This window comes from Rhizobacter sp. SG703 (genome assembly GCF_012275445.1).
In the GTDB taxonomy this organism is placed as follows: domain Bacteria; phylum Pseudomonadota; class Gammaproteobacteria; order Burkholderiales; family Burkholderiaceae_C; genus Rhizobacter.
Genome location: NZ_JAAZQK010000006.1, coordinates 1 through 110,236, shown reverse-complemented (window position 1 = coordinate 110,236; position 110,236 = coordinate 1). Strand labels below are relative to the sequence as shown.

The following is a 110,236-nucleotide window of genomic DNA, read 5'->3' as shown; positions in this document are numbered from 1 at the left end:
GATGCCACTCCGGGATCACGGCTTCACGCGGACGACCTTCAGCACCGGCGCCGCACGCCGCAGCGTGCGCATGACGTCGGCCAGGTGCAGCCGGTCGCGCACGCTCAGCAGCAGCCGCAGCTCGATCGTCTGCGCGGCCGGTTCGTCGTCCATGTCGATGTGGGTGATGTCGGCCTCGGCCTCGCTGACGGCGGCCGCCACCTGCGCCAGCACGCCCTTGCCGTTCTTCAGCAGCAGCGTGACGCCGGTCTCGAACGCCCGCATCGGTTCTTCGGCCCATTCGACCGTCATCCAGCGCTCGCTGTCGCGTTCGAACAGCCGTTTCGCGGTCGAGCAGTCGACGGTGTGCACCACCAGCCCTTCGCCGCGGCCCAGGTAGCCGACGATCGCGTCGCCGGGGATCGGCCGGCAGCACGGCGCCATCTGCACCGACGCGCCTTCGCTGCCGTCGATCACCACGAGGCCCTGCGACGGCGCGTTGTCGTCGGCGGCGTAGCGGCCCATCGTCAGCGTCAGCGCATCGGGGCGTTCGCCGCGTTCGCCCATCATCTGCGCCAGCCGCTTCGCGACGATGGTCGCGATCTTGCGGCCGAGGCCGATGTCGATCAGCAGTTCGGCGCGCGAGCGGGTGCCGCTCCAGCGCGCGAGCTGTTGCCACAGCGCACCGGCCGCGGCCTCGGCCGGGTCGTTGGCCGGCATGTTCAGGCCTTCGGCGCGCAGAGCCTGCGCGAGCAGCTTCTCGCCCAGCTGCTGCGACTCTTCCTGCTCCATGTTCTTCAGGTAGTGGCGGATCTTCGAACGCGCCCGGCCGGTGCGCACGAAGTTCAGCCAGGCCGGGTTCGGGCGTGCGCCGGGCGCGGTGACGACCTCGACCACGTCGCCGCTGCGCAGCTCGGTGCGCAGCGCGACCGGGTCGCCGTTGACCTTGGCCGCGACGCAGTGGTCGCCGACGTCGGAGTGGATCGCGTACGCGAAGTCGACCGGCGTCGCGCCGCGCGGCAGCGCCATGATGCGCGACTTCGGCGTGAACACGTAGACCGCATCGGGGAACAGGTCGATCTTGACGTGCTCGAGGAATTCGTTCGCGTCGCGCGTCTCGTCCTGGATGTCGATCAGCGACTGCAGCCACAGCGTGCCCAGGCGCTGCGCATCGTGCAGCTGGGTGTTGCCGCCGGCCTTGTACATCCAGTGCGCGGCGATGCCTTTTTCGGCCACCGCATGCATCGGCTCGGTGCGGATCTGGAACTCGACCGCGGTGCCCAGCGGGCTCACCAGCGTGGTGTGCAGCGACTGGTAGCCGTTCGCCTTCGGGATCGCGATGTAGTCCTTGAAGCGCCCCGGCAGCGGCTTGTACAGCTGGTGCAGCACGCCGAGCGCCAGGTAGCACTCGGGCAGCGTGCCGACGACGATGCGGAAGCCGAAGATGTCGTTGACCTGCGCGAAGCTGAAGTGCTTCTCGCGCATCTTGCTGTAGATGGAATAGAGCGTCTTCTCGCGGCCGAACACCTGCACCTTCTGCTGGGCCTGCGGTTGCGCGTCGGCGAAGGCCTTCTCGACCTCGCGCTGGATGCGCTCGACGATGTCGCGCCGGTAGCCGCGCGCGCGCAGCACCGCCTTCGACAGCGCCGCATGGCGCCACGGCCGGGTGTGCTGGAACGACAGCTCCTGCAGCTCGCGGTAGGTCTGGTTCAGGCCGAGCCGGTGCGCGATCGGCGCGTAGATGTCGAGCGTCTCGCGGGCGATGCGCATGCGCTTGGCCGGCGCCATCGCGTCCATCGTGCGCATGTTGTGCAGCCGGTCGGCGAGCTTGATCAGGATCACGCGCACGTCGCGCGCCATCGCGAGCAGCATCTTGCGGAAGGATTCGGCCTGCGATTCCTCGCGCGTGGAAAACTGCAGCTTGTCGAGCTTGGTCAGGCCGTCGACCAGGTCGGCGGTGGATGAGCCGAAGCGCTCGATCAGCTCGACCTTGGTGACGCCGCAGTCCTCCATCGCGTCGTGCATCAGCGCGGCCATGATGGCCTGCGCGTCGAGCTTCCAGTCGGCGCACAGGCCGGCGACCGCGATCGGGTGCGTGATGTAGGGCTCGCCGCTCGCGCGGAACTGGCCCAGGTGGGCCTCGTCGGCGAAGCGGTAGGCCTCGCGCACGCGCTTGATGTCGGCGGCGTCGAGGTAGTCGAGCTTGTGGGTCAGTGCCGCGAACGACGCGGCCGCGGCGTCTTTCGTGGCCGCCGGCACCGGCGTGCTGCCGCCGCGGCCCGACGGGGCGGGCGGCGCTTCACGCAAGGCAGTGGCCGGAGAACGGGCGTTCATGGCCCGAATTTATCGCGGATTCGACGCAGACGCCGTCGTGGGGACGCAGCAAGGGAAAACGCGAACGGCCCGCGAGGGGCCGTCCGGGCGAAGTTCGGAGCAGATATTCAGATCGGCACCTTGCGCAGCATCTCGATGCCGATTTCGCCGGCGGCGATCTCGCGCAGCGCGGTCACGACCGGCTTGTTCTTCGTGTCGATCTTCGGTGCGTGACCCTGGCTCAGCATGCGGGCGCGGTAGGTGGCGGCCAGCACGAGCTGGAAGCGGTTCGGGATCTTGGTCAGGCAGTCTTCGACGGTGATGCGGGCCATGGTGAAGAACTCCTGCTCAGTTGAGATTGAGGTTGGCAAAGACAGCAGGTTTGCTTCTTTGCAGCGCAGCGTACTTGAGCCGCTGCGAATGAACGATCGCCTTCAGGTCGAAGAGCGCCGTTTCGAACAAGGCGTTGATGATAACAAAGTCGAAATGCCGGGCCTGCGCCACCTCGACGCGGGCGTTCGTCAGCCGCTGGTCGATCACGTCCGGGTGGTCTTCGCCGCGCCGGTTCAGGCGCTGCGCGAGCTCTTCCCAGCTCGGCGGCAGGATGAAGATCAGGATCGCGTTCGGGAACAGCTGCTTGATCTGCAGCGCGCCCTGCCAATCGATCTCGAGCACCACGTCGTGGCCGCCGGCAATGCGCTCCTCGATCGCCTGGCGCGAGGTGCCGTAGAGGTTGCCGTGCACCTCGGCCCATTCGAAGAAGTCGCCGGCCGCGATCTTGGCGCGGAACGCCGGTTCGCTGATGAAGAAGTACTCGCGCCCGTCCTGCTCCTGGCCGCGCGGCGCGCGGGTGGTGTGCGAGACCGAGACGACCAGGTGCGAATCGAGTTCCAGCAACGCCTTCACGAGGCTCGATTTGCCGGCGCCGCTGGGGGCGGCCACCACGAAGAGATTGCCGGGGTAATCCATCGCGCGGGATTTTGCACCAGCCCTGCCGGCCTTCCCAGGGGAGAAAGTCGCTTGACGACCGGCTTCGTGGTTTTATGATTGAGTGCTTGCTCAATTTATCGACGACAAACGCCATGGCCCGACCTCGCAGCGAGGACAAGCGCAACGCCATCCTCGACGCCGCCATCGGCGAATTCGCCGCCCGCGGCGTGTGGTCGACGCCGACCTCGGCGATCTCGCGCACGGCCGGTGTCGCCGAGGGCACGCTGTTCACCTACTTCGCCACCAAGGACGTGCTGGTCAACGCGCTGTACCGCACGCTGAAGGTCGAGCTGGCCGACGCGCTGATGAGCACCTACCCGGCGCAGGCCACGTCGCGCGAGAAGTTCGAGCATGTGTGGATGCAGTACCTGCGGTGGGCGATGGCCAACCCGCTGAAGTGCAAGGTGATGGGGCAGCTGCGGGTGTCCGACCGCATCACGCCCGAGACCCGCGAGGCCGGCAGCGCGCCGTTTGCCGAACTGCTGCGCGAGGGCGAGGCCTGCGTTCGCCGCAAGCTCTTCGTCGACCAGCCGGTGCAGTTCATCGGCGCGATGTTCAACGGCCTGGCCGAGGCCACGATGGCCGCTCTGGCCGAGCCCGGCGGCAGCGGCACCGACTACGCCGCCGCAGGCTTCGATGTGTTCTGGCGCGGCATCGCGCGTCCGGCGATGAAAAAGGAAACGCCATGAAGGTCCTGGTCTTCGGCGCCACCGGTATGGTGGGCCACGGCGTGCTGCGCGAATGCCTGCTTGCCGACGACGTGACGCAGGTGGTCAGCGTCGGCCGCAGCCCGCTTGCGCAGCAGCACCCGAAGCTCGTGAGCGTGGTGCAGCCCGACCTGTTCGACCTGGCGGCTGTCGAGGCGCAGTTGCGCGATGTCGACGCCTGCTTCTTCTGCCTCGGCGTCTCGTCGGTCGGCATGAGCGAGGCCGACTACCGCCGCCAGACGCTCGACCTGACGCTGTCCATCGCGCAGACGCTGGCCCGCGCGAGCCCGCAGGCGTGCTTCGTCTACGTGTCCGGCACCGGCACCGACAGCAGCGAGAAGGGCAGTTCGATGTGGGCCCGCGTCAAGGGCCGCACCGAGAACGAACTGATGCGGCTGCCGTTCCGCTCCGCGTTCATGTTCCGCCCGGGCGTGATCCAGCCGCTGCATGGCGCGCGCTCGAAGGTCGGCTGGATCCATGCGTTCTACGTGCTGCTCGGGCCGCTGCTGTCCGGCTTGCGGGCTTTGTTCCCGCGCAGCCTGCTGAGCACCGTGGCGATCGGCCGGGCAATGCTGGCCGCGGCGCGCGCGCCCGCGTCGCGGCGGGTGGCCGAGCCGGCCGACATCTACGCATTGAGCCAGGAGACAGCCGATGGGCGCTGAGAAGAAATCCGGCTGGCGCCGGCTCGGTTGGGGCCTGCTGGCGGTCGCGGCGGGCATCGGGCTGCTGCTGGCCAGCGCCTGCACCGGCTTCGGCGAACTGCGCCGCGGCCAGGCCGAGCAGCAACGGGTCGAAGCCTCGCCGCAATGGCGTGACGGCCAGTTCAACAACCCGCAGCCGATGTGGAGCGACATGAAGGACGCGCTGCTGCGCGCGTTCGAGAGCACGCCCGATGGCGCGCCGCAGTCCGCGGTGCCGGTGCTGGCGAGCCGGGGCGAGGCGCTCGCGGCGCTGCCGGCCAGCGGGCTGCGGGTGACCTGGTTCGGGCACTCGTCGACGCTGCTCGAGATCGACGGTACGCGGGTGCTGCTCGACCCCATCTGGAGCGAGCGCGCGTCGCCGGTCGGCTGGATCGGCCCGAAGCGTTGGTTCGCGCCGCCGATCGCACTCGACAAGCTGCCGCCGATTGACGTGGTGCTGGTCTCGCACGACCACTACGACCACCTCGATGCCGGCACCGTCCGGGCGCTGCAGGTGCGCGGCGCGCGCTTCGTCGTGCCGCTGGGCATCGGCGGGCACCTGCGCGGCTGGGGCGTGCCGGCCGACCGCATCGTCGAACTCGACTGGTGGCAGTCGACGCAGGTCGGCACGCTGCAGGTCACGTCGACGCCGGCGCGCCATGCCTCCGGCCGCGTCAACCCGCAGAGCGATCGCACGCTGTGGACCGGCTTCGCGCTGGTCGGCGCGGCGCACCGCGTCTACTACTCCGGCGACACCGGCTTGTTCGAGGAGATGAACGACATCGGCAAGCGCCTGGGCCCGTTCGACCTGACGCTGATCGAGTCGGGGCAGTACGACGCCGACTGGCCCGACTGGCACCTCGGGCCGGAGCAGGCGGTGCTGGCGCACCAGCGCGTGCAGGGCAAGCTGATGATGCCGGTGCACTGGGGCCTGTTCGCGCTCGCGCACCATGGCTGGACCGAGCCGGTCGAACGCGTGCTCGCGGCCGCGGCCTGCCGGGGTGTCAGCGTGCTGACGCCGCGGCCGGGGCAGAGCGTCGAGCCCGGGCGCGATCCGGTGCCGGCGCGCTGGTGGCCGCAGCAGGCGTGGCGCAGCGCGGCCGAGAGGCCGGTGGTGGCGACGAAGAACGGCAACGGCGCCGATCGCGTGCAACTGCCGGGCTGCGTCGCTTCGGCGTCGTGAGCCGTCAGGGGCGGCGGACGGCCTGCGCCAGCGCGCGGATGCCAGGCTCGATGTCGGAAGCCTCGATCAGCCCGTAGCCGAAGACGAGGCCGTTCAGCACCAGCGGAGGTCGCGCGCTGGGCGCCAGTGTCGCGATGCGAATACCGGCCCGGGCGGCCGCGGCCTGCCACCGCGCCGCGCTGTCGGGCGCGCGCACCGCGGCGCTCAGGTGCAGGCCGGCCAGCGACGGCACCGGCGTGAGCCGGTCCGGCAGGTGCTGTTGCAACGCGCTCAGAAGGGTGGCGTGCCGCTCGGCGTACAGCGTGCGCATCTTGCGCACATGGCGGGCCAGGTGGCCTTCGGCGATGAAGCTGGCGAGCGTGGCCTGGTTGACCGCCGGCACATGCCAGTTGTGCCGCAGCCGCGCCGCCACCAGCGCCGGCACGGCCCACGGCGGCGCGACGACGAAGCCGATGCGCAGCGCCATGAACATGCTCTTCGCGAAGGTGCCGACGTAGAAGACGCGCTGTCCGCGGTCGAGCGTCTGCAATGCGTCGAGCGGGCGGCCGCCGAGGCGGAACTCGCCGTCGTAGTCGTCCTCGATCACCAGCGCGTCGTGGGTGCGGGCGTGGGCCAGCAACGCGTGGCGCCGCGCCGCCGACATCGCGACGCCCAGCGGCGACTGGTGCGACGGCGACGCCGCGATCACGTCGACGCGTGGCGGCAACTGGTCGACGCACAGGCCGTGCGCGTCGATGCCGATGTCGTGCAGCTTCGCGCCGGCCCGCTCGAAGGCGGCATGCAGCGGCGGGTAGCCGGGGTTCTCCAGCGCGACGACGGTGCGCCCCGGCGTGACGAGGATGCGCACCAGCAGGTCGAAGGCCTGCTGCGCGCCGGCCGTCACGACGACGGCATCGGCGTCGCAGGCCACGGCGCGGGTGTGCGACACATGGTGCGCGATGGCCTCGCGCAATCGCGGGTCGCCTTGCGGATCGCTGCTGGCGCCGCTGGTCCGCGCGGCGGCCCGCAGTGCGCGCGACGCGAGGCGCCGCCACACGTCGAACGGGAAGCGCCGCTGGTCGGGGTAGCCGGTGCGGAAGTCGAAGCGCGGTGCGGCCGAGGGGACCGGCGCGGCGACGGCATCGCGCCAGGCCGCGGCGAGCTTGTGGGTCGGTGTGCTGTCGTGCGCCTGGGCCGTGGGCTGTGGCGCGGACTTCGGTGTCGCTTCCCGCGCGGCCACGTAGGTGCCCGACCCGTGACGCGCCTCGACATAGCCATCGGACAGCAGCAGGTCATAGACGCCGGTCGCGGTGCTGCGCGACACGCCGAGCATCGCGGCCAGCGCGCGCGACGCCGGCAGGCGCAGGCCGGGCGCGAGGCGGCCCTCGACGATCGCGGCCCGGAGCTGGCGGTGCAGGGCCTGCGAAACGCCGCCTGACCGCGACGCGGGCAGCTGGAGATCGATGTCGAAAAGTGGACTTCTCGAAGTCATGCAAAGTGGACCTGTGAACGAACCACATTGGACGGCATCCTGCAGCCATCGACAAGCCAAGGCAAGGAGCAAGCGATGTACCACCCAATCTGCGCGACCTGCGGGACGCAGTTCGCCGAAGCCGCCGCGGACCCGGCGCATTGCCCGATCTGCGAGGACGACCGGCAGTACGTCGGCTGGCAGGGCCAGCGCTGGACCACGATGGCCGAACTTGCCGCTCGCCACACCCTGCGGCTGGAGGACGACGGCGGCGTGCTCGGCATCGGCCTCGCGCCGGGCTTCGCGATCGACCAGCGCGCGATGTGGTTGCCCACCGACGCGGGAAACATCCTGTGGGAGTGCGTCAGCCTGGTGACCGACGATGCGGTGGCCGCATTGAAGGCGCGCGGCGGGGTCGACCTGATCGCGATCTCGCACCCGCATTTCTACGCGTCGATGGTCGACTGGAGCGACGCGCTGGGCGGCGTGCCGATCCTGCTGCACGAGGCCGACCGTGAGTGGGTGATGCGGCCATCGAGCCGCATCCGCTTCTGGCAGGGCGACGAACTTCGGCTGTCCGAGGGCGTCGCGCTGTTGCGCTGCGGCGGCCACTTCGCGGGCAGCACCGCCTTGCACTGGCAGCACGGCCCGCGGCCCGGCGGTGCGCTGTTTCCCGGCGATGCGCTGCAGGTGGTGGCCGACCGCCGGCATGTGTCGTTCATGTACAGCTACCCGAACCTGGTGCCGATGAAGCCGGCCGATGTCCTGCGCATGCGGCAGGTGATGGAGGGGCGCTCCTTCGACGATGTGTTCGGCTACACCTGGGGTCGCAACATCCGCGGCGAAGGGCGCTCGGCGGTCGATGAGTCGTTCGAACGCTACCTGCGTGCGGTCGGCGTCGAGACCGATGAAGTGTCGTCGCGAAAAAAGTTGTTGACGATGAAGTAAAGACTATTTACAGTCCGCCTCCTCGATTGATCGAGCCGAAGTTTTTCAAGGATCCGCATCGTGAACAAGCCGCTCCACACCATCGCTCGCCGACCCCTGCAGGGGCAGGTCGCGCTGACGTGTCAGCGCGGGCTTGATCGACACGAGGGTCGGGTTCAACCGGGAGAAGGATGCGCTTAGGCAGCGCCCTTCCAAGCTCTGTTCGCAGAGGCCCGGATCTGATGAGGATCCGGGCCTTTTTCATGTCGCATCAAGGTCGCGTTCGTCTAGAGGCTCAGGACTCCGGGTTTTCATTCCGGGTACGCGGGTTCGAATCCCGCACGCGACACCAGATCAACAAATCGGCCGCAACGATTGGGCGGCGCCGGAACCCGTGACCGGATGGAACGAATGCTCCGTTAACTCAGTGGCCAGAGTGCCGGCCTGTCTAGCCGGAAGCCGCGGGTTCGACTCCCGCACGGGGCGCCAGAAGACATCTCGTTAGCTCAGCTGGATCAAGAGCGCCGGTCTACGAAGCCGGAGGTCGCACGTTCGAATCGTGCACGAGATACCAACAAGATCTCGACGTCGCCAAGTGGTCGAAGGCATCTGGCTGCAAACCAGACGGCGCAAGCCCGCATCCGTTCGAATCGGATCGTCGAGTCCAGTCAGTGAAAACAGGCCAGCGTGCGCTTGGGTGTGGCCGTAGCTCAATGGCAGAGCCGCGGGTTGTGATTCCGCCGGTGCCGGTTCGACTCCGGCCGGTCACCCCCAAGCGCATGCGAGGCAGATCAACCCCCTCGTGGCGGAATTGGCAGACGCACCGGTCTCAGAAGCCGGGGCCGCAAGGCGTGTCCGTTCGACTCGGACCGAGGGGACCATTTCCGGTGGAACGCTTTGACGGGTTGCGCCACTTACTCGTTGCACTTCAACGGCCCGCGAAAGGAGGCCACCGATGCATCCCCATTCCCACCACCATGTGCTGCAACTCGACATCCAGGGCACGCCGCAGGCGTGGATCTCGCTGGAGCATGCAGCGTCCCATGTGGCGGCGGATGCAGTGGCCTGGGTCGACGGCGAGGGTCCGCTGGCCAGGCTGCGCGGCGGATTCAATGTCGCACTCGGCCGGCAATCGGTCATCGACGTGCACCCGATCATCGCGCTGCACGGCGCATCGCGCGTCAACCTGTTCGACGTGGTGCCGGCCTTCAGCAAGAACAAGCTGTTTCGCCGCGACCGGCTGACCTGCGCGTACTGCGCCCAGCGCTTTTCAGAGCGCGACCTGCAGTGCGAACACATCGTGCCGGAGTCGCGCGGCGGCCGCTGGACCTGGATGAACCTGGTCACCGCCTGCGCTGCGTGCAACGGCCGCAAGGCCGCCCGCACGCCCGAGGAGGCGCGCATGCCGCTGGTCTACCTGCCATACGTGCCGAGCCGCTTCGAGGACTTCCTGCTCGAAGGCCGGCACATCCGCGCCGACGTGCACGAGTGGCTGGCCGCGCGGCTACCGAGGGGCTCGCGCCTGGGCTGAGCCTCTATTCGAGGTTCTGCACCTGCTCCCGCAGCTGCTCGATCGCAACCTTCATCTCCACCGAGATGTTGGTCAGCTCCAGCGTCGAGGCCTTCGAGCCCAGCGTGTTGGCTTCGCGCAGCAGCTCCTGGATCAGGAAGTCGAGCCGCTTGCCGACCTCGCCGCCGGCCTTCAGCAGGCGGGCGATCTCTTCCAGGTGGGCGCGCAGCCGGGCCAGCTCTTCGGCCACGTCGATGCGGATCGCATAAGCCGCGGCTTCGTTGAGGGCGCGATCCTGCAAGGCCTCGCGGGCAATGCTCTGCGCCGCGCCGGTCACCTCGAGCGCCTCCTGCCAGCGTTCGACGAAGCGCTGCTGCTGGCGCTGTACCGCGGCCGGCACCAGCGGCTCGGCCTGCGTCGCCAGTTCGCGCAGGCGCTTCACGCGGTCCATCAGCACCGCCACCAGCTTCTCGCCTTCGCGCTCGCGCGCCTCCGCCAGGCCGTCGATGCAGCGGCGCGCGGCGTCGAGCGCCGCTTCGTCCAGGTGCTCGGCCGCCGAGCCGGTCTTGCACCACTGCAAGACCTCGTGCACCGACAGCGGCTGCGCCTTCGGCAGCCAACTCTGCACCGTGCCCTCGATGCGGCTCAGGCGGTTCAACTGGTCGGGTTGCGGCGTCGGCCAGGCCGATTCGGTTTCCCGATGGGTGTTCAGCCGCAGTTCGACCTTGCCACGCCGGAAGCGCTTGGTGATCAGGTCGCGCAGCACCGGTTCCAGCGAGCGGAATTCATCCGGCAGGCGCAGGCTCAGGTCGAGGAAGCGGTTGTTGACGGACCGCAGTTCCACCATCACGCCGGTCGGCGAAGCCGCGGGCGACCGGGGGGCGGAAGCATCTGCCGCCACCGTGCTATCTGTGGCGGTTTGCGCCCCGGAGGTGGCGCTTGCGTACCCGGTCATGCTGTAGACTGGCATTCAATTTATCGCATTGCAAAATCCGATTATGTCAAAGCCAAAACCTGCTCCGTTGCCATCGGGCACGGTCGTCGGTGGCTACCAGGTCATCAAGAAGCTGGCAGCGGGTGGCTTTGGCGTCGTCTACCTCGCCGAAGACTCCGACCGGCACCTCGTCGCCGTCAAGGAATACCTGCCTTCTTCGCTGGCCGAACGCGCGCCCGGTGAACTGACGCCGCGCGTCAAGCCCGAGAAGCAGCCGCTGTACCGCCTGGGGCTGAAGAGCTTCTTCGAAGAAGGCCGTTCGCTCGCGCAGATCAGCCACCCGAGCGTGGTCAGCGTGCTGAACTTCTTCCGCGAGAACGAAACCGTCTACATGGTGATGAACTACCTGCAGGGCGACACGCTGCAGGATTTCATCGTCACCGCGCGCGACCTCAAGCGCGACAAGGTGTTTCGCGAGTCCACCATCCGCAGCCTGTTCGACGAGATCCTGCGCGGCCTGCGCATCGTGCACCAGCACAAGATGCTGCACCTGGACATCAAGCCGGCCAACATCTTCATCACGAACGAGAACAAGGCGGTGCTGCTCGACTTCGGCGCGGCGCGCGAAGTGCTGAGCAAGGAAGGCAACTTCATCCGCCCGATGTACACGCCCGGCTTCGCCGCGCCCGAGATGTACCGCCGCGACGGCACGCTCGGCCCCTGGACCGACATCTACGCGATCGGCGCCTGCATCTACGCCTGCATGCAGGGCTACCCGCCGAACGACTCGCCGCAGCGCATCGAGAAAGACCGCCTCGCGCTGTCGCTCTCGCGGCTGCGCAACGTCTATTCCGACAACCTCATTGAAGTAACCGAGTGGTGCATGTCGCTGGATCCCTTGTCGCGCCCGCAAAGCGTTTTTGCCCTGCAGAAGGAACTGGCGCGCGAGACCGAGCGGCGCTACACCAAGCTCAGCTTCAGTGAACGGCTGAAGCTGCAGCTCGAGAACCTCACGACCGGCGCGAAGGGCTGAGGTCATGCGATTCACCGTGTACCAGGTCAGCCGCAAGGGCGGCCGCGAGAAGAACGAAGACCGCATGGGCTATTGCTACACGCGGGATTCGGGGCTGTTCGCCCTTGCCGACGGCATGGGTGGCCATCCGGAAGGCGAAGTCGCGTCGCAGCTCGCGCTGCAGACGCTCGCCGCGATGTACCAGCGCGATGCCAAGCCCACGCTGAAGGAGCCGATGCGCTTCCTGCACGAAGCCATCATCGCCGGCCACCACCAGCTGCTGCGCTATGCCACGCAGAAGGCGCTGATCGACACGCCGCGCACCACCGTCGTCGCCTGCGTGCTGCAGGGCAACAACGCCTACTGGGCGCACTGCGGCGATTCGCGGCTGTACCTGGTGCGCGGCGACAAGCTCGTCGCCCGCACCCGCGATCACTCGTACTCCGAATTGCAGGAAACGCTGAGCCACGTCGTGCCGATGGGCGAGCGCTTCAACCGCAACGTGCTGTTCACCTGCCTGGGCAGCCCCGGCAAGCCGGTGGTCGACACCGTCGGCCCGCTGGTGCTGCAAAGCGGCGACCGGCTGCTGCTGTGCTCCGATGGCCTCTGGGGCACCGTCAGCGACGCAGTGATCACCGAGCAGCTGGCGCAAAACACGCTGGCCGATGCGGTGCCCGAGTTGGTCGAGCAGGCGCTGCGCAACGGCGGCGCGAAGAGCGACAACGTGACGGTGCTCGCCGTCGAATGGGAATCGGCCGAAGACAACGACAGCAACGGCGGCATCTCCACCGACACGCTGGGCGAAGAGGTCTTCGCATCGACCATCCAGGCGAGCGTGCTGGGCCAGGAAGCTCCCGACGAACTCGACGATGCCGAGATCGAGCGATCGATCAAGGAAATCAACGAGGCGATCCGCCGCTCGTCGCAGAAAAAGCCCTGACGGCACGCCGGGGCCGTCCCGGCGTAAGCTTCGCCCTCATTGCCTCCCGAGTCCGCTCGCGCCCGCCGCGATGCGGACTTTGTCTTTCACGACACCACCTTCACCGCAGCAACCCATGAGCTTCATCCGAACCCAAGGCCGCGCCGCCGATGCGCTGCGTCCCGTCAGCATCCGCCGCCATTTCACGAAGCACGCCGAAGGCTCGGTGCTGGTGTCATTCGGCGACACCCAGGTGCTGTGCACCGCGTCGGTCGAAGAGAAGGTGCCGCCACACAAGCGCGGCAGCGGCGAAGGCTGGGTGACGGCCGAATACGGCATGCTGCCGCGGGCGACGCACACCCGCAGCGACCGCGAGGCTGCGCGCGGCAAGCAGAGCGGGCGCACGCAGGAGATCCAGCGGCTGATCGGCCGTTCGCTGCGCTGCGTGTTCGACCTGAAGAAGCTCGGCGAGCGCAGCATCCACCTCGACTGCGACGTGATCCAGGCCGATGGCGGCACGCGCACCGCGGCGATCACCGGGGCCTGGGTGGCGGCGCACGATGCCGTCAGCTGGCTGCAGCGCAAGGGGCTGATCGTCGAATCGCCGATCCGCGATGCGGTGGCCGCGATCTCGGTGGGCATCGTCGACGGCACGCCGCTGCTCGACCTGGAGTACATCGAGGACTCGGCCTGCGACACCGACATGAATGTCGTGATGACCGCCGCCGGCGGCTTCGTCGAGGTGCAGGGCACGGCCGAGGGCGCCGCCTTCTCGCGCAGCGAGATGGACGCGCTGCTGGGCCTGGCCGACAAGGGCATCCGCGAACTGGCGGCCGCGCAGCGGGCCGCGCTGGCGGGTTGAACGGCATGAGGCTGGTCCTCGCGTCGAACAACGCGAAGAAGCTCGGCGAGCTGCAGGCGCTGTTCGCGCCACTGGCGATCGAGCTGGTCACGCAGGGCTCGCTCGGCATTCCGGAGGCCGAGGAGCCGTACCTCACCTTCGTCGAGAACGCGCTGACGAAGGCGCGGCATGCCGCGCGCGCGGCCGGTGCCGCGGCGATCGCCGACGATTCCGGGCTGTGCGTCGATGCGCTGAAGGGCGCGCCGGGCGTGCTGTCGGCGCGCTATGCGACGCTGTTCGGCCAGCCGAAGGGCGATGACGACAACAACCGCGTGCTGCTCGAGCAGATGCACGGGCGCGACGACCGCCGCGCCCGCTTCGTCAGCGCGCTGGTCGCGGTGCGCGAGGCCGACGACCCGGAGCCGCTGATCGCGTTCGGACGCTGGCACGGCGAGCTGCTGCGCGAGCGCGCCGGCGACGGCGGCTTCGGCTACGACCCGCTGGTGTTCATCCCGTCGTTCGGCCGCTCGGTGGCGCAACTCGGCGCCGACGAGAAGAACCGCGTCAGCCACCGGGCGATCGCCTCGCAGCAGATGCTGGCGCTGATGCGAGAGATCTGGAACCTTGGCTGACGTGATCCCCATCGGCGCATCGCCGGTCGCGCCGTCCGAATCGGCCGACGACATGGTCGCGCGCTACATGCGCCCCGGCACGTTGCAGCTGGCCGCGCTGCCGCCGCTGTCGCTGTACGTTCACCTGCCTTGGTGCCTGCGCAAGTGCCCTTACTGCGATTTCAACTCGCACGAGAAGGCCGGCGAGCTGCCCGAGGCGCGCTACCTCGACGCGCTGCGCGCCGACCTGGAAGCGGCGCTGCCCTTCGTCTGGGGCCGCCGGGTGCACAGCATCTTCATCGGCGGCGGCACGCCCAGCCTGTTCGCGCCGCAAGCCATCGACCAGCTGATCACCGACATCCGCGCCCGGCTGCCGCTGGAAGCCGGCTGCGAGATCACGCTCGAGGCCAACCCCGGCACCTTCGAGCGCGACCGCTTCCGCGGCTACCGCGCGGCCGGCGTCACGCGCCTGTCGATCGGCGTGCAAAGCTTCGACGACGAGAAGCTGCGCGCGCTCGGCCGGGTGCACGATGCCGCGCAGGCGCGCGCCGCGGTGGCCGAGGCGCGCGAGGCGTTCGACACCTTCAACCTCGACCTGATGTACGCGCTGCCGGGGCAGACGCTCGCGCAGTTCGACGCCGACCTGGCGCAGGCACTCGACTTCAAGCCGCCGCACCTGTCGATCTACCACCTGACGATCGAGCCGAACACCTTCTTCGCGAAGCACCCGCCGACGGTCCCCGACGACGACCTGGCGTTCGACATGCTCGATCGCATCGTCGAACGCACTGCCGCGAGCGGGCTGGCGCGCTACGAGGTGTCGGCCTTCGCGCAGCCGGGCCACCGTTGCCTGCACAACCAGAACTACTGGCAGTTCGGCGACTACCTCGGCATCGGTGCCGGCGCGCACAGCAAGCTGAGTTTTCCGCACCGCGTCGTGCGGCAGATCCGCTTCCGCGACCCGGCGAAGTACATGGCGCAGGCGCTGGCCGGGGCTGCGATCGCGCAGGATGAAGAGGTCGCGCGCAAGCAGCTGCCGTTCGAGTTCATGCTGAACGCGCTGCGGCTGGTCGACGGCTTCGAGCTGCCTCGCTTCACCGAGCGCACCGGCATGCCGCAGAGCGCGATCCGCGCGCCGCTCGACCGGGCGCTGGCGCAGGGTCTCGTCGAGCAGGAGGGCGTCTGGGTGCGGCCGACCGGGCGCGGGATGGATTTCCTCAACGACCTGCAGTCGCTGTTCCTGGCGGAGTGATCCCCGGATGCCAATCCGGGACCGCGTCACACCGACGCACCGCCCCCGTGCCGCATCAGTTCCAGCATCTCGTGCAGGTCATACGTCATGACCGCCAGAAAGCCGACCAGCGCGATGTAGCAGACGGCATACCCGGCCCGCGTCTCGAACGACGCGACGCGATACGCCTGCGCCGCCGGATCGCCGCGCTGCTTCCATGCGGCCCACAGTTGCGAGCCGGCCAGCACGGCCACCAGGATCAGCATCGGGCTCGGCCGCCACATCAGCATCGCCATCAGCACCGGCACGCCGGCCAGCCACAGCCACGGCGAGATCACCTGCGTGATGCGCCCGCCGTCGAGCGGGCTCAGCGGGATCAGGTTGAACAGGTTCAGGAAGAAGCCCGAATACGCGACCGCGAGCAGCCAGTCGATGTGCTGGTCGCGCGCGACGAAGTAGCAGGCCAGTGCGCCGAGCGAGCCGACCAGCGGGCCGGCCATGCCGACGTAGGCCTCGGTCTCGGCATCGTGCGGCTGTTCCTTCAGCTGGATCCACGCGCCGACGAATGGGATGAAGGTCGGCGCGCCGACTGCCAGCCCGCGCTGGCGCGCCGCGATGAAGTGCCCCATCTCGTGCACGAACAGCAGCGCGACGAAACCCACCGCGTAGCGCCAGCCCCAGATGAACGCATACACGACGACCGACAGCAGCATCGTGCCGCCGGTCGTGAACAGCTTGCCGAACTTCAGGCCGCTGAACAGCAGCAACAACAGCTTGATCATGTGTCGGCGCTCAGGTGTCCGACTTCTTGCGCGAGAAGAACTTGCCGATCACCGCCAGCAGCCCGGCGCCGGCCAGCAGTGCGACCTTCGCGAACTTCAGGAAGAACGCGGCGATCACCGCGAACAGCCCGAGCTTCTTGACCGCCACGCCGGCCACCAGCGCGGCCAGCCCGTATTCGGCGACCTTGTCGGTGCTGCTGTTGAAATCGGCATACCCCTTGCCGCTGTTGAAGTTCAGCGCCGACAGCAGCTGGCCGGCCACCGGCTTGTCGGCCTCGATCGACGCGCGCGAGGTGATCAGGTTCAGCGTGATATAGCCTTCGCGGCCGAGCGCGTAGGTGTTGTAGTTGATGCTCTGCTGCGCCTCGTTCTCGCCCGGCGTGCGCGCGGCCATCGACCACACCAGCCGGTGGCTTGCGGCGTCGTAGCTCGGCTTCTGCACCCAGCCGACGATCTCGAGCTCGGGGAAGCCCTGCTCGCGGCGGCGCTTGTTGCCTTCCTCGGTGCCTTCCTTCAGGCTCTTGAACAGGTCGTCGACGTTCCAGTCCTTCGCGTCGTCGTCCTTGATGTAGCCGGCGTCTTCGTAGCGCGCGACCACCAGCCATTGCGGGTCGCCGCTGGACTGCACCAGGCCGATCAAGCGGTCGTCGCTGCTGTTGCCCATCGCCTGCATCAGGCGGCCGGCCTGCGGCTGCGGGATGTATTCCATGCCGGCGGGCAGCTTCAGCACTGCCTGGTCGCGCAGCCTGACGTCGCTCGGCCCCTTGACGGTGGCGGCGCGCGCGGCCGCCACGGCAGCCTCGCCTTCCTTCTGGCGGTCTTCGGCGGTGCCGGCCTGGGCCAGCGTGAATGCAGCAGCCAACACCGCGCTGGCGGCGAACTGGATGAACTTCATGGATCCTCCCGGGTGATGCGGTGGCGTTGTTTGTCGAGCGCGCCCTCACGCGCCGATCGATGCTAGCGCAGCGGCATCGGCGGTGTCTTCACCAAGTCTTGGGATTGCGTGAGTTCTTCGCGCAGCCAGTCGCGCAGCGCGACCAGCGGCGGCCAGTCGCGCAGGTCGGGCGGGTAGACCAGCCAGTAGGCGTAGGCCTCGTCGTCCGGCAGCGACAGCGGCGACAGGCGCACCAGCTTGCCGTCGCAGATGGCATCGGCCGCGAGCAGTTCGCGCGCCAATGCCAGGCCCAGGCCCTGCTCGGCCGCCTGCAGCATCAGCCCGGCATCGTTGAAGGCCGCCACCGGGTTCACGCGCACCCGCAGCCCGGCCAACTCGAACCAGCGCGCCCACAGGCTCGCGCTGCCGAGCAGCGGCTCGTCGGCGAGCGCCTTCGCATCGCGCCCGAGCAGCCGGTGCGCGGCATTCGGCGATCCGATCGCGATCAGCGGCGAATCGATCAGCCGCTCGCTGACCAGCCCCTTCCACTCGCCGCCGCCCTGGCGCAGCGCGGCATGGAAGCCCTCGCGCTTCAGGTCGAGCACCTGTTGCGACGCGAACAGCTCGATGCCGATGTGCGGATTGCGCTCGCGCCAGCGTCCCATGCGCGGCAGCAGCCAGCGTTGCGCGAACGACGGCAGCAGCGTGACGCGGATGTGATGTTCGGCGCCCGATGCCGCGGCGGCTGCGGCGCGCATGCCGTCGTCGAGCAGGGCCAGCGCCGGCTCCACCGCGCGCAACAGCGCAGCACCAGCCGCGTTCAGCGCGATGCGCCGCCCGCGGCGGTCGAACAGCGCGAAGCCGAGCTGTTCCTCGAGCAGCTTGATCTGCTGGCTGACCGCGCTGTGGGTCAGGCTCAGCTCGTCGGCCGCCGCCCGCAGGTTGGCCAGGCGGGCGACGGCGCGGAACGCCGGAAGCGTGTTCAGCGGCAGGCGATGGTTCGGCATGCTGGTAAGCATAGCTGACCAATTGGCGCTGAACAAATCGATTCCACCCCGGCAGTCCAAGTCCTATTCTGACCAGCATTGGAACTGAAAGGACGCTGCCATGACCACCCGCCAACCATTTCAACCGAGCCTGCCCCTGTCCGGTCCGGCCGCCTCGCGGTGGGTGGAGCGCGTGGGCGGGGTGTTGCGCGATGCCTTGCGGATGCCGATCGACGCGTGGCGCGGCTGGCGGATGCGGCGTGCGCACGAGCACCAGTACGACGCGATGCTGAATCTCGGTGCCGGCACGCTCAGGGACATCGGCGCGCCCGACTGGGTGGTGTCGCATGCCGAGAGCCGGCGCGAGGTCGAGGCGCACCGTGTCGACGAATTCCACCTCGGCGTGCGCGAGCTGCCGTCGCGCTGGTGACTAGACTCGGTTCATCGACAGGCCGGACGTGCTGCGCAGCCGCTCGATCAGGTGCGGCGCGATCTGCGTCAGCGGCAGCACCTCGTGCGCCGCGCCGGCATTGATCGCCTCGCGCGGCATGCCGAACACCACGCAGCTGGCTTCGTCCTGCACCATGTTGTAGCTGCCGGCGTCGCGCAGTTCGCGCATCGCCTTCGCGCCGTCGGCTCCCATGCCGGTCAGCATGATGCCCAGCGCGTTCGGCCCGACGACGCGCGCGGCCGACTTGAACAGCACCTCGACCGACGGCTTGTGCCGGTTGACCGGCTCGCCGTCCTGCACGCGGGCGATGTAGTTCGCGCCGCTGCGCTCCACGCTCAGGTGCAGGCCGCCCGGCGCGATGTAGGCATGGCCGGGCAGCACGCGTTCGCCGTCCTGCGCTTCCTTCACGCGGATGCGGCACAGGCCGTCCAGCCGTGCCGCATAGCTGCGCGTGAAGCCGGGCGGCATGTGCTGCGTGATCATCACCGCCGGGCAGTCCGGCGGCAGGTTGATCAGCACTTCCTTGGTCGCTTCGGTGCCGCCGGTGGAGGCGCCGATGAAGACGATCTTCTCGGTGGACAGGCGGCCGAGCGAGGCGACCGGTGCGGCCGGGCGCACGGGGGTGGCGCCGTCGGCCGGCGCGCTCGCCGGCACGTGCAGCTTGCGGATGTGGGCCTTCGACGCGACGCGCACCTTGTCGGTGATGTCCTCGGCCAGCAGCTTCAGGCCATCGGCGACGCCGATCTTCGGCTTCGCGACGAAGTCGATCGCGCCGAGTTCGAGGGCGCGCAGCGTGACGTCGGCGCCGCGCTCGGTCAGCGTCGACACCATCACCACCGGCATCGGGCGCAGCCGCATCAGCTTGCTGAGGAAGTCGATGCCGTCCATGCGCGGCATCTCGACGTCGAGCGTGATCACGTCCGGGTTCAGGTTGCGGATCATCTCGCGCGCCACCAGTGGGTCGCTGGCCGCGCCGATGCATTCCATGTCCGGCTGGCGGTTGATGATCTCGGTGAGCAGGCTGCGCACCAGCGCCGAATCGTCCACCACCACCACGCGTGTCTTTGCCATGTTCGTGCCTTGCAGGGTTGTCTCGTTGTCGTTGTGTCGTCAGAACAGGTCCACCGAGCCGCCGCCGGTCGCGGCGGGCACGGCCTTCTGCGCGGCGACGCGGTCCTGCTGCACCAGCGCGTCGGTGTGGGCCGGCGCGAGGCGCTTGACCATCGCCTTGCCGCTGCCCGGCAGGAAGCAGACTTTGCGGGGATAGATGTCGAGCACGTCCTTCGACACGATCGGGATGCGCTCGGTCTTCAGGTAGTCGATCACGAAGCTGGTGTTGCGCTCGCCGACGTTCATCGTGTTCATGCCGCTGATGACCTGGCCGCCGCCGAACACCTTGGCTTCCATCGTCGTGCGGTTGGCACCGCGCTTCATCATCTCGTTGATCAGCAGTTCCATCGCGTACGAGCCGTAGCGGCCCGAATCGCCGGCGCCGTCGGGCAGCATGAAGTGGTTCATGCCGCCGACCTTGGCATTGCGGTCCCACAGGCAGGCGGCGATGCACGAGCCGAGCGTGGTCATGATCAGCATGTCTTCGTCGTGCACGAAGTACTCGCCGGGCAGGATCTTGACCGCGTCGTTCTTGAAGTGCGCGTCGTAGAAGAAGAACGAGGCCTCCCCCGGCTTGCGCGGCGCGCCCTTGAGGCGTTCGAGCCGGGAGCCGGCCACGGGGGTGTTCGAGCTGATCAAGGCCATGGTCATTCCATATCGGCGGGCTGCAGGGTGTGCTTGAGCAGGCTCAAACCCGTTCGTAGACCGTCTTGCCGCGCAGGCGGAAGATGTCCTTGGAATCCGTGAAGTTCTCCGAATGGCCGACGAACAGCAGGCCGCCGGGCTTCATCACGCCGTGGATGCGTTCCAGCACGCGGCGCTGCGTCGGGCCGTCGAAATAGATCATCACATTGCGGCAGAACACGATGTCGAACGGGTCGCCAAGCGACCAGCGCGAGTCCATCAGGTTGTGCACGCGGAACTCGATCATGCGCGCCAGCTCCGGCTTCACGCGGATGAAGCCGCTGTTGTCGCCCTTGCCGCGCAGGAAGTGCGCGCGGTGGTGGTTGGCGGTCAGCCCGCGCGCATCGGCCGGGTACACGCCCCGGCTGGCGGTGGCGAGCACGTTGGTGTCGATGTCGCTCGCGACGATGCGCACCGCGCTGTGGCCGAGTGCCTCGGCACAGGTCATCGCGATCGAGTACGGCTCCTCGCCGGTGGAGGCGGCGTTGCACCAGACGCGCAACGACTGGCCGGCGCGTGCCTTCAGGTCGGCGCTCAGCGCATGGAAATGGTGTTCCTCGCGGAAGAACGAGGTCAGGTTGGTCGTCAGGCAGTTCACGAACTCCTGCCATTCGCGGTCGGCCGACGGGCCGCTGGCGGCCTCGAGCCATTGCAGGTAGCTCGCGAAGCTGCGCTGGCCGGTCTCGCGCAGCCGGCGCGACAGGCGGCTGTAGACCATGGCTTGCTTGCCCGCATGCAGGCTGATGCCGGCACGCTGGTAGATCAGCTGGCGCACGCGTTCGAAATCGGCATGGCCGAAGCTGAACTCCTGCTCGGACACGTTGCGCAACGCGGCGAGTTCGGCGGGGGACGCTGCACTCATGAAGTCTCCAGGCAATCGTTCGGATGTTGTTCGAGATGGGACAAGCGGATTCCGATGCGGACCACCTCCTCGCCTTATCGGTTGCCAGTCTGCGGACCTTGAGGTGCCCCCAAGGGTGGAGATGGGTGCGAATCACCGCATATTTCCCGAGGGCCGCGAAAATCGCCGCTGCTAGACTGAAACCACACAGATCCGGGTCCGACGTGTCCACATCTCCAGCAGTAACCCCAACGCCAGACCTGCCCGCAGCGCCCCAGCTGCGGCTCGCCGCGGCGTTGCAGCTGCTCGGCCAGTCGGGGCACGTGCTGCCCGACTTCGCGCAGGTCGGCCAGACGGTGTGGCTGCAGTCGGTGATCGACGCGCTGTGCGATCTTTCCAGCCGCGACGCGCTGACCGGTCTGTCGAACCGCCGCCAGTTCGAGCTGGCGATCGCCCGCGAGATCGACCGCGTCGCTCGGGCCGGCGAACCGGCGCTGGTGCTGATGGTCGACATCGATCGCTTCAAGATGGTCAACGACACCCACGGCCATGCGGCCGGCGACCTGGTGCTGAAGGCCGTGGCCGCGTCGCTGATGAGTTGCGTGCGGCCGATGGACACCGTGGCCCGCTTCGGCGGCGAAGAATTCGCGATCATCCTGCCCAACTGCCCGCCGACCTTCGGTCACATCGTGGCCGAGCGCATCCGCAGCAAGGTCGAAGGCACGCCGGTGACGGTGGCGCGGCGGCAATCGCTGTCGGTCACGATCAGCCTCGGCGGGGCCTTTGCGCCGCAATGGGTGCGGTCGTCGGCGACACTGTGGATCGAACGCGCCGACCAGCAGCTCTACCGCGCCAAGCGCGAAGGCCGCAACCGCGCCTGCCTCGAGCAGCCGCCGGTGTCGCTGGTGAGCGCCGAGGAAAAGGGCATGCTGTTCGGTACGTCGCAGTTCCAGGACATTGAATGAATGTTGAGTCAGCGATGAGCACCACAGAAACAGCCGCTGCTGCCGCACCGGTGCCGCCTCGGCACCGTGCTCGCACGCTGGCGGTGACCAGCGGCAAGGGCGGTGTCGGCAAGACCTTCGTGTCGGCCAACCTGGCGGCCGCGTTGGCGCGCCGCGGCGAACGCGTGCTGGTGCTCGATGCCGACCTGGGCCTGGCGAACCTCGACGTGGTGCTGAACCTGTTTCCGAAGATCACGCTGCACGACGTGTTCACCGGCAAGTCGAAGCTGGAAGACGCGATCCTGCCGGCGCCGGGCGGCTTCTCGGTGCTGCTCGCGGGTTCCGGCCTCGTCGAGTACTCGCGGCTGACCGCCGAGATCCGCGAGCAGCTGCTGAAGATCATCGAGACCGTGGCGCCGCGCTACGACCGCATCCTGCTCGACACCGGCGCCGGCATTTCCGACGTGGTGCTGTATGCCGTGTCGCTGGCCGACGACGTGCTGGTCGTCGCGACGCCCGAACCCACCTCGCTGACCGATGCCTACGCGACCATCAAGGTGCTCGCGACGCAGCAGCAGCGCACGAAGATCTCGCTGGTGGTGAACCAGGTCAACCGCAGCGGCGAAGGCCGCGTGATCCGCGGGCAGCTGCAGCAGGTGGTCGACAAGTTCGTCGCGCCGCAGCTGGCCGGGCCCGACCCGTCGCTGAAGCTCGAACTGCTGGGTGAGGTGCCGATCGATCCGTCGGTGCGCGAGGCGGTGCAGAAGCGGCAGTTGCTGCTCGAATCGCTGCCGGGCTGCGAAGCGGCCAAGGCCATCGTCGCGGTGGCCGCGAAGCTCGCCGCATCGTGAGCGAGTCCGCACCCGCTTCCAAGCCCGCCACGCCGTTCGAATGGGTCGGCGGCGAGGCCGTCGTGCGCTCGCTGGTCGACCGCTTCTACGACCTGATGGACCTCGAGCCCGGCTATGCCGCGCTGCGCGCCGCGCACGGTTCCAGCCTCGAGTCGGCGCGCGACAAGCTGTTCTGGTTCCTGTGCGGCTGGCTCGGCGGGCCGCAGCACTACGTGGAGCGCTTCGGGCACCCGATGCTGCGGGCGCGCCACCTGCCGTTCTCGATCGGCGTCCTGGAGCGCGACCAGTGGCTCGCCTGCATGCACCAGGCGATGCAGGAGACCGAGCTGGATCCGGCGTTGATCAAGCGCTTGCGCGAATCCTTCTTTCAGACGGCCGACTGGATGCGAAACAAGGGGGTGTAGACCACCCCTCGCCCGGTGGGTACACCGGGCTGTCCCCGCGGGGATGCGGGCCGGCTTGGGGCGGCCCGGCGCTCGGCCCGCCCCTGCGTTGCCGGCTCTTCGACTCAGCGAGCGTGGTTCACACGCACCGCGTTCAGGCCGTCCGACAGCGCCAGCTCGAAGCTGCCGCCGCCTGGCAGGTCGGCGCTCGACAGCGTGGCGCTGCCGCCGCGCAGGTCTTGCGCCAGGTTGCGGCGCTGCTCGGTGCCGACCCAGGTCACGGTCAGGTACGGGTGACGTGCCGCATCCCAGGTGAGCTTCAGCGAACCGCCGCTCTCCTGCACCTGGACCTGCGGCGTTGCGGCCTGTGCCCGTTCGGTGACGCTCGCGGCCTTGGCCTGCGAGTTCAGCAGCGTCTTGGCGCCTTGCAGCACGGTGATGCTCTGGATCGCGCCCGGGTTCGGGACCGTGAAGCCGAAGTGCTGCAGCGTGCTGTTGTGGTCCAGCGTACGCGGCGCGAACGGAATGTCCGTGGTGCCGCTGGCCGACACGATGCGCAGCGTGTACTCGCCGGCCTCGGGGGCTTCGGCACGGCCCACCAGCGACTTCACCGGGTTCAGCTCGGCGGTGCCGGCCGCGCCGATTTCGCCGCTGATCAGCAGCAGGTCCTGCGTGGCCGTCACCGCGGCGGCGGCCGCCTCGTTGACCATCGACTTGTCGGCCGGCGTCAGGTAGGTCTGCATCTTCCGGTAGTTGTAGTCGGAGAAGACCTGGCCACCGCAGTAGCTCATGATGTCGTGGCGATCGGTCGGGCGCGGATCGTAGAACGTGTTGCTGTCGGCCAGGTAAGGCCAGACGTAGCGGCCGGCCTTGCCGAGGTTGGCGTCCGGGTACGGGTAGGCCGGGTCCGGGCTGCCGGCGCCGCCGCAGGCCGCGTGGGGCAGCGAGAAGTTGTGGCCCATCTCGTGGGCCACCACGTCGCGCACGGTGGTCGGCTGGTCGGGCATGTCGAAGCCGACGCCGGAGTGGTGGCTGAGGTACGCCAGGCCGGCGAGGCCCCAGGTGCGCTTCGGAATGAAGCCGAAGTAGTGGTCGTGCTTGGCGGCGCCTTCCAGCGAATGCAGGTCGGCCACCTCGCCGAGGATCTTGCCGAATGCATCGCTCCAGCCGTCGTCGGTCGTCGGCAGCGTGGTCACGCGGCTCGACACGTAGGTCGGGTGCGACTGCACGGTGACCGACGAGACCGGGAACAGCGCCTGCAGGTGGGCGCCCTGGCTGGCCGGCAGCTTGCCGACGGTGCCGGCGATCTGGATCGCGATCGGCACGAACTTCATCGGCGTGCCGCCGCCGACGCGCGGCGTGATCGTCGTGCCGGCGCTGCTGCCGATCAGCGCGGTGAACTTGACGCCGGTCTTGACGAGGTCGGCCGGCACGGTGGCGGTGTACGAATCGGCGAAGCTGGGCACGGCCGGCACGTTGGCCGGCAGCGCGCCGGTGGGCGCGGTCAGCAGGATGTCGCGGGTGGCGCCGTTGGCGCTCGTCACGCGCAGCGTGCCGCTCGGCTTGGCGCCGCCGGTGGCGCCGCTGGTGACGTTGACCTTGACCAGCGCGGCCTTGCCCGAGACCAGCACCAGCGCGCTGTCGTCGCTGTTGAACAGCAGCGACTGCGCGACCTGGATGCCCGACACCGGCGAGGTGCCCGTCGGCGGGGTGACGGTCGGCGCGGTGACCTTCAGCGACGACGCGGCATCGTTGAAGCCCAGCGACACCAGGTTCGCGGTGTCGCCCGTCAGCGTGACCGAGTTGCCGCCGTAGTTGATGTGCTGGAACAGCTGGACCTTGTAGCCCGCCTTCACCTTCACCGACGAGACGCGGTCGTTCCAGGCCGAGCCGATCCAGGTCGAATCGGCGCCGGCGCAGAAGCTCGCGCCCTGGTAGTTGACGTGTTCGTAGAAGCAGATCGCGGAAGTGTCGACCGCGGCGGCCGTCGCGGCCTCGGCCTGCTGGTCGGCCGCCTGCGCGTCGGGGTTCTGCTGGTTGCCGCCGCCGCACGCGGCCAGCAGCACGACCACCGATGCCAGCGGCAGCAGCAGGCGATGGGTTGACGAATCGAATGCTCGGGATTGTCGGGACACGGTCTGACCTCCTTGTAGGGTGCGCCTATCGCGATCACGAATGCGCGTTGTGGTCAAAACCGTGCAAAGTTCATACCGATCGACATGCAACCATCGGTGAAACGGGCTTGACAGGTCGATTCTTGACAGCGCTTTCAGAAGTTTTGGAACGCCGTCCCCGTAAGCTGTCGAGGAGGGCGCCGGGGCCCTAGTCTTCTGCGAGGCAACCTGCCTCCCACGGGTTAGGGGGATGACGGGCCGCGTGGCATTTGTTGCCTTGCTTACGACCCGACGCGCATGCGACGAAGCGCGCCAGATCGTGACGCGGTATGACCTCAGCGCAGCGCGCGAAGCAGCACGATCACGGCACCATGGCCGCCTTCGTCGCCGCGCGCCTGCACGAAGGCGAGCACGTCGGCCTTCTGGATCAGCCAGCTGCGCACCTTGCCCTTCAGCACCGGTTCGCGGCCCGGCGAGCCGTTGCCCTTGCCGTGCACGACGCGCACGCAGCGCAGTCCGCTGTGCACCGCGTCATGGACAAAGGCGGTGAGCCGCTCGCGCGCGGCGTCGCGCCGCAGCCCGTGCAGGTCGACCTCGCCCTGGATGGCCCAGCCGCCGCGGCGCAGCTTGCGCAGCACGTCGATGCCGATCTCGGGGCGGCGATAGGACAGCTGGTCGTCGGTCTCGAGCAGCGTGACCGGGTCGAACTCGTCGGACAGCGACTCGCGCAGCGCGTTCTCTTCGTCGCGTTCGCGCTGCCGCGGTTCGGGCGAAGGCGGTGTCGGCCGCGCGTGGCGGCGGCCGCTGGGCGCCACCGGCTGCACGCGGCCGACACTGCTGGAGAACAGGTTCTTCTCGCGCAGCCTGCGGGCTTCTTCCTCGCGGGCACGGGCCTCGCGCTCGGTCGCTTCGCGCTGCGCGCGCTTCAGCGCCTCGCGGACGTCGGACAGGTCCTGCAGGCTGCGCAGGGTCACAGCAGGCCCCGCTCCACGAACGAGACGACCTCGGTGTCGCCAACCACCAGGTGGTCGAGCACGCGCACGTCGATCATCGCGAGCGCCGACTTCAGCGTCTGCGTCAGCGCCTCGTCGGAACGCGACGGCTGCGCCGAGCCCGACGGGTGGTTGTGCGCGAGGATCACCGCGGCGGCGTGCAGCTGCAGCGCGCGCTTCAACACCTCGCGCGGGTAGACGCTGGCCTGCGTCAGCGAGCCGCGGAACATCTCTTCCATCTGGATCAGCCGGTTCTGCGCGTCGAGGAACAGCACCGAGAACACCTCGTGGCCGCGCCCGCCGAACTGCAGCCGCAGGTAGTTCTTGACGTTGAGGATGTTGTCGAGCAGCGGCCGCTCGGCCATCTGCTGGCCGAGCGAGCGGCGGGCCAGCTCGAGCACCGCACTGACCAGCGCCCGCTTCGCGGGGCCGAGGCCCTTGATGCGCTGCAGCGCCCGCGGATCGGCCTGCAGCAGCCCGTTGAGCCCGCCGAAATCGTCGAGCAGCCGCTGCGCGAGGTTCAGCACCGAATCGCCCTTGACGCCGGTGCGCAGCAGCAGCGCGACCAGCTCGGCATCGGCCAGGGCCTGCGGGCCGCGGGCCAGCAGTTTTTCACGCGGGCGGGCGTCGGCGGGCAGGTCTTTGAGCAGCATGGGCATGATCCGGCGGCACAGCCGGGCGCCGCACCTAAAATTGAGTCCAGTCTACCGAACCAGGATTTGCCTTGACCCACGTTCAACAGGGATCGTTCCTGACGCTGCACTACCGGCTCGCCGGCCCCGATGGGGTCGACATCATCAACACATTCGCCGACAAGCCGGCCACGCTGTCGCTGGGCAGCGGCGAGTTGTCGCCGGCGATGGAATCGCGGTTGATGGGGCTGGCCGAAGGCACGCGGACCTCGTTCGACCTGCCCGCCGGCGAGGCCTTCGGCGAACGCAACCCCGAGATGCTGCAGCGCGTGAAGCTCGCGCTGCTGCACGAGCTGGGCGACCCCGACGAGCAATACCACCCGGGCGACGTGGTGCAGTTCCCGACGCCCGACGGCCAGGCCTCGTACGCCGGCGTCGTGCGCGAGGTGGGCAGCGACTGGCTGCTGTTCGACTTCAACCACCCGCTGGCCGGCCAGCCGGTGACCTTCGAAGTGCAACTGATCGGGGTGCTGTGATGACGCAGAACGACCTGACCACCCACACGCTGGACGAAGTGCTGCTGGCCGAGCCGCGCGGCTTCTGCGCTGGCGTCGACCGCGCGATCGAGATCGTCGAGCGTGCCCTCAAGAAGTTCGGCTCGCCGATCTACGTGCGCCACGAGATCGTGCACAACACCTATGTCGTCAACGACCTGAAGGCCAAGGGCGCGATCTTCATCGAAGAACTGGCCGACGTGCCGCCCGGCGCCACGCTGGTGTTCAGCGCGCACGGCGTGTCGCAGGCGGTGCGCCACGAAGCGGCGCAGCGCGGCTTCAGCGTGTTCGACGCGACCTGCCCGCTGGTCACCAAGGTGCACGTCGAGGTGGCCAAGCTGCACAAGGAAGGCTACGACTTCATCATGATCGGCCACAAGGGTCACCCCGAGGTCGAGGGCACGATGGGCCAGCTGAACGAAGGCATCTACCTGGTCGAGGATGTGGCCGATGTCGAGCGCGTGCAGGTGGCGCAGAGCGAGAAGCTCGCGGTGGTGACGCAGACCACGCTGTCGGTGGACGATGCGGCCGAGATCCTGCTGGCGGTGAAGAAGCGCTTTCCGCTGGTGCGCGAGCCGAAGCAGCAGGACATCTGCTACGCGACGCAGAACCGGCAGGATGCGATCAAGGTGCTTGCGCCGCAGGTCGACGTGCTGATCGTCGTCGGCAGCCCGACCAGCTCGAACAGCAACCGCCTGCGCGAACTCGGCGAGCGGCTCGGTGCCGACGCCTACATGGTCGACCAGCCGGAAGACCTGCAGCCGCAGTGGTTCGAGGGCAAGCGGCGCGTCGGGCTGACGGCCGGTGCGTCGGCGCCCGACATCCTGGTGCAGCAGGTGATCGAGCGGCTGCGCATGCTGGGCGCGGTGTCGGTGCGCAAGATGCCGGGCGTGGTCGAGACCACGCACTTTCCGCTGCCGAAGGGCCTGGGCGACAAGTCCATGGCCGACGTCTGATTTCACTTACCTAGAGAGACCCATGCTCGACATCACCCTGCTGCGCAAAGACCTGGCCAGCGTCGTCGCCTTGCTCGAGAAGCGCAAGTCGCCCCAACCGTACCTCGACGTCGCGCAGTTCCAGTCGCTCGAGAGCGAACGCAAGACGCTGCAGACCCGCACCGAAGAACTGCAAGCCAGGCGCAACAGCCTGTCGAAGCAGATCGGCATGCTGAAGGGCAAGGGCGAAGACACGTCGGCGCTGATGGCCGAGGTGGCCGGCCTGGCCGACGAGCTGAAGGCCTCGGGCGAGCGCCTGGAGGCGATCCAGGCGGAGCTGTCGGTGATGCTGATGAGCGTGCCCAACCTGCCGCATTCGAGCGTGCCGCCGGGCGCCGACGAATCGGCCAACCTCGAGGTGCGGCGCTGGGGCGTGCCGCGCAGCTTCGACTTCACGGTGAAGGACCACGTCGACGTGGGCGCGCCGCTGGGGCTCGATTTCGACACCGGCGCGAAGCTGTCGGGTTCGCGCTTCACGTTCCTGCGCGGGCCGATCGCGCGGCTGCACCGGGCGCTTGCGCAGTTCATGCTGGACGTGCAGACGCAGAAGCACGGCTACACCGAGTGCTACACGCCGTACATCGTCAACCGCGAGGTGCTCGAGGGCACCGGGCAGCTTCCGAAGTTCAAGGACGACATGTTCTGGGTGAGCCGCGGCGGCGACGAGACGCAGGCCGAGCAGTACCTGATCTCCACGTCGGAGATCTCGCTGACCAACAGCGTGCGCGAGCAGGTGCTGGCCGAGAGCGTGCTGCCGATCAAGCTGACGGCGCACAGCCCGTGCTTTCGGTCGGAGGCGGGCAGTGCCGGGCGCGACACGCGCGGCATGATCCGCCAGCACCAGTTCGACAAGGTCGAGATGGTGCAGATCACGCACCCCGAGAAGAGCTACGAGGCGCTCGAAGAGATGGTGGGCCACGCCGAGGCGGTGCTGAAGCTGCTGGACCTGCCGTACCGCGTGGTGGCGCTGTGCGGCGGCGACCTGGGCTTCGGCTCGACCAAGACCTACGACCTGGAGGTGTGGCTGCCGGCGCAGAACACCTACCGCGAGATCAGCTCGTGCTCGAACTGCGAAGCCTTCCAGGCGCGGCGCATGCCGGCGCGCTTCAAGAACGCGCAGGGCAAGAACGAGCTGGTGCACACGCTGAACGGCTCGGGCCTGGCGGTGGGCCGCACGCTGGTGGCAGTGCTGGAGAACCACCAGAACGCCGACGGATCCGTGACGATTCCGGAGGCTTTGCGGCCCTACCTGGGCGGGCAGTCGGTGCTGAAAGGCTGAGGGGAGGGCGAAAGCGCCCTTTTCCTGGGCTAGAATCCGCGACTCGGCTCAGAGACCCGCCGAAGCCCCAGTTTCAGGAGAGGTGGCAGAGTGGTCGAATGTACCTGACTCGAAATCAGGCGTACCGCAAGGTACCGTGGGTTCGAATCCCACCCTCTCCGCCATAGGTAAATCTCGACGAATCAGGCCGCCTTCGGGTGGCCTTTTTTGTCGGCAGTGTGCGGGGATTTTCTCCCGATCTTACCCACCGCTGCCTTGAGCGTTTCCGCCTGGTGGTGACTGTAGCGCGCGGTGCTGCGCGGGTCCTTGTGCCCCAGCACGCGGCCCACGGTGAACAGATCCACCCCAGCGTTCACCATCTCGCTGGCGGCGCTGTGGCGCAGGTCGTGGATGCGGATGTGCGGGAGCCCGGCCCGCACACGGGCGCGCTGGAAGCCGCGCTGCAGGGTGCTCTCGGGCGCCTCCAGAGGGAGCATCGCCAGGATTCCCAGCCGCTCGAGCTTCGGGTGCGCCGGCACGACACGCCGCTCGCCGTTCTTCGTGTCCTCCAGCACCAGGGCGCCGGCGTCGAAGACGACGCGCCGCAGCTCACCGAAGCGCATTCCGGTGTAGAAGGCGGCCAGCATCATCGCGCGCACGTCCCGTCTATCGGCGGCGCGCAGCAGGCGTCCGAGCTCGGCTCGGCCGGCGTAGACGTGGCGCTCGTTGCGCACCGCCGGCAGGATCATCCTGGTGGTGGGATCGTTCTCGCAGATGCCGTGCTTCTTCCATGCCCAGCGGCAGGCCGCCTTGAGCAGCGCCAGGCGGTTGTGTACGGTAGCGTCGGACAGTGTGACGCCATCCCGGACGCCTTGTCGCGTGGCGTTGACCACCGCGGCCACCTCCGCCAGCTGGGACAACGTCTTCTCCTCGTAGGCCCACGCGATCGCCGCCAGGTTCTCGCGGGCTGACTGGATGCTCTTGAGCTGAGCCTTGTCCTGGAGGTAGTGCAGTACCGCGGAATCGATCAGCGCGTCGGCGCGCTCGATACCAGTGCCAACGGCGTAGAGGCGCGCGCTTTCTTTCCGGTCGAAGGCATCGGCCTGGGCTTGACTCCAGCCTTTCGGAAGTAGGCGGCTAGTTCGCTGCCGGCGACCTTCAATGACGCGGTCGAACTCGTAGCGCCAGCGCTTGTTTCTCGTGTCCCAGCGGATCGGCATGATTGTCGGTAGGCCTCCACATCCTCGGGGGCGAAGCGTACCGCACGCTGAATTCGATAGCCCGGCAGGCTCCCGTTGGCGTGCAGGTCGTAGACCATCCGAACGGAGACGCCAAGCGCTGCAGCGACCTCCTTTGCGGTCAGCATTTCTTAACTCCAAACTCGCCATGCATGGTCGTGACAGCGGTCTGATATGCGACGTCCGCGGCGGTGAGCATCGTCACCATTGGTTTCTCCAGTAGGCGTCGTCGACCGGCAGCAGTTTGCGCACGCGCAGTTCGTGCGTAAGCAGCCGGTACTGGTCGGTCAACCCAGCGGGCCGTGGCTTGGCGCAACGATTGGCGCCATCGTCGGAGCCGGACGGTCAAACATTCGATACCTGGGTGTGCCGGTCGACTCAGCCAGCGTCGCGTCTCTGCAGCGGCAGTACAGCGCCAGCAACCTCGCCGGCTCGTATGCGGTCGGAGCAAACATCGGCTCAATCACCGCCTCCTTTGCGCGCGGCGAGGAGGGTTGGCTTGTGTCCAACATCCCATATTCAGGCGCGAATGCCTCCACCCAAAATCTGCAGTGGACTCTTCCGGCTGGCATGGTGATTTCCGCCTCCGGCACCGGGTATTCGGGACTGAACAACTACCTCGGCGCGGCTAGTGGTCAAGCATTGATTGCTGTCCGCTACTACTGCACCTCCGACGGCAGCGCGAGCCTGTCCCTTCTGAATCAGGCTGGCAACACGCTGACGGTCAACAACCAAGCCTACATCGGCATCGAAAGGAAGTGGTAATGCTGAAGATAACCGTCACGAAGGAGGAGGGCGCAGAGGAGTATCGCGCCACCGCGATCGATGTCGCGAACCTCATGAAGGCCGACCCCGGCGATCCAGATAGCCCGATGGTTCCGACGCCGATGGGGTCATGGAACCTGCGCCGCGGTAGCCGGGCAGAGGCCGTCTTCGCCGCCTATGCCCAGCACGGCCAGCACTACGACATCCACCCGGAGGACGTGACCTATGAGGGGTGCGAGGAGCCGACGCGCGGCGGCGCCACAACGCAAGACACCGGCGGCGGCACGAAGCCCACGATCCCGAAGTGAAGCACCCCGGCGTGGCGTTCGGTCTGCTCGTGTTCGGCCTGGCCTGCAGCTACGGCTGGTATTGGGCCTCACCGGACATGGCGGCCGACGTGCAGAACATCCTCGCGGCGGCGTTCATCTTCGGACTGCTCGCGCTGTTCGGGCTCGTGTTCGACAGCGCCGAGATCTGGCTTGTGACGGCGCTGCTGGGCCTGCTGAAGGCGAGCGTCATCGCCTGCAATACCTGGTACGTAATTGCGCCCTGGCCTGTCATGCCTGGCGCGCCGCTGTGCTCAACGCGGCTTGACCTCCCACTCTGGATCGTCGGGCTGGTGCTGGGCATGGTGCTCGCCGCGTACCTGCTCTGGAAACATCAAGGGGGACACGATGGCTGAAGCCACGACAACCGCGGCGGTCTGCGTCGCAACCGGGGCCGTCGTCGCCCCGTTCTGCGCGGCGTTCGGGTTCGACCCGATGCTGCTGATGGGCGGAATGGTCGGCGGCGTCGCCGGCTGCGTGATCGTGCGCACGCTGCTGCCGACGAAGGATGACGCCTCGATTCGGCAGCTGGTGCTGGTGGCCATCGGCAGCACGCTGCTGAGCACGATCGGCACCCTGCTGATGGCGCCGTGGGTCGTGCGCACCTTCGCCCTTGCCGAGGTGCCGCCAGGCGCCGTGCGGCTCGCCGTCGGTGCGTTCCTCGGCGGCTTCGCCCAACCCATCGCCGGCCTGCTGCAGAAATGGCTGCTGGCCCGATTCGATCCGTCGTCAACGAAGGAGTCCGGCAATGCCTGACGTCATCAACGCGCTGATCTGCGCGGCAATCCTCGTGTGCACCGTCCCCGCGGCATTCGCGATGCCTCATCGCGGGATGTGGCTGGCCAGGCTCACCGTGTGGGCGATCGTCGCGTGGTGTGTCTGGTGGGTCACAGGACCCATGTTCGACTGGTCGAGCGCGAACGTCCTGGTGCTTCTGGTGAATCTGCTGCTGCTGGCGGTGCTGCTGGGGCGCCGGCACCAGATCATGGGGTTGCTGCGGAGGGCTGCGCGATGAAGACTTCCCCCGAGGGTCGCCGCGTCCTGGAGTACTTCGAGGGCCGCGAGAACGCCGCCTATCCGGATCCGGCGACCGGCGGAGATCCCTGGACCATCGGCGTCGGCCACACGGGGCCGGAGGTGTTCAAAGGGTTGGTGTGGATGGACGATCTCATCGACGAGGTGCTGTCGTCCGACCTCGCGAAGTTCGAGCAGCAGGTGGGGCAACTCATCAACGGGCATCCCGCGACACAAGGGCAGTTCGATGCGCTGACGCTTTTCGCCTTCAACGTGGGCGCCGACATCGACGCGGACAAGATCGCGGAAGGCCTGGGCGACAGCACGCTGCTGCGCAAGTTCCTGGCCGGCGACATGGCCGGCGCCGCCGCCGAGTTCGCGAAGTGGGACAAGGCAGCCGGCAAGTCGATGAAGGGACTGCGCCGGCGGCGCGCCGCTGAGCGCGAGCTGTTCAACGGCGCCACGGCTGCGACGGCGATCCGCGTCGCGCAGATAACCGAATGAATCCCTGGGCGCTCCTCAGCATCGTCCTGGCGGTCGGCGCGCTGACCGGCGCCGCCTACGTGCGCGGCCGGCACGATGGCGAGAACGCGGAGATCGCCAGCCGGCAGCGCGTCGAGGACGTGCGTGTCGCGGCCACCGAGGCGGCAGCCAGCGCCGTGGCGTCAGGCCTGGCCCGGATGAAGGTCACCAACACCACAATCCACCAGACGCTCGAGAAGGAAGTCCGTGAGAACACCGTCTACCGCGATTGCCGCTCTGGCCCTGACGCTGTGCGGCTGCTCAACTCCACCTCGGGCATTGCCCCAGCCGCTTCCGCCGATGGTGGAGATCAGCTGCCCCCTACTGGCGCCTCTCGCTGACGATTCCTTCGGCAGTTGGGTGCTGTTCGCGCAGCGGGCGGCTGCGCAATATGGGGAATGCCGATCCGCCGCACTCGGCAGGTAGGGCTCAGAACAGCCAGGATTCGTAGGGCCGCAGGATGGCGAAACGAGCGGACAGCAGGACCGCTGCATAGGCCACGAACACGGCGACGGTCAGGTATCGGCGCCGAGCAAGTGCCGATGACGCCAGCACGTACAGCGCCGGGCCGAAGAAGAACGACACCCGGCGCAGCAGGTCGAACCCGCTGAACACGCACACGAGCGCGAACCCCAGCGCGTAGATCCGCACCCAGAAAAACTCGGCGTCGGTCTCCTTTGGGATCATGACCGACAGCATCAGCAGGAAGTACTGCAGGGCGATGACCACCGTTGGCGACACCTCCGAATCCGTCTCGCGGCCGATGTAGGGCAGCAGGCGCAGCGGCGCCAAGCCAAGGTCCGCGAGGCCGCCGACCAGCCCGTCGAAACCACCGATCAGCACCAGCGCGAACAGGATCGTCGAGATCACCACGATCTGCTTTCGCGTCTTGACGAATCGCAGCCACGCCTTGCTCGCGAGGACGATGATGCCGGTGTAGTGCATGCAGGTCGCTGCGAGCGCGAGTGCAACGTGCTTCCAGGTCTTGCCGAAGTAGAGAGCCGTCAGGCTCGCAAGCCCGAATGCCACGGCCAGGCCGAAGCGCAGCTGCGTGAACTCGCGCAGGTAGAACCCGTCTCCGATGTACATCAGCAGGGCGATCGCCGGATACCTGGTCACACGGATCAGACACGCGAAGTAGACCGCGATCGCGATGGCGCTGCAGGCCAGGAACACGGCCACGTCCGGCGCCACCGCCTTCACGATCGACACCAGCACCACGAAGACCGGCTCCATGTAGATCTCGGTGATCGCGTTCCCGAGCGCGTCAAGGCCGGCCGTCAGTGGGGGCACCTGGTCAAAGTAGTCCAGGTAGGTGAGCCAGTCGTTGTCCGTCTCCGATCGCGCGCCGGCGAACAGGGCGCAGCCGGCAGCTACCAGCCCGACGAGCAGCAGCATGTCCTTTCGGACGAAAATCCGTGAGATCGAAGTCAGGCCCAAGAGGGCCACGAAGGGGATGGCGTAGATCCACATGGCGGAGAGGCGGGGAAGGCAGCTACTGTAGCGCGCCAGTCTTGTGCGGGGATTTCCTCCCAACTCGGCGCTTTTAACGCGCATTTCGCGTCCGGCGCGCTGGCAACTCGCCTATGAGCGACGTGCGCGCTCCGCACTCGAAATCAGGCGTACCGCAAGGTACCGTGAGTTCGAATCCCACCCTCTCCGCCAAAAGACAAAAGCCCCGACCGGATGGTTCGGGGCTTTTTGTTCTGGGGCGCTGGTTCGCAGGTGCTCCCACCCGCTCAGGGATAGTGCTGCGCGTCGGCCGGCGGAACGACCCAGCTGTGCATCCGCTCCTCATAGACCGATACGCTGGGCGGAGGGAAGTCCGGATCAGCGAACGCACCGACCGGAATCGCGAGGTACGTCTCCAAGCCCTCGAGCTCGTAGCAGACCGTCGACCCGCAGCGCGGGCAGAAGTGAAACGTCACGTGCGAGCCTTCGTCTCCCACGCGCACGTATTCGCAGGACTCACCGGACAGCGAGACATGCTCGCGATGAAACCGGGCCTGCTGCCCGAACACGCTGCCGGTTCGGCGCTGGCAGGCCAGGCAGTGGCAAATCGAGACGCGAACCGGATCGCCATCGACCTGGGCGGTGAGCTGGCCGCAACTGCAAGAAGCGAGACGGTTTGTCATGGCGGCCTTTCAGGCACCCTTCAGATGGTGCGTGTCGTTCGACGATTCGAGAACCCACTTGGTGGTGTTCATCGGCAGGTTCCAGCGGGTGATGGAGGCGTAGTCCGCAGCAGGGTAGGCGCGGCGGAAGGCGGCATCGCCATAGCCGAAGAAGTACTGGAACGCCACCTGCATCACGCCGCCATGAACCACGAGCACCACGGTCTGCCCGACGTGCTTTTTCACGATGGCATGCAGTGCCGACTGCACGCGCGCGCTGAACTCGATGGCGGTTTCGCAGCCCTCGACGAAGCGATGGAACAGCCGGTCCCGGTCATTCAAGCCTTGCCATGTCGCCGCGAAATCGGCCTCGTCCATGTGCCCGTCGCCGCTTCGCCATTCCTCCAGGTTCCCTTCCAGCACGGCAGGCAGGCCAAGCGCAGGAGTCAACAAGGCGGCAGTTTGCCGAGCCCGCGGCAGCGTGCTGGCGTAGAGCGCGTCGGCCTTGATTTCCTCGCTCAGGCGAAGCCGGTCGGCCAGCGCTTGTGCCTGCAACTTCCCCTCGTCTGAAAGGCCGAGGTCGACGCGCGGGCCTGCGCCGCCGACCTGACCTTCGTTGTAGGCCGCATGGCGAATCAGAACGATGGAAGTCATGTCGATCGCGAGGAAAGCTCAGGCCTCGGGTGCATGGCACACCGCTTCGATGTTGTGTCCGTCGGGCCCGATGACGAAGGCGGCATAGTAGGTCGCGCTGTACTTCGGACGCAGCCCGGGCGGACCATTGTCTCTGCCACCCGCCGCCAGCCCCGCGCGATAGAAGGCGTCGACTTGCTGGCGGGTCTCGGCGACGAACGCCAGGTGAAGGTGCGCCGGCTTTTCCGCAGTCTGGAAGATGCACAGCGACGTGCTGTTGCCTTTGGCGCAGAGCTCGACGCCGTAGGCCGGCGAGCCCTCCGAGACAACGGCGACGCCGAGCGGTTCGAGCGCCTTGACGAAAAACGCCTTGCTCGCGGCGTAGTCGCTGGCTCCGAACTTGACGTGGTCAAACATGAGGTCTCCTGTGGTGTGGGTGACGCCTTCGACCCTGCATTAAACCCGACGGACGGGACAAGGACCGGTGATCCCGAAATGGGACATCCAGTTGCCGACGACCGCAGTTTCGGAGAAGCGCCGCCAAGCCGCAGCCGCTACAAATACGGATCCCAAGCAACAGGAGATCCCATGTGCCACGGCATCGAACTCACCGGCTCGCGCACCGAGCCTGCTCCCCGGTGGACCCTCTGGGTTCGCCAGTCCCACCGCTGGCTGTCGATGGCCTTCACGCTGACGGTCGTCGCCAACTTCGTCGTGCGAGCGCGAGGCGAGCCACCGGCCTGGGTGACCTATTCGCCGCTGCCGCCGCTCTTCCTGCTGCTGTTCAGCGGCCTTTGCATGTTCGCGTTGCCGTATGCCAAGCGGTGGCGCCGCACCGGCGCCCCCCGAGCCTCCGCCTAGTCGTCCAGGCTGCCCATCGTCAGGTTCACGGTGGTGCCCGTCATGCCGCTGGCCCGGTCCGAAGCCACCAGCGCTGCCATGTCCGCCACCTCCCGCAGCGCCATCACGCGCCGCGGGTGCGTCATGCCCGCAAGGTAGCCGTTGAACTGCTCCCAGCTCAGGCCCATCGTCGGCCCCTTGATCTCGAAGAGCTCGCGCATCGTCTTCGTCTCCGGCAGGCCATGCGGCCGCAGGTTGACGACCCGGATGCCATGCGGTGCGAGTTCGGCGGAAAGGTCGCGCGTCAGCGCCTCCTTGGCCGCAGTGGCCGAGCCGTAGCCGCCGTTCAGCCGCGTGCCGCTGCGCGCGGTCAGCGCGGTGACGGTCATGATCACCCCCGATTTGTTGCGGATCATCTGCCGTGCGGCCAGCCGCGCCGTGAGGAAGTACGAGCGCGTGTAGCCCGCGATCGGCAGCGAGAACCGATCGACGTCCAGTTCGACCAGTGGCACGCCGAAGATCTTCGGGTCGGAGATGCCGATCGCGTTGAACGAGATGTCGACCCGGCCCGTTCGCTCGACCAGCGCTTGCAGGTGGGCCTGCACCGCCTGTTCGTCCAGCGCGTCGACCGTTGCCACCTCGGCGCGTCCGCCCGCGGCGACGATGTCCCCGGCCACGGCCTCGAGAGGCGCCTTGGCTCGTCCGGTGAGGGCGACGGTCGCGCCTTCGGCGGCGAAGGCGCGTGCGACAGCGCCGCCGATGGCTCCGGCGGCGCCATAGATCACGGCCACCTTGTCTTGCAGAATCATGGTCGGTTCCTTTCGGTGTTTCGATGAATGGAGTGCGACGGCCCTTACGCATCGGCGCCGTCGTCGGGATAGACACCGCTGTGCCGACGAACTGGGCGCACGCCGACCGCCCAGTCCGTGCCGCCCGCGGTGTCCATGTCGACAAGGAGATGCGATTCCATGACCACGGACCTGATTTCAAGGGCGCGGGCCGGCGATGCCGACGCGTTCCGCGCGTTGACCGAGCCGCACCGGAGCGAGCTGCAGGTGCACTGCTACCGCATGCTGGGTTCGCTGCAAGACGCCGAAGACGCATTGCAAGACACGCTGCTCGGGGCCTGGCAGGGCCTGCCGGGGTTCGAAGAGCGCGCCTCGATGCGCACCTGGCTGTACCGCATCGCGACGAACCGCTGCCTCAACGCGCTGCGCACCGCCAAGCGGCGGCCCGCGCTGGAGTGGAACGTGCCCGGCGTCGAGCCGCCGGAGCCGACGCAGCTCGGCGAGGTCGCTTGGCTCGAGCCCTATCCCGACGAGATGCTCGACGCGGCGATCACCGTGCCGGTCGGCCCGGAGGCGCGCTACGAGCAGGCGCAGTCCATCTCGCTGGCGTTCGTCGCGGCGCTGCAGGTCTTGCCGCCGCGCCAGCTCGCGGTGTTGATCTTGCGCGACGTGCTCGGCTTCCGGGCGAATGAGGTGGCCGTCATGCTGGAGTCGACGGTCGAATCGGCCAACAGCGCCCTCAAGCGGGCGCGTGCCGGCCTTCAGCGGCGTTGGGCACCGGATGCGCATCGCCGGGAGCCTGCGGTGGACGTTTCACGTGCCGAAGCCGCCATCGTCGCGAAGTTCGCCGATGCCTATGGGGCCGGCGATCTGGACGCGCTGGTGGCGCTGCTGACCGACGACGTCTTCATGTCGATGCCGCCGATGCCGCTGGAATACCGCGGCCGCGAGATCGTGGCGCGCTTCTTCTTGCTGATCTTCCGCGCGAATCGCCGGTTCGCGCTCGTGCACACCCGGGCCAACGGCCAGCCGGCCTTCGGCGCCTACCTGCGCACGCCGACGGGTCCGTTTCCCGGCGTGGGGTTCGTGGTGCTCACGCTCGAGGGGGATCGCATCAGCGCGATGAGCCGGTTCGACAGCAGCGTGCTGCCGTGGTTCGGGCTGCCGATGTCGTTGTGCGTCGATCCCGCTGGCAATCGGTGTTGATCGACGAACGGCATGATGGCCCATCATTGACGTCCGAACTTCGCACCGCTCGACAGGAGACTGCCATGACCTCACACCACTCCACCGGCCCGTTCGACGTGACGCTCGCGCCGCAGCCGCTGAGCGACGTGGCCGCGCCTGCGGGCCTCGGCCGCATGTCGCTCGACAAGCGTTTCCACGGCGAACTGCAGGCCACGAGCCAGGGCGAGATGCTGTCGTGGCGCGACGCGGCCAAGACCTCGGGCGGCTATGTCGCGCTGGAACTCGTGCGCGGCACGCTCGCCGGACGCGAAGGCAGCTTCGTGCTGCAGCACAGCTCGACGATGGCCGCCGGCGCGCCGCAGCAGTCCATCACCGTCGTGCCGGGTTCCGGCACCGGCGCGCTTGCCGGGCTCTCGGGGCGCATGGAGGTGGTGATCGGCGAGGGCGGCGCGCACTCGTATCGCTTTGACTGGGCCTTGCCCGGCTGAGCGTTGCGTTGATCGCTTCTGTCGTCAACGAACACCGCCTGCTGCACATGGCGACGATCGGCGTCGTCGTCGCCGAATCATGGTTCGGCGTCGAAGGCCCGTTGACCCGGCCCGCTGCCACCCGCATGTAAGGTCTGGCGGTGCCGATGCGACCGAGCACGACACGATCCTCCAGGAGCATCACGATGGCCTCCACCTCCCGTTCCCCCCGCCGCCGCCTGCTCGCCGCGGCCGCCTTGCTGGTCGGCACCGGCGCAGTGATGACGCTTTCCGCGATGGCCGATGGCATGGGCAGCAAGGCGCGCGTGGTCCCGGCGTTCGCCACCGGCGCCACGGCGCAGCCCAGCCCCATCGCCACTACCGACACCGCCGTCTTCGCCGGCGGCTGCTTCTGGGGCGTGCAGGCCGTCTTCCAGCACGTCAAGGGCGTCAGCAATGCGGTCTCCGGCTACGCGGGCGGCGAGGCCACGACGGCCGTCTACGAATCCGTCGGCAGCGGTTCCACCGGCCATGCCGAAGCGGTGCAGGTCAGCTTCGACCCCAGGCAGGTCAGCTATGCACAGCTGCTGCAGATCTACTTCTCGGTCGCGCACGACCCCACGCAGCTCAACCGCCAGGGACCCGACACCGGCACGCAGTACCGCTCGGCGATCTTCCCGGCCAGCGACGACCAGGCGCGCACTGCGCGCGCCTATGTCGAGCAGCTCGACAAGGCCCACGTCTTCAAGTCGCCGATTGCCACGCGCATCGAAACCGGCCGCCGCTTCTTCCCGGCCGAGGCCTATCACCAGGATTACCTCGTCCGCAACCCGCGGCAGCCGTACATCGTCTTCAACGACCTGCCCAAGCTCGATGACCTGAAGCGCCTGTTCCCGCAGGCCTGGCGGGCCGAACCGGTGTTGGTCAACGCGAAGACCGCCGCCGGCTGATCCTGTCCAGGAAAAAAAGCCAGCGGCTGGAGGGCCGCTGGCGGATCAAGGTTGGCAGTGGCAACTGCTGCGCCCATCATACTGTATAAAAAACCAGCTCCGCTGCGATCATCCCAGGTCGCACGCCGACCATTCACAGATCTTTACCCCCCAGCCAAGCCCGCTTCACCCCCGCCCGCGACCATTCATTCCATCGACCCGCCTCCCGGGTTCTGTTGGAGAAAGACGATGAGCGACGTGAGCACTTTCGATGCGCTGCCGCACGACAAACCGCGCGGCATCAAGCGCCTGCTGGGCGGCATGCTGCTGGCGGTGGCCGGCACGCTGGCCCTCTCGGCCTGGGCCCAGAACGATCCCCCCGCCCCTGGTTTCGGTCACGGCCCCCGCATGCACCAGTCCGGCATGGGCGGCCCCGGCATGTTCATGGGCCGGCCCGAGCAACTGAACCGCATGGTCGACCACATGCTGGACGGTGTCGGCGCCAGCGACGCGCAGCGCGCACAGATCAAGCAGATCGTCCAGGCCGCGGCCGCCGACCTGAAGACCCAGCACGAAGCCGCCAGGGGGCTGCACGACAAGGGCCTGCAGCTGCTGGCCGCGCCGACCATCGACACTGCCGCCGTCGAATCGCTGCGCCAGCAGGCCGAAGCCCAGCACGACCAGGCCAGCCGCCGCGTCACGCAAGGCCTGATCGACGTGGCCAAGGTGCTGACGCCCGAGCAGCGGACCAAGCTGGCCCAGCGCATGAAGATGCGCGAAGACCAGATGCGCGACCGCATGCAGCGTGCGCAGCGCGACAAGCCCTCGCAGCCCCCGAAGTGATTCGCCGGGCCTGACGGACCGCAAGTTGTGATCTCATTGCGACCTGCCACTTCCAGTGGCCCGCGGCCCGGTGCCGCGGGCCCTTCGGCCTTGGAGGCTGACCGACCCATGACATCCCGCGTGTTGCTGATCGATGACGATGCCCGCCTGTCCGCGATGGTGGGCGACTACCTGCGCGGTTCCGGCTTCGAGGTGGAAACCGCCGGCTCGCTGGCCGCCGGCCGCGAACGGCTGGCCGGTGCCGGCTACGACGCGCTGGTGCTCGACCTGATGCTGCCCGACGGCGACGGGCTCGACCTGTGCCGCGAACTGCGCGCCAACCCGCGCACCCGCCAGTTGCCGCTGCTGATGCTGACCGCGCGCGGCGAGCCGATGGACCGCATCGTCGGCCTCGAACTCGGTGCCGACGACTACCTGCCCAAGCCCTTCGAGCCGCGCGAGCTGCTCGCGCGCGTGAAGGCGCTGCTGCGCCGCGCGACCCCGCCGACCTCGCCCGACGAGGTGCTGCGCTTCGGTCGCCTCGAGATCGACCTCGGCGAACGCGTCGCGCGCCTGGGCGGCGTGGCCTGCGACCTCACGAGCCACCAATTCGACCTGCTGGTCGTGCTGGCGCAGAGCTCGGGCCGCGTGCTGTCGCGCGACCAGATCATGGACCTGCTGAAGGGCCATCCGCTCGAAGCCTTCGACCGCTCGATCGACGTGCACATCTCGCGCATCCGCGCGGTGATCGAAGACGACCCGAAGAACCCGCGCCGCGTGCTCACCGTGCGGGGCGCCGGCTACGTGTTCGCGAAGAAGCAGGACGGGGAGGGTGCCGACTGATGTGCCCACCGATGGCGCCGACGGGCTGCGGGCGCTGAAACCGCGATGCGCACGCTGACCCTTCGGATCTACCTCACCGTCGTGGCGGTGCTGCTGCTGTTCGCCTCCGGTTCGGCCTGGCTGTTCCAGCGCCACATGGAAGACGAGCGCATCCGTGCCGACAACGTGCTGTCCGAGCGCATGGCGGCCTGGGGCGACCTGATCCAGCGCTCGCTGCCGGGCGCCGAATCGCCGCACGAGGACCAGGCCCAGGCGCTGCGCGAATGGTCGCAGCGGCTGCGGCTGCCGCTCGCGCTCGACGATCCGAACGGCGACCGCATCTCGGCGTCCGATTCGTTCGTGCTGCGCCAAGGCGAAGGCCAGACGCGCAGCTTCCAGATCCACCTCGAAGACGGCCGCACGCTGTGGGTGCTGCGGCCTGGCCTGCGGCGGCCGCCGCCTGACGGCCGCGGCGAGTTCGGCCCGTTGCCGCCGAACCTGCCGTTCGTGCCGCCCAGCTGGCAGCGCGGCGTCGGCACCATCGTCGTGCTGGTGCTGCTGTTCATCGCGGTGGCCGCCGGCGCCTGGCCAGTCGTGCGGCGGCTCACGCGGCGCCTGCAGGCGCTGAAGCGCGGTGTCGAGCAGTTCGGTGCCGGTGAGCTGCACCACCGCGTCGAGGTGTCGGGGCGCGACGAGGTGGCCGCGGTGGCCGCCAGTTTCAACCTCGCGGCCGAGCGCATCGAGGCGCTGGTGCGCTCGCACCAGTCTCTGCTCGCGAACGCCAGCCACGAGCTGCGCTCGCCGCTCGCACGGCTGCGCATGGCGGTGTCGATGATGGAAGACGCAACGCCCGAGCAGCGCCATCGGCTGCGCCGCGAGATCGACACCAATGTCGGCGAGCTCGATGCGCTGGTCGAAGAGGTGCTGCTCGCGAGCCGCCTCGACGCACTGCAGCACGTCGACCACCACGAGCCGGTCGAGCTGCTGGCGCTGGCGGCCGAGGAAGGCTCGCGCGTCGGTGCCGATGCCGATGGCAGCACCGCCACGGTGAAGGGCGACGAGCGGCTGATCCGCCGCGCGCTGCGCAACCTGCTCGAGAACGCCCGCCGCTACGGCGGTGGCGACATCACGATCGAGGTGCGCAACGGGTCCGGCCGCGCGCTGGTGCAGGTCTGCGACCGTGGGCCGGGCGTGCCCGAAACCTTGCGCGAGCGAATCTTCGAGCCGTTCTACCGGTTGCCCGGCCATGCCGAGCAGGCGGGCGGTGTCGGGCTGGGGCTGAGCCTGGTCAAGCAGATCGCCGAACGGCATGGCGGCAGCGTGCGCTGCGAGTCGCGCGACGGTGGCGGCAGCTGTTTCGAGCTGAGCCTGCCGCTGGCCTGATCAGGCGACGGCCTCAGTCGATCGACTTCTGGCGCCACAGCCAGGCCAGGAAGCCGCCGAGCCCGAGCGCTGCCGACACCAGCCCCGCGGTGCACGCCGACCAGAACCCCACCGCGCCCTGCAGCACGGCCGGCATGCGCCCGGTGGTGTCGAACGCCACCATGTAGCCGCCACCAAGCCCGACGCCCCAGATCGCGAACGCGTAGATCAGCATCGGCACCGTCGCGAGCCGGTAGGCGCGCAGCACGAACGACGCGATCGTCTGCACCGTGTCGGCGATGTGGAACACCGCGACCCAGGCCAGCAGCGGCATCGCGGCGGCGATGATGGTCGCGTCGCGGGTGTAGGCGCTCAGCACCGCCTCGCGCGCGAGGTACATCGCCGAACCCAGCACGGCGGCCAGTGCCGTGCCGATCAGCAGGCTGTGCCGGCCGATGCGCCGCGCGTCGGCCGCGTCGTGCGCGCCGATGCTCTGCGCCACCAGCGTGCCGCTCGCGTTGGCCAGCGCCAGCGGCAGCATGAACATCAGCGAGATCAGGTTGGCGGCGAGCTGGTGCCCGGCCACCGCGGTGCTGCCGATGCGCGAGATGAAGAACGCCATGAAGGTGAAGCCGGTCACCTCGATCAGGATCGAGCCGCCCATCGGGACGCCCAGCCGCAGCAGCGCCACAAGGCTCGCGCGGTCGGGCTTCGGGAACGGATGGCCACGCAGGCCGAACGCGTTGTAGAAGCTGTCGCGCCGCAGCACCTGCCATGCGAGCGCGAGCTGCAGCCACATCACGATGGCGGTCGCGACACCGCAGCCCGCGGCGCCGAGCGCGGGGACTTGCAGCGGGCCGAGCGTGGCACCGAACACCAGCAGCGCATTCAGCGGTACCTTCAGCGCCAGCGCGCCGAGCTGCAGCAGCATCACGGTGGTCGGGCGCGACACCGCGGTGTTGAAGCCTCGGAACGCGGTGAACACCAGCGCGGGTGGCAGCGCGAACGCGAGCGCACCCAGGTAGCCGCGCACGCGCTCGGCCACCTCGGGCGAGGCCTGCGCGAGCGCGAGGAAGGGCTGTGGCATCAGCAGCAGCGCGCAGCCCGGCACCGCCAGCAGCAGCGCGAGCCAGACCGATTGCTGGAACTGCCGGCCGGCGCCGGGCAGGTCGCGCGCGCCGAACAGCTGGCCGGCGATCGGCCCGATGGCCAGAACGACGCCCATCAGCCCGACGAAGACGGTGATGTAGGTGGCGGCGCCGATCGCGAGCGCGGCCAGGTCGAGGGCGGTGTGGCGCGCCACCATCACGGTGTCGGCGGTGCTGAACGCGAGCACCGCGAGCTGGCCGATGAACACCGGCCAAGCCAGGCGCGCGATGCGGCGCGCGCTGTCGAGCAGGCCGTGCTCGCGAGCGAGGACCGCCGCCGTCACGCGGCCGGGCTTTCGCCGGAGGATTGCGCGCGTTCGGCGTAGCGGTTGAAACGCCAGGCGGTGCCTTCCATCGTGATGCGCCGCCAGGTGATGCGCTTCTCGGCCGGCGACATCTCGGTCCACAGCTGCACTTCGTCGAAGGTGCGGCCGCAGCCCTTGCAGATGTCGTCGCCCTGGCTGGTCGAGCAGATCGCGATGCACGGCGCGTCAGGCGTGCTGGCGTACCACTGCAGCCAGGCGTCGCGGGCCTTGGCCGGCATCGAGGCTTCGTCGCACTCGCTCTCGTGGTAGTAGACGAGCAACGCGTACACCTCGGCCAGCGCCAGCACCTGCGGACAGGCGGTGATGCCGTCCGGCGACGGGCTGCGATCGCGCCACCAGTTGATGGCGGATTCGATGTCGGTGATGTGGATGGCGGCCATGCGGAAACCCTGCGGGGGGCAGAGCATAGCGCGCGCCGAAGACCTCGGTAGCGCGGGTTATTCCTGCGCCGCAACGATGGCGGCGAGCGCCTGTTCGACCCGCTGCCGCTCGGTGCCCAGCTCGACCGGCGCATCGGCCAGCGCGGCCGCGCCCTCGGTCTTCAGCCGCTTGACCCAGCCGCCGGCCTCGCGGCCTTCGGCGAAGCCGCGGCTCTGCAGCAGCACGAGGTTGTCGGATGCGGTGAGCTTGAAATAGAACAGGCCGTCGGCCTCGCGGTATTGCTTGAAGACGGCCAGCTTCGGCGCTTCGACGGCGACCGTCGGCGCGCCGGTGCGCGCGACCGCCTTCATCGACCGCAGCCCGACCGCGCCGCGCAACTCCTGCAGGAACGGCGTTGCCACCGCACGCGCCTTGCGGGCGCCGACCAGCAGCGCCTCTTCGATGCGTTCCGGGTGCGCCATCAGGTCGGCGTAGTTCGCGCGCATCGGTCCCACGTGGGACTCGATCCGTTCGAACAGCCGCTGCTTGGCATCGCCCCAGCCCAGGCCGTCGCGCAGTTCGGCGCGGAAGGTGGCGCGCTGCTCCGGCGAGGCGAAGGCGTCGTGGATTGTCACCAGGTGCGAGGTGTCCGGGTCCTTCGGTTCGCCGGGCAGCTTCGAGTCGGTGACGATCAGCGCGATCGCCTCTTTCAGCGCCTTCGGGCCGCCTTCGAACAGCGGGATCGCGTTGTCGTAGCTCTTCGACATCTTGCGGCCGTCGAGGCCCGGCAGCGTCGCGACGGCTTCGTCGACCTGCGCCTGCGGCAGCACGAACAGCTCGCGCTGCCGGCCGAACAGGTGGTTGAAGCGCTGCGCGACGTCGCGCGCCATCTCGATGTGCTGCACCTGGTCTCGCCCGACCGGCACCCGGTGGGCGTTGAACAGCAGGATGTCGGCGGCCATCAGGATCGGGTAGCTGAACAGGCCCATCGTGATGCCGTCGTCGGCGTCCTTGCCCTGCGCTTCATTGGCGTCGGTCGCGGCCTTGTAGGCGTGGGCGCGGTTCATCTGGCCCTTGGCCGTCACGCAGGTGAGCAGCCAGGTGAGCTCGGGCGTCTCGGGGATGTCGCTCTGGCGGTAGAACGTGACGCGCTCGGGGTCGAGCCCGGCGGCCAGCCAGGTGGCGGCGATCTCCAGGCGCGAACGCTCGATGCGGTCGGGCTCGTCGCACTTGATCAGCGCGTGGTAGTCGGCCAGGAAGAAGAAGCTCTCGACGCCGGGTTCGCGGCTGGCCGCGATGGCGGGGCGGATCGCGCCGACGTAGTTGCCGAGGTGGGGGGTACCGGTCGTCGTGATGCCGGTGAGCACGCGTTGCGTCATGGTGCGGCGCATTGTAGGTGGGGTAATACACTGCCGGCCGATGAAACGCATCGTGATCCTGATCTCCGGCCGGGGCTCCAACATGGAAGCCATCGTGCAGGCTTGTGCCGCCGAAGGCTGGCCGGCGCAGGTGGCGGCGGTGATCAGCAACCGGCCCGATGCCGCGGGGCTCGCATTCGCGCGCGAGCGCGGTATCGCCGCGGTGGCGGTGGACCACAAGCGTTTCGACGACCGCGAGGCCTTCGACGCCGAGCTGGCCGCGGTGATCGACGGCTTCGCGCCCGACGTGCTGGTGCTGGCCGGCTTCATGCGCATCCTCGGCGATGGCTTCGTCGCGCGTTTCGCCGGCCGGATGATCAACGTGCACCCGTCGCTGCTGCCGGCATTCCCGGGGCTGCACACGCACCGCCGTGCCATCGAAGCGGGCTGCAAGCTGGCCGGTGCGACGGTGCATTTCGTGACGCCGGCGCTGGACCACGGGCCGATCATCGCGCAGGCCGCCGTGCCGGTGCTGCCGGGCGACACCGAGGCCAGCCTGTCGGCCCGCGTGCTGGCGCGCGAACACGTGATGTACCCGCGCGCGGTGCGCTGGCTGGTGCAGGACCTGCTGCGGGTCGACGGCGATGTCGTCACGCACACGGCGGGCGAGTCGCAGCTGCTGTAGGCCGCGCTTCGAGATACAGCGTCAGATCAGGCCGGCGGCGATGTTGATCGCCAGCGCGAGGATCGCGGTGTTGAACGCGAACGACAGCAACGATTGAATCAGCACCGTGCGGCGCATCGCGCTGTGCGTGATCGCGACGTCGGCGGTTTGCGACGCGACCGCGATCGTGAACGAGAAGTACAGGAAATCCCAGTAGTGGCGCGGCGCCTTCGGGTCGCCGGGGAACACCAGCCCGCAGTCGGCCGGCCCGGCGTCGTGCGCGAAATAGGTGCTGGCATAGCTCAGTGCGAACAGCGTGGGCAGCAGCAGCCAGGCGCCGATCACCGTGACGAGCGCGAACGCGATGTGCGGCAGCGCCTGCTGCGGCGCGGCGCCCTTGGCGCTCGACAGTTCGACGCCGATCGCGGCGAGGCTCGCGGCCGCGGCCGCGATCACCGCCACCAGCACCGCGCCATGCCCTTCGGCCTGCGCGACCGCGGTGCGGCGCAGATGGTGGTGGTCGGCCCGCGACATGATCCAGAACGCCTGGGCGAGGTACAGCCACATGGCGACGTTCCAGCCGAGCAGCAGGTCGGGTGCAGCATGGCCGGGCAAGGGCGCCAGCGCCGCGACCAGCACGCCGACGCCGGCCGACAGCAGCAGGTGCGGGCGGGCGCGAAGCTGCGCGATCAGTGTCCTCATGGCGCGGGCATCGGCTCGAAGCGCCGGCGCACGACACCATCGATCTCGACCGTCCCCACGAACATCTCGAACGGCCGCACCCACCATCCGGTGTCGTTGTACAGCGGCCGGTAGACCACCATCGGCGCCAGCGATTCGCTGTGCCGCGCGACGCCGATCACCTCGTACTCGCCGCCTTTGTAGTGGCGGTAGAGGCCCAGGGGCAGGGTGGGCAGGGGCGGCAGGTCGGGCTCGGTCATGGCGGCAAGGATAATCGGGGGATGCATCCCAACGCCCTGCTCGAACACGCCACCGAACTGTTGCACCGCGTGCTTCGATTCGACACCCCTGCCGACAGCGTCGTGTCGGCCTTCTTCAAGGAGCACCGCGAACTCGGTGCCCGCGAGCGCCACTCGCTGGCCGAGACCACCTACACCGTGCTGCGCAAGCGGTTGCTGTTCCAGCACCTGGCCCAGTCGGGCAAGGGCGAGATGGAGCGCCGGCTGGCGCTGCTGGGCTGGCAGGGCAACGACGGCTTCCTGCGCGCCGCGATGAACGATTTCGAGCAGCACTGGCTGCCGAAGGTGCAGGCGGTCGATACCGCGGCCCTGCCCGACAAGCTGCGCCATAACCTGCCCGACTGGCTGGCCGAGCGGCTGCAGGCCGCGCTCGGCGAGGAATTCTGGCCGCTGGTGAACAGCCTGAACGAGGGCGCGCCGCTGGACCTGCGCGTCAACACCTTCAAGGCCAAGCGCGAGGACGTGCAGGCCGCGCTGGCGGCCAAGGGCATCGACGCGCAGCCGACGCCGTTCTCGCCCTGGGGACTGCGCATCCAGGGCAAGCCGGCGGTCAACAAGCTCGAGGTCTTCACGGCGGGCGACGTGGAGGTGCAGGACGAGGGCAGCCAGCTGCTCGCGCTGATCACCGATGCGAAGCGCGGCGAAATGGTGGTGGACTTCTGCGCCGGCGCGGGCGGCAAGACGCTGGCGCTCGGCGCTTCGATGCGCAACACCGGGCGGCTCTACGCCTTCGACACCTCGGGGCACCGGCTGGCGGCGCTGAAGCCGCGGCTGGCGCGCAGCGGGCTTTCGAACGTCTACCCGGTGCAGATCGCGCACGAGCGCGACGATCGCATCAAGCGGCTGGCCGGCAAGATCGACCGCGTGCTGGTCGACGCGCCGTGCTCCGGCCTGGGCACGCTGCGCCGCAATCCCGACCTGAAATGGCGCCAGTCGCCGGAATCGGTCGAGGAACTGCGGGTCAAGCAGACGGCGATCCTCGACAGCGCTGCCCGTCTGCTGAAGCCCGGCGGCCGGCTCGTCTACGCGACCTGCAGCCTGCTGGCGGCCGAAAACGAGGACATCGCCCAGGCGTTCGCCGAATCGCATGCCCGGGAGTTCGCCCCGCTGGACGCCGCGGCCGTGCTGGAGAAGGCGCATGCCGGCACGCCGGCCGAACTCGTCACCAACGGTTTCGTACGTCTCTGGCCGAACCGGCATCAGACCGACGGGTTCTTCGCCGCCGTCTGGGAACGCCGCTGAGCTGCCTGACGAAATTAGTCAGTGAGCGCCAACATGGTGGGCTTGATTTCGGTCAGCCGGCGGTCATCTGCGGAACTGGATGGTGCAAACCCCGCTCTTTCTGCGGGTTGTTTGTGGAGGGGTCCCCCTACAATGCGGGACCCGTTTCTTGTGTGACGGTGCAAAGGCGATTTGATGAACCTGTTGATGACGGTCTGGGATGCTCTGGTGAACTGGCTGGCGAACGGCCTGGTCGAAACCACGTGGTGGCAAATTGTCATCATCGCGCTGGTTCTGACCCACATCACGATTGCATCGGTCACGATCTTTCTGCACCGCTCGCAGGCTCACCGCGCGCTCGACCTGCATGCGGTGCCGTCGCATTTCTTCCGGCTCTGGCTGTGGCTGACGACCGGCATGGTGACCAAGGAGTGGGTCGCGATCCACCGCAAGCACCACGCCAAATGCGAGACGCAAGATGATCCGCACAGCCCGGTCGCGCACGGCATCAAGACGGTCCTGCTGACCGGCAGCGAGCTGTACCGCGCCGAAGCCAAGAACCAGGAAACGCTGTCGAAGTACGGCCACAACACGCCGGACGACTGGATCGAACGCAACCTCTACACCCGCTACAGCTGGCAGGGCGTCGGCGTGATGCTGATCATCGACCTGGCGCTGTTCGGTGCGATCGGCGCCACGATCTGGGCGATCCAGATGGCGTGGATCCCGATCACCGCAGCCGGCATCATCAACGGCCTGGGCCACTGGTGGGGTTACCGCAATTTCGAGGCGGTCGACGCCAGCACCAACATCTCGCCATGGGGCATCATCATCGGCGGCGAGGAGTTGCACAACAACCACCACACCTACCCGACCTCGGCCAAGCTGTCGGTCAAGAAATACGAGTTCGACATCGGCTGGGCCTACATCCGCGGCCTGGAGATGCTCGGCCTGGCCAAGGTCCGCAAGACGCCGCCGATGCTGCGCCTGGGCGACGTCAGGCCGGTCGCCGATTCGAAGACGCTCGAGGCGATCATCGCCAACCGCTACGAGGTGATGGCCAAGTACGCCGGCGGGCTGCGCGATGCATGCCGGGCCGAGGTCAAGCGCCTGAAGGCCGAAGGTGTCGCCGCCGGCAGCGCCAAGCTGGCCAACATGCGCCTGGCGCGCCGCTGGCTGCACCGCGACGAGGACAAGATCCCGGCGCACGTGAAGGCCCAGGTGGCCAGCGTCTGTGCCGACAGCCCGGCGCTGTCGAAACTGGTGACGATGCGCGAAGAACTGCGCCAGCTCTGGACCCGCACCAACGTGTCGGCAGAACAGCTGGTGGCCGATCTGCAGGCTTGGTGCAAGAAGGCCGAAGAGAGCGGGATTGCCGCGCTGCAGGAGTTTGCGGTCAAGCTGCGCGCTGCGCACGCCTGAGGCTTCTCTGCCTCCTGTCGAAAAGGCCCGCTTCGAGCGGGCTTTTTTACGTCTGCCGGGGCGTTGTCTGATCGGGGTGTGCGGATCGGGCGGGAGCTCCAGTCAGGGGCGTCCCGGATTGGCATGCGGGCTATGGGTCTTGCTCGATCGGTTCTGGTCAACAAAAAACCCGCCGGGCGATGCGCCGGGCGGGTTTCTGGTGAAGCGCAACCGAATTACTTCAGCTTCGTTTCCTTGTACATCACGTGCTTGCGAGCCTTCGGATCGAACTTCATGATCTCGATCTTCTCGGGCGTCGTCTTCTTGTTCTTGTCGGTCGTGTAGAAGTGACCGGTGCCGGCTGACGATTCCAGCTTGATCTTTTCGCGTCCACCTTTTGCCATGATCAGCTCCTAAATCAGTGTTTGCCGGCGGCTTGTTGCTTGTCGGCGATCTGCTTGTCAGCCAGCACCTTCTCGATGCCATGCTTGTCGATCAGGCGCAGACCTGCGGCTGAAACGCGCAGACGAACCCAACGGTTCTCGCTTTCGACCCAGAAGCGGCGGTACTGCAGATTCGGCAGGAAACGACGCTTGGTACGGTTGTTGGCGTGGGAAACATTGTTTCCCGTCATCGGGCCCTTACCCGTTACTTCACAGACGCGTGCCATGACGCTTCTCCACTTGAATCTCGTTTCAGGAGTGGCACCCAGAGCAGGCTTCAGATCGTCTGGGCCGGGGTTTCCGGAGTCGACGTGACCGTTGTGGCTTGGTGGATGCCTCTTCGAAAGCGCGTTCCAGACCCTTCATTGAACTTCACTGAACGGCCTGCCGCTTTCGGCAAAGACCGCGATTATAGCCAGCTTTTTGGCCAGGTGCCAGTTCAGGCGATGCCTTGCTCCAGGAAGCGCTGCGCATCCAGTGCCGCCATGCAGCCGGTGCCGGCGCTGGTGATGGCCTGGCGGTAGACGTGGTCCTGCACGTCGCCGGCGGCAAACACGCCCGGCACGGTGGTCATCGTCGCGAAGCCGCCCAGGCCGCTGCGCGTCACGATGTAGCCGTCCTTCATCTCGACCTGGCCCTTGAAGATGTCGGTGTTGGGCTGGTGGCCGATCGCGATGAAGCAGCCCTTCAGCGTCAGGTCGTGGGTGCTGCCGTCCTGCGTGCTCTTCAGCCGCACGCCGGTCACGCCGGACGCGTCGCCCAGCACCTCGTCGAGCGTCTGCCACAGGTGCAGTTCCATCTTGCCGGCCTTGACCTTCTCGGCCACCTTGTCGATCAGGATCGCCTCGGCGCGGAACTTGTCGCGGCGGTGGATCAGGTGCACCTTGCGGGCGATGTTCGACAGGTACAGCGCCTCCTCGACCGCGGTGTTGCCGCCGCCGACCACGCACACGTCCTGGTCGCGGTAGAAGAAGCCGTCGCAGGTCGCGCAGCCGCTGACGCCGCGGCCCATGAACGCCTCTTCCGACGGCAGGCCGATGTACTTGGCCGACGCGCCGGTGCAGATGATCAGCGCATCGCAGGTGTAGGTGCCGGAGTCGCCCTTCAGCGTGAACGGGCGCTTCGAGAAGTCGACCTGGTTGATGTGGTCGAACACGATCTCGGTGTTGAACCGCTGGGCGTGTTCCAGGAAGCGCTGCATCAGCTCCGGTCCCTGCACGCCCATCACGTCGGCCGGCCAGTTGTCGACCTCGGTCGTCGTCATCAGCTGACCGCCCTGCGCGATGCCGGTCACCAGCATCGGCTTCAGGTTGGCGCGGGCCGCGTAGATGGCGGCCGTGTAGCCGGCCGGGCCGGATCCGAGGATGAGGACCTGGGCATGCTTGGGGGTGCTGTTCATGAAGAAGCTCGACGGATTCTGGTGGGCGCGCGTGGCGCAAAGGCAGCGAAATGCAGCGATCGACAGAGAAAAACGCCGCCGAGTCTGACATGGGGTTGACTCCGGCTGGTGTCAATCTGCGTAATGGTGACAATAGCGAAATTGTAGGAACTGTGAGTTTTTCACGTTTGCCGGCAACCACCCCAAACAGGAGGAAGTTCGATGGCCATGTTGTCCAATCTTGACCTCATTCGGCGCGTACCGCTGTTCTCGATGCTCACCAACGAGCAGGCGACGGCGATCGCCGACAGCGTGGTCAAGCGCCGCTTCCGTCGCGGTGAAATCGTCGTGGAGCATGGCAAGAAGTCGAATGCCCTCTTCATCCTGCTGACCGGCCGGGCCCGCGTGCTCACGTCCGATTCGCGCGGCCGAGAGGTCATCCTCGCGGTGCTGCAGCCGGGCGACTATGTCGGCGAGATGAGCCTGATCGACAACGAACCCCACTCCGCCACCGTCCGCGCCGAGGTGCAGACCGACATGCTGATCCTCGGCCGCGCCGAGTTCGCGCGTTGCCTGCCGGAGAATTCGAGCCTGTCGTACGCGATCATGCGCGGCCTGGTGTCGCGGCTGCGCAGCGCCGACCGCCAGATCGAATCGCTCGCGCTGCTCGACGTCTACGGCCGCGTCGCGCGATCGCTGCTCGACATGTCCGAGATGGACGGCGAGGTGAAGATCATCCGCAACAAGGTGTCGCGCCAGGACCTGGCGAAGATCGTCGGCGCCTCGCGCGAGATGGTCAGCCGCGTGATGAAGGACCTCGAAGACCGCGGCATCGTCGAGACGCAGGAGAACGGCTCGGTGATCATCAAGGAGCGCCTGACAAGTGGTTGACCACCCCGAGGGCGCTGCGCGCCTTCCCCTCAAGGGGCCGAGTGCCGCGGCTCCAAGGCCGCCTGCGCGGACTTGGACGGCACGAGACCCAACCAACTCTGGTGGTTGGCGCCGCCAGCGGCCCGGCGAAGCCGGTTCCGCGGCGGCCGCTGGATGATCTGGCTCGATCGGCCACAATGCCTGGATGACTTTTCCGCTCGGATCGCTTCGTGCCGACGGCGGCGCTGCCGCACCGAACCATGCCGCCCCGGCCCACGCCGGCGGCACCTACACTCGCTCCGCCACCGGCGGCGGTGATGCCGACGTCGACCGCGCCGGCCTGCGCACGCAGCTCGCGGTGCTGATCGGCGGCGTGCTGTGGCTGCTGGCGGTGCTGGCGCTGGCCACGCACCAGGCGGCCGACAGTGCGTTCTCCACCTCCGGGTCCGCCGCTGCCGCGTTGAACAAGGCCGGTTCGCTGGGCGCCTGGTTCTCCGACATCGCGTTCGTCGTGTTCGGCTACTCGGCCTGGTGGCTGGTGGCGATCGCCGCGCGCGCGTGGCTCTCGGCGCTGGCCCGGCTGCTGCGCCACGGCGAAGAGCATGCGGGCCCGCGCGACAAGCGCCGCCCGCTGTGGGCCTTCTGGGTCGGCGTGCTGCTGCTGATGGTGGCGAGCACTGCGCTCGAATGGACGCGGCTCTACCAATGGGAAAGCTTCGTCGCCGGCGGCCACGCCGGCGGCGTGCTCGGCTACCTGCTCGGCCCGGCCAGCATGAAGCTGCTCGGCTTCGCCGGCTCCGGCGTGTTGTGGATCGCGATGCTGGTGGCCGGCAGCGCACTTGCATTTGGTTTCTCCTGGGTGCGCCTGGCCGAGCGCATCGGCGCCTGGATCGATTCGCTGCGCGAGCGCCGCGTCGAGCGCATCGAGCGCGCCGAAGACCACCGCCTCGGCGAACAGGCGCTGCGCGAGCGTGAGCATGTCGTCGAGGTCGAGCACCAGCTGGCCGAAGACCACGCGCCGATCGTCATCGAGACGCCGGTGGTCGAGGTGCCGAAGTCGGAGCGGGTCGTCAAGGAGCGCCAGAAGCCGCTTTTCACCGAGCTCACCGACACCCGGCTGCCGCAGGTCGACCTGCTCGACGCCGCGCCCGGTCGCATGGAGACGGTGACGCCCGAGACGCTGGAGATGACCTCGCGGCTGATCGAGAAGAAGCTGAAGGACTTCGGCGTCGAGGTGCGCGTGGTGGCCGCGTCGCCGGGGCCGGTGATCACGCGCTACGAGATCGAACCGGCCACCGGCGTGAAGGGCTCGCAGGTCGTCAACCTCGCGAAGGACCTGGCGCGTTCGCTGAGCCTCGTCAGCATCCGGGTCGTCGAGACGATCCCCGGCAAGAACTACATGGCGCTCGAGCTGCCGAACGCGAAGCGGCAGACGATCCGCCTGTCGGAGATCCTCGGCTCGCAGGTCTACAACGACGCGTCGTCGCAGCTGACGATGGGCCTGGGCAAGGACATTGTCGGCGGCCCGGTGGTGGCCGACCTCGCGAAGATGCCGCACTGCCTGGTGGCCGGCACCACCGGCTCGGGCAAGTCGGTCGGCATCAACGCGATGATCCTGAGCCTGCTCTACAAGGCCGAGGCACGCGACGTGCGGCTGATCCTGATCGACCCGAAGATGCTCGAAATGAGCGTCTACGAGGGCATCCCGCACCTGCTGGCGCCGGTCGTCACCGACATGAAGCACGCGGCCAATGCGCTGAACTGGTGTGTCGGCGAGATGGAGCGGCGCTACAAGCTGATGAGCAAGCTGGGCGTGCGCAACCTGAGCGGCTACAACAAGAAGATCGCCGATGCCGCCGAGCGCGGCGAGATCCTCGGCAACCCGTTCAGCCTGACGCCGGAGCAGCCCGAGCCGCTGGAGCGCCTGCCCTTCGTCGTCGTCGTGATCGACGAGCTGGCCGACCTGATGATGGTGGTCGGCAAGAAGATCGAGGAGCTGATCGCCCGCCTGGCGCAGAAGGCGCGCGCGGCTGGCATCCACCTGATCCTCGCGACGCAGCGGCCGAGCGTCGACGTGATCACCGGCCTGATCAAGGCCAACATCCCGACCCGCCTGTCGTTCCAGGTCAGCAGCAAGATCGACAGCCGCACCATCCTCGACCAGATGGGTGCCGAAGCGTTGCTGGGCATGGGCGACATGCTGTACATGCCCTCCGGCACCGGACTGCCGATCCGCGTGCACGGCGCCTACGTCAGCGACGAAGAGGTGCACCGCGTCGTCAAGTACCTGAAGGAGCAGGGCGAGCCGAACTACATCGAGGGCATCCTCGAGGGCGGCACGCTCGACACCGAAGGCGGCGAGGCCGCTCCGGGTGCGGCGGGCGAGGGAGGAGGCGAGGCCGACCCGATGTACGACCAGGCGGTCGGCATCGTGCTGCAGCACCGGCGCGCATCGATCTCGCTGGTGCAGCGCCACCTGCGCATCGGCTACAACCGCGCGGCCCGCCTGCTGGAACAAATGGAGAAATCCGGGCTCGTAACCGCCATGTCCACCAACGGCAACCGCGACATCGTCGTGCCCAATCGTGATGAATGATCGGTTCCCCCGCATGAAGACCCTCCGCTCGCTGGCAGCGCTGCTGCTTGCCACCGCTGCCGCCGCGGCCCACGCCGATGCGGTCGACACGCTGCGCGAGTTCGTGCGCGACGTGAAGAGCGGCAAGGCGGCGTTCACGCAGACCGTCACGGCGCCCGACGGCGTCAAGAAGAAGAACTCCAGCGGCACGTTCGAGTTCGCGCGGCCGAACCGCTTCCGCTTCGCCTACGCGAAGCCGGTCAACCAGCTGATCGTCGCCGACGGCCAGAAGGTCTGGATCTACGACGCCGACCTGAACCAGGCCAGCTCGCGCAAGCTGACGCAGGCACTCGGCGCGACGCCGGCCGCGCTGCTGGCCGGCGGCTCGCTCGAGAAGGATTTCGAACTCGCGCCGCTGCCCGACAAGGACGGCCTGTCGTGGGTGCAGGCGACGCCGAAGGCCAAGGACAGCGCGTTCCAGGCGGTGCGCGTCGGCTTCAAGGCGAAGGAGCTCGCGGCGATCGAGATCACCGACGGCTTCGGCCAGCGCTCGCTGCTGCTGTTCAGCGGCTTCGCGGCGAATGCGGCGATCGCACCCGACAGCTTCGTGTTCACCGTGCCGAAGGGTGCGGACCTCATCGAACAGTGAGCGTGAATGGCCGAGCCGCAACTGCCCTTCTTCGATGAAGCTGAGGCCGATCGCCAGGCCCCCCTCGCCGAGCGGCTTCGCCCGCGCACGCTGAACGAGGTGATCGGCCAGCAGCAGTTGCTGGGCGAGGGCAAGCCGCTGCGCGTCGCGTTCGAATCGGGCCGGCTGCATTCGATGATCCTGTGGGGCCCGCCGGGCGTCGGCAAGACGACGCTGGCGCGGCTGATGTCCGATGCGTTCGATGCGCAGTTCATCGCGATCTCGGCGGTGCTCGGCGGCGTGAAGGACATCCGCGAGGCGGTCGAACGCGCCAACGCAGCCCGCACCTCCGGTCGCAAGACCGTCGTCTTCGTCGACGAGGTGCACCGCTTCAACAAGGCGCAGCAGGACGCCTTCCTGCCGCACGTCGAGTCGGGCCTGTTCACCTTCATCGGCGCGACCACCGAGAACCCGTCGTTCGAGGTCAATTCGGCGCTGCTGTCGCGCGCGACGGTGCACGTGCTGAAGAGCCTGGACGATGCCGACATGGCGACGCTGCTGGAGCGCGCCCGCGCGCTGCTGGCCGCGCCGCCGATGACCGAGCCGGCCGCGAAGCGCCTGATCGGCTATGCCGATGGCGATGCCCGGCGCCTGCTGAACGCCTACGAGAACCTGGTGCGCATGGTGGGCAGCGCGGCCGAGATCGACGAAGCCCAGCTCGAGAAATCGCTCGGCGAGCAGCTGCGCCGCTACGACAAGGGCGGCGAGCAGTTCTACGACACCATCTCGGCGCTGCACAAATCCGTGCGCGGCAGCGATCCCGATGCCTCGCTCTACTGGTTCGTGCGCATGCTCGACGGCGGCGTCGACCCGCGCTATGCGGCCCGCCGCCTGGTGCGCATGGCCAGCGAGGACATCGGCTTGGCCGACCCGCGCGCGCTGCGCATGGCGCTCGACGCGGCCGAGACCTACGAGCGCCTGGGCTCGCCCGAAGGCGAGCTGGCGCTGGCGCAGGCGGTGGTGTTCCTCGCGATGGCCCCGAAGTCGAACGCCGTCTACAGCGCGTACAAGGCGGTGCGCAGCTTCATCCAGCAGGACGGCACCCGCCCGGTGCCGCTGCACCTGCGCAACGCACCGACAAAGCTCATGAAGGACCTCGACTACGGTCGCGAGTACCGCTACGCCCACGACGAAGAGGGCGGGTTCGCGGCCGGCGAGCGCTACTGGCCCGACGATATGGAAACGCCTCGCTTCTACCAGCCCGTGCCGCGCGGGCTGGAACTGCGTATCGGCGAGCGCCTGCAGGAACTGCGTCGGCTGAACGAGGAGTCCAGCAGGAAACGCTGACGATCCGGGTAAACGCCGAGACTTGTTCTGTTCCGCCCGGGTAACCGAGGCCTGTTTTCGCGGTGGCCGCCCTCTAGAATCCGCCGCCACCGCCTCATTTGGGTGCAGCAGGGTGCAGCGCAGCCCGCCAGATAACGACGGCGGGCTTTTTGCTACAGGAACGGTGGCTGGCTTCGCGCGGCAGCTGTTCCTTGATTCGACAAGGCTGCCGCCTTGGATTTCCGCAGGAGACTTTTCACATGGATACCTTCATCCAGCAGATCATCAACGGTCTGGTGCTGGGCAGCGTGTATGCGCTGGTCGCACTGGGCTACACGATGGTCTACGGCATCATCAACCTGATCAATTTCGCGCACGGCGAGGTGCTGATGGTGGGTGCGCTCACCAGTTGGACGGTCGTCACCGCGCTCGCCGGCTCCGGCCTGCCGGGCTGGCTGCTGATGCTGATCTCGCTGATCGCCGCGATCGTGGTGTGCTCGGCCCTCAACTACACGATCGAGAAGGTCGCCTACCGGCCGCTGCGCACCGCGCCGCGGCTCGCGCCGCTGATCACCGCGATGGGCATGTCGCTGCTGCTGCAGACGCTCGCGATGATCATCTGGAAGCCGAACTACAAGTCGTACCCGATCCTGCTGCCGAGCGAGCCCTTCTTCATCGGCGGCGCGGTCATCAACACCGTGCAGATCCTGATCCTGGTCGTCACCGCGATCACGCTGGCCGGGCTGATGTACCTGGTGAACCGCACCAAGCTGGGCCGCGCGATGCGCGCCACCGCCGAGAACCCGCGCGTCGCGAGCCTGATGGGCGTCAAGCCCGACACGGTGATCTCGGCCACCTTCATCATCGGCGCGGCGCTCGCGGCGCTGGCCGGCGTGATGTACGCCGCCAACTACGGCTCGGTGCAGCACTCGATGGGCTTCCTGCCGGGGCTGAAGGCCTTCACCGCCGCGGTGTTCGGCGGCATCGGCAACCTGGCCGGCGCGATGGTCGGCGGCGTGGCGCTCGGCGTGATCGAGTCGCTCGGCGCCGGCTACATCGGCGACCTGACCGGCGACGTGCTGGGCAGCCACTACCAGGACATCTTCGCCTTCATCGTGCTGATCCTCGTGCTGACGCTGCGCCCGAAGGGCCTGCTGGGCGAGCGTGTCGCAGACCGCGCCTGACGCACAAGGAACCCCACCATGAACCTCAGAGACAACAAGCTCGGGACCTGGATCGCCGCGGCCATCGTGCTGGCGATCGCGCCCTTCATCGCGCAGTACTTCGGCAACGCCTGGGTGCGCATCCTCGACATCGCGCTGCTGTACGTGCTGCTCGCGCTCGGCCTGAACATCGTGGTCGGCTACGCCGGCCTGCTCGACCTGGGCTACGTCGCGTTCTACGCGGTCGGCGCCTACCTGTTCGGCCTGCTCGCATCGCCGCAGCTGGCCGACACCTTCCCGCGCATCGCCGAGATCTTCCCGGGCGGGCTGCACACGCCGTGGTGGCTCGCGATCCCGATCGGGGCGCTGGTGGCCGGCATCTTCGGCGTGGTGCTCGGCGCGCCGACGCTGAAGCTGCGCGGCGACTACCTCGCGATCGTCACGCTCGGCTTCGGCGAAATCATCCGCGTGTTCATGAACAACCTGGACGCGCCGGTCAACATCACCAACGGGCCGAAGGGCCTCGCGCAGATCGATTCGTTCAACCTGTTCGGCTACGACCTCGGCAAGCGCCACAGCCTGTTCGGCCTCGTCGACCTGCCGCCGGTCACCAGCTACTACTTCGTGTTCCTCGCGCTGGTGATCTTCAGCGTGCTGATCTGCTACCGGCTCGAGCGCTCGCGCATCGGCCGTGCGTGGATGGCGATCCGCGAGGACGAAATCGCGGCCAAGGCGATGGGCATCAACACCCGCAACCTGAAGCTGCTGGCCTTCGGCATGGGCGCCACCTTCGGCGGCGTGTCGGGCGTGCTGTTCTCGACCTTCCAGGGCTTCATCTCGCCGGAATCGTTCAGCCTGCAGGAGTCGGTGATGATCGTCGCGATGGTGGTGCTGGGCGGCATCGGCCACATTCCGGGCGTGATCCTCGGCGCGCTGCTGCTGTCGGCCCTGCCCGAGGTGCTGCGCTACGTGGCCGGCCCGCTGCAGAACATGACCGATGGGCGGCTCGACGCCGCCATCCTGCGCCAGCTGCTGATCGCGCTGGCGATGATCGCCATCATGTTGTCGCGCCCGCGGGGCCTGTGGCCGTCGCCGGAGCACGGCAAGGCCGCTCCTGTCCCGACCAAATAACAACAAGGAGCCCCGCATGGCAGAAACTGTTCTCAAGGTCAGTGGCGTCTCCAAGCGCTTCGGCGGCCTGCAAGCCCTCTCCGATGTCGGCATCGCGATCGAAGCCGGCCAGGTGTATGGCCTGATCGGCCCGAACGGCGCCGGCAAGACGACCTTCTTCAACGTGCTGACCGGGCTGTACTCGCCCGACTCCGGCAGCTTCGAACTGGGCGGCAAGCCGTACCAGCCGACCGCGGTGCACGAGGTGGCCAAGGCGGGCATCGCGCGCACCTTCCAGAACATCCGGCTGTTCGCCGAGATGACGGCGCTCGAGAACGTGATGGTGGGCCGCCACGTGCGCACCAGCTCGGGCCTGATCGGCGCGGTGTTCCGCACCAGCGGCTTCAAGGCCGAAGAGGCGGCGATCGCCAAGCGCGCGCAGGAACTGCTCGACTACGTCGGCATCGGCAAGTACGCCGAGTTCAAGGCCCGCACGCTGAGCTACGGCGACCAGCGCCGGCTCGAGATCGCGCGCGCGCTCGCCACCGATCCGAAGCTGATCGCGCTCGACGAGCCGGCCGCCGGCATGAACGCGACCGAGAAGGTCGTGCTGCGCGAGCTGATCGACCGCATCCGCAACGACGGCCGCACGATCCTGCTGATCGAGCACGACGTGAAGCTGGTGATGGGCCTGTGCGACCGCGTCACCGTGCTCGACTACGGCAAGCAGATCGCCGAAGGCACGCCGGCCGACGTGCAACGCAACGAAAAGGTGATCGAGGCTTACCTCGGCGCCGGACACAAGACACACTGAGGACGCCCCACATGGCAGCAACGTTGTTGAAGGTCGGCGGCCTGCGGGTCGCGTATGGCGGCATCCAGGCCGTGAAGGGTGTGTCGTTCGAAGTGCACGAAGGGGAGCTGGTCAGCCTGATCGGCGCCAACGGCGCGGGCAAGACCACCACGCTGAAGGCCGTGACCGGCCTGCAGCCGGTGGCCGCCGGCGAGATCGAATTCCTCGGCAAGCCGATCAAGGGGCAGGGGCCGTGGGACCTGGTCAAGCAGGGGCTGGTGATGGTGCCCGAGGGCCGCGGCACCTTCACGCGGATGACGATCACCGAGAACCTGCAGATGGGCGCCTTCGTGCGCAACGACAAGGAGATCGACGCCGACATCGAGAAGGTGTTCGCGATCTTTCCGCGCTTGAAGGAACGCCGCAACCAGTTGGCGGGCACGATGTCGGGCGGCGAGCAGCAGATGCTCGCGATGGGCCGCGCGCTGATGGCCAAGCCCAAGGTGCTGCTGCTCGACGAGCCGTCGATGGGGCTGTCGCCGATCATGGTCGACAAGATCTTCGAGGTCGTCGCCGACATCCACAGCCGCGGCACCACGGTGCTGCTGGTCGAGCAGAACGCGAGCCGCGCGCTGCAGCTGGCCAACCGCGGCTACGTGATGGAGTCGGGAGAGGTCACGATGGACGGCGACGCGAAGGCGCTGCTGGACGACCCGAAAGTGCGGGCCGCCTACCTCGGGGAGTGAGCGACGGCCCCCAAGGGGCGCCACGCCAGGGGCCCGGCAAAGCCGGTTCCCCGGCGCGTTGCTTGATCGGGACCACCCGCTTGGGTGGTTCTCGCCGCTGCGATGCATTCCTATACTTCGTCGCGAAGACGGCTCGAGACAGGGCCGCGACGAACAACCCCTAGGAGTTCCCATGAATGCTTCCCTGCGCACGTCGGGCCTGAGCCTGGCCGTCATCGCCGCTGCCGCGCTGCTCGGCGCCTGCGGTTCCACCATGCCGACGATGGGCGACAACAAGGGCACCGTGTCGGGCGCTGCCGGCGGCAGCACCGCCGAGAACAACAACAGCCAGCTCGAGAAATGCAGCGAATCGCTGGGCACGCTGGCGGTGCAGGAAGACACCACCGCGCCCTGGTACTACCAGCTGCGCCAGCACCAGCTCGGCTCGACCATCCCGGTGCTGCGCCTGATGGTGCAGCAGAGCAACTGCTTCGTGATCGTCGAGCGCGGCGGCGCGATGAACAACATGATGAAGGAGCGTTCGCTCGAACAGAGCGGCGAGATGCGCGCCAACAGCAACTTCGGCAAGGGCCAGATGGTCTCGGCCGACTACACGATGAGTCCGGCGATCCAGTTCTCGGGCAAGACCGGCGGCGGCGGGGGCTTCCTCGGCGGCGGCGGGCTGGGCCTGCTGGGCGCGGTGGCCGGCAACGTCAGCCGCAATGAAGCGTCGACGACGCTGCTGCTGATCGACAACCGCTCGGGCGTGCAGATCTCGGCCGCCGAAGGCACCGCGAAGAACTTCGACTTCGGCATGTTCGGTGCCGCCTTCACCGGCGGGCTGGTCGGCGGTGGCGGCGGCTATGCGAACACGCCGCAGGGCAAGGTGGTCGTCACCGCGTTCGCCGACTCGTTCAACCAGATGGTGAAGTCGCTGCGCAACTACAAGGCGCAGACCGTCAAGGGCGGCCTGGGCACCGGCGGCCGCCTGGGCGTGGATGGCGGCACGACGCCGGCATCGCAGCCGCAGGCTCCGACCAAAAAGAAATAAGTCAGTCGACTTTCGCGCCCGACGCTTTCACGACGGTTTCGTACTTCGCGCGTTCGCGCTTGACGAACGCGGCGAACTGCTCCGGCGTGCTCGGCATCGGTTCGGCCATCAGCGTCGCGAAGCGCGCCTTGATGTCGGGCGTCGCGAGCGCGTCGGTGAATGCCTTGTTCAGCTTGCGCGTCACGTCGGCCGGCAGGCCGGCCGGGCCGAACAGGCCGAACCAGGTGTTGACGTCGAAGCGCGCGAGCCCGCCGCCGGCTTCGGCGATCGTCGGCACCTCGGGCATTGCGCTCGAACGCGTCGTGGTCGTGACGGCCAGGGCGCGCAGCTTGCCGGCCTTGATGTTGGTCGACGCGGTCGCCAGGTTGTCGAAGTTCAGGTCGACCTGACCGGACAGCAGCGCCAGCTGCGCCGGGTTGCCGCCCGAGTACGGGATGTGGACCATGAACACGCCGGCCTGCGCCTTGAACATCTCGCCGGCCAGGTGGCCGGCACTGCCGTTGCCGCCCGAGCCGTAGTTCAGCTTGCCGGGGTTCTTCTTCGCGTACGCGACCAGGTCGGCGACGTTGCGGATGCCGAGCCGAGCCGCGGTCTCGGTGTTCATCACCAGCACGTTGGGAACCTGCGCGACGCCGGTGATCGGCGTGAAGTCGCGGATCGGGTCGTACGGGATGCGGGCATACAGCCATGGGTTGATCGCATGCGTCGCGACCGCACCCATCACGATGGTCAGGCCGTCGGGGGCCGACTTGGCGACCGCATCGGCGCCGATGTTGCCGCCGGCACCGGCCTTGTTGTCGACGATCACCAGGCCGAGGCTGTCCTTGACCTTGTCGGCCAGCGCGCGGGCGATCACGTCCAGCGGGCCGCCGGGTGAGTAGGGCACGACCAGCCGGATCGGCTTGCTGGCCTGGGCCGAAGCCAGGGTCGTGAGGGAGGGCAGTGCGGCGGCGCCGGCCAGGGAGAGAAGGTGTCTGCGTTGCATCGAGGGGGTCTCAGGCAGGGTGCTTGTCGGCTTCGGACGTGAATGAATCGGCGTAGAACTCGTCGGCGGGCAGGCCGCAGCGGGCGACCAGGTCGCGCTGTGCCGATTCCACCATCACCGGCGCGCCGCAGGCATACACCTGGTGGCCGGACAGGTCGGGCAGGTCGGCCATCAGTTCCAGGTGGACGAAGCCGGTGCGGCCGGTCCAGCCGTCGTCGGGCTTCGGCTCGGACAGCACCGGCACGTAGCGCAGCCACGGCAGCTCGCTCGCGGCCCGCAGCATCCAGTCGTGCAGGTACAGGTCGGCGCGGCTGCGGCAGCCCCAGTAGACGACGGCGGGGCGCGCGTTGTCCTTGAAGCGCAGGTGCTCGATGATCGCCTTGATCGGCGCGAAGCCGGTGCCGCTGGCCAGCAGCACCATCGGCTTGGCCGAATCCTCGCGCAGGAAGAAGCTGCCGAACGGGCCCTCGAGGCGCAGGATCTCTTTCTCCTTCATCGCGCCGAACACATGGTCGGTGAACTTGCCGCCCGGCATGTGCCGGATGTGCAGCTCGATGCCGGGGTGCTGCTCCTGCGTGTGCGGCGCGTTCGCCATGCTGTAGCTGCGACGGCTGCCGTCGCGCAGCACGAATTCGACGTACTGGCCGGCGTGGTAACGCAGGCGGTCGTTGGCCGGCAGCTGCAGGTGCAGCACGGCCACGTCGCCGGCCGGCCGCTCGATGCGGTTGACGCGGCATGGCATCTTGCGCACCGGGAACTCGCCGGCGCCGGCGACGGTGCGGGCTTCCAGCACCACGTCGGTCTGCGGCGCGGCGCAGCAGGTCAGCACGAAGCCGGCCTCTTCTTCGGCGTCGCTCAGGGCCTTGGCCTGGTGGGCGCCGTGGATCACGCGGCCTTCGAGCAGCCTGCATTTGCAGGAGCCGCAGGCGCCGTCCTTGCAGCCATACGGCAGGCCGACGCCCTGGCGGATCGCCGCCGCGAGGATCGGCTCGTCGCGATCGACCTGGAAACTCGTGCCGCTGGGCTGCACGGTCGCGGTGAAAGTCATGGGGTAACCTCGAAATCAGCCACCGATTCTGCCCGCGATCCAATGCCCTTCCGCCCCGACCTGCCGACCCGCTTCAAGCGCCCCACCCTGTTGATCGTCGGCTGCGGCGATGTCGGCCAGCGCGTCGTGCGGCTGTTGCAAGGGCGCTGGCGGGTGCTGGCCCTCACGTCGTCGCCGGCGCGCGCGCCGGCGCTGCGCGCGCTCGGCGTGCGGCCGCTGGTGGGCAACCTCGACGAGGCGGCGACGCTCGGCCGGCTGGCCGGCCTGGCCGATGCGGTGCTGCACCTGGCACCGCCGCCCGGCCAGGGCGAAAACGATCCGCGCACCGCGGCGCTGCTGGCGGCGCTGGCCCGCTCGCCGCGCGTGCGGCGCATCGTCTACGGCAGCACCAGCGGCGTGTACGGCGATGCCGGTGGTGCGCGCTTCGACGAGACGCGTGCTGCCGCGCCGGCCAGCGACCGCGCACGCCGGCGCGTCGATGCCGAGGCGCGGCTGCGGCTGCACGGCAGGCGCTTCGGCGTCGCGGTGACGATCCTGCGCATCCCTGGCATCTACGCCCCCGACCGGCCGGGCGGGCACCCGCGCGAGCGCGTCGCGCGCGGCACGCCGGTGCTGCGCGCGGAGGACGACGTGTACACCAACCACATCCATGCCGACGACCTGGCGCGCGCCTGCATCGCGGCGCTGCACCGCGGGCTGCCGCAGCGCATCGTGCATGCGAGCGATGACACCGAGCTGAAGATGGGCGACTACTTCGACCTGGCGGCCGACCTGTGCGGCCTGCCGCGCCCGCCGCGCATCACGCGCGACGAGGCCCGGCAGCAGCTGCCGGCGATGCAGATGTCGTTCCTGTCGGAATCGCGCCGCCTCGACAACCGCCGGCTGCGCGAAGAGCTGCGCCTGCGGCTGCGCTACCCCACGGTGCGCGACGGCCTGTAGCCCGGATGCTGATCCGGGATCGTGACCGTGAATCCGCGGGTTGGCATCCGGATTACACGCCGAGCGACTGCGTCAAGGTCTTCATTCGATCCGTCGCACGCGCCTTCAGCGTCTGCGTCTCGTCGCCGCGCTGCACCTCGAGCGTGACCTCGCGCTCGGCCGTGCCGCCGCCCCACAGCGTCTTGTAGAAGCGCTCCAGCCCGCCGACCGCGACACCGTCGATGCGCAGGATCAGGTCGCCGGCCTGCAGCCCCGCGGCCTCGGCCGGGCTGCCGCGATTGACCTTGACGACCCGCACGCGACCGTCCGATTCGACGCAGTTCAGCCCCAGCCATGGCCGATGGCTCAGCGCGGTGCTGCCGCTCTCGCGCATCTCCTTCAGGATCGGCTTCAGCAGGTCGATCGGCACGAACATGTTGCCGGGCAGGCGCGGTGCGTCGTCGCCGCCTGCGTCGGCAACGATCAGCGAGCCGATGCCCAGCAGCTCGCCGTTGGTGTTGAAGAGCGCGGCGCCGCTGTGGTCGGCCCGTGGCGGCGCGGTGAACAGCGCGCCGTCGATGTGGTATTCCCAGTAGCCGGAGAACGCGCGCCGCGACACCACCCGCGCGAGGCTCAGCTCGCCCTGGCCGACCGGCGAGCTGCCGCTGACGATCATCACCGGCTCGTCGGGCGCGAGCTGGCTGGTGTCGCCGAGCGGCACCGGCGGCAGCCGCAGCGGCGTCAGCGGTTGCAGCAGTCCGAAGCCGGTGGCCTGGTCGTAGGCGACGACCCGCGCCGGCACGACGCGCGACGAATCCAGCTGCAGGTCGACCTGGTCGGCTTCGAGGATCAGGTAGCCGATGGTCAGGACCAGGCCGTCGGTGCCGATCACGACGCCCGAGCCGAGGCGCAGCTTGCCGAGCGTCTCGGCCGACGTGGCGTGGCCGAGCGCCTGAACCTGCACGCCGACCACCGCGGCCGCGGCGCGGGCCAGCAGCTCGCCTTGTTCCTTCAGCGTGGCTTCGTCATCGCCGGATGGTGGGGCTGCGAGGGCCGCTCCGCAGGCGCACGAGGTGGCAAGCAGGCAACCCATGGCCCATCGGTGCAGGGCACCGCGCAGTGCATGAAGCCGGGCGTCGATGACGTTCATGAGGCCCTCCGGACAAGACCAGTCGTGCGGACGAGCATGAGCGTTTCGGCGCGCCCTTGGCGAGGCGGGGGCTTTCCGCGGCGTGAAATCAACGCCGCGTCGGTGGATCAGCGCCGGCCGAACGGCGGCTGGCCGCGCCAGTAGCGGATCATCAGCCAGCCGCCGAAGATGCCGCCGAGGTGGGCGAAGTGGGCGACGCCGGGCAGCCAGCCCTTGAGACCGAACAGCAACTCCAGCGCGCCGTAGACCAGCACGAAGGTCTTGGCCTTCATCGGGATCGGCGGGATCAGCGGCACGATGACGCGGTTCGGGAACATCATCGCGAAGCCGAGCAGCAAGCCGAAGATCCCGCCGGATGCGCCCACCGTGGGATAGGTCGCGCCCATGACGAACGCCACCACCATCTGGAAGCCGGCCGCGGCCACGACGCTGGCCATGTAGAACTGCAGGAAGCGCTTCTGTCCCCAGAGGCGTTCGAGCTCGGACCCGAACATCCACAGGCCGAGCATGTTGAAGATCAGGTGGTCGACTCCGCCGTGCAGAAAGCCGTAGCTCACGATCTGCCAGGGCAGGAAGCCCCCGCCGACCGGCCACAGCGCGAGGAAGCGGTCGACGACGAAGCCGAACACGAACTGCAGGCAATACATGCCCACATTGATGAGGATCAGGGCCTGGGTGACGGGCGGCAACGAAGGCATGCAAGGTCCGCGGCAAGGGATGGGGCGCCAAGCGTACCCGGTTTGGGCTTGTCCCCGAAAGGCTGTGGCAAACTCTCACCCCTTGCACCGGCCTCGGTGGCGAAATTGGTAGACGCGCGGGACTCAAAATCCCGTTCCGCAAGGAGTGTCGGTTCGATTCCGACCCGAGGCACCAGAACCCTTTTCTGGTCTGCGCCACAGTGCGCCAAAACCTTCGATAATCCGCGCCGATCCTCGCAGTACGGGTGCCGGCAGCTGAATCAAAACGGATCAGAAAGCAGCCTCAGTTGCACCCCATTGCGCCAAATTTGCGCCAAGGCAGGGCAACGATTCGCAAGGTGGGAGAGCGCTGGAGGGCCGAGGTCCGCAAGCGTGGAGTGAGTGCTTCGGAGAACTTCCGGACCAAGGCGGAGGCCACCCGTTGGGCCGCTGAACGCGAGGCCGAGATCGAGGACGGTCGCGTGGGCAAGGTGCCTCGCAGGACCCTTCGACAGGCCTTCGAACGATACGAGGAAACCGAGACGAGCAAGAAGCGCGGATGGCGTGCCGAGGGTATCCGGATCGCGAAGTTCAAGGCGACGATTCCGTTCATCGACAAGCCGCTCGCGGACATCACATCGGACGAGTGGTCCGCCTGGCGCGATTCGCTCGCGGCGGGAAGCGTCGACCGCAAGCCTCTCGCACCAGGTTCGATCGCGCGCGACTTCAACGTAATCCGGGCCATGTACCGGATTGCGCTCGATGAGTGGGGCTGGCTCAAGGTCAACGTGCTGACTCGCGTCAAGAGTCCTGCGCCGCCGCCGGGCAAGGAGCGCGTGATGTCGCCCAAGGAGGTGAAGGCCTTGTGTGCGGCGCTCGGGTATACCGATGGCGCGCCAACGACCCAATCACAGCGGGTAGCGTTGGGGCTTCTCTTTGCGCTGGAGACCGGCATGCGCGCTGGCGAGATCTTCGGCCTGCGTGCTAGCAACGTCGACAACAAGAATCGGGTTGCACATCTTCCGCTGACGAAGAATGGTCAGGCGCGCAACGTTCCTCTGAGTCGACGAGCGATCGAGATCTTGGAATTGTCGGCCGGCGGTGAGCTGGCGTTCGGACCTTCGGCGAGCAGCGCAGATGCGCTGTATCGGAAGTACCGGCCGAAGGAGCTCGGGGACATCACATTTCATGCGTCGCGGCATACGGCAGCGACTCGGCTCGGTAGCTCTGGAAAGTTGACGCCCTTCGAGCTCTGTCGAATGTTTGGCTGGACCGACATGAAGATGGCGCTTCGGTACTTCAACGCGACGGCTGCGGACATTGCGGCGAAACTTGACTAGGGCACTTCCCTTGCCATTCCTCCTGCGGTTCCGTCGGTCGGCTTGAGGCTGGTTGCCGGTTGTCGAAGCCAAGCCGGTCAATGACCGCTGCTGGCATGAGCTGTCACTCGTCCGGCCGCGACCGTCTGTTTCGACTGCCCCCATACCCTCCTTCGGCATGGCCAGTCCTAGAATCTGGGCCCAAGGGAGCAAGAAGTGAGTGCAGCCAAGGAACATCCGAAGGTCTTCATTTCGTACAGCTGGTCGGGCGCCGAGCACGAGCAGCTCGTGATGGATCTAGCCACCGCCCTAAGAACACACGGCGTCGACGCTATCCTCGACAAGTGGCATCTGAAGCCAGGTCAAGACAAGTACGTGTTCATGGAGTCGATGGTGACTGATGTCACCGTGGTCAAGGTACTAGTTCTGTGCGACCGCAAGTATCAGGAGAAGGCGGACGCACGCGCCGGTGGCGTAGGGACCGAGAGCCAGATCATCTCGCAAGAGCTCTACGCCAAGGTGCATCAGACAAAGTTCATCCCGGTCGTCTGTGAGCGTGGCGATGACGGGGAGGCGTTCCTTCCCGTCTTCATGAAGGGGCGCATCTACGTCGACATGTCGTCGGCCGAGAGGTTCGGCGAGGGCTTGGACGAGATCCTGCGCCAGATCTTCGATCGCCCGCTCTATCCAGAACCGCAGCTCGGCGAGGCTCCAACCTTTCTCAAGGACGAAGGGGTTGGACTGCCCGCGGCAAAGGAGTTCCTGTCGGCTGTTCGCGCTATACGAGAAGGCAAGCCCAACCGCGATGGATTGGAGATGCTGTTCATTCGCAGCCTGCTCGCCGAGATGTCAAGGCTTTACGTGAAGCCAGACGCCAGCAAGAGCGGCTACGACGAGGAGATCTATCAGGCCATTCTTAAGACCAAGGCCTTGCGCGACCAGCTGTCCGACTATGCCGACGCAGTCGCTGGATTCTCGGGCGATGACCCGAGATGCCTGAAGGCCTCGTTTCACTTGCTCGAGCAACTGGGCCAGCAGTTCGGTCCGCCCCTCGATCAAAGTCAGTTCATGGAGGTCTGGGCTGACACTTTCCGATTCTTCTCGCTCGAAGTGACGCTCATCCTTGTCGCGGCACTCATTCGATTCGAACGTTGGAAGTCCCTGCGTCGCCTGCTGAGCTATCCCTATCTCATCAGGACCGAATCCAGAAATGTACGAACCTCCGACATCACCTCGTTCGACTCGTACATCGCGTCAATGGATGAGCACCGGAACAATCGCCTGCGTGCGAATAGAGCATCAATGACTGCGGACATGCTGAAGGAGCGCTGCTCGGTCGACCACACATCGTTCCTGGAACTGGCTCAGGCCGACGTCTTCATGGCTCTCCATGGCGTGGCGCACGCCAAGGCCGGCGTGGTCGACGCTATGTACCCGTTTTGGGCGCCGCGCACCGCTGTCTACCTATCGACATCGCAAAGGCTACCGCTCTTCCAAAAGGCGGTGGACGACGAGATTCGACAGGGCATTCACACTGCCATAGGCGCAGCATCGGGTGCCGACCTGTTGAGCAAAGTCGACGCTGCTCGCCCATTGCTCGATGACTTCAAACAACTCTCCCTTGGACGCTTCCCTCGGTTCAACTTTGCTGAGGCTGTGAATCTGCAGGTACTGACGAAGTGATCGCGCCATGACCGCAAAACTTATGGCTTCGGCGTGACGGACATGAGCATGCGGAGCAGGAGGAAGTCGTCGGGCGCCGTGATTTGCAGCTCACCGTCTTGCGCTACACGTACTTCCGCAACCCTCGGATGAGACAAAACGCCGTCGGCAATCGGATGCTTTGCAAACGGGTTATGCAGCACCCAGAGGCCATCCATCAAGTTCTCTTGGTAGTCGCACTTTTGCGCCGTTCGAACCTCAGGGAACAGGCTCCCTTCCTTCGGATGGAAGGATCTGTAGATGGTGAGGGCCGTTGGATTGTCTGCAAGAGCGCGCATTTTGCCCCAGGTCGCGAGTGAGCTGTAGATGACCGCTGAGACCTCCGAGTAGCTGTCGTCGCAGAATAGGCCCACAGGAATATCAACGGTCTCCGACTTGGCTGCGGTTGCCACGTTGTAGCTCGCGACTCTCTCCGCGTCGCGTAACGTCGCCGCCTCGTCGTGATACAGCCCGTAGATAGCAGCGATGACTGGACGGCTGGCCGCGAAGTGAGCAAGTGGCCGATCAAAGGCTGCGATCGCTATGACGAAAGGCGCCCCGGAAACGTGAGGCAGTGCAGAGTAGTAGTTTCGATAGCGGCGCGCCTTGGCGTCGAAGCTGTTGCAGATGCGGACCGCTGCATCTGCATTGAACTTCGAGAAGTCGCCCGGTATGTCTCGGACGTCGTACCCGAATGCTGGCGCGCCGCCTTTCGGCGGGGCCGCGATGGTGGCTTCCATCGTCAACCATGTCGGCTGTGGGATCACAAAGTCCGGAGACGTGAATGCCATGTCCGGTACGAGCCCCCACGTTCTGAGCGCGGCATTCAGGTAGAGCTCCCAAAAGCTCGACTCGAATGTCAGCTGCAGCTCTTGCACGAACTTGCCGTCACGATCCTCGAACCCTTTAGCCCAGTTCTCTAGCACAGCGCGCTCGGGCGCGTATTCATCTTCCATCAGCCGGCGAAAGATCATGTGCTGACGTTCGGGTGGTACTTGCGGACGAAACAGATCGATTGGCACGTTGCTGGTCGCTAGTTGGGTGGGCTGTGCATGATAGGCAGCCCGCGGCAGAGCTGATGGTCGCTTGCTCTTCTAGCTGTCTAGTTGAGCTAGGGCGAAGGACTGCAATCGGCGGCAGAGCCGACAGTGACAGCGAGCGAGCCAAAGTCAGCTTCAGCTGCAAAACGGTCGACCCGCTGTTGGGAGGCCACGTCAGACTGCGTGCGATCGGTCAGATTTAGGCACTGAACGCCTGCTCGGACCCCAAGGAGACTCTCGTTACGTACCGCCTTAGATCGGCTCAGTGACGGCCGAGTGGGGGGGGCGCCGCAGCGACCCGGCTGACTTGGCCGAATGGCTGATGTGAGCCGCGAGGCGCGGTTATCGACCCCAAGTTGGCCGTCGTTTACCCATCTGCCGGCCTCGACCTGTCCTTCACTTCGCTACCTGCGAGAGGAAGTCGGCCGTTCGCGCAAGACTGGACATTGGTTCACTCAACGCGCGCGAGCGCCGCGCTCATAGCCTTCTCGACCACGTCCATCCGGTTGCGACTGAATCGCAGCCAATTTGCTCGCTCAACGACTGCAGAGCTACAGCACTGAGTAGACATCTCGGCTAGCGTCGTACATCGCACCTCCTAGCAGAACCAAGCGATCCCAGTACTTTGTTGCTTCCGGAGACCGACGAATGTTGGCAGTCGCCCCACTTGATGGGCTCGACTCCACTTCGCGGCCGAGTACCCGCTTGACTTCAGGAAGAAGAGCCTCTGGTATTCCCATTGCCGCGTACTCAATGCGTGAGAAGTGGTTGGCCATGACAACTCGGACAGTGCTCGGATTGACTTCTTCCAGTGTCAGTTCGAAGAAGTCTCCGGACGACGGGGGCGGAATTGTTCTTGCGCGGAAGGTGAGCTCGCCGCTGATGTTTGTCGAATGCGTGTAATCGAACGCACGAGAGACACCGTCACGTCCGATGCAGGATAAGAGTGCCATAGATCTCGGTCTCCTTTGAAACGACTTCCTCACAGCCTCACAGTATTGCCTCACGAGGCGGATGCAGCCAAGTCGCGAAGCAATGCCGTCGCATGACGTCGACGAAGGGTCGCACTAAAGGAGTATGCCCCCCGCCCCACTTACCAGGGCGCACCGCACAGGTGCGGACTCGGACAGCTTTGGGGTCCGTGCGGCTTGCCTCGTAAGATGCCCAACATCTGCTCGCTGACTGGTCCTGGTTGAACCTGTCGGCACGCCCGCTGGGAGGAAGATGCACAACGTGCAGTTCGAGATTTCGAAGCCCGTAGGCGATGGCGAGTTCGAAGACATGTGTGCCCGAATCTACGGGACAGTTTTCAACGACCCGTTGCCGCAGACGAACGGACGCCGCGGCCAGAAGCAAGGCGGCATCGACGTTTTCATTGACGCGCCAGAAGGCCGTCTCGGCGTTCAGTGCAAGAGATATGCGGACGGAGCGCTGAAGCTCAAACACGTAGCACACGAAGTCTCCGAAGCCGACCTGGCGAACACTCCTATCGTTCGCCTTGTCGTCGCTACTACAGCTACTAGCGATGCGGTCCTTCTTAGAGAGGTTCAGGACCTTTCAGATGCGCGGGTCGCGAAAGGGCAGTATCCCGTCAAGATTGAGTTCTGGCAGGATCTCTGCCGGCACATTCGCGGCAGCCCCAAGCTGCAGAATGACTACGCACCAAACGCGCCTGGTGCCGTCTTTCACCGATTGGACGAACAGAGTGCAGGGCTCCAGGCGAACCTCCTCAGCATCAACTCCAAGCTCGAGGTCTTGGCAGCGCTCCCGGGTGGTCGCCCAGATTCCGTCAACAAGTACCTCTCGTCGCAGCTCGACGCCATCAACGACGTACTTCGGGCGGCGAGGTTCAAGGACGCTCTTGAGGACCTGCAGCGCATCGGCACGGACATGGCGCTCTTCGACGCCCACCAGCAGGCACGCTGGTACGTGCAACGTGGCGTGTGCACGTGGCATCTGGAAAGCGACGCTGCTGCCGCACCCGACTTCCTCCGCGCCGCCGAGCTATATCCGGACGACGAGAAGATTGCTGCCGCTTGGGTTCGAGGGCTGCTATTTCAAGACCGAGTTGACGAGGCACTGACCGCTGGGCAAGAGGCGCTCGCAAGGTTTCCCGCCTCGGTCCATGTCTGGATTGCCCACGCAAATGCCAGGATGGTCAAGGGCCTCCACCTTGCGCCTGCCGACGCTCCCGCTGCGATGCGCGACGACTGCGATGTGCTGCAGCTATTGGCGTGGGCACGAAAGAAGGCCGGAGACCTCGCAGGTGCCGTTGAGCTGAGCGCCAGGGCACTCGCCAAACCCGATGCTGGGTTCTTTGTGCGGAACACGGCGTTGGTGCTGGCGCTCGAGGTGGCTGCCAGTGACCCTGTCAAGGTTGCTCATGGTTTGGTGAGCGAAGCGGCAATTGCCGCGCTCCAGCAGGCCGTCGAGACGCTAACCCCGCGGAAAGACCGCGTTTGGTCGGTGCAATCGCCGGGCTCAGTCGAAGACACGCTGGTGCACCTCGGCTACAGCTACCTTGTGCTGGGCATGCCCGAAGAGACTCTCGTGCTCGTGGAAGAGGCCCTACACAGCGGCGCTTTGACCCCCCGCTTGAGACGCGTCGCTTTGGAAGCCTATCGTCGGTTGGAGCGGCTAGACGAACTGGTCCAGCGTGGCCGCGAATGGATCGATGACCTCGAGGAAGAGGCTCTGATTTTGCTCGCGGAGAACGCTGCCGATGTGGGCGATTTCCAACTGGTCGAGGCCGTGCAGGCAATGGTCGCGCAAAAGGGCTTCCAGCAGAACGATGTGCCGCACCTGCTGCGCGCTATGCGGTGGGTAGCCCTCTGGCGTTCAGGCACCGGCAAGCGGCAAGCACTGACGGAGGTCAAGGCAGCAGATATTGCGAGCTCCGACAGCCTCGCCATCATTTGTGGCGGCGCTCGGATACTGTATGCGGGTAAGGACGAGGCGGCAGCCGATGCAGCAATTGAAAAGGCCTGCACTCTGGTGTCTAGAGACACAGCTCCAACCGAGCGCCTCTTACTCGCGGACCTTCTCTTCGCCACGGACAAGCTGGAGCTTGCTGCCCGTCAGTACGAGCTGCTCGCCCCACGGGGCAAGCACTCAGAACTCCACAACCGGCTGCTTCGCTGCTATGTGCGAACTGGCGCACTGCGCAAAGCGAAGGAACTAGTTCTATCGTTCCCAGACACCTGGACAAGTGACGAGCGGGCGCTGAGTCTGGCGATTGACCTGGGGCAACAAGCCTCGGACTGGCAGTTTCTGGTGCCCCTCGCCGAGCTGAATGTGGAGCGGCGGCCGCATGAGGCTGGCGGCTGGTTGCTGCGTCTCGCGCTCGACCTCAAGATGCGCAAGATGGCTCGGTTCCACCGTGCACTCGAGTCGGTTCCTTCCGAGCTTTCCGGGCCGTCACGACTTCTCACGCAGATTGCGTCTCTTGAGCTTCGCTTTGAGCGCAAGGAGACGGGCATGCTACGGCTGTATGGCATGTTTCGTCGCAACCTCGACGATGTAGATGCCGCATCCGCGTACTTCATTGCCATTGTGGCTGGGCCGCAAGACCTTCCTTTTATGGAAGAGGAACTGACGAAAGTTCAGCCGGGTTCAGCCGTGACGCTCAAGAACGAGCTGGGCGGGACGGTGACACTCTCAATAGACCCGGAGGGACTGCCGGACCTCCCGGCCCGCGAAGGCATGGTCGCTCCTACAGGTGACATAGCGCGCAGCCTTATGGGTGTTTCCGTGGGCGAGCAAGTCTCTCTGCCTGGCCCCTTCGGAACCGAACTCCGCTATGTTGTTGCAGAGGTGACGACCACGTTCCGGCGTTTGCTTCACGTCGCGCAGGCGCGGGTGAACTCGCCCCTTGCTTCTAAGCTACCTGTCATGTCGGTGCCGGTTCCGAAGACAGACAAGGGCGTCGACTTCAGCCACGTGCACGCCATGCTGAAGCGGCAGTCAGAGCACTCTCGACGAGCTCTTCAAGGGTACGCAGATAGTCCGATTACCCTGGGGATCCTGGGTAATCTGCTCGGGCGAAGCGTGGTCGACATGGTCTTGGGGTGGCCATCTGACGCACCTCCATTGTTCGTTTGTGCTGGTACCAAGGAGCAACGGGAGGCAACTGTCGAGCTGCTCAAGCGGGCAGACGCCGAATATGTGGTTGATGCCGCGACCATTGCCGAGCTGGCGTCACTTGACTGCCTTGCCGCCCTGGCGTCCCTACCTCGCGTCTACATCTCAACGAAGGCCGTTGAGATTCTTGAAGCTCGACTCGAAGAGGCGAAGCTCGAACGCTCAGGCGGACATATGTTCGATCACAACGCCATGCGATTCGTCGAGTACACGAATCAGGATAGAGAGCGGCAGAAGGCGCTCATTCAAAGCATGGTTGACGCGGTTCGCCAGCACTGTGTGATGGTTCCTGCCTACGGCCCGGAGGAGCTTCCAGCAGACCTGGAGCGAGCGCAAGACGTTCTCGAGGACGAGGAACACGCGGCGCTGCTCCTGACCGCGGAGAAGAACGCGACTCTGTTTACCGTGGACGGACGACTCGCGCAGTTCGGCTTTATCGCCGCGAAGGTCAAGTCGGTGTGGCCACAAGAGGTGCTTCGGTACGCCGGAGAGCGAGGGGCGCTGACGCATCTACAGTACACATTTGCTGTCGTCCGCATGTTCCTGCGGAATCGCAACTTCGTCTCGCTAGGCTCCTATGACCTGGTGTTTATGTGCCTGCAAGGAGGCTGCGCGCTTACCGAGGGGCTTCAGCGGTTCAAGGACTACCTGGCCTCCAGTTCCACCGAACTGGTGTCCGCGGTATCCGTTGCGTTCGAGTTCCTCGAACTGCAGGCGCGGCAACCCACTCAGTTCAAGGCGTTCGCGGAGCTCTTGGGGCACATCGTCGAAGCAAGCCTGCGCCACCCTCACTGCAATCAAGAGGCACTCTTGAGGGCCGCCGTTGACTTTGCTAGCGATATGGCCCGCAAGAGCAACGGCATCCTCATCCCGTATGCCGCTGTTGAGGGCCACCGACAGCAGCGCATGAAGGTCTACGCCAAGGCTCTTGGGGAGGAGGTTGAAGCCGCCGCAAAGCTTGCCTTCTCACCGCCGCGTCGACGATCAATCAAGCTACGTGCGTTGAAGTGCATGCGGACTCCATATCTCACTTTCGACGGGGAGGCGAAGGACCCGGTGGAGCCGCCTGTCCAGCACGTGGATCCTGTGCAAGGAGAAGACCTCTGAGCCAGAATCGGGAAGCCAACTTTGGCAGCAATCAGGGTTAGATGCTGGCCTTCGGCGAAGTGGATGAACGCGCTATGGAGACGCCGGCTTCACCGGATCCCCGCAGATCGCACCAGCCCGACGGTCCGCTTCGAGACTGCGAGATCCGGAAGGTGGATGTTGCTTCTGGCTCGATTGCTTCAGTTCGCGCAGTTGCAGAGCGCACGTCAACCCATCCTGGCTCCACAGGGGCGCGACACGTTGACGAGCGTCCTCACGTTCAGCCCGCTTGACCGATCGCTTGGCTGCCTCCGGAGCGCCGCAACGTCCGCGTTAAGGCAGCAAGCAGTCGGTGGGTGGTTCGAAGCGATAGTCTGCATCCGCTGCAAAACTAACGCCCGAGAGTTCCCCACGGCTTCAGACCGAGGCTGCCTTCGGATGCCGCCCCGGGTTATCTCTGGACCAACTGCTTCCAAGTCTTCCCGGACTTGATCGTTGCAATCACGTACTTGGGCGCGCGTTTTCCGGCGGAGGTCCAAGGCTCAGGCCATGACGAGTGCTTGTATGTGACGCCAGCTTCAGGCTTCGCGCCATTGGTGTCTTGGCTCTCAGGCACCTTCTTTTCTGCAGTGCCACGAGGCGCACGAGTCTTCTTTTCCTGCAGGTGCTTGATCACATCGGCAACATCGAATCCGGCCTCTTTGATTGCCTGCCGCATTTGTGCGACGTACTCGACAATCTTGTTCTCTGATTGCTCGAGAAAGGCAATCTGCTTTTGAAGCTTCTCTGCTTCTCTTCTCAGCTGATCGAGGGACTTCGCCATATGTTCTCCTATTGATTTGGTGGGGCAGATCATACGGGGCGATAGAGAGTCTGAAAGTTCGAAGTAGATTTCAAACATCTTCTACGCACCGGTTTTGATTGCGATTTTCACTTGGTGCGTCCGGTAGATCTTAGCGATCAACGGGAAGCATTGCTGTCGTGGCAAAGCCGACGTTCGGTTCGCGCTGGCTGCGGATATGCTGCGCCGAGGCTGACGGCGGACATCGAGAGTTGTCGGACTATCTGCGAAATTTCTCCGCCCAGTCTCGGACGTCGTCTGGCCTGAAACGTCTGATGGGTTCACTGCCCGCTCCAGGCAAGTCGACAGCGCTCGGGAAGTCGGAGCGAGTAAGGAGAGAGCGTCGTACGTGCGCGACGTTCAACTTCAAATAGGTCGCTACGTCGGCGGTATCCCACAGGCGCGCGTCGAGTGTTCGCACGTCCATGAGGCGCTTGAGGATGTCGGTGATCTGTTCGATATTTCCTTCCATCTTAGAAGTTCCCTTTGATCGTCTGATTCTGTGTTTTCTTGTCGGCGTCGCGCGGAAGTAGCGGTGTGCCGATTTGATAGTGCTCGGCTGCCGCGAGCAGATGGGTCGGTTGCTCTTCTGCGTCGTCAGGTCCGACCATCACGTTGGCCGCGAGCGCGCAGTCAAGAAGGAAGAGTGCGACCGCCGAGGGGTGCATCTCGTCGATGCGCGATGCCAGGTTCCCGATGCCACAGTCGTACAAGCCTTCAAGGGTGGCGCGGTGACGCCATGCGATGGACTCGCAGACGAACTTGGCGACCAGCCGCAGATCGAACGCGCTGCGCTCGGTGGCGAGGGCTCGCTCGCGGACGCGCTTTAGCAGGTCGAGCCGGCTGCGGCTTGCGAGAGTGGCAGGCGTGACGTTCTCGTCGATCGCCTTCCGCCGTTGGTTGCGGACGGGCTTGGGCATTGGCGTTGCGGCTGGCGGATCGTGATCTGCGTCGGTGCCGTTGGCGGCCGGCTCTACGGTCGATTCCGCCGGCTTGTGCTCGTGCGTATTTGACGGGATGTCCTCAGTCACAACCGCCTCGACGTGCGGCGCCGGTTCGCGATCGGGCGTGGCCTGCTCGGTGGGTGCAGCGGCAGCCGGCGCGCGCGGAACGACCCGCATCAGGTGAACCTTTTTCTTCTCGGCGAAGCAGTCCGGATCAGTGCAGACGTCTGCACTGCCACGCGTCGAGCCTGCAGCTTGGCCGCCAGCGTTGCTGCCGAGGTGGGCGACGTCCGAGAAATCGGGTGCGTTGCCGGAGCGCTTCCAGCAGTCGACACAGTTCCCGACCTCGGGCAGCAAGTCTGCGTCGGTGATGTCGAAGATGGCTGCGCTCAGTTCCAGCGAGAACCGATCGCTGAGCAGGGCGTGGATGCGGCGATAGCTGACCTTGCCGCCGTTGTCGAGGCGAGCCTGGGCGTCTTGCCGGATGCAATCCAACGCCTTCTCTTGCAGGGCAGTCGATGGCAGGCGCGCGATGAGCTGCGTTGCCTCGGTGCCGAGTTCGTCGGCCAGGTAGGCGTCGCGCAGCGCCGGGCACGCGTCGAGCAGCTTGAACCGGTTGTAGATGAAGGTGCGGCTCTTGCCGAACTTCACGACCAGATCCTCGATGGTCAGGCCGTCGTTCTGGATCATCGACATGAATCCCTCAGCCTCTTCGAGCGGATGCACGTCGGTGCGCTGCAGGTTCTCGACCACCTGGGCGCTGCGGGCTTCCGCATCGGTCATGTCCCGCACCATGCAGGGAGCCGTATCGAGGTTGGCGAAGCGAGCGGCGCGCACGCGGCGATGCCCGAAGACGATCTCCAGGCCGACGCCGTCTGGCCGGGGACGAACCAGGATCGGCTGATGAATGCGGCCCTCGGCCAGGATGTTCGCCGCGAGGGCGTCGATGCCGGTGAAGGTGCGGCGCGGATTGAAGGGACTCTCGTGCAACTGGTCGAGAGCTAGCGCGTGGATGGTTTCCATGGTTTTCATCGGGGTTTGATGCTCAGCGGCCGAGCTGGCGTGCCAGCTGCTGGCGTTGGAAGTCGAGGGAGTCGGCGCGCTCGATGAAGGCATTGCGCCAGGCGCTCCAGGGTGTGTCGCGACAGGCGGGCGACATCAGGTTCACCCAGGTGACGGGTTGCACTCCGACGAGTACCGGCCACGGCGTGGTGGATGCGGGCAACAGCTGGGCGCGCTCGGTAGCCAGCGCCATCAAGTCGGCCTGCTTGATCGCCTTGGCGTGCGTGGCGTTGGCGACGTTGAGCGCGAAGCCGTTGCGGATGACGCGAGCGAAGCGGCTCTCCAGCGTGTGCCAGGGCGCCCCGACTTCGTCTTTCACTGGCGAGGCGAGATCGTTGACAAAGGCTTCGTGGGCGTCGTGCATCAGCGCGGCGAACTGGCCGTGCACGTCGAGGTTGAATTCACGCTCGGCGATCTTGCAGACGAGCAGCGAGTGCTCGGCGACGCTGTACGGGCGGCAGGTGGCGCCGGTGAAGCGGTTGATGAGGCTGAGGTGATGCGCGATCGTGCGCAGGTTGATGGCGCCGGGCTGCGGATGCTGCAGCGAGACCTCGGCGCCGGTGGCAGTGGTGATCCAGCTCATGGGGGCTCTTGGGTGAGTGAACTAGGGGGTGGTCGTCAGCAGCGCAGGCCGGCGAAGTCGAGGTAGCGAGCATCAGGACCGCAGCGGCCGCGCGCATCGCGCATCAGTTCCACCGGTGTGGGCTCGCGCAGGCCTGCTTCGGTGCAGGTGCAGATGCGGGCTCCGGCAGCATCGAACGCACCATGGCGGCACAGCACGCAACCGCGCAGCGGCGGAACTTGGATCCAGCTTTCGGCGGGCTTCATGCTGCAGCCCAGTGCAGGCCGGCGGCTGCTGCTGCGACGATCGCGAGGCTGCCGATCGGGATGCCCCAAACGAGACCATGGCGCCAGCCCGACCAGAAGCTGGCGCGGCGTCCCGCAACGGCCGCGGCCAGGATCGCTTCGCGTGCCTCATCGAGCGCGTGGGCGACGATGTGTTTCTTCAGGTCTTCCAGCCGCTGCTTGGGGATGAGTGCGGCCAGCCGGGCAGCGGCTGCGCGATCCGCCTGGCGCTGTGCGGCGGCAGGGTCAGGAAAGCCACCGAGCGGCGCACGCGGCGCGTCAGCGGCAGGGGCGGAGCATGGCTCAATGAGCGGTGCTGCGGGCACGGCGAGAGTGGACTCCGTCTGTGCGATGGAATTCATGGACGTCTCCGGTGATGGGAGCCTGCGCAGGCGCGGGCTCAGAAGTCGATGGGCGCGATCCAGCCGCCGAGGCCCCAGAGCAGGAGCAGCAGCAGGTACACGAGGGGCCAGCGCAAGCGCGGATTGCGGTCGGCCCAGGCTTCGAGGGGGAAGTGCGTGTGGGTCGCACTCATGCAGCGACCTCGTCGAGGCGCTCGACGTTGCTGATGGAGCAGCCGGTCAGTTGATGGGCGACGCGCTGCGCGTGCTCAGCGTCGCGTGCCTTCACCTGCACGAATGGCAGGACGCCCGTGTCGCAGGCGGCCGGGAAGCCGCTCCGGTCCGCGGGGTGGAAGTGGCAGCGGTAGCTGCGCAACGATGTTTCGCGATGGAGGACGGGGTTCGACGTTCGGCTGCTGCCGTACGAGCGGCGATGGAGTTGAGCGAGTTGGCGCATTGCATGTCCGGTGTTGATTCGGATGCAAGCTTAGCGCACTAAGCTCGATGCGCTAAGTAAACCACTTAGTGCAGTCAACTAATCGGAGGGGTGAGCACCGAGGCGGTACTCGCGCGTGAGGCTGTTATGTGTGCTGGGGCCGAGCTCGCCGAACAGCCAGGACGTTCGTGTCAGGGGTCTGCAGATACGTCACTTGAGCCGCGAGAACGCGAGCCGAAGCGGCATCAGTTGGGGTGCCAGCGCCTTGCGGATACCACTGCGACGATGGGATGCATGACCGGGATGCCGGCCCGATCGAACGTGGAGCGCTTGCCAGTATTCACGCTGAGAACGGTCACGATGCCACCGCGCTCGAACATGAACTCTTTGATCATTCGATGGCCTTCATCGAGGGCGATGACCACGTACTCGCCAGGTTCGCATGCCGCGGTGGGCTCAACGACAACGTACTGCCCATCCCGGATTGCTGGGTGCAGACCATCCCCACGAATGCGCAGCGCGTAAGCGTTCGGATCGCGGCTGTATCCCTCGATGTATCCATCGGGTCGCCCGAGAGGATAGGCCAGCTCTTCGTAGAGCCCCTCTTCTCCCATTTGAACGGTGGCAACCACGGGCACTCGGACCTTCGAATTGTGGAGATCGTCCTCGGCAGTGTTGCCCTCATCGACGATGTCCCACATGACCCGATTGAACGCCGCTTCTGTGATTCCGGTCTGCGGCCGCTTCTTCGGAAGCTTCCCGGTGACGATCCACTCGGCGCTGTATCCCGTCACCGCTTCCAGTGCCGCTGCGCTCTCAGCCTTTAGGCTCTTGATGCCTCCGCCGAGCCACATGGTCACCGCGCCCGAGGTCTTTTTCGTGGCGCGCGCAAGGTCCGCGGGGCGCAGGGATGCGCCTTCCATGGCTTCCTTGATCCGTTCGGCGAGGGTGCTCATCGGCAGTTCGATAGTTAAGCAGGATTAGCGCACACAGTTCACTTAGCGTGCTTGCTGAGCAAAAGATCAGTGTGCTAAGCTATTGCGCTATGGAAGCTCAACTCACTAAGTCAGCGGCCATCCGACTGGCCCGCGGGGTGAAACCCCTCGCAGAGATCTTTGGCATCTCGCCGTCTGCGGTCAGCCAGTGGAGAGAGGTGCTGCCGCAAGCCCGCATTTGGCAACTTCGTTGCTTGAAGCCGGACTGGTTTGCTGCGTCCGCCCAGCCGCTTGACGCGAACTGCACCGACATCGTTCGTACGTCGGAAGCGGGGGCGTCGAAATGCTGACCCACACCGAAGCTACTGCAGTGCTTCAGGCCGCGAGGGCGGCCGGGCAGTGTGAAGAGACAGCGCTTCTCGCAGCGCTGCTACGAGCTGGCGCGCAGCCGGTACGCCGAGTACCAGTGTGGCAGGGGGTTGGCCTGCTGGTGCAGTCAGCGTCACCTGCAGCGCGCCCATCGGTCCCATCGGCGACGCGATCTCGGTGAACTCGACGCCCACCTGCGCAAACACCATTTCGACGCTCATCCCCTCCGTCTTCTTCTCGCTCATCAGTTTCTTTCTCGTGCGCTCATTGGTGCGCAGTATGGCTACCAGTGCGCGGTCCATCCATAGCCTCTTTCACAGGCCCATGCCATGAATGTCCAAACCGCCGCCTTCAACCTCGTGCACGACCATCCCGGCGGCACGTCGGCGCTCGCACCGCTGCTCGGCAAGAGCACGTCGACGCTGAACCACGAAGTCGATCCCAACTACGCGACCGCCAAGCTCGGCCTGGCCGACGCGCTCAAGCTCACGCTGCTGACGAAGAACCACGCGATCCTCAACGCCTTCGCAATGGCTTGCCACTGCATGGTGCTACCGCTGCCGCCGTGCCCTGACGACAGCGACGACAACACCTTCAAGAGCGTGACGCGGGTGGCGCGCGAGTTCGCCGAGCTGATCAGCCAAGTCGGTGAGGTGATGGCCGATGGTGCGGTCTCCGACAACGAGCTGCGCCGTGTCGAGCGCGAGGCTACTGAGCTGGTGTCTGCCATCCAGGCGGTGCTCACCACCCTGAGGCTGCGCAACGAGGCCAGCCGCCCGAAGACCTTCCGGGAGGTCTGCTGATGAACGCGGGCACGATCACCGTCCACGATGGCCGCGACACGCTGGAGCGTGCGAGCGAAGACGACCTGGTCAGCGTCAGCGAAGCGGCGTACCTGCAGGCCGCCCTGGTCCGCCACCGACTGCGCGCCCAGCAGGAGGCTCAGGCGCTGAACTTGGTCCGCGCGCCGCTCGGCACCTGCGCCAACTGCGACTCGGGCTGCGACCCCGCCGCTCGCTACTGCGATCCCGACTGCCAGAGCGACCACGCCCAACGCGTGGGCCGCCTCTCTCACGCCTCCAACCTGCGGGCCTGACGCCCGCACCTCCACATGAACCGACAAAACGCATTGCGGCCCAAACGGCTGCAAGGGAAGGGTGTTGCCCGATGAGTACGCGCCTGATGGCCGACTGCTGGCCACTGCGCATGCCGCCGACACCGAAGGCGGTCCTGATCAGCTTGGCCGACCAGGCCAACGATCAGGGCTTCTGCTGGCCCAAGGTCGAGACGATCGCGTTGCGCACGTGCCTGAGCGAGCGTGCGGTGCGCAACGCCATCCGCTGGCTGGAGGAGGCTCGACTGCTGCGCGTGAGCCCCGGCGAGATGCGCTCGAACGTCTACACGCTCACGCCGGGCCACTACGCACCGCAGGACATCCATGCCGTCGAGGACGGCGAAGCAACACCTGTGGCGCCTGCTCGCGGCCCTCGGTGGACCCCCGGGCACCAACCGGCACCACGTGCCGCCTTCGCGGGCTTTCCACAAGCTCCCGAAGCCCCCGGAATCCACCCCAAGGCGGCACCTGGTGCCGGTCAAGCGGCACGTGGTGCAGGTCAACCGGCACGAGGTGCCGCCCAGGTGCATGCGAGAGGTGCATTCGGCCCGGCACCATATGCCGCCCAACCGGCACCATATGCCGCCCAACCGGCACCACGTGCCCCCCAACCGGCACCAGATGCCGGTCAGACCGGCACGTCGTGCCCCCTAACCATAAGAGAACCTCTACAAAAGACTAACCCCCAACCCCCTGAAGGGGCTGAAGACCTCGGGATCGATGGTCCGGACGAAACCCGGCAGTCGAGGCAGAAGCCGTTGGTGAGCCTGGCCACCTTCATCGCCGAGTGCCGGCGGAAGAGCGAGCGTCCGATACCCGACACCGACCCGGTCTTCGACTACTGCCAGACCGTCGGCATCGACCGCGACATCCTGCTGCTGCACTGGCGCGAGTTCAAGACCCGACGTGCCGAGGGCAAGCGGCAGCGCGACTGGCGCCAGACGTTCCGCAATAGCGTCCGCGACAACTGGTTCCGGCTGTGGTTCCTCAAGCCGGGCGAGGGCGCCCAGCTCACGACCCAGGGACTGCAGGCGCTGGCCGTGATGCAGCGCGAGCAGAGCCAGCAGGCCGACCGAGCCCACCAGGGCCACGACGACCACCACCATCCCGGAGCCCCCGCATGAGCCGCCGTCCCGCCCCGTTCAACGTCCCGCACAGCGCACCCCACAGCGAGGAGGCCGAGCACGCGGTGCTGGGCGCCTTGCTCTTTGACAACCAGGCCTTCGAGACGGTCAGCACGATCCTCAAGCCCGAGCACTTCTACCAGGCCGACCACCGCGCGATCTACGAGACCATCAGCGAGCTGCTGATCGCCGGCAAGCTGGCCGACCTCGTGACCGTCCACGACAAGGGCGACCACAGCATGGTGTACCTGAACCAGCTGCTGTCCTGCGTGGCGAGCGGCCGGGCGGCGCAACGCCACGCCGAGCTGCTCGTCGAGCGCTGGCGCGAGCGGGAAGTCATGCGCCTGGGCTCGGCTGTCGCCGACGAGATCTCGCGTGGTGCCCACGCTGCCGACGGCAAGCCGCGCCCGGTCGACGAGGTGATCGACCAGATGATCACGAAGCTGCTGGCGCTGAACGCGGTGGCCGAGCGCAACGAGCCGCGCGACATCAGCGAGCTGGTCGTGAACTTCGTCGACGACCTGATCGAGCGCTACGAGGGCAAGACCACCTCCATCCAGACCGGGCTGAAGGACCTGGACCACTGCACCGCGGGCGGCGGCAGGCCGGGCGAGCTGTGGGTGATCGGCGCTCGGCCGAGCATGGGCAAGACCGGCATGGTCCTGACGCTCAGCCGCAACGTGGGCCGCAAGCACCAGGTGCTGATGCTGACCCAGGAAGACAGCCTGAACTCGCTGACGGCCCGGCACGTGGCAGCGGCAGGGCGTGTGAACCTCGCCGACCTGCGCAACCCGCAGCGCGCACCGGAGAGCATGTGGGAGGGCGTGACCGAAGGCGTCGAGGCACTCGGGAAGCTGCACATCGCGATGGACGACCAGGCGGCACTCTCCATCATGGACGTGCGCCGCAAGATCCAGCAGGTGAAGCGCCGGCACAAGAAGCTGAGCATGGTCGTCATCGACTACCTGCAGCTGATGGAAGGCGACGGCAGCAACCGCAACCAGGAGCTGGGCAAGATCGCCAACGGCCTGAAGCGGGCGGCCAAGGAATTCGGCGTCTGGATCATCCTGCTGTCGCAGATGAACCGCGAGGCGGACAAGCGCACCGGTCCGCCGCAGATGAGCGACCTGCGCGACAGCGGCGACATCGAGGGCGCGGCCGACCTCATCGGGCTGCTGCACCGAGAGCACCGGCGCAACCCGACCGAGGCCAACAAGATGCACGCCGAGCTACACGTGGTCAAGCACAAGAACGGGCCGACCGACACGCTGAACTTCACCTTCGATGGCGCGTACCAGCGCTTCACGGACTGGGAGGGTCCGGCTCCGGCCAAGAGCATCGGCCGGGTGCAGCGCGGCGGCGGCTTGGACTGAACGGCGAGCAATCCGAGGGAGACGACATGCTCAAGATGAACATCCGCTTCGATGCGAGCCAGATCGCCAAGAGCTTCGGCGAGCTGCAGCAGGAGCACCCGAACGTGATGGCGCAGGCCATCAACGACACGACGCGGGAGGTGCGCGAGGCGCAGGTGGCCGCGATGCGGTCGAGCTTCGACAACCCGACGGCCTTCACGTTGCGGGCGCTGAACACCCGCTTCGCGAACCGCAACACCCTGCAGGCGACGGTCTGGCTGAAGGACGGCGCGACGCGGGCGCACTACCTGCTGCCGCAGATCGAGGGCGGCAACCGACCGCTGAAGCGCTTCGAGGAGATCCTCGTGCGCGCCGGCCTGATGCGCAGCAACGAACGCGCGGTACCCGGCCCGGGCGCCAAGCTCGACGCATACGGCAACATGGGGCGTGGCCAGATCGTGCAGATCCTCAGCCAGCTGCAGGCCTTCAGCCTCGCGGGCTTCGATGCCAACGCGACGAACAGCAAGCGCTCGAAGGCGAAGCGCAGCAAGGTCGAGTACTTCGTCGCGCACGGCGGCGAGTCGAGACAGGGGCGTGGATCGTGGAAGCGCGGCGACAAGGTGCAGCACCTGCCTCGTGGCGTGTGGGCACGGCACCGCTTCAGCTCGGGCAGCGCGGTCAAGCCGGTGCTCCTCTTCGTCAACGGCACGCGGTACGGCAAGCGCTTCGACTTCGTGGGCACGGCGCAGCGCGTCATCGACACGCGCTTCAAGCCGCTGTACGAGCAGCGCATGCAACGACAGCTCGCGAAGCTCGGGCTCGACGCGGGAGGGCAGGGCGCATGACGTTCGAACTGCACGCGGTCGAGGCCTCGACCCCACCCCCCACCCCCCTAGTCGGGTCCTCCCTGGAGGCCTCGGTCAAGGGTAATTCGAACCCCGTTTGCACCGCAGTTGCGGGGCGTTCCTAAGGGGGTTATATCCATGGGAGACCCACAGGACATGCTGTCTTTGCCGCTCACGCACCCTGTCACGCAGGAACAGTTCGGCGACCTGGTCGGCGTGAGCCAGCCAGTCGTCAGCGATCTGCTCGCGCGCGGCATCTTGCTGGCCGGCCAGCCGGCGGCGACCTGGCTGCGCGCTTACACGAAGCACCTGCGCGAGCAGGCAGCGGGCCGCGGTGCCGACGGCGAGCTGGCGCGCGAGCGTGCACGTCTGGCGCGTGAACAGGCCGACCGCGTCGCGATGGACAACGCCGTGAACCGGCGCGAGTTGGCGCCGGTGTCGGTGCTCGAGCTGGTGCTCGCCAAGATGGCCGGCGACGTGGGCAGCTTGCTGCAGGGCCTCGTGCCGCGCGTGCGCCGACGCGTGGACCTGCCCGGCGAGGCGCTTCGCATCCTCGATGAGGAGGTCACGAAGGCTCGCAATCGCGCCGCGGCGATGACGCTGGCGGACGCAGAAGAAGAACCCGAAGAGGAGGACGAAGCTTGAACGACATGAACTATGTGGTCGAGCTGGAGCGGCCGATGTCGCTCATGGACCTCGGCACCGAGCAGCGCGACGAGATCAACGCGGCACTGCGCCGCGGTCTGCGCCCGCTCGAAGCTCCGACGCCGATGCGGCTGTCGCAGTGGATGGCCGAGCACTTCTACCTGTCGGAGGAGAGCAGCTACGAGCAGGGCCGCTGGGAGGCCTACCCGTACCAAGTCGCCATTGCCGACTGCATCGGCCACGACGAGATCACGCACGTGACCTGGCGGAAGTCGGCGCGCACCGGCTACACCAAGATCTTCCTCGCGGCCATCGGCTACTTTGCGGAGCACAAGCGGCGCAACCAGGCGGTGTACCAACCCACCGACGAGGACCGCGATGACTTCGTCACCACCGAGCTGGAGCCGATGCTGCGCGACGTGAAGGTGATGCGTCGCGTGTTCCCGAAGTTCAACCGCAAGTCCAAGGACAACACGATCAAGAAGAAGCGGTTCCTCGGCTGCCAGCTCCACCTGCGCGGCGGCAAGGCCGCGAAGAACTACCGCCGCATCACCGTGGACTGCGTCTACTACGACGAGACCGACGGCTTCGACCGCGACATCGAGAAGGAGGGCAGCGCCTTCCGGCTGGGCGACAAGCGCATCGAGGGCGCGACCTTCCCAAAGTCGGTGGCGGGAAGCACGCCGAAGCTCAAGGGCTTCAGCCTGATCGAGGACCGCGAGCACCAGGCGGACGCGCGCTTCCAGTACTTCATTCGCTGCCCGCACTGCGATGACGAGCACGCGCTCGACTGGGGCGGCAAGGACGCCCGGCACGGGATGAAGTGGACGGACGGCGACCCGGAGACTGCGCACCACGTCTGCCCGCATTGCGGCGCGTGCATTACCCAGGCCGAGTACCTGGCGGCATGGCGTGGTCGGTGGAAGGCCAAGGATGGGCTGTGGATCGATGAGCGCGACCCGGTCCAGCTGCGCTTCAGGAACGCGGCGGACGAGGAGGTCAGCCCGCCGAAGCACGTGGCGTTCTTCTGCTGGACTGCCTACAGCCCGCAGGCGACCTGGGTGAGCATCGTGCGCGACTGGCTGACGGCCGCGAAGAAGGCGCAGGCCGGCGACGACAGCGACCTCAAAACCTTCATCAACACCACGCGCGGCGAGACCTATGAGCAGGAGCTGGAGAAGACCGACGCCAGCCAGCTCGCGCTGCGCGGCAAGCACGGCCACCACCTCCGCACGGTGCCGCGCGGAGCGGTGAAGCTCGCGATCGGCGTGGACGTGCAGGGCGACCGCTGGGAGCTGGTGGTGTGGGGCTTCGGTCGGGGCGAGGAGATGTGGGTGGTGGATGACCTGGTCATCTACGGCAACCCGGCTGACCAGCGGGAATGGGATCTGAAGCTGGATCCGGCGATCAAGGCGACCTACCGGCACGTGTGCGGCGTCGAGATGTCGGCCGACGCGGTGGCGATCGACACCGGCGGCCACTTCACCCACCAGTGCTACGTCTTCGTGCGCAACCGGCCGAACCAGAACCTGTACGCGGTGAAGGGCGAGACGCGGCTGGGCCGGCCGATCAAGAGCGCGAGCGTGCTGGTCGACGTGAACGAGCGTGGCAAGACGATCCGCAAGGGTGTGCGGCTGTGGCACGTCGGCACCGACACCGCGAAGGACTTGCTCTACGGCCGGCTGCAGGTCAGTCAGCCGGGGCCCGGCTACGTGCACTTCGCGCGTGAGCTGACAGCCGAGTTCTACGACCAGCTGACGGCCGAGAGCCGGATGCTGGTGAAGACGGGCAGGGGAGAAGAGCACCGCTGGCTGAAGCCGGCCGGCAAGCGCAACGAGAAGCTGGACTGCACGGTGTACGCGCTGTTCTGCGCGCAGATGCTCGGGCTGCACACGCTCAGCGACAAGCTGTGGGCGCGGCTGGAAGCCGGGCTTGAGCCGGACCTGTTCGCCGGCGGCGGGGTACCCGCCCCGAATGCGGGAAGCGATCCGGCGCCAGTGCAGACGTCTGCACAACCGAGTGCAGTGGCCGCGGCACCACCTCCGCTACCTCGAGCTCGTCCACCCGCCGTCCGTCCCGTTGTCCCGAACTCTTTCATCGTCAGCGATTCTTGGAGCAGCCGCCTGTGAGCCAACAAACCTTCCAGCACCAGCAGCAACCCCGTCCCGATGCCCACGAGATCAAGGCCGACGCCGCCACGCAGTGGGTGTTCGACATGACCGAGATCCTGCGCGATGACCTGGCCTTCCAGGAGCCGTGGGCCAGCGCCATCGCACACGAGATCGTGCAGGGCATGCGGGCGCGGTTCGGTGGCGACGATGTCTACGTGCCGGCGCCGGACAAGTCGGCGCGCGATGAGCGCGTGCGGGAGATGTTCAACGGGCGGAACATCAAAGAGCTGATGCAGCTGTTTGGCCTGGCACGCTCAACGGTCTATCGGATCGTGAGTCAGGGCAGAACGTTTTAGTTGCACTGAGCGACTGCGAATGCGGGGGCTGGCGCATGGCAGCGTCAGCGCGCATGCCCGTTTCGCCGTCCGCCGTCATTCTTGACAGACTTGTGGCGTGGCGTCTCGCCACAGTCGACGATTGTTGCAGGCGTGTGTCGCCCATCCAAAGAGGGATGTTGACGTCCGAATTCTGTCGGCTAGACTGGCCTGCACAAGCAAGAACATCGAACCGAACGGGAGCGGGTTTGAAGGATTCAGCGAGCACGCAAGAGGCGGAGTTCCGCCTGCAGGTAAGGAGGGCGCCCGCGCATTCCTCAAGCGATCTCTTCATCGAGAAGATGGCGCTATTTCGGCGGGCGCACCCCTGGCAATCTAGCTATCAAAGCTCGGCAACGCTGCACTGTGTTTCCGCATCGTTGGTACCTGCGAGCGCATCAATTCCATCGGTGACCCGTTCAAGGAAATGGGCGCCTGCATTTGCTGACGGAGTAGTCGCCGCAAGCGTCGCCGAGGTCGATTTGCTCAGTGGCAGGCGGAGGGGCCAGCGCAGCTATCGTCGCTACGCACCTGGTGCGTGCCATGCCGGTCACCTAGTGCGCGCGACGCTCTGAACCAAAGCATACGGCGGCCGATTTCCGCACTGGCCGCATCCGAAAAGATCGAGGGAGGAACGGATGGAAGAAGTCAGGGTCACGCACCCATTGAGCGTCGTCTCGCGTCGGTGCCAAGCAAACACGCAGAGGATCAACCCCACTGCTGACAAGATCGGAAGTGCATTTCGACTGGTGGTGTCATTCGTCTTGGCGGTACTCTGCCTCACGCAGCCAGCCCAAGTTCATGCCGTTCAACCTTCTGCAGCACAGTTATGCATTAACAGCTGGTGCAATCCAGCTTCACGGCATCGTCTCGACCTGTTTTGGGCGAGCGATGGGATGGGCGGAGCGCAGGCCTACTCCAACCTCACTCCGGGTGATATTGCCGACGCGTTAAGACATGGCTGCGAGATCTATGCGCAAGCTCATTCGAACGCCGGATACACGGCAACCTTTACGACTTGTACGCCGAAGGTCGAGGTGCCGCTGCCATCTACTGCGGGCCAATGGACCACGTTCTTGATTGAAGGTGAAATTGTCGTTAAGCGGAACTCGGATGGGGCTGTCGTGGAAGGTGGTTCTGGTGGATGGCAGCTCGGAACTGGGATGTGTACTGACAGTCGCAACAGCAATCTCGTTGGCATTGGCTCTGACGCGCAGTGCTATTGCTTCAACGGCGCGAACTGGTCGGAGCAGCAGCACGCGTGCATCCCGGTGATCGACAACTACGCAGGGGGCGTGCCGCCGAAGGCGTGCCCGATCGGCAATCCAATCTACCCTCTGATGGGTAGCAAGGTCTTAAGCGAAGTGCTCGTACCAGCCGTGAGCAGCGGCCTGGGACTGACAGCGACTTACGACACGCGAAGCAGAGTTCCGCAGGGTGGGACGGCGATGCCCTTGAATGCATTGCCCGCCCCGGCATTCGATGAAGTGTGGTTCAGCAACCTGCACAAGGTACTGGTGGCCCAAGACTCCGGACAGCGCGGCATTCAAGCCGCACGAGGCAATGGCAGCTGGATCAGCTTCTTGCTGAACGGAGCCGGAACGTACGACGCAGATCCAGGCATCTCGGACACGCTGCGGACCGTACAGAGCGGCTTCCGTTACACGGACCAGCGGGCACGGCTGCATGAGGACTATGACCCCCAGGGGCGCCTGGTTCGCAGCGCCTACGCGAGTGGCGGATGGCTCTCGTATGAATACAGCAACGCAAGCACGTCTCCGGCCGTGGCGCGGACGCCTGGATTGCTCGTTCGTGTGCTGGACCATTTCGGGCGCTCGATGCAGTTCCAGTATGAGCAGCCGGTAGTCGGCAACCCCCGCATCGTGCGTGTTATCGATGCGGCGGGGGAAACCCTCACGCTGACCTATGACGCGACGGGAAATCTGTCGGGCGTGAGCTGGCCAGACGGAACTGGCCGACAGTACTTGCACGAGAGAAGCGATTTCGACTGGGCGCTGACCGGAGTGATCGATGAAAACCAGCATCGCTCGGCGACCTATGGGTATGACAGCGAAGGGCGCGTGGTCGATACGCAACTGGCTGGCGGTGCGAATCGCTATAGCGTCAGCTATGCCGTGCCACCTCGCTGGAGCGTTGTTGAAACGTTTGACAGCTCGACCGGTATCGCGCGGCGAGACCACACGTGGGTGGCGCCGCAAGGGACGTCGATCGTTGGTCCGACTGGCAGCGCTGCTTTGATCGACGCCGTCGTCGTCGATGGGCAGCCGCGCATCGCAGCGCAGAGCCAACCGGCTGGAGCAGGCTGTGCTGCAAGCAGCAGCGCGCAAACGTACGACGCCAACGGGAACGTTGCGAGCCGAGACGACTTTAACGGCACGCGCAGCTGCCATGTGAGCGACCCATCGCGGAACCTCGAAACGACGCGCATCGAAGGCTTGAGCACGGCGCAGGCCTGCTCGACAGTGACGGCGCAAAACGTGGCACTGCCCGCCAATGCACGCAAGACCACGACGCAATGGCACCCGGACTGGCGCCTCGAGACCAAGGTATCGGGGCCAGGCCGCATCACGACGAGCGTCTACAACGGGCAGCCGGATCCCTTCAACGGCAATGCTGCGGCCAGCTGTGCGCCTGCGACTGCGCTGCTGCCGGATGGCAAGCCGATCGCAGTGCTGTGCAAGAAGGTGGAGCAAAGCACGACGGACGTCGACGGTCACCTGGGCTTAGGCGCGTCACTGCAGAGCGGTGTGGCTAATCGCGTGTCGACGTGGACGTACAACGAGTATGGCCAGGTGTTGACTGCCAAAGGCCCGCGCACGACGGTGAACGACACGACGACGTACGCCTACTACACCGTCACGACGGCAGATCACACGGCGGGTGATCTGATGACGGTCGCCAATGCTGCCGGCAAGGTGACGACCTTCAACAAGTACAACAAGGTGGGTCAGTTGCTGCAGAGCACGGACCCGAACGGCAACGTGACGGTCAACACCTACGACGCGCGTCAGCGGCTGCTGACCAGCAGCGTGGCGGGCGAGACGACGACCTACGCGTACGACCCGGTGGGTCAACTGGTACAGGTGACGCAGGCCGACGGCAGCTGGGTGGGCTACGAGTACGACGACGCACATCGCCAGAAAGCAGTGAAGGACAACCTGGGCAACCGCATCGAGTACCAGCTGAACAACGCGGGCAGCAAGACCGGCGAGAGCGTCAAGGATCCGACGGGCAGCCTGAAGCGAAGCCTCGCGCGCGTGATGGACGCACTCGGTCGTACACAACAGAGTACTGGGGCTTCGGAATGAACTTTCGTCCATGGCGGGATTGGTGTGTGGCTTGCTTCATTGCGCTGGCTAGCGTCGAATCGGCTTCAGCGCAGGGAGCATGTACGGCCGCACAGGTATCGGACTTCAATGCTCAGTGTGCGGCACAAGGCGTGGCAGTGCAGAACCTCGTGACTGACTGTCTCCGATGGGATCCGAGCGGGTTTACTTGCGGCAGCTATCCCCTTCCATCCCGAGTGCGGGCCATCCCCGAAGGGCTCGCATGCCAAATAAAGTGGATTCGATCTCCGTCGGGACAGGAGGGGCCTATCCCGACCAGGACCTGGGATGCTCTTTCGCTTGGATGTGGCTGCCCGGCCAATGAAGTCTGGTACGCGGCGAGGTCGGCGTGTGTTCCGGCGTCGCCGCCCGATGGTCCGCCCCCAGCGCCAACATGTCCGCGCGTGGGCGACCCCATCAATCCGATCACGGGAAGCGAGCGATTCGAACAGGATTTGGGCCTGCGTTTTGCGGGTCAGTCGTTGAGCATCGTCTACGACACGCTGCGCCGTTTGCCGGTGGAGGATCCGGACACCGGGCTGTTCGATACGGAGAGCGGCAATTTCGGGCCGTTGTGGATCAGCAGTCTTCAAAAGAAGCTGGTGGTGACCGCCGGAAATCGGGGCGCTCGCGCCCTGCGCGGCAGCGGGCACAGCATCGTGTTCGGCGGCGATGGCAGCGGCACGTTCACGACAGACGCCAGCACGATCGAGCGCCTGGTCAGCATTGCAGGCGGATATCGCCTCATCGACCCAGCGGCGCGGTCTCAAGAAACCTACGACAGCCAGGGCCAACTGCTGCGCATCGACCGTGCGGACGGCAGCGCCGCCGTGTACACCTACAGTACCGCCAGCACACCGGCGTCTGTTGCGCCTGGCGTCGGCTATCTGCTCAGTGTGGCTGACCGCTTCGGGCGAACCGTGTCCTTCCAATATGACAGTGTGGGCCGCACAAGCAACATCACGGATGCTGCCGGCCAGCAGATCGTGCCGATCTATGACACCGCGGGACTGCTGCGCGAGATTCACTGGCCGGACACGAAGGTCCGCAAGCTGAACTACGAGAACACGACGTTTCCATGGGCGCTGACCAGCGTAGTCGACGAGAACGGGGCGGTGTGGGGCACGATCGCCTACGACGACAAGGGACGCGCCATCTCGACGAGCCTGGCTGGTGGGGTCGACTACTACAGCGTCACCTACACGCAGGCACCGGTGATGCAGGTGAGCGAAACCTATGACAGCGCGACGAATCTGCTTCATCGCACGCGCCGCCTGTCCGCATCGGTCGATCCGGTCACCACGACGCCCAACGGCAATGCGGTCGCGTACGGAGTCGGCATGGTAGCGGATCGACCGCGCATGACCAGCCAGAGCCAGCCGGCGGGTGCTGGTTGTGCGGCGAGCACAAGCAACGAGAGCTTCGATGCGAATGGCAACGTGAGTCAGCACGATGACTTCAATGGCGTTCGGTCCTGCCGCGCGTATGACCTCGGGCGCAACTTGGAAACCGCGCGCGTCGATGGTTTGGCGCAGACGGCCAGCTGCGCGGCGCTGGTACCTCCAGGCGCGGGTGCATCGGCGACAGTACCCGCTGGTGCCCGCAAGACCAGTACGCAATGGCATCCCGATTGGCGCGTGAGCGCCAAGCTGGCGGAACCGGGCCGCATCACGACGAGCGTCTACAACGGCCAGCCTGATCCGTTCAATGGCAATGCCATCGCAAGCTGTGCGCCGACAACCGCGCTGCTGCCCGGCGGCAAGCCGATCGCGGTGTTGTGCAAGAAGGTGGAGCAGAGCACAACGGACGTCGACGGTCACCTGGGCTTCAGTGCGCCATTGCAGAGTGGTGTGGCCAGCCGCGTGTCGATGTGGACCTACAACGCGTACGGCCAGGTGCTGACCGCCAAGGGCCCGCGCACTTCGGTGAACGACACGACGACGTACGCCTACTACACCGACACCACAGCGGATCACACAGTGGGTGATCTGATGACGGTCACCAACGCAGCCGGCAAGGTGACGACCTACAACAAGTACAACAAGTTGGGGCAACTGCTGCAAAGCACCGACCCGAATGGCAACGTGACGATCAACACCTACGACGCCCGGCAGCACCTGCTGACCAGCAGCGTGGCCGGCGAGACCACGACCTACGCGTACGACCCGGTAGGTCAACTCGTGCAGGTGACACAGGCGGACGGCAGCTGGGTGGGCTACGAGTACGACGATGCGCATCGCCAGAAGGCGGTGAAGGACAACCTGGGCAACCGCATCGAGTACCAGCTGGACAACGCAGGCAGCAAGACTGGCGAAAGCATCAAGGATCCGACGGGCAGCCTAAAGCGAAGTCTTGCGCGCGTGATGGACGCGCTCGGGCGCATTCAACAGAACACTGGGAAGGAGTGAGGCGTGAATAAATTGCGGGATTGTTTCGAGACCTTGGCTATAGGCGAACGCACGAAAATGTGTTTGCTGAAATTGGTAGCATTCATCGTGCTTTTTCAACTTGTTGCGCAAGAAGCGCACGCAAGCGGCACGGTGACGCCGCTTCAAGCCAGCCATGCTGGTTGCTATATGACCAACTGGACGACTTCCACCTTTTCCGGTGATTGCCGCAGCAGCGTAGGAGCGACGATGGCTGCTCTCAAGGCGTACTGGACCAGCCCAGGGCAATGCCTGTCCATCGAAATGATCGCGGAACCTGATCCTGCCGTGCAACCCGATCACAGCACTGGATTCAGTGCTTGGTGTCAGCACAGCAACGAACGCGAGGTTCTCTCCGGACTCATCTTTCGCGGAGGTCCGGCGCAATGCCCCGAAAACGCATCCTCGACGCCCGACCAGTGCGTGTGCAACGTCAAATACCGGCCCTATCTTCACGGCTCGCTTTGCAAGCCAGACATTGACCTGAACCCGCCTCATAACCCGCCGCATTGTGATCCATCCAAGGGAAATCCGATCTATCCGCTGCGGGGTGTGAAGCGCGAGTTCATCGACACGGGCCTGCGCGTCGGCAATCTGAATCTGCGGTTGACGTACGACACCACGAACAAATCGCCGATGCAAGACGGGGCGCAGCTGGAAATCGAACCGGGTTCGCTCGGCGCATTGTGGTTTAGCAGCTTGCATCGCAAACTAGAAGCGCAGGCTGGGGGGCAGTCGGTTCTTGCCGATCGCGGCGACGGGCGCATCGTGAGCTTTGCCGCCGATGGGAATGGGGGCTTCACGACGCCAGCGGATGGACAAGACAAGCTGTTTTCCGCCAACGGTGGCTACCGCTACGTGAACATGGTCGACGGCAGTCAGGAGATCTATGGCGCAAGCGGATTGCTCACGTCGATCACCTTGGCCACGGGCCGAAGTGTGAGCCTCACCTACAGCACCGAGACTTGGTCGACCGTGGCCTCGGAAGGGCAGTCGTTCAGCGTGACCGGCACCCAGACCATTCGATACGGTGCGGACACACGCTGGATCGTCCTGCCTGTAAGCGGGGCCGCTACGTGCAGCGGCGCATACTTTGGACCTGACCCAGCGCCCAATATCGGCAAGTCGTGTCAGCAGTTGGCGGTTCAGCCTTCCACGGTGCCCAAGGGTGGGCTGTTGCTGACGGCTCAGGACAACGACGGACGCCAGATCGGATTCGGCTACAACAGTGCTGGCCGATTGGTTCAAGTGACAGACGCTGCGGGTCAGGCAATTGCGATTGGCTACGACGCACAAGACAACCTGAGCAGCGTCGCCTGGCCCGACGGTCGCAGTCGTACGTATGTGTACGAGAACTCAGCCTTGCCGTGGGCGCTGACCGGTATGGTGGACGAGCGCTCGGTGCGCAAGTCGACGTTCGGCTACGACGACGCGGGTCGCGCGATCGGCACCGAGTACGCAGGCGGTGTCAATAAGTACACCGCCAGCTACTCGACTCCGCCGAGCATTGCCATAACGGAAGTGGACGACACCACCCGCCAAGTGGTGGTGCGCACGCACGCCTGGGTGGCCCCGCAGGGCACTGTCGTGACTGAACCGAGTGGCTCCAGCGCGAGCCTCAGCGCCACGACGGTCAACGGCAAATCCTATCTGTCCGGTCAAAGCCAGGCAGCCGGCGCTGGCTGCGCAGCGACCAGCAGAGCACAAACCTACGATGCGAATGGCAATGTTGCGAGCCGGGACGACTTCAATGGCACGAGGAGTTGCTCAGCTTACGACTTGACCCGCAACCTGGAGACAAGCCGCGCCAAGGGGCTCGGTCTATCGCAGGCCTGCAGCGCGGTGATCACTGCGAATGCAAGCCTGCCGGCCGGTGCCCGCAAGACCAGTACGCAATGGCATCCGGACTGGCAGCTCGAGACAAAGGTGGCAGCACCGGGGCGCATCACGACGAGCGTGTACAACGGCCAGCCTGATCCGTTCAACGGCAACGCTGTGGCCAGCTGCGCGCCTGCGACAGCGCTACTACCCGATGGCAAGCCGATCGCGGTGCTGTGCAAGAAGGTGGAGCAGAGCACAACGGACGTCGACGGTCACCTGGGCTTCAGTGCGCCATTGCAGAGTGGTGTGGCCAGCCGCGTGTCGATGTGGACCTACAACGCGTACGGCCAGGTGCTGACCGCCAAGGGCCCGCGCACTTCGGTGAACGACACGACGACGTACGCCTACTACACCGACACCACAGCGGATCACACAGTGGGTGATCTGATGACGGTCACCAACGCAGCCGGCAAGGTGACGACCTACAACAAGTACAACAAGTTGGGGCAACTGCTGCAAAGCACCGACCCGAATGGCAACGTGACGATCAACACCTACGACGCCCGGCAGCACCTGCTGACCAGCAGCGTGGCCGGCGAGACCACGACCTACGCGTACGACCCGGTAGGTCAACTCGTGCAGGTGACACAGGCGGACGGCAGCTGGGTGGGCTACGAGTACGACGATGCGCATCGCCAGAAGGCGGTGAAGGACAACCTGGGCAACCGCATTGAGTATCAGTTGGACAACGCGGGCAACACAACTGGAGAGAGCGTCAAGGATCCAACTGGCAGTCTCAAGAGGAGCCTAGGTCGTGTGATGGACGCGCTCGGGCGCATTCAACAGAACACGGGGAGGGAGTGAGATGACGCAGTCTCTCTGTTGGCGAAATGTCAGGTTAGACCTGAGTTCTCGTGCAGGCGGTGTTGATATGCCAAAGCAAGGCCAGGTTGCGGGGACGGGTGAGACCGTTTGCCTTGGAGTGTTGGGCCTATTCGCCGATTTCGCTGACGCAATGCCAAAAAAAAGCGCGCACGTCTATTGCATGACGGACGCGTGGCCGTATGAAATGAAGTGGCCGAATGAAAATTCTGAGGATGAGGGTGTGCTGATTTCGAATTCGACGGGCGGCCTAAGGCTGGTATATCCGTCCTTATCGCCCGCGGGTTACGTGCAACAACTAATTGGAAGGGAGTGAGGGGCTATGTTCATCCAATACAATCGAATTACCGGGAAGTCCGTTCGTGTTTCGGCCGTATTTATTGGCCTCTTCGCACCAGTAGTCATATCAGCTCAGACATTGCCTTCGCTTCCCGTGTCGCAGGTGCCGGTGGCAACCTACGAGTACGACGCGCAAGGCAATATAACGAAATCGACGCAAGCACCTGGCGTAACGGGGCTTAGTCTAGAGACAAAGTTTACATACGACACGCTGCAGCGGCGTAGTGATGTTACAAGCCCGGCGGGGGCAAAGACAAAATTCACATACAGCGGATCTGGCGAGCCCCTGTCTGTCGTGGACTCTCGGGATCATTTGACGGAATATACGAGAAACGGTTTTGGCGATATAGTCAAACTCAGCAGCCCGGACTCAGGGGTGACGACCTCTTCGTACGATGAATCTGGCAATTTAACGACACGCGCGAATGCTCGTGGTGTGGTCGAGACCTTCTCATATGATGCTATGGGTCGACTAAGTTCGGCCATATATACACAATCTGGACAGTCAACGCAGTCGGTCAGTTGGGGATATGACTTGGTGGGGCCCGACTATGCAAATGGAGTGGGGCATTTGAGCCGAACGGATCACCCAAACGGTGCGTCCCGATTTAAATATGACCCGCAGGGACGTGTCACGGAAGCCGTGCAAGCGGTCTATGCTTCTGCCGGAGCAAATAGCTCCACGGTCGTAACGACGGTAAAATATGGGTATACCCTTGGGCGTCTAACAAGCATAATATACCCTTCCGGGCGGAAACTTGAAATTAGCTATAGCGGTGGGCAGGTCGTGGCCGTGGCGCTTGCGAAGAATGCAAACAGCGTAGCCGCACCGCTGATAAGCGATATCAAATGGGAACCCTTTGGTGGCGCGAGCAGCTGGAACTGGAACATGAGCAGCGGGATCGTATCGCATCAGCGCTATTACGACCAGTCCGGGCGAATTATTCGCTATAGGTTGGGCTCTGTATATAGAGATATAGGGTACGACGAAGCGGACCGGGCGGTTAGCTACAAGCATTATCTTGCAAATGATGGAACTCCGCAGGTAGCGCTGGACCAAAGCTTTGCCTATGATCCGGAAGGTAGAATAACCGGTGTTGTTACGGCATCGGCGGCTTGGAGCATTGCTTACGATGCAAATGGAAACCGTACAAGTGTTAGTTTGAACGGTGCGTCGAGTATATTTTCGACCGAAGCCTCGAGCAACCGTCTGACCAGCGTGTCGGGGCCATCACGGGTCTTCACATACGATGGCGCTGGTAACATAACTTCCGATGGCTCTGGTTATGCGATTACCTACGGAATACGGGGGTTGGCATCGACGGTTACCAAATCAGGTGTTGTCAGTAATTTTGAATATGATGCAGAGCGTCGGCGCATCCGTAAATTCACTAGCGCGGGCTCAGCCAGCACTCGAATATTCGTGTACGACCTCGATGGTCAGGTCTTGGGCGAATATGATCAGGCCGGAAATGCACTTAAAGAATATGTGTGGCTAGGATCCACGCCTATCGCGGTTTTTACAGCGAATGGTGGTGATGCTAGCGCGAATCCGTGGGTATATTTTATTCATGCTGATCATCTGAACACTCCGAGAATAATAGTTGATCAAAATGGAGGTCGTCGCTGGCGCTGGTTGGCGGAGCCGTTTGGAACATCCGCTCCTGAGACCAATCCAGATGGCTTGGGCGAGTTTGTCTTCAATCTCCGATTTCCCGGGCAGTATGCGGATGTAGAGACGGGGTTGTTTCAAAACTACTTTCGGACTTACGATCCTTCGCTCGGGAGGTATATTCAGTCGGATCCGGTTGGGCTAGCCGGTGGCTGGAACACATACGCATATGCCGAAGGGCAGCCAACTGCATATGTCGATCCACGAGGTCTCGCCGCAAAGTGTAGTCCGTGGGTTGCTATAGGTTACGGAGAAGATACGTTCCGATCGAAAGATATCCTAGAAGACTGGGGGCCTTGGAAATTGGTGGGCGGTCTGCACAAGCTTGTTAAGAAGGTTGACGAGGGGGAGGGGGCGCTGCTAGTCTGCGATTATGCGCGACAGAGATTTACTGTCCATATGCAGTACGTCGACAAAAACCTTATATTTGAGCGGACTTGCACTGAATGCGGCAAGAGCTGGGCTGAGCGAAAAAATCAAGTCGTCTTGGATGAGACTGGGTCACGGGTAGGAGAGTCGGTCGAAGAGGATGATATGTCCGAAAGCTTTTCAACCAAACTCTACGAGAGAAGCCAAGATAGGGGTGGGCGAGTTCTCGGGCTGTGTCGGGTGTACCACAATAAGTAATCTTTGTTGACTTAATAGAGCATGGGGTGCGAATGAGTATTGTCCTTGCAAGGGGTGTTCCCCGAGTTTTTGTTGCTATTCTCCTCTGCGCAATTGCTTCGGGCGCAAAGGCAAGCTCATTGCCCACAGTCTTTGTTGAAGCGATGCCACTGAGTGAGGGGAGTGGGGCCAGCTACGAATTGGTGAAAGGGCCGTTTGGGCGCGGCGCGCGTACGGCCATCGTTCGGTCGAATTCTCCAATAGAGATATTGGAGTGCTCGAATAAAAAGATAACTTATCTTAACGCGGCCGGCGAAATATTTGAGATCGAATTGGGAGTCGGAGTGCCTCGTTTGATCGTGAAACTGGTGGGTGCCCCAAATGAAGAGGCGCGTGGGAAGTACGTCTCGCGCGCAGATGGATCAGCATTCTTGGTAATTAATTCGGCCCCAAGCTATCAAAGGAAGGAATGGGGGTTTGGGTTGATTCATATTGGGCAATCTGGTGATGTCTCCACTGTCTTTGAGGGCGCTGGTCAAGTTAATTCGCTAGTGCCGATCGAGGCCGATACTCTGGAATTGGTCCAGGCCTCGGCTCTACTTCAGTACAACATTAAGACAAAAGAAACGCGACGTATATCGCCAATACATCCGGATATCCTGCAATCTGTTGTTTATTCGCGTGGCGGGGTCAGCGTCCTGAGGAGGAATGAGGGCGCCACACTGGATGTTCGATTGAATTATTTCGGCGCGAGTACACTCAGCTTTACGCCGAAAGATGGAAGCCCGCTATTCGCGGATATTAGGCTTGCGGGGAAAAAGCTACTGGCAATAGTCGTCGGAACAAGGGGTGATCGCCTTGTAGAGGTCTCTTCTCCTGGTGGGAAGGCAGTCAATGTATATAGAAGCAATGCGACGATTTCTTCGGCGTGCTATCTGGCGGAGTAAGCTCTGAAGTAGAGATGCAATGCTTGACAACTGCTTGCGCTGATATTGCGTTAGGGACCGCTGATCAAAAGCCCGCGACCCAGCACGCCGTATGCATGCCAGAAGGCATCGAACTGAGAGGCAAAGACCGATGAGCCAACGCAGCTTTGCAAGCACCGAATACGCGATGAAGAAGAAGCAGACGAGGCGCGAGAAGTTCCTGGGCGAGATGGAGCGGATCGTGCCGTGGGCTCGGTTGATGGCGGTGATCGAGCCGCTGTACCCGACGAGCGGTCGAGTCGGGCGCCAGCCCACGGGCTTGGCCAAGATGCTGCGGATGTATTGCCTGCAGCAGTGGTACGGGCTGGCCGACGAGGCGCTGGAAGACGCGCTGTACGACAGCCAGGCGCTGCGAGACTTCGTAGGGATCGACCTGTCGCACGAGTCGGTGCCGGATGCGACGACGCTGCTGAAGTTCAGGCGGCTGCTCAACGACAACAACCTGACGCGGGCGCTGTTAGACGAGATCAACGCGCATCTGGGCGAGAAGGGCTTGCTGATGCGCGCGGGCACCATCGTGGACGCGACGATCATCGCGGCGCCGAGTTCTACGAAGAACGAAGACAAGGCACGAGACCCCGAGATGCACCAGGCGAAGAAGAGCAACCAGTGGCACTTCGGAATGAAGGCGCACATCGGGGTGGATGCCGAGTCGGGGCTGGTGCACTCGCTGGCGGGAACGGCGGCCAACGTGAACGACGTGACGCAGGCCGGTGCGTTGCTGCACGGCAAGGAAGGCATTGCGTTCGGCGATGCGGACTACCGGGCGTGGGCAAGCGCGCCGAGGCGCAAGGACCGCAGTGGCATGTGGCGATGCAGCCTGGCAAGCGCCGCAAGCTAGACCTCACGCGCAGGTGGGCGCAGTTGCTGAACGAGGTCGCGCAGTTCAAGGCGAGCGTGCGCGCGAAGGTCGAGCATTCGTTCCACGCGATCAAGAACCTGTTCCGTCGCAAGAAGGTTCGCTACAAAGGGCTGGCGAAGAACGAGGCGCAGCTGTTCAGACTGTTCGGGTTGGCCAACATCGTCATCGCCAAGAGGCGATTGCTCGATATCCATGCCCGAGGTGCCTCTTGAACGCCACCACCGGCCCGGCTGAATGCCTCAAACGAGCCTCGGCGTGGTTGCCGATGTGCTGTGGTGCATCTCGTCTGCAGTCTGGTGGGAGCCACTCGTTGGCGCTCGCCAGAACGATCATTGATCAGCGGATCCCTAGCGGATGCGATCAGGATGTGTCACAGAGCGGCTTGGAACGAATATCCACACGCCATCCTTCTCCATGTATCGAAACCAGTTCCCGTGTTGTTGGGTGTCGCCGGCGCATTGAAACCATACCTTTATCCATATGTAGCCACCCTCTGATTCGCCGCCATCGGCTTTCATTAGCGTGCACCGAGGATATTCCCTCGAAAAATCCTCTGCCACCTGCAGATCAGAGGGGCCGCTACATCCTGTAGTTGAGGCACCGAAGAGAGCTGCAACTATTAGTGCCAGGTAGCGATCGAGGGTGGATGGAAAAAATCTGTAGGTCATGCCCCGAGCATGCGCTCGAAATCGCGAAGCCACTGTGAAGGCTGTGCAGCGTTTCAAAAATCGCATGGGTGAATGTGGTAGTGCCGCAGTTCCTCTTGGGAAAGCCGGCCTATAGCGGCGCTCCGGAATACGGTGTGAGGGAACCGCCACATGCGAGCGGTACGCGACTCGCAGTTTAGTCTCTGGTGCGGCTCAGAGCTTGGGGCTGGACGCATGGCAGCGCAGAGAGCTCTAGCACCTGGACGCTCGGAACCGGACTGGAAGGCTACTTGCGTCGCTCCTTCGCGATGGTGCTCTGCTGCATCTTGATCGAGATATTAGTCGGCCTGAACAACCCCGCAAGGCGCATGAACACTCGCTGTGCGGGCCGATGCGGATGGTGGAGATTGCAGGATTCGAGTCGAATCGATATTGAAACCTTGCAAATTGGACGGGGAGCGAGATGGGCCCGAAGAAGCCGCAGCAGACGACGGAGCACGACCTGTTCCGCATGGAGTTGGTGAACCTGATCGACCTGCGGCACGAGCTGGTTCGGCTGGCGGAGCTGATCAACTGGCAAGCCTTCGCCGACGAGTGGAGCCCCCAATTCGTGTCGACGACGGGGCGGCCTGCGCTGGCGACGCGGTTGATGGCCGCACTGCTGTACCTCAAGCACGCCTATGCGCTGAGCGACGAGGACGTGGTGGAGCGCTGGTGCGAGAACCCGTACTGGCAGCACTTCAGCGGCGAGAAGTACTTCCGGCACGAACTGCCGTGCGACCCGTCGAGCCTGGTGCGCTGGCGAGCGCGCATCGGCGAAGCGGACGGCGAGTGGCTGCTGCACACACGATCGAGGCGGCCGAAGCGCAGGCGTGATCAAGCGGCGCAGCCTGAACGGTGCAGCCCAAGGCGATAGCGCACCCGACGGACAGCCGGTTGTTGAACCGGGCGCGCGAGCAACTGGTTGATGCGGCCAAGGATGCGGGGATCGAGCTGCGCCAGAGCAACGCGCGAGTGGGCCCGGCGGCCGAACATCAAGCCGGGCGCTACGCCCATGCCAGGCAGTACCCGTGCATGCAGCGCGAGATCAGGAAGCTGCGCACGTGGCTGGGCCGTATGCGTCCGGCGAACCCATCTTGAATTTGGACATGCCGAGCCGTCGTACCATGACGGCGGCGTTGTACGCCAGAGGAACTCAGGATGGTCGTTTGGATGACCCGCATCGGGTGGGGCAGCCTGGTAATCGGAGCGCTGCTGTGCACGCCGTTGGCGGACCTGCTACCTCTCGAACTGTGGGTGCATCTGAAGCAGCTTCTTTCGGGTACGTCGCATGGTTCATCCCACCTCTATATGCGTGTGACCTCGACGCCAGAGACGTCCGTAGATCCGTTCAAGCTCGTCGGCGCGGTGTTGATCGTTCTTGGTTTGCTACTGGTGGCTGCGGGTCACCGGATGAGATCGAGGCACTGACCGAATCTGCTCGCTTGAATACGGTGACGTCGATCAAGCGTCGGCTGTCGCTGGCACCCATCGATGCGGCAGCAACTCATCGACACGGCTGGCCGGGTGCGTCGGCAGTCGGGTCAGGATGTCCTTCAAGTAGGCGTAGGGATCATGCCCGTTGATCCGAGCGGAGTGCGCGAGACTCATCACCGCGGCGGCGCGCTTGCCCGCACGCAGGCTGCCGGCGAATAACCAGTTCGCCTGCCCCAAGGCAATCGGGCGAATTTGATTCTCAACCCAGTTGTTCGAGATCGGCAGGTTGCCGTCGCCGATATAGCGCGTCAAGGCTTGCCAGCGCTTCAAGCTGTAGTCAATGGCTTTGGCGGTGGCCGTGCCATCGGGAACCTGCCATCGCTGCCGCAGCAGCCACTTGTGCAGGGCAGCGGCCACGCGGCGTGACTTGCGCTGCCGTATTCGTCGTCGCTCCTCCGCCGTGCAATTAGCGATGTCGTCCTCGATCCTGAACAGCAGTTGGAAGTACCTCAGCGCCTGCTCGCCGACTTTGCTGCCGTGGTTGGCCCACAGTTCGTGGAATTTGCGGCGTGCGTGAGCGACGCAGCCAACTTCGGTGACGCCGCGCTCAAACGAGGCCTTGTAGCCCGAGAACCCGTCGGTCACGAGCTTGCCCTTCCACGGGTGCTCGCCGTTCTGGCCTAGGAACTCGCGCACGTTCTCGCCGCTGCGTGTCTCAGCGAAGTTGAACACCACCGCCTTCGTCGGGTTGAAGCGGGTCGTGCAGTAGGTCCAGATGTAGGCCTCGTGGGTCTTCTTGTTGCCCGGCTTGAGCATGCCCACCGGCGTCTCGTCGGCGTGCAATACGTTGTAGCGCAGCAGCTCAGCCGACAGCGCATCCACCAGCGGCTGCAACTGCGCGCCACACTCGCCTACCCACTGCGCCAGCGTCGAGCGTGCGATTGCCATGCCCGCGCGCTCGAAGATGCGCTCCTGCCGGTACAAAGGCAGATGATCAAGGAACTTCGCCACCAGCACCTGGGCCAGCAGGCCGGCAGTGGGGATGCCCTTGTCGATGATGTGAGCGGCCACCGGCGCCTGCACGAGCTCCTGGCAATGCGCACAGGCCCACTTGCCGCGCACGTGCCGCTCGACGGTGAATACACCCGGCTCGTAGTCCAGCTTCTCGGAGATGTCCTGGCCGATACGCTTCATCTGGCAGCCGCAGGCGCATGCCGTGCTTGCGGGCTCGTGGTGCACGTCGCGGCGCGGCAGATGCGGCGGTAGCACCTGGCGCTTGGGCTTTGCTTGTCCCTCTTGTCTTTGCTCTTCTTGTCGACGTTGGCCCGGTCGATCTCGGCGGCGGCTTCGGCGATGTCGGCGTCGAGCGTCTCTTCGATCAGGCTCTTCTGCTGCGCGCTCAGGCCGGCACAGAACTTCTCGCTCGTGGCGGCGAACTTCAGCCGCTTCAGCACCGCCAACTCGTGCGTGAGCTTGTCGACCTGCGCCTGCTTGAACGCCACGTCACGCTGCTGCCGCTCGAGGAGTTCATCCTTGGCCGCCACCTCGGCCATCAGCGTCAGCAGTGCCTGGCGCATCTGCTGCGGATCGAGAGCGTCGAATTGCTGTGGGGCGATCACAGGATGTGATCGTGCCGCGGGTGACGTGCCATGCACATCAGCAGATTCGAGAATTGCGACCCGCTACAGCACTCGAATGATTCCGGCCTCGCCAACACGCTGCCACGGCAAGCCCAGCACGAGGGCGTCGAATTGCGCTCGCGTGAGTGACGCCGTCGCGGCCGCGTCCTTCGGCCAGACGAACTTGCCGCTGTTCAGGCGTCGCGCGGCAAGCCACACCCCGATGCCGTCGTGCACGAGCACCTTCATGCGGTTGGCACGGCGATTGGCGAACAGGTAGGCATGGTGAGGACGGGCCGCGCCGAATACCGTAACCACGCGCGCCAAGGCGGCTTCTGTGCCAGCGCGCATGTCCAGGGGCTCCACGGCCAGCCACATGGAGTCGACGCGGATCACCGCAGCAACTCGCGCATCCAACTCGCGCACTCAGCGGCTGCGGCCATCGGCCAGGTCACTGCGATCGTCGTCGCGCCGCGCCGTAGTTCAACTCGGATGTCGCGAGGCGAAGCGATCGGCTCGGGAAGTTGCATGGGCACGAACGTCGGCCGTGCCGGGGCCGGCGTGCAGCTCAGCGGTGCTCTGACCGACGCCAGTTCCGCATCTCGCACCCAGCGGCGCAGCAAGTTTGCGTTGATGCCACGCGCCAGCGCCACGGACGCCATCGAGACGCCTGGCTGCGCTGCGGCAGCTACGGCGTCGGCCTTGAACTCGTCGCCATGCAGACGCCGGCGCCGACCACCGGCAGCGGGCTTGGATTCGATAGTGTCCACGTGTCCACCAAGAGTTGAGGTGGACACGAGCATCCTTTGCTCCTAACCCGACTTCAAGATGACTTCGCCGGACGCATACGCTGGGCCGGGTGATCCGGGATGTGCAGCGCAAGGCGGGCGAGCTCACGGGCGAGCTCAAGCAGAAGATGGAAACCGCGCAGCGGCTGCATGCGCAGAAGCGGGAGGCAAAGAACAAGTTGTACGCCCTGCACGCGCCCGAGGTGGAGTGCATCGCCAAGGGGAAGGTGAGAACGCCGTACGAGTTCGGCGTGAAGGTGTCGGTGGCGGTGACGGCCGCTGAGGGGCTGGTGGTGGGCATGCGTTCGATGCCTGGCAACTCGTACGACGGGCACACGGTGGACAGCCAGCTCGAGCAGGTCGAGGTGCTCAGCGGACAGGCACCGAAGATCGTGCTGGCCGACCGCGGCTACCGCGGCGTCGAACCGAGCAGCGGGGCACGGCTGTTGATCAGTCACACGCGGCGCCTGCCCAAGCGCTTGAAGAAGCTGCTCAAGCGACGGCAGGTGGTCGAGCCGATGATCGGGCACATGAAGGCCGACGGGCTGCTGGTCAGGAACTGGCTGCGCGGCGAACTCGGCGATGCGATGCACGCGATCCTCTGCGGCGCAGGCCACAACCTGAGAATGATCCTGAGGTACCTGCGGGTACTTGGCTGGCCCCTCGCGGCAGCGCTCGCTTGGCTGCCACTGTTCATCCTCGCGTTGCTCTCGCCGCCCGCGTCCGCCCATGCCTCAATGGCTGCTGGCTGAAAAGGAGTTGTTTAGGGCCGACTACTTAACTCGCCGCAAGCGGGTAGCTAGATCCGATCGTTGGAGAACTCGATGCGCTCGCCGATGGACCCACCTGGAGAGACCCGCGCGACAGTCCATGTGCCGCAGTAGAGGCACTCGAGAGGCGATGGAGGTGCCTCGTAGGCCCGGACGTTATGCGCGAACGCGCCGGTCCGTAGGTCGAGAGGAAGGCGCGTGGGCAAGGTGCCACGCTTTCAAGCGGCGGTCACCGACGACACAAAATTGCCGCGGGCAAGGCCCCTGAACGAGAGATTCTCTCGCTGAGACGTGTGAGAGTGCGCCGAAATTACGCCAAACCAGCTGCAAGCAAGCACCGGTGCGTCATTCCGACCCCGACCCGAGGCACCAGAACCCCTTTCTGGTCTGCGCCACAGTGCGCCACAACCTCAGATTAGCTCCATGAGCCGTGGGCCATGGCGATCGTGCACGAGATCATCGTTGGGGGGTGCATGGGGGCACGGGGCCATCGCTTTTCGAGAACGCGCCATCTCGGGAATGCGACCCGGACATCTTTCACCTGACGCGGCCTGGGTGGGTTCACGAGACTGCGCGCTCGAAACTGCAACCCGCGTGACCAGGGAGAAGAAGATGAATGCGAGCAGGCTGTCCCTCGGCCATCGGCGCTGCCACCGCTTCGATTCGCGACTCCTCCCAAAGAGGGGGATAGGGATCTGTCATCCGTCAGCTAGACTGACTCGCACCCAACAAGAACATCAAACCGAACGGGAGTGGGGTTGAAAGATTCAGTGGCCATCGAGCAGGCGGAATCGCATTCGCCGAGCGGAGACGACGAGCCTGCCGCGGCCCCGCAGGCCCGCCATCTCGGCGAAGCAGCGCTGCACGCGCTGTGCCTCGTCGCCCGGCTCCACCAGGTGCCCGCCGACCCCGCGGCACTGCTGCACCAGCTGGGCAAAAGCCCGAGCGAGCCCGTCTCCACCGACGACCTGCTGCTCGCGGCGAAGCACCTCGGCCTGAAGGCCAAGCTCTCATCCACCACGATCGAGCGGATCGAACTTGCCGCGCTGCCGGCGCTGGCGGTGATGAACGACGGCCGCGTCGTCGTCCTCGCGCAATGCGACGGACAACGTGTGCTGTTCCGCGACGTTCGCACCGACAGCGCCCGCCCCACCATCGAGCCGATCGCGGTGTTCGCTGAACAGTGGAGCGGCCGGCTGATCCTGATCACCAGCCGCGCGAGCCTCGCCGGCGAGCTGTCCAGGTTCGACTTCAGCTGGTTCATCCCGAGCATCGTCAAGCACCGCCGGCTGCTGTCGGAGGTGCTGCTGATCTCGCTGTTCCTGCAACTCTTCGCGCTGGTGTCGCCGCTGTTCTTCCAGGTGGTGATGGACAAGGTGCTGGTGCACAAGGGCGTGTCGACGCTCGATGTGCTGGTGGTCGGCCTGATCGCGGTGGTGCTGTTCGAGAGCGTGCTGACGGTGCTGCGCTCGTACGTCTTCAGCCACACCACCAGCCGCATCGA

General features: G+C 65.9%; 109 protein-coding genes, 8 tRNA genes and 6 pseudogenes. 77 read left to right on the top strand and 46 right to left on the bottom strand.

The genetic code is table 11. The features are described from left to right. Positions 1-15 precede the first annotated feature (15 nt). The 3 genes from FHT26_RS13760 to gmk all read right to left on the bottom strand — a co-directional run bounded on the left by FHT26_RS13760 (position 16) and on the right by gmk (position 3,261). The gene (locus tag FHT26_RS13760; RefSeq protein WP_168560693.1) at positions 16-2,313 is read right to left on the bottom strand and encodes a RelA/SpoT family protein; all 2,298 of its coding nucleotides are present in this window, start codon (positions 2,311-2,313) and stop codon (positions 16-18) included. A 107-nt stretch (positions 2,314-2,420) separates the two neighbouring features. Then, the gene (gene rpoZ, locus FHT26_RS13755; RefSeq protein WP_056807569.1) at positions 2,421-2,624 is read right to left on the bottom strand and encodes a DNA-directed RNA polymerase subunit omega; all 204 of its coding nucleotides are present in this window, start codon (positions 2,622-2,624) and stop codon (positions 2,421-2,423) included. Positions 2,625-2,640: 16 nt separating this feature from the next. Beyond that, positions 2,641-3,261 carry a guanylate kinase gene (gene gmk / locus FHT26_RS13750; protein WP_168560692.1) on the bottom strand — a complete coding sequence of 207 codons (621 nt, stop codon included), beginning with the start codon at positions 3,259-3,261 and terminating at the stop codon, positions 2,641-2,643. A gap of 113 nt (positions 3,262-3,374) precedes the next feature. Here gmk and FHT26_RS13745 point away from each other — a divergent pair, with 113 nt between their 5' ends. From FHT26_RS13745 to FHT26_RS13735, 3 genes are read left to right on the top strand one after another with little or no spacing between them, the layout of a single operon-like run. Further along, positions 3,375-3,971 (top strand): TetR/AcrR family transcriptional regulator, encoded by a 597-nt coding sequence (locus FHT26_RS13745; RefSeq protein WP_168560691.1) that lies wholly within the window; start codon positions 3,375-3,377, stop codon positions 3,969-3,971. After that, a complete protein-coding gene (locus tag FHT26_RS13740; protein WP_168560690.1) occupies positions 3,968-4,651 on the top strand; it encodes an NAD(P)H-binding protein in 684 nt (227 codons plus the stop codon). Before FHT26_RS13745 ends, FHT26_RS13740 begins: the two co-directional genes overlap by 4 nt. Then, positions 4,641-5,852 (top strand): MBL fold metallo-hydrolase, encoded by a 1,212-nt coding sequence (locus FHT26_RS13735; protein WP_168560689.1) that lies wholly within the window; start codon positions 4,641-4,643, stop codon positions 5,850-5,852. Before FHT26_RS13740 ends, FHT26_RS13735 begins: the two co-directional genes overlap by 11 nt. Before the next feature lie 4 nt (positions 5,853-5,856). Here FHT26_RS13735 and pdxR read toward each other — a convergent pair whose 3' ends face one another. Next, positions 5,857-7,323, bottom strand: a complete 1,467-nt coding sequence (gene pdxR / locus FHT26_RS13730; RefSeq protein ID WP_168560688.1) for a MocR-like pyridoxine biosynthesis transcription factor PdxR — start codon at positions 7,321-7,323, stop codon at positions 5,857-5,859. Between the two features lie 75 nt (positions 7,324-7,398). On the opposite strand from pdxR, the gene FHT26_RS13725 reads away from it, so the two are divergent. The 8 genes from FHT26_RS13725 (at position 7,399) to FHT26_RS13690 (ending at position 9,760) form a co-directional block, all read left to right on the top strand. Beyond that, positions 7,399-8,250 (top strand): MBL fold metallo-hydrolase, encoded by an 852-nt coding sequence (locus tag FHT26_RS13725; protein ID WP_168560687.1) that lies wholly within the window; start codon positions 7,399-7,401, stop codon positions 8,248-8,250. Between the two features lie 255 nt (positions 8,251-8,505). Continuing rightward, positions 8,506-8,581: transfer RNA gene (locus FHT26_RS13720), tRNA-Glu, on the top strand. 61 nt (positions 8,582-8,642) lie between these two features. After that, positions 8,643-8,718, top strand: a tRNA-Asp gene (locus FHT26_RS13715). 6 nt (positions 8,719-8,724) lie between these two features. Further along, positions 8,725-8,803 (top strand) — tRNA-Arg (locus tag FHT26_RS13710). A gap of 7 nt (positions 8,804-8,810) precedes the next feature. Beyond that, positions 8,811-8,896, top strand: a tRNA-Cys gene (locus FHT26_RS13705). A 32-nt stretch (positions 8,897-8,928) separates the two neighbouring features. Continuing rightward, positions 8,929-8,999: transfer RNA gene (locus FHT26_RS13700), tRNA-His, on the top strand. A gap of 26 nt (positions 9,000-9,025) precedes the next feature. Then, positions 9,026-9,110: transfer RNA gene (locus FHT26_RS13695), tRNA-Leu, on the top strand. Between the two features lie 74 nt (positions 9,111-9,184). Then, on the top strand, positions 9,185-9,760 hold the full coding sequence (locus FHT26_RS13690) for an HNH endonuclease (RefSeq protein ID WP_168560686.1): 576 nt from the start codon (positions 9,185-9,187) through the stop codon (positions 9,758-9,760). A 4-nt stretch (positions 9,761-9,764) separates the two neighbouring features. Here the strand turns inward: FHT26_RS13690 and FHT26_RS13685 are convergent, their stop codons facing one another. Beyond that, positions 9,765-10,709 (bottom strand): YicC/YloC family endoribonuclease, encoded by a 945-nt coding sequence (locus FHT26_RS13685; RefSeq protein WP_168560685.1) that lies wholly within the window; start codon positions 10,707-10,709, stop codon positions 9,765-9,767. Between the two features lie 28 nt (positions 10,710-10,737). On the opposite strand from FHT26_RS13685, the gene FHT26_RS13680 reads away from it, so the two are divergent. The 5 genes from FHT26_RS13680 to hemW all read left to right on the top strand — a co-directional run bounded on the left by FHT26_RS13680 (position 10,738) and on the right by hemW (position 15,308). Further along, complete coding sequence (locus tag FHT26_RS13680; RefSeq protein ID WP_047507438.1) at positions 10,738-11,706, top strand: serine/threonine protein kinase; 969 nt, start codon at positions 10,738-10,740, stop codon at positions 11,704-11,706. Between the two features lie 4 nt (positions 11,707-11,710). Then, positions 11,711-12,625 (top strand): PP2C family protein-serine/threonine phosphatase, encoded by a 915-nt coding sequence (locus tag FHT26_RS13675; RefSeq protein ID WP_047591398.1) that lies wholly within the window; start codon positions 11,711-11,713, stop codon positions 12,623-12,625. A gap of 124 nt (positions 12,626-12,749) precedes the next feature. Continuing rightward, entirely contained in the window at positions 12,750-13,466 is a 717-nt protein-coding gene (gene rph, locus FHT26_RS13670; RefSeq protein ID WP_349238159.1) for a ribonuclease PH, read from the top strand. Between the two features lie 5 nt (positions 13,467-13,471). Continuing rightward, the gene (rdgB, locus tag FHT26_RS13665) at positions 13,472-14,077 is read left to right on the top strand and encodes an RdgB/HAM1 family non-canonical purine NTP pyrophosphatase (RefSeq protein WP_168560683.1); all 606 of its coding nucleotides are present in this window, start codon (positions 13,472-13,474) and stop codon (positions 14,075-14,077) included. 52 nt (positions 14,078-14,129) lie between these two features. Further along, on the top strand, positions 14,130-15,308 hold the full coding sequence (gene hemW, locus FHT26_RS13660; RefSeq protein WP_168561016.1) for a radical SAM family heme chaperone HemW: 1,179 nt from the start codon (positions 14,130-14,132) through the stop codon (positions 15,306-15,308). 26 nt (positions 15,309-15,334) lie between these two features. Here the strand turns inward: hemW and FHT26_RS13655 are convergent, their stop codons facing one another. The 3 genes from FHT26_RS13655 to FHT26_RS13645 all read right to left on the bottom strand — a co-directional run bounded on the left by FHT26_RS13655 (position 15,335) and on the right by FHT26_RS13645 (position 17,962). Further along, complete coding sequence (locus tag FHT26_RS13655) at positions 15,335-16,069, bottom strand: site-2 protease family protein (protein ID WP_168560682.1); 735 nt, start codon at positions 16,067-16,069, stop codon at positions 15,335-15,337. A gap of 10 nt (positions 16,070-16,079) precedes the next feature. Then, complete coding sequence (locus tag FHT26_RS13650; protein ID WP_168560681.1) at positions 16,080-16,964, bottom strand: DUF2167 domain-containing protein; 885 nt, start codon at positions 16,962-16,964, stop codon at positions 16,080-16,082. A gap of 62 nt (positions 16,965-17,026) precedes the next feature. Further along, the gene (locus FHT26_RS13645; protein WP_168560680.1) at positions 17,027-17,962 is read right to left on the bottom strand and encodes a LysR substrate-binding domain-containing protein; all 936 of its coding nucleotides are present in this window, start codon (positions 17,960-17,962) and stop codon (positions 17,027-17,029) included. Positions 17,963-18,050: 88 nt separating this feature from the next. Between FHT26_RS13645 and FHT26_RS13640 the strand changes: the two genes are divergently transcribed. Beyond that, a complete protein-coding gene (locus tag FHT26_RS13640) occupies positions 18,051-18,359 on the top strand; it encodes a hypothetical protein (RefSeq protein WP_168560679.1) in 309 nt (102 codons plus the stop codon). Here FHT26_RS13640 and FHT26_RS13635 read toward each other — a convergent pair whose 3' ends face one another. The 3 genes from FHT26_RS13635 to FHT26_RS13625 are packed head-to-tail and all read right to left on the bottom strand — an operon-like array spanning position 18,360 to position 21,036. After that, positions 18,360-19,451: a protein-glutamate methylesterase/protein-glutamine glutaminase gene (locus FHT26_RS13635; RefSeq protein ID WP_168560678.1), complete on the bottom strand. Its 1,092-nt coding sequence runs from the start codon at positions 19,449-19,451 to the stop codon at positions 18,360-18,362. Between the two features lie 39 nt (positions 19,452-19,490). Next, the gene (gene cheD, locus FHT26_RS13630; RefSeq protein ID WP_490362789.1) at positions 19,491-20,135 is read right to left on the bottom strand and encodes a chemoreceptor glutamine deamidase CheD; all 645 of its coding nucleotides are present in this window, start codon (positions 20,133-20,135) and stop codon (positions 19,491-19,493) included. Between the two features lie 43 nt (positions 20,136-20,178). Beyond that, the gene (locus tag FHT26_RS13625) at positions 20,179-21,036 is read right to left on the bottom strand and encodes a CheR family methyltransferase (protein WP_168560676.1); all 858 of its coding nucleotides are present in this window, start codon (positions 21,034-21,036) and stop codon (positions 20,179-20,181) included. A 203-nt stretch (positions 21,037-21,239) separates the two neighbouring features. Here FHT26_RS13625 and FHT26_RS13620 point away from each other — a divergent pair, with 203 nt between their 5' ends. The 3 genes from FHT26_RS13620 to FHT26_RS13610 are packed head-to-tail and all read left to right on the top strand — an operon-like array spanning position 21,240 to position 23,214. Continuing rightward, complete coding sequence (locus FHT26_RS13620) at positions 21,240-21,980, top strand: GGDEF domain-containing protein (RefSeq protein WP_349238144.1); 741 nt, start codon at positions 21,240-21,242, stop codon at positions 21,978-21,980. Between the two features lie 14 nt (positions 21,981-21,994). Further along, positions 21,995-22,810 carry a MinD/ParA family protein gene (locus FHT26_RS13615; RefSeq protein ID WP_246867886.1) on the top strand — a complete coding sequence of 272 codons (816 nt, stop codon included), beginning with the start codon at positions 21,995-21,997 and terminating at the stop codon, positions 22,808-22,810. Next, complete coding sequence (locus FHT26_RS13610) at positions 22,807-23,214, top strand: group II truncated hemoglobin (RefSeq protein ID WP_490362788.1); 408 nt, start codon at positions 22,807-22,809, stop codon at positions 23,212-23,214. The genes FHT26_RS13615 and FHT26_RS13610 overlap by 4 nt, the downstream gene beginning before the upstream one ends. Before the next feature lie 104 nt (positions 23,215-23,318). Here the strand turns inward: FHT26_RS13610 and FHT26_RS29520 are convergent, their stop codons facing one another. The 3 genes from FHT26_RS29520 to radC all read right to left on the bottom strand — a co-directional run bounded on the left by FHT26_RS29520 (position 23,319) and on the right by radC (position 26,952). Continuing rightward, on the bottom strand, positions 23,319-25,328 hold the full coding sequence (locus tag FHT26_RS29520) for a peptidase inhibitor family I36 protein (protein WP_210427392.1): 2,010 nt from the start codon (positions 25,326-25,328) through the stop codon (positions 23,319-23,321). A 314-nt stretch (positions 25,329-25,642) separates the two neighbouring features. Then, complete coding sequence (locus FHT26_RS13600; protein ID WP_168560674.1) at positions 25,643-26,281, bottom strand: Smr/MutS family protein; 639 nt, start codon at positions 26,279-26,281, stop codon at positions 25,643-25,645. Continuing rightward, positions 26,278-26,952 carry a RadC family protein gene (gene radC, locus FHT26_RS13595; protein ID WP_168560673.1) on the bottom strand — a complete coding sequence of 225 codons (675 nt, stop codon included), beginning with the start codon at positions 26,950-26,952 and terminating at the stop codon, positions 26,278-26,280. Before radC ends, FHT26_RS13600 begins: the two co-directional genes overlap by 4 nt. Positions 26,953-27,023: 71 nt before the next feature. Between radC and FHT26_RS13590 the strand changes: the two genes are divergently transcribed. The 4 genes from FHT26_RS13590 to FHT26_RS13575 all read left to right on the top strand — a co-directional run bounded on the left by FHT26_RS13590 (position 27,024) and on the right by FHT26_RS13575 (position 29,923). Continuing rightward, positions 27,024-27,467 (top strand): FKBP-type peptidyl-prolyl cis-trans isomerase, encoded by a 444-nt coding sequence (locus FHT26_RS13590; protein WP_056807628.1) that lies wholly within the window; start codon positions 27,024-27,026, stop codon positions 27,465-27,467. Further along, the gene (ispH, locus tag FHT26_RS13585) at positions 27,467-28,441 is read left to right on the top strand and encodes a 4-hydroxy-3-methylbut-2-enyl diphosphate reductase (RefSeq protein WP_168560672.1); all 975 of its coding nucleotides are present in this window, start codon (positions 27,467-27,469) and stop codon (positions 28,439-28,441) included. The genes FHT26_RS13590 and ispH overlap by 1 nt, the downstream gene beginning before the upstream one ends. 22 nt (positions 28,442-28,463) lie before the next feature. Then, entirely contained in the window at positions 28,464-29,759 is a 1,296-nt protein-coding gene (gene serS / locus FHT26_RS13580) for a serine--tRNA ligase (protein WP_168560671.1), read from the top strand. Between the two features lie 76 nt (positions 29,760-29,835). Further along, positions 29,836-29,923: transfer RNA gene (locus tag FHT26_RS13575), tRNA-Ser, on the top strand. An 18-nt stretch (positions 29,924-29,941) separates the two neighbouring features. On the opposite strand, the gene FHT26_RS13570 is transcribed toward FHT26_RS13575, so the two are convergent. Both FHT26_RS13570 and FHT26_RS30610 read right to left on the bottom strand, forming a co-directional pair. Then, positions 29,942-30,958, bottom strand: coding sequence for a tyrosine-type recombinase/integrase (locus FHT26_RS13570; protein WP_246867884.1), 1,017 nt, complete (start codon positions 30,956-30,958; stop codon positions 29,942-29,944). Positions 30,959-30,978: 20 nt separating this feature from the next. Further along, positions 30,979-31,104: pseudogene (locus tag FHT26_RS30610) on the bottom strand (helix-turn-helix domain-containing protein); the annotation flags it as partial. Between the two features lie 79 nt (positions 31,105-31,183). Between FHT26_RS30610 and FHT26_RS13560 the strand changes: the two are divergent. The 7 genes from FHT26_RS13560 to FHT26_RS13530 are packed head-to-tail and all read left to right on the top strand — an operon-like array spanning position 31,184 to position 33,944. After that, positions 31,184-31,741 carry a hypothetical protein gene (locus tag FHT26_RS13560; protein ID WP_168560668.1) on the top strand — a complete coding sequence of 186 codons (558 nt, stop codon included), beginning with the start codon at positions 31,184-31,186 and terminating at the stop codon, positions 31,739-31,741. Next, the gene (locus FHT26_RS13555; RefSeq protein ID WP_168560667.1) at positions 31,741-32,049 is read left to right on the top strand and encodes a hypothetical protein; all 309 of its coding nucleotides are present in this window, start codon (positions 31,741-31,743) and stop codon (positions 32,047-32,049) included. The genes FHT26_RS13560 and FHT26_RS13555 overlap by 1 nt, the downstream gene beginning before the upstream one ends. Beyond that, positions 32,046-32,423, top strand: coding sequence for a hypothetical protein (locus FHT26_RS13550; protein WP_168560666.1), 378 nt, complete (start codon positions 32,046-32,048; stop codon positions 32,421-32,423). The genes FHT26_RS13555 and FHT26_RS13550 overlap by 4 nt, the downstream gene beginning before the upstream one ends. Beyond that, on the top strand, positions 32,416-32,823 hold the full coding sequence (locus FHT26_RS13545) for a hypothetical protein (RefSeq protein ID WP_168560665.1): 408 nt from the start codon (positions 32,416-32,418) through the stop codon (positions 32,821-32,823). Before FHT26_RS13550 ends, FHT26_RS13545 begins: the two co-directional genes overlap by 8 nt. Continuing rightward, entirely contained in the window at positions 32,816-33,082 is a 267-nt protein-coding gene (locus FHT26_RS13540) for a hypothetical protein (RefSeq protein ID WP_168560664.1), read from the top strand. Before FHT26_RS13545 ends, FHT26_RS13540 begins: the two co-directional genes overlap by 8 nt. Next, entirely contained in the window at positions 33,079-33,585 is a 507-nt protein-coding gene (locus tag FHT26_RS13535) for a lysozyme (protein ID WP_168560663.1), read from the top strand. The genes FHT26_RS13540 and FHT26_RS13535 overlap by 4 nt, the downstream gene beginning before the upstream one ends. Beyond that, entirely contained in the window at positions 33,582-33,944 is a 363-nt protein-coding gene (locus tag FHT26_RS13530; RefSeq protein WP_168560662.1) for a hypothetical protein, read from the top strand. Before FHT26_RS13535 ends, FHT26_RS13530 begins: the two co-directional genes overlap by 4 nt. A gap of 88 nt (positions 33,945-34,032) precedes the next feature. Here the strand turns inward: FHT26_RS13530 and FHT26_RS13525 are convergent, their stop codons facing one another. The 4 genes from FHT26_RS13525 to FHT26_RS13510 form a co-directional block, all read right to left on the bottom strand. Next, positions 34,033-35,076, bottom strand: a complete 1,044-nt coding sequence (locus FHT26_RS13525) for an EpsG family protein (RefSeq protein ID WP_168560661.1) — start codon at positions 35,074-35,076, stop codon at positions 34,033-34,035. Between the two features lie 266 nt (positions 35,077-35,342). Further along, positions 35,343-35,738, bottom strand: a complete 396-nt coding sequence (locus FHT26_RS13520) for a GFA family protein (RefSeq protein WP_168560660.1) — start codon at positions 35,736-35,738, stop codon at positions 35,343-35,345. Between the two features lie 9 nt (positions 35,739-35,747). Continuing rightward, on the bottom strand, positions 35,748-36,371 hold the full coding sequence (locus FHT26_RS13515) for a histidine phosphatase family protein (RefSeq protein WP_168560659.1): 624 nt from the start codon (positions 36,369-36,371) through the stop codon (positions 35,748-35,750). 18 nt (positions 36,372-36,389) lie between these two features. After that, entirely contained in the window at positions 36,390-36,767 is a 378-nt protein-coding gene (locus FHT26_RS13510) for a VOC family protein (RefSeq protein ID WP_168560658.1), read from the bottom strand. Between the two features lie 261 nt (positions 36,768-37,028). On the opposite strand from FHT26_RS13510, the gene FHT26_RS13505 reads away from it, so the two are divergent. Further along, entirely contained in the window at positions 37,029-37,211 is a 183-nt protein-coding gene (locus tag FHT26_RS13505) for a hypothetical protein (protein WP_210427413.1), read from the top strand. Here FHT26_RS13505 and FHT26_RS13500 read toward each other — a convergent pair. After that, positions 37,208-37,999: an SDR family NAD(P)-dependent oxidoreductase gene (locus tag FHT26_RS13500; protein ID WP_168560656.1), complete on the bottom strand. Its 792-nt coding sequence runs from the start codon at positions 37,997-37,999 to the stop codon at positions 37,208-37,210. The genes FHT26_RS13505 and FHT26_RS13500 overlap by 4 nt on opposite strands. Before the next feature lie 117 nt (positions 38,000-38,116). Between FHT26_RS13500 and FHT26_RS13495 the strand changes: the two genes are divergently transcribed. The 7 genes from FHT26_RS13495 (at position 38,117) to FHT26_RS13470 (ending at position 43,589) form a co-directional block, all read left to right on the top strand. Then, a complete protein-coding gene (locus FHT26_RS13495) occupies positions 38,117-39,184 on the top strand; it encodes an RNA polymerase subunit sigma-70 (RefSeq protein WP_210427391.1) in 1,068 nt (355 codons plus the stop codon). A 65-nt stretch (positions 39,185-39,249) separates the two neighbouring features. Then, the gene (locus tag FHT26_RS13490) at positions 39,250-39,654 is read left to right on the top strand and encodes a DUF3224 domain-containing protein (protein WP_168560655.1); all 405 of its coding nucleotides are present in this window, start codon (positions 39,250-39,252) and stop codon (positions 39,652-39,654) included. An 8-nt stretch (positions 39,655-39,662) separates the two neighbouring features. Beyond that, entirely contained in the window at positions 39,663-39,785 is a 123-nt protein-coding gene (locus tag FHT26_RS30350; protein WP_282597170.1) for a hypothetical protein, read from the top strand. Positions 39,786-39,839: 54 nt separating this feature from the next. Next, positions 39,840-40,583, top strand: coding sequence for a peptide-methionine (S)-S-oxide reductase MsrA (gene msrA / locus FHT26_RS13485; protein ID WP_168560654.1), 744 nt, complete (start codon positions 39,840-39,842; stop codon positions 40,581-40,583). Positions 40,584-40,811: 228 nt separating this feature from the next. After that, positions 40,812-41,405, top strand: coding sequence for a Spy/CpxP family protein refolding chaperone (locus FHT26_RS13480; protein ID WP_168560653.1), 594 nt, complete (start codon positions 40,812-40,814; stop codon positions 41,403-41,405). A gap of 108 nt (positions 41,406-41,513) precedes the next feature. Beyond that, entirely contained in the window at positions 41,514-42,227 is a 714-nt protein-coding gene (locus tag FHT26_RS13475; protein WP_168560652.1) for a response regulator, read from the top strand. 45 nt (positions 42,228-42,272) lie between these two features. Next, positions 42,273-43,589 carry a sensor histidine kinase gene (locus FHT26_RS13470; protein ID WP_168560651.1) on the top strand — a complete coding sequence of 439 codons (1,317 nt, stop codon included), beginning with the start codon at positions 42,273-42,275 and terminating at the stop codon, positions 43,587-43,589. A 13-nt stretch (positions 43,590-43,602) separates the two neighbouring features. Here FHT26_RS13470 and FHT26_RS13465 read toward each other — a convergent pair whose 3' ends face one another. The 3 genes from FHT26_RS13465 to FHT26_RS13455 are packed head-to-tail and all read right to left on the bottom strand — an operon-like array spanning position 43,603 to position 46,781. Further along, positions 43,603-45,000 (bottom strand): MATE family efflux transporter, encoded by a 1,398-nt coding sequence (locus FHT26_RS13465; protein ID WP_349238142.1) that lies wholly within the window; start codon positions 44,998-45,000, stop codon positions 43,603-43,605. Further along, on the bottom strand, positions 44,997-45,422 hold the full coding sequence (locus FHT26_RS13460; RefSeq protein ID WP_168560650.1) for a DUF3717 domain-containing protein: 426 nt from the start codon (positions 45,420-45,422) through the stop codon (positions 44,997-44,999). Before FHT26_RS13460 ends, FHT26_RS13465 begins: the two co-directional genes overlap by 4 nt. A gap of 57 nt (positions 45,423-45,479) precedes the next feature. After that, positions 45,480-46,781, bottom strand: coding sequence for a tryptophan--tRNA ligase (locus tag FHT26_RS13455; protein WP_168560649.1), 1,302 nt, complete (start codon positions 46,779-46,781; stop codon positions 45,480-45,482). A 40-nt stretch (positions 46,782-46,821) separates the two neighbouring features. Here FHT26_RS13455 and purN point away from each other — a divergent pair, with 40 nt between their 5' ends. Further along, positions 46,822-47,445: a phosphoribosylglycinamide formyltransferase gene (purN, locus tag FHT26_RS13450; protein WP_168560648.1), complete on the top strand. Its 624-nt coding sequence runs from the start codon at positions 46,822-46,824 to the stop codon at positions 47,443-47,445. Between the two features lie 21 nt (positions 47,446-47,466). Here purN and FHT26_RS13445 read toward each other — a convergent pair whose 3' ends face one another. Together FHT26_RS13445 and FHT26_RS13440 are read right to left on the bottom strand one after the other, a co-directional pair. Further along, positions 47,467-48,126, bottom strand: coding sequence for a DUF1345 domain-containing protein (locus tag FHT26_RS13445; RefSeq protein ID WP_168560647.1), 660 nt, complete (start codon positions 48,124-48,126; stop codon positions 47,467-47,469). Then, complete coding sequence (locus FHT26_RS13440; protein WP_168560646.1) at positions 48,123-48,365, bottom strand: DUF1653 domain-containing protein; 243 nt, start codon at positions 48,363-48,365, stop codon at positions 48,123-48,125. Before FHT26_RS13440 ends, FHT26_RS13445 begins: the two co-directional genes overlap by 4 nt. Before the next feature lie 21 nt (positions 48,366-48,386). On the opposite strand from FHT26_RS13440, the gene FHT26_RS13435 reads away from it, so the two are divergent. After that, positions 48,387-49,646, top strand: coding sequence for an RsmB/NOP family class I SAM-dependent RNA methyltransferase (locus tag FHT26_RS13435; protein ID WP_168560645.1), 1,260 nt, complete (start codon positions 48,387-48,389; stop codon positions 49,644-49,646). A 174-nt stretch (positions 49,647-49,820) separates the two neighbouring features. Beyond that, entirely contained in the window at positions 49,821-51,047 is a 1,227-nt protein-coding gene (locus FHT26_RS13430; protein WP_168560644.1) for a DesA family fatty acid desaturase, read from the top strand. 215 nt (positions 51,048-51,262) lie between these two features. On the opposite strand, the gene rpmG is transcribed toward FHT26_RS13430, so the two are convergent. The 3 genes from rpmG to trxB form a co-directional block, all read right to left on the bottom strand. Beyond that, complete coding sequence (rpmG, locus tag FHT26_RS13425; RefSeq protein ID WP_047498832.1) at positions 51,263-51,430, bottom strand: 50S ribosomal protein L33; 168 nt, start codon at positions 51,428-51,430, stop codon at positions 51,263-51,265. A 14-nt stretch (positions 51,431-51,444) separates the two neighbouring features. Next, the gene (rpmB, locus tag FHT26_RS13420) at positions 51,445-51,696 is read right to left on the bottom strand and encodes a 50S ribosomal protein L28 (RefSeq protein WP_168560643.1); all 252 of its coding nucleotides are present in this window, start codon (positions 51,694-51,696) and stop codon (positions 51,445-51,447) included. A 212-nt stretch (positions 51,697-51,908) separates the two neighbouring features. Then, positions 51,909-52,868, bottom strand: a complete 960-nt coding sequence (gene trxB, locus FHT26_RS13415) for a thioredoxin-disulfide reductase (protein WP_168560642.1) — start codon at positions 52,866-52,868, stop codon at positions 51,909-51,911. A gap of 201 nt (positions 52,869-53,069) precedes the next feature. Between trxB and FHT26_RS13410 the strand changes: the two genes are divergently transcribed. From FHT26_RS13410 to FHT26_RS13370, 9 genes are all read left to right on the top strand, one after another. Continuing rightward, entirely contained in the window at positions 53,070-53,738 is a 669-nt protein-coding gene (locus FHT26_RS13410; RefSeq protein ID WP_056810359.1) for a Crp/Fnr family transcriptional regulator, read from the top strand. Between the two features lie 184 nt (positions 53,739-53,922). Beyond that, positions 53,923-56,313 carry a DNA translocase FtsK gene (locus FHT26_RS13405; protein WP_168560641.1) on the top strand — a complete coding sequence of 797 codons (2,391 nt, stop codon included), beginning with the start codon at positions 53,923-53,925 and terminating at the stop codon, positions 56,311-56,313. A gap of 13 nt (positions 56,314-56,326) precedes the next feature. Next, positions 56,327-56,941, top strand: a complete 615-nt coding sequence (lolA, locus tag FHT26_RS13400; protein WP_168560640.1) for an outer membrane lipoprotein periplasmic chaperone LolA — start codon at positions 56,327-56,329, stop codon at positions 56,939-56,941. A gap of 6 nt (positions 56,942-56,947) precedes the next feature. Next, a complete protein-coding gene (locus FHT26_RS13395) occupies positions 56,948-58,267 on the top strand; it encodes a replication-associated recombination protein A (protein ID WP_168560639.1) in 1,320 nt (439 codons plus the stop codon). Positions 58,268-58,506: 239 nt separating this feature from the next. Further along, a complete protein-coding gene (locus FHT26_RS13390; protein WP_168560638.1) occupies positions 58,507-59,430 on the top strand; it encodes a branched-chain amino acid ABC transporter permease in 924 nt (307 codons plus the stop codon). An 18-nt stretch (positions 59,431-59,448) separates the two neighbouring features. After that, positions 59,449-60,540, top strand: coding sequence for a branched-chain amino acid ABC transporter permease (locus tag FHT26_RS13385; RefSeq protein ID WP_168560637.1), 1,092 nt, complete (start codon positions 59,449-59,451; stop codon positions 60,538-60,540). A 16-nt stretch (positions 60,541-60,556) separates the two neighbouring features. Continuing rightward, positions 60,557-61,333, top strand: a complete 777-nt coding sequence (locus tag FHT26_RS13380) for an ABC transporter ATP-binding protein (protein ID WP_168560636.1) — start codon at positions 60,557-60,559, stop codon at positions 61,331-61,333. Positions 61,334-61,344: 11 nt separating this feature from the next. Further along, positions 61,345-62,058, top strand: a complete 714-nt coding sequence (locus FHT26_RS13375) for an ABC transporter ATP-binding protein (protein WP_056810375.1) — start codon at positions 61,345-61,347, stop codon at positions 62,056-62,058. A gap of 172 nt (positions 62,059-62,230) precedes the next feature. Then, positions 62,231-63,088 carry a CsgG/HfaB family protein gene (locus tag FHT26_RS13370; protein ID WP_168560635.1) on the top strand — a complete coding sequence of 286 codons (858 nt, stop codon included), beginning with the start codon at positions 62,231-62,233 and terminating at the stop codon, positions 63,086-63,088. A gap of 1 nt (position 63,089) precedes the next feature. Here FHT26_RS13370 and FHT26_RS13365 read toward each other — a convergent pair whose 3' ends face one another. Beyond that, entirely contained in the window at positions 63,090-64,073 is a 984-nt protein-coding gene (locus FHT26_RS13365; RefSeq protein ID WP_168560634.1) for a Bug family tripartite tricarboxylate transporter substrate binding protein, read from the bottom strand. Positions 64,074-64,083: 10 nt separating this feature from the next. Continuing rightward, positions 64,084-65,121, bottom strand: a complete 1,038-nt coding sequence (locus FHT26_RS13360) for a CDP-6-deoxy-delta-3,4-glucoseen reductase (RefSeq protein WP_168560633.1) — start codon at positions 65,119-65,121, stop codon at positions 64,084-64,086. A gap of 42 nt (positions 65,122-65,163) precedes the next feature. Between FHT26_RS13360 and FHT26_RS13355 the strand changes: the two genes are divergently transcribed. Beyond that, positions 65,164-66,060, top strand: a complete 897-nt coding sequence (locus tag FHT26_RS13355; RefSeq protein WP_210427390.1) for an NAD(P)H-binding protein — start codon at positions 65,164-65,166, stop codon at positions 66,058-66,060. Between the two features lie 52 nt (positions 66,061-66,112). Here the strand turns inward: FHT26_RS13355 and FHT26_RS13350 are convergent, their stop codons facing one another. Beyond that, a complete protein-coding gene (locus FHT26_RS13350; protein ID WP_246867883.1) occupies positions 66,113-67,132 on the bottom strand; it encodes a S1C family serine protease in 1,020 nt (339 codons plus the stop codon). A gap of 164 nt (positions 67,133-67,296) precedes the next feature. Then, entirely contained in the window at positions 67,297-67,887 is a 591-nt protein-coding gene (locus tag FHT26_RS13345; protein ID WP_168560631.1) for a rhomboid family intramembrane serine protease, read from the bottom strand. Positions 67,888-67,977: 90 nt separating this feature from the next. Here FHT26_RS13345 and FHT26_RS13340 point away from each other — a divergent pair. The 3 genes from FHT26_RS13340 to FHT26_RS13330 all read left to right on the top strand — a co-directional run bounded on the left by FHT26_RS13340 (position 67,978) and on the right by FHT26_RS13330 (position 70,868). Further along, positions 67,978-68,062: transfer RNA gene (locus tag FHT26_RS13340), tRNA-Leu, on the top strand. A 112-nt stretch (positions 68,063-68,174) separates the two neighbouring features. After that, positions 68,175-69,206 carry a tyrosine-type recombinase/integrase gene (locus tag FHT26_RS13335; protein ID WP_168560630.1) on the top strand — a complete coding sequence of 344 codons (1,032 nt, stop codon included), beginning with the start codon at positions 68,175-68,177 and terminating at the stop codon, positions 69,204-69,206. Between the two features lie 195 nt (positions 69,207-69,401). Further along, on the top strand, positions 69,402-70,868 hold the full coding sequence (locus FHT26_RS13330; protein WP_168560629.1) for an SEFIR domain-containing protein: 1,467 nt from the start codon (positions 69,402-69,404) through the stop codon (positions 70,866-70,868). A 20-nt stretch (positions 70,869-70,888) separates the two neighbouring features. Here the strand turns inward: FHT26_RS13330 and FHT26_RS13325 are convergent, their stop codons facing one another. Next, complete coding sequence (locus FHT26_RS13325; RefSeq protein WP_349238141.1) at positions 70,889-71,908, bottom strand: glycosaminoglycan attachment site; 1,020 nt, start codon at positions 71,906-71,908, stop codon at positions 70,889-70,891. Between the two features lie 1,251 nt (positions 71,909-73,159). Here FHT26_RS13325 and FHT26_RS13320 point away from each other — a divergent pair. After that, the gene (locus tag FHT26_RS13320) at positions 73,160-77,173 is read left to right on the top strand and encodes a PIN domain-containing protein (RefSeq protein ID WP_168560628.1); all 4,014 of its coding nucleotides are present in this window, start codon (positions 73,160-73,162) and stop codon (positions 77,171-77,173) included. Between the two features lie 430 nt (positions 77,174-77,603). On the opposite strand, the gene FHT26_RS13315 is transcribed toward FHT26_RS13320, so the two are convergent. The 8 genes from FHT26_RS13315 to FHT26_RS13285 all read right to left on the bottom strand — a co-directional run bounded on the left by FHT26_RS13315 (position 77,604) and on the right by FHT26_RS13285 (position 82,578). Further along, entirely contained in the window at positions 77,604-77,975 is a 372-nt protein-coding gene (locus FHT26_RS13315; RefSeq protein ID WP_168560627.1) for an H-NS family nucleoid-associated regulatory protein, read from the bottom strand. Between the two features lie 491 nt (positions 77,976-78,466). After that, positions 78,467-79,969, bottom strand: a complete 1,503-nt coding sequence (locus FHT26_RS13310; protein ID WP_168560626.1) for a ParB/RepB/Spo0J family partition protein — start codon at positions 79,967-79,969, stop codon at positions 78,467-78,469. A gap of 13 nt (positions 79,970-79,982) precedes the next feature. Further along, positions 79,983-80,582 (bottom strand): HD domain-containing protein, encoded by a 600-nt coding sequence (locus tag FHT26_RS13305; protein WP_168560625.1) that lies wholly within the window; start codon positions 80,580-80,582, stop codon positions 79,983-79,985. 35 nt (positions 80,583-80,617) lie between these two features. Continuing rightward, positions 80,618-80,827 (bottom strand): hypothetical protein, encoded by a 210-nt coding sequence (locus tag FHT26_RS13300; protein ID WP_168560624.1) that lies wholly within the window; start codon positions 80,825-80,827, stop codon positions 80,618-80,620. Further along, the gene (locus FHT26_RS13295) at positions 80,824-81,207 is read right to left on the bottom strand and encodes a hypothetical protein (protein ID WP_168560623.1); all 384 of its coding nucleotides are present in this window, start codon (positions 81,205-81,207) and stop codon (positions 80,824-80,826) included. Before FHT26_RS13295 ends, FHT26_RS13300 begins: the two co-directional genes overlap by 4 nt. Positions 81,208-81,245: 38 nt before the next feature. Then, complete coding sequence (locus FHT26_RS30345) at positions 81,246-81,380, bottom strand: hypothetical protein (RefSeq protein ID WP_282597169.1); 135 nt, start codon at positions 81,378-81,380, stop codon at positions 81,246-81,248. Continuing rightward, positions 81,377-81,643 carry a hypothetical protein gene (locus FHT26_RS13290; RefSeq protein ID WP_168560622.1) on the bottom strand — a complete coding sequence of 89 codons (267 nt, stop codon included), beginning with the start codon at positions 81,641-81,643 and terminating at the stop codon, positions 81,377-81,379. The genes FHT26_RS30345 and FHT26_RS13290 overlap by 4 nt, the downstream gene beginning before the upstream one ends. A gap of 224 nt (positions 81,644-81,867) precedes the next feature. Next, complete coding sequence (locus tag FHT26_RS13285; protein WP_168560621.1) at positions 81,868-82,578, bottom strand: S24 family peptidase; 711 nt, start codon at positions 82,576-82,578, stop codon at positions 81,868-81,870. Between the two features lie 89 nt (positions 82,579-82,667). Here FHT26_RS13285 and FHT26_RS30605 point away from each other — a divergent pair, with 89 nt between their 5' ends. After that, entirely contained in the window at positions 82,668-82,907 is a 240-nt protein-coding gene (locus FHT26_RS30605; RefSeq protein ID WP_490362787.1) for a Cro/CI family transcriptional regulator, read from the top strand. A gap of 12 nt (positions 82,908-82,919) precedes the next feature. On the opposite strand, the gene FHT26_RS13280 is transcribed toward FHT26_RS30605, so the two are convergent. Continuing rightward, positions 82,920-83,228, bottom strand: a complete 309-nt coding sequence (locus FHT26_RS13280; protein WP_168560620.1) for a hypothetical protein — start codon at positions 83,226-83,228, stop codon at positions 82,920-82,922. A 27-nt stretch (positions 83,229-83,255) separates the two neighbouring features. Between FHT26_RS13280 and FHT26_RS13275 the strand changes: the two genes are divergently transcribed. The 18 genes and pseudogenes from FHT26_RS13275 (at position 83,256) to FHT26_RS13195 (ending at position 105,549) form a co-directional block, all read left to right on the top strand. Then, positions 83,256-83,729: a phage regulatory CII family protein gene (locus FHT26_RS13275; RefSeq protein ID WP_168560619.1), complete on the top strand. Its 474-nt coding sequence runs from the start codon at positions 83,256-83,258 to the stop codon at positions 83,727-83,729. Next, positions 83,729-84,022, top strand: coding sequence for a hypothetical protein (locus tag FHT26_RS13270; protein WP_168560618.1), 294 nt, complete (start codon positions 83,729-83,731; stop codon positions 84,020-84,022). The genes FHT26_RS13275 and FHT26_RS13270 overlap by 1 nt, the downstream gene beginning before the upstream one ends. Before the next feature lie 71 nt (positions 84,023-84,093). Further along, positions 84,094-84,279, top strand: a pseudogene (locus FHT26_RS29930) (helix-turn-helix domain-containing protein); the annotation flags it as partial. Between the two features lie 522 nt (positions 84,280-84,801). Further along, entirely contained in the window at positions 84,802-85,164 is a 363-nt protein-coding gene (locus FHT26_RS29925; protein ID WP_246867923.1) for a hypothetical protein, read from the top strand. Next, a complete protein-coding gene (locus FHT26_RS13260; RefSeq protein ID WP_168560616.1) occupies positions 85,161-86,537 on the top strand; it encodes a replicative DNA helicase in 1,377 nt (458 codons plus the stop codon). Before FHT26_RS29925 ends, FHT26_RS13260 begins: the two co-directional genes overlap by 4 nt. A gap of 26 nt (positions 86,538-86,563) precedes the next feature. Further along, entirely contained in the window at positions 86,564-87,361 is a 798-nt protein-coding gene (locus tag FHT26_RS13255) for a hypothetical protein (RefSeq protein WP_168560615.1), read from the top strand. Between the two features lie 156 nt (positions 87,362-87,517). Next, complete coding sequence (locus FHT26_RS13250; protein ID WP_168560614.1) at positions 87,518-88,006, top strand: terminase small subunit; 489 nt, start codon at positions 87,518-87,520, stop codon at positions 88,004-88,006. A gap of 5 nt (positions 88,007-88,011) precedes the next feature. After that, a complete protein-coding gene (locus FHT26_RS13245; RefSeq protein ID WP_246867900.1) occupies positions 88,012-90,135 on the top strand; it encodes a phage terminase large subunit family protein in 2,124 nt (707 codons plus the stop codon). After that, a complete protein-coding gene (locus tag FHT26_RS13240) occupies positions 90,132-90,473 on the top strand; it encodes a Mor transcription activator family protein (RefSeq protein WP_168560612.1) in 342 nt (113 codons plus the stop codon). The genes FHT26_RS13245 and FHT26_RS13240 overlap by 4 nt, the downstream gene beginning before the upstream one ends. Positions 90,474-91,129: 656 nt before the next feature. Continuing rightward, positions 91,130-93,820 carry an RHS repeat domain-containing protein gene (locus FHT26_RS13235; protein WP_168560611.1) on the top strand — a complete coding sequence of 897 codons (2,691 nt, stop codon included), beginning with the start codon at positions 91,130-91,132 and terminating at the stop codon, positions 93,818-93,820. A 422-nt stretch (positions 93,821-94,242) separates the two neighbouring features. Continuing rightward, positions 94,243-96,246, top strand: a complete 2,004-nt coding sequence (locus tag FHT26_RS30340) for an RHS repeat protein (protein WP_168560610.1) — start codon at positions 94,243-94,245, stop codon at positions 96,244-96,246. A 3-nt stretch (positions 96,247-96,249) separates the two neighbouring features. Continuing rightward, positions 96,250-98,949 carry an RHS repeat protein gene (locus FHT26_RS13225; protein ID WP_168560609.1) on the top strand — a complete coding sequence of 900 codons (2,700 nt, stop codon included), beginning with the start codon at positions 96,250-96,252 and terminating at the stop codon, positions 98,947-98,949. Positions 98,950-99,289: 340 nt separating this feature from the next. Continuing rightward, positions 99,290-101,605: an RHS repeat domain-containing protein gene (locus FHT26_RS13220; protein ID WP_168560608.1), complete on the top strand. Its 2,316-nt coding sequence runs from the start codon at positions 99,290-99,292 to the stop codon at positions 101,603-101,605. A gap of 32 nt (positions 101,606-101,637) precedes the next feature. Further along, positions 101,638-102,531 carry a hypothetical protein gene (locus FHT26_RS13215; protein ID WP_168560607.1) on the top strand — a complete coding sequence of 298 codons (894 nt, stop codon included), beginning with the start codon at positions 101,638-101,640 and terminating at the stop codon, positions 102,529-102,531. A gap of 130 nt (positions 102,532-102,661) precedes the next feature. Further along, positions 102,662-103,644, top strand: a protein-coding gene (locus FHT26_RS13210) for an IS5 family transposase (RefSeq protein WP_168561009.1) whose coding sequence is annotated in 2 segments (ribosomal slippage) — positions 102,662-103,334 and positions 103,334-103,644 — 984 coding nt in all. Because the reading frame shifts where the segments join, the coding sequence is not laid out codon by codon here. Between the two features lie 898 nt (positions 103,645-104,542). Next, a pseudogene (locus tag FHT26_RS13205) lies at positions 104,543-104,920 on the top strand (transposase); the annotation flags it as partial. Positions 104,921-104,973: 53 nt separating this feature from the next. After that, positions 104,974-105,198: pseudogene (locus FHT26_RS13200) on the top strand (IS5/IS1182 family transposase); the annotation flags it as partial. A 93-nt stretch (positions 105,199-105,291) separates the two neighbouring features. Next, positions 105,292-105,549, top strand: coding sequence for a hypothetical protein (locus FHT26_RS13195; protein WP_168560604.1), 258 nt, complete (start codon positions 105,292-105,294; stop codon positions 105,547-105,549). Positions 105,550-105,582: 33 nt separating this feature from the next. Here FHT26_RS13195 and tnpC read toward each other — a convergent pair. The 3 genes and pseudogenes from tnpC to FHT26_RS13180 form a co-directional block, all read right to left on the bottom strand. Further along, positions 105,583-107,174, bottom strand: a pseudogene (gene tnpC, locus FHT26_RS13190) (IS66 family transposase). Positions 107,175-107,237: 63 nt separating this feature from the next. Beyond that, positions 107,238-107,570, bottom strand: a complete 333-nt coding sequence (gene tnpB, locus FHT26_RS13185; RefSeq protein WP_168560603.1) for an IS66 family insertion sequence element accessory protein TnpB — start codon at positions 107,568-107,570, stop codon at positions 107,238-107,240. Continuing rightward, positions 107,567-107,977 carry a transposase gene (locus tag FHT26_RS13180; RefSeq protein ID WP_168560602.1) on the bottom strand — a complete coding sequence of 137 codons (411 nt, stop codon included), beginning with the start codon at positions 107,975-107,977 and terminating at the stop codon, positions 107,567-107,569. Before FHT26_RS13180 ends, tnpB begins: the two co-directional genes overlap by 4 nt. Before the next feature lie 140 nt (positions 107,978-108,117). Between FHT26_RS13180 and FHT26_RS13175 the strand changes: the two are divergent. After that, positions 108,118-108,714 (top strand): annotated as a pseudogene (locus FHT26_RS13175) (transposase); the annotation flags it as partial. A gap of 776 nt (positions 108,715-109,490) precedes the next feature. Next, a partial coding sequence (locus FHT26_RS13170) for a cysteine peptidase family C39 domain-containing protein (RefSeq protein ID WP_282597167.1) occupies positions 109,491-110,236 on the top strand: 746 nt, incomplete at its 3' end.

Bases quoted from the DNA above. Each gene is read 5' to 3' on its own strand.
- FHT26_RS13760 (WP_168560693.1), bottom strand. From the start codon at position 2,313: ATGAACGCCCGTTCTCCGGCCACTGCCTTGCGTGAAGCGCCGCCCGCC.
- rpoZ (WP_056807569.1), bottom strand. From the start codon at position 2,624: ATGGCCCGCATCACCGTCGAAGACTGCCTGACCAAGATCCCGAACCGC.
- gmk (WP_168560692.1), bottom strand. From the start codon at position 3,261: ATGGATTACCCCGGCAATCTCTTCGTGGTGGCCGCCCCCAGCGGCGCC.
- FHT26_RS13745 (WP_168560691.1), top strand. From the start codon at position 3,375: ATGGCCCGACCTCGCAGCGAGGACAAGCGCAACGCCATCCTCGACGCC.
- FHT26_RS13740 (WP_168560690.1), top strand. From the start codon at position 3,968: ATGAAGGTCCTGGTCTTCGGCGCCACCGGTATGGTGGGCCACGGCGTG.
- FHT26_RS13735 (WP_168560689.1), top strand. From the start codon at position 4,641: ATGGGCGCTGAGAAGAAATCCGGCTGGCGCCGGCTCGGTTGGGGCCTG.
- pdxR (WP_168560688.1), bottom strand. From the start codon at position 7,323: ATGACTTCGAGAAGTCCACTTTTCGACATCGATCTCCAGCTGCCCGCG.
- FHT26_RS13725 (WP_168560687.1), top strand. From the start codon at position 7,399: ATGTACCACCCAATCTGCGCGACCTGCGGGACGCAGTTCGCCGAAGCC.
- FHT26_RS13690 (WP_168560686.1), top strand. From the start codon at position 9,185: ATGCATCCCCATTCCCACCACCATGTGCTGCAACTCGACATCCAGGGC.
- FHT26_RS13685 (WP_168560685.1), bottom strand. From the start codon at position 10,709: ATGCCAGTCTACAGCATGACCGGGTACGCAAGCGCCACCTCCGGGGCG.
- FHT26_RS13680 (WP_047507438.1), top strand. From the start codon at position 10,738: ATGTCAAAGCCAAAACCTGCTCCGTTGCCATCGGGCACGGTCGTCGGT.
- FHT26_RS13675 (WP_047591398.1), top strand. From the start codon at position 11,711: ATGCGATTCACCGTGTACCAGGTCAGCCGCAAGGGCGGCCGCGAGAAG.
- rdgB (WP_168560683.1), top strand. From the start codon at position 13,472: ATGAGGCTGGTCCTCGCGTCGAACAACGCGAAGAAGCTCGGCGAGCTG.
- hemW (WP_168561016.1), top strand. From the start codon at position 14,130: ATGGTCGCGCGCTACATGCGCCCCGGCACGTTGCAGCTGGCCGCGCTG.
- FHT26_RS13655 (WP_168560682.1), bottom strand. From the start codon at position 16,069: ATGATCAAGCTGTTGTTGCTGCTGTTCAGCGGCCTGAAGTTCGGCAAG.
- FHT26_RS13650 (WP_168560681.1), bottom strand. From the start codon at position 16,964: ATGAAGTTCATCCAGTTCGCCGCCAGCGCGGTGTTGGCTGCTGCATTC.
- FHT26_RS13645 (WP_168560680.1), bottom strand. From the start codon at position 17,962: ATGCTTACCAGCATGCCGAACCATCGCCTGCCGCTGAACACGCTTCCG.
- FHT26_RS13640 (WP_168560679.1), top strand. From the start codon at position 18,051: ATGACCACCCGCCAACCATTTCAACCGAGCCTGCCCCTGTCCGGTCCG.
- FHT26_RS13635 (WP_168560678.1), bottom strand. From the start codon at position 19,451: ATGGCAAAGACACGCGTGGTGGTGGTGGACGATTCGGCGCTGGTGCGC.
- cheD (WP_490362789.1), bottom strand. From the start codon at position 20,135: ATGGCCTTGATCAGCTCGAACACCCCCGTGGCCGGCTCCCGGCTCGAA.
- FHT26_RS13625 (WP_168560676.1), bottom strand. From the start codon at position 21,036: ATGAGTGCAGCGTCCCCCGCCGAACTCGCCGCGTTGCGCAACGTGTCC.
- FHT26_RS13615 (WP_246867886.1), top strand. From the start codon at position 21,995: ATGAGCACCACAGAAACAGCCGCTGCTGCCGCACCGGTGCCGCCTCGG.
- radC (WP_168560673.1), bottom strand. From the start codon at position 26,952: ATGCTGCTCAAAGACCTGCCCGCCGACGCCCGCCCGCGTGAAAAACTG.
- ispH (WP_168560672.1), top strand. From the start codon at position 27,467: ATGACGCAGAACGACCTGACCACCCACACGCTGGACGAAGTGCTGCTG.
- serS (WP_168560671.1), top strand. From the start codon at position 28,464: ATGCTCGACATCACCCTGCTGCGCAAAGACCTGGCCAGCGTCGTCGCC.
- FHT26_RS13570 (WP_246867884.1), bottom strand. From the start codon at position 30,958: ATGCCGATCCGCTGGGACACGAGAAACAAGCGCTGGCGCTACGAGTTC.
- FHT26_RS13555 (WP_168560667.1), top strand. From the start codon at position 31,741: ATGCTGAAGATAACCGTCACGAAGGAGGAGGGCGCAGAGGAGTATCGC.
- FHT26_RS13545 (WP_168560665.1), top strand. From the start codon at position 32,416: ATGGCTGAAGCCACGACAACCGCGGCGGTCTGCGTCGCAACCGGGGCC.
- FHT26_RS13540 (WP_168560664.1), top strand. From the start codon at position 32,816: ATGCCTGACGTCATCAACGCGCTGATCTGCGCGGCAATCCTCGTGTGC.
- FHT26_RS13535 (WP_168560663.1), top strand. From the start codon at position 33,079: ATGAAGACTTCCCCCGAGGGTCGCCGCGTCCTGGAGTACTTCGAGGGC.
- FHT26_RS13530 (WP_168560662.1), top strand. From the start codon at position 33,582: ATGAATCCCTGGGCGCTCCTCAGCATCGTCCTGGCGGTCGGCGCGCTG.
- FHT26_RS13525 (WP_168560661.1), bottom strand. From the start codon at position 35,076: ATGTGGATCTACGCCATCCCCTTCGTGGCCCTCTTGGGCCTGACTTCG.
- FHT26_RS13520 (WP_168560660.1), bottom strand. From the start codon at position 35,738: ATGACAAACCGTCTCGCTTCTTGCAGTTGCGGCCAGCTCACCGCCCAG.
- FHT26_RS13515 (WP_168560659.1), bottom strand. From the start codon at position 36,371: ATGACTTCCATCGTTCTGATTCGCCATGCGGCCTACAACGAAGGTCAG.
- FHT26_RS13510 (WP_168560658.1), bottom strand. From the start codon at position 36,767: ATGTTTGACCACGTCAAGTTCGGAGCCAGCGACTACGCCGCGAGCAAG.
- FHT26_RS13505 (WP_210427413.1), top strand. From the start codon at position 37,029: ATGGCCTTCACGCTGACGGTCGTCGCCAACTTCGTCGTGCGAGCGCGA.
- FHT26_RS13500 (WP_168560656.1), bottom strand. From the start codon at position 37,999: ATGATTCTGCAAGACAAGGTGGCCGTGATCTATGGCGCCGCCGGAGCC.
- FHT26_RS13490 (WP_168560655.1), top strand. From the start codon at position 39,250: ATGACCTCACACCACTCCACCGGCCCGTTCGACGTGACGCTCGCGCCG.
- msrA (WP_168560654.1), top strand. From the start codon at position 39,840: ATGGCCTCCACCTCCCGTTCCCCCCGCCGCCGCCTGCTCGCCGCGGCC.
- FHT26_RS13480 (WP_168560653.1), top strand. From the start codon at position 40,812: ATGAGCGACGTGAGCACTTTCGATGCGCTGCCGCACGACAAACCGCGC.
- FHT26_RS13475 (WP_168560652.1), top strand. From the start codon at position 41,514: ATGACATCCCGCGTGTTGCTGATCGATGACGATGCCCGCCTGTCCGCG.
- FHT26_RS13470 (WP_168560651.1), top strand. From the start codon at position 42,273: ATGCGCACGCTGACCCTTCGGATCTACCTCACCGTCGTGGCGGTGCTG.
- FHT26_RS13460 (WP_168560650.1), bottom strand. From the start codon at position 45,422: ATGGCCGCCATCCACATCACCGACATCGAATCCGCCATCAACTGGTGG.
- FHT26_RS13455 (WP_168560649.1), bottom strand. From the start codon at position 46,781: ATGACGCAACGCGTGCTCACCGGCATCACGACGACCGGTACCCCCCAC.
- purN (WP_168560648.1), top strand. From the start codon at position 46,822: ATGAAACGCATCGTGATCCTGATCTCCGGCCGGGGCTCCAACATGGAA.
- FHT26_RS13445 (WP_168560647.1), bottom strand. From the start codon at position 48,126: ATGAGGACACTGATCGCGCAGCTTCGCGCCCGCCCGCACCTGCTGCTG.
- FHT26_RS13440 (WP_168560646.1), bottom strand. From the start codon at position 48,365: ATGACCGAGCCCGACCTGCCGCCCCTGCCCACCCTGCCCCTGGGCCTC.
- FHT26_RS13435 (WP_168560645.1), top strand. From the start codon at position 48,387: ATGCATCCCAACGCCCTGCTCGAACACGCCACCGAACTGTTGCACCGC.
- FHT26_RS13430 (WP_168560644.1), top strand. From the start codon at position 49,821: ATGAACCTGTTGATGACGGTCTGGGATGCTCTGGTGAACTGGCTGGCG.
- rpmG (WP_047498832.1), bottom strand. From the start codon at position 51,430: ATGGCAAAAGGTGGACGCGAAAAGATCAAGCTGGAATCGTCAGCCGGC.
- rpmB (WP_168560643.1), bottom strand. From the start codon at position 51,696: ATGGCACGCGTCTGTGAAGTAACGGGTAAGGGCCCGATGACGGGAAAC.
- trxB (WP_168560642.1), bottom strand. From the start codon at position 52,868: ATGAACAGCACCCCCAAGCATGCCCAGGTCCTCATCCTCGGATCCGGC.
- FHT26_RS13410 (WP_056810359.1), top strand. From the start codon at position 53,070: ATGGCCATGTTGTCCAATCTTGACCTCATTCGGCGCGTACCGCTGTTC.
- FHT26_RS13405 (WP_168560641.1), top strand. From the start codon at position 53,923: ATGACTTTTCCGCTCGGATCGCTTCGTGCCGACGGCGGCGCTGCCGCA.
- lolA (WP_168560640.1), top strand. From the start codon at position 56,327: ATGAAGACCCTCCGCTCGCTGGCAGCGCTGCTGCTTGCCACCGCTGCC.
- FHT26_RS13395 (WP_168560639.1), top strand. From the start codon at position 56,948: ATGGCCGAGCCGCAACTGCCCTTCTTCGATGAAGCTGAGGCCGATCGC.
- FHT26_RS13390 (WP_168560638.1), top strand. From the start codon at position 58,507: ATGGATACCTTCATCCAGCAGATCATCAACGGTCTGGTGCTGGGCAGC.
- FHT26_RS13385 (WP_168560637.1), top strand. From the start codon at position 59,449: ATGAACCTCAGAGACAACAAGCTCGGGACCTGGATCGCCGCGGCCATC.
- FHT26_RS13380 (WP_168560636.1), top strand. From the start codon at position 60,557: ATGGCAGAAACTGTTCTCAAGGTCAGTGGCGTCTCCAAGCGCTTCGGC.
- FHT26_RS13375 (WP_056810375.1), top strand. From the start codon at position 61,345: ATGGCAGCAACGTTGTTGAAGGTCGGCGGCCTGCGGGTCGCGTATGGC.
- FHT26_RS13370 (WP_168560635.1), top strand. From the start codon at position 62,231: ATGAATGCTTCCCTGCGCACGTCGGGCCTGAGCCTGGCCGTCATCGCC.
- FHT26_RS13365 (WP_168560634.1), bottom strand. From the start codon at position 64,073: ATGCAACGCAGACACCTTCTCTCCCTGGCCGGCGCCGCCGCACTGCCC.
- FHT26_RS13360 (WP_168560633.1), bottom strand. From the start codon at position 65,121: ATGACTTTCACCGCGACCGTGCAGCCCAGCGGCACGAGTTTCCAGGTC.
- FHT26_RS13355 (WP_210427390.1), top strand. From the start codon at position 65,164: ATGCCCTTCCGCCCCGACCTGCCGACCCGCTTCAAGCGCCCCACCCTG.
- FHT26_RS13350 (WP_246867883.1), bottom strand. From the start codon at position 67,132: ATGGGTTGCCTGCTTGCCACCTCGTGCGCCTGCGGAGCGGCCCTCGCA.
- FHT26_RS13345 (WP_168560631.1), bottom strand. From the start codon at position 67,887: ATGCCTTCGTTGCCGCCCGTCACCCAGGCCCTGATCCTCATCAATGTG.
- FHT26_RS13315 (WP_168560627.1), bottom strand. From the start codon at position 77,975: ATGGCGAAGTCCCTCGATCAGCTGAGAAGAGAAGCAGAGAAGCTTCAA.
- FHT26_RS13310 (WP_168560626.1), bottom strand. From the start codon at position 79,969: ATGAAAACCATGGAAACCATCCACGCGCTAGCTCTCGACCAGTTGCAC.
- FHT26_RS13305 (WP_168560625.1), bottom strand. From the start codon at position 80,582: ATGAGCTGGATCACCACTGCCACCGGCGCCGAGGTCTCGCTGCAGCAT.
- FHT26_RS13300 (WP_168560624.1), bottom strand. From the start codon at position 80,827: ATGAAGCCCGCCGAAAGCTGGATCCAAGTTCCGCCGCTGCGCGGTTGC.
- FHT26_RS13295 (WP_168560623.1), bottom strand. From the start codon at position 81,207: ATGAATTCCATCGCACAGACGGAGTCCACTCTCGCCGTGCCCGCAGCA.
- FHT26_RS30345 (WP_282597169.1), bottom strand. From the start codon at position 81,380: ATGAGTGCGACCCACACGCACTTCCCCCTCGAAGCCTGGGCCGACCGC.
- FHT26_RS13290 (WP_168560622.1), bottom strand. From the start codon at position 81,643: ATGCGCCAACTCGCTCAACTCCATCGCCGCTCGTACGGCAGCAGCCGA.
- FHT26_RS13285 (WP_168560621.1), bottom strand. From the start codon at position 82,578: ATGAGCACCCTCGCCGAACGGATCAAGGAAGCCATGGAAGGCGCATCC.
- FHT26_RS30605 (WP_490362787.1), top strand. From the start codon at position 82,668: ATGGAAGCTCAACTCACTAAGTCAGCGGCCATCCGACTGGCCCGCGGG.
- FHT26_RS13280 (WP_168560620.1), bottom strand. From the start codon at position 83,228: ATGGACCGCGCACTGGTAGCCATACTGCGCACCAATGAGCGCACGAGA.
- FHT26_RS13275 (WP_168560619.1), top strand. From the start codon at position 83,256: ATGAATGTCCAAACCGCCGCCTTCAACCTCGTGCACGACCATCCCGGC.
- FHT26_RS13270 (WP_168560618.1), top strand. From the start codon at position 83,729: ATGAACGCGGGCACGATCACCGTCCACGATGGCCGCGACACGCTGGAG.
- FHT26_RS13260 (WP_168560616.1), top strand. From the start codon at position 85,161: ATGAGCCGCCGTCCCGCCCCGTTCAACGTCCCGCACAGCGCACCCCAC.
- FHT26_RS13255 (WP_168560615.1), top strand. From the start codon at position 86,564: ATGCTCAAGATGAACATCCGCTTCGATGCGAGCCAGATCGCCAAGAGC.
- FHT26_RS13250 (WP_168560614.1), top strand. From the start codon at position 87,518: ATGCTGTCTTTGCCGCTCACGCACCCTGTCACGCAGGAACAGTTCGGC.
- FHT26_RS13245 (WP_246867900.1), top strand. From the start codon at position 88,012: ATGAACTATGTGGTCGAGCTGGAGCGGCCGATGTCGCTCATGGACCTC.
- FHT26_RS13235 (WP_168560611.1), top strand. From the start codon at position 91,130: ATGGAAGAAGTCAGGGTCACGCACCCATTGAGCGTCGTCTCGCGTCGG.
- FHT26_RS13220 (WP_168560608.1), top strand. From the start codon at position 99,290: ATGTTCATCCAATACAATCGAATTACCGGGAAGTCCGTTCGTGTTTCG.
- FHT26_RS13215 (WP_168560607.1), top strand. From the start codon at position 101,638: ATGAGTATTGTCCTTGCAAGGGGTGTTCCCCGAGTTTTTGTTGCTATT.
- FHT26_RS13195 (WP_168560604.1), top strand. From the start codon at position 105,292: ATGACCCGCATCGGGTGGGGCAGCCTGGTAATCGGAGCGCTGCTGTGC.
- FHT26_RS13180 (WP_168560602.1), bottom strand. From the start codon at position 107,977: ATGCTCGTGTCCACCTCAACTCTTGGTGGACACGTGGACACTATCGAA.